Here is a 97,716-nt window from a genome sequence, read left to right on the forward strand (position 1 = left end):
CGTATGTCGCCATAGCTGTCCGCGACGACGAAGCAGTCCTCATGCTTCAGCGCAAATTGCCTATGCGGCTCGCGCGGTGCCGATTCATCGAGTGCGGGGAGAGCGACCGCTGGATTAAGCTTGCGTTCTTCGACTTCGATGCTCATCTCATCCCTCCTGTTCAGACGGCCGATGCAGGCGCTCATCGCATATGCCTGCGCCCGACCATCTCCTATCAACAGTATCTCGCATCAATGCTGCGATGCCTATGATCCCGAGAGCGTCATTGAAATCTTGGCGGATATTCGGCGAAGCTTCCGCTGTTCGAGTCCGATCGAATGCGGCGGGAACCCGGCGATTCTAACCGCCAACTCGTCTCAAGCGGTGCTGTTAAAAAGTGCTGGCTATTTCAGCCGCGTTTTCGGCGAACCCGTTTCGCGAGCCGAGTGGAAATTGCTCGTCGCGCGCCAGCAGGCGGTAGATCCCCAAATAGTCGGTGCACATGCGCCCGACCGTGAATCGCCTTTCAAAAGTTTTCCGCACACGTGCGCGATCGAGACTGCCTATCCGCCGCACAGCTTCGACGCCTTCGTCAATGCTTTCCACTATCAGTCCGGACACGCCATGATCGATGACCTCCGGAACGGCTCCGCGGTTGAACGCAACCACCGGGGTACCGCAGGCCATCGCCTCGATCGTCACGAGGCCGAACGGCTCCGGCCAATCGATCGGAAACAGCAGCGCCGTCGCATTGCCCAAAAATTCCGCCTTCGCACGCTCATCAATTTCGCCGATGAACTCGACATTCGAATGCCGAAGCACCTGTGGTTCGACCCTGTCGCTCCAAAATGATTGGTCCACTGCGTCGATTTTGGCTGCGATCTTCAGCGGCATTCCGGCGCGCGCGGCGATTTCTATCGCGGCCTCCGGTCCCTTTTCGGGTGAGATGCGGCCGAGGAACGCGAGGTATCCAGCGGCTTTCGGCCGGAATGGCAGGAGATTGTTCGGCAGGCCGTGATAGATCGTTCCAAGCCAGTTGACCGGCGGCATGGGCCGGCGCTGGTCGTCCGAAATCGAGACCAGTGGAATGTCGTTGAACATCGCGTAAAGCTGCGCCAGGTCCGGAAGGTCGAGCCGGCCATGAAGCGTGGTAACGGTTCGCTGCGCGAACTCTCGAATTATCGGGAAATGGAGAACGTCGACGTGGAAATGCAGCACGTCGAATTCATTCGCCCGTCTGCGAACCTCTTCAAGCATCATGACGTGGTAAGGAATGGGATTCTGTGCTTTCTGATTCAGGCGTAGCGCAACGTCGCAACATGCCACCAGTTCGGCCGAAGTACGTGAATCGCCGCTGGCGAACAAAGTCACGTCATGGCCCCTTCGAACCAACTCTTCCGTTAAATAGGAAACGATGCGCTCGGTCCCGCCATAGAACTTGGGTGGCACGGACTCAGTCAGGGGTGCGATCTGGGCAATCTTCATGTGCAGGGCATCCTGGAACGAAAGTCGGCCTTCAACGAACCGGGGACGGCAGCGGTTACTCCTTCTCCCGGTTCGCCGTTCTCGCGAACTTTCGGACTGCTAATTTGTTCCCGGCATCAATCACTTCGCCGTGGCATCGTATGCAAAAGTGAAAGGGCGGAATGTAAACTGCCAGACGGGCAAGCCCGTTGGCGAACATGGCGGCGATCGAGGCGCCGGTCAGGCTGACAAAGAAAGACCGCAGAGCATGTACGCTGCGGCTGATGCAGTGCGGCCGCATTCAGGCTTGGCCTGGCTGTGAGTCCTATGCGATGGCGACCCTCTGTCGTCTTGAGCGACACTGAGGGAGATCAGGCCGCCGCTACATGCGCCGAGTTCGAGCCGATGTAATTCCTGATCGTCTCGATAATCCGGCCCTGGTCGGCTTCGCTCAAATAGGCATGCATCGGCAGGCAGAGGATCTGCTTCGGCAATTCCTCCGAGACGGCAAGGCCGGTCGGCGTGCGCGGATAGTGCTTGTAGGCGACCTGCTCGTGCAGCGGCTTCACATAATAGATCACCGACGGGATGCCCTTTTCGCCGAGATGGGCCTTGAGCCCGTCGCGCTTCGGCGTCTCGATGGCGTACTGCGCCCAGGCCGAGCGGCCGTGGCCGAGATTGCGTGAGGCCTTGACGATGTCGCCAAGGCCCTTGGCATAGCGGTCCGCGACCACCTGCCTGGCCACCATCTCATCCTCGAGGATGGCGAGCTTTTCGATCAGGATCGCCGCCTGCAGCGTGTCGAGGCGCGAATTGATGCCGACGCGGACATTGTCATATTGCGTCTCGCCCTTGCCGTGGAAGGCGAAGGAACGGAGCTTGTCGGCCAGCGCAGCATCGTTGGTGAACATCGCGCCGCCATCGCCGTAGCAGCCAAGCGGCTTCGCCGGATAAAAGCTGGTCGAGCCGACATGGCCGAAGGCGCCGCACATGGTGCCGTCGGCGGAACCGCCCATCGACTGCGCAGCGTCCTCGATCACCAACAGGTTCTCGCGCCTGGCGATCGCCATGATCGCCTCGTAATTCGCGGAGAGCCCGAACAGATCGACCGGGATGATCGCCTTCGGCTTCAGCCTACCTTCCTTCTTGATCATCTCGATCGCCGCCTCGAGGCTGGCGATGTCGATGTTATAGGTGTCGCGGTCGACGTCGACGAAGACCGGCTCGGCCTTGGCGAGCGCCACCACCTCGGCGGTGGCTGCGAAGGTGAAGCTCGGCACGAACACGGCATCGCCCGGGCCGATGCCGGCGGCAAACAGCGGCAGGAGCAGCGCGTCGGTGCCGTTGGCGCAGGCGACCACATGCCTGACGCCGATATAGGCGGCGAGCTTGTTCTCGAATTCCGCAACCTGCGGCCCGAGGATATAACGGCCGTCCTCGACGACGTGGTCGATCGCGGCCTTCAGCCGGTCGCGGATACGTTCGCGCTGCGCGCCAAGATCGATGAACTGCATGTCGCCCTCGAAACTGCCTGTAAAACCGGCCCGCTGGTAACAGACTTGAACCGGCTGAGAAAGCCGGTGGCGGCCGGCGCAAATTGCTCAGGTGTCGCAGCCTGTTGCCGATTTTGCCGGCGCAATGCCTGAAAAACCCGGAAATCCGAGCCGCGAGAGGCGTTTTCCGGCCCCTCTTATCGCGTCGTTGCACCGGTGGGAAACATAAAGTGATCGGCCGCGAAGGGCGGATTCGCGTCCGCTCCCACGCTGGATCAGGCGATTTCGTGCCGCCAGGGCGGGTTGGCGCCGGCCCGCGAAACCGTCACCGCCGCCGCCTTGGCGCCGAGCTCCAGCGCCTGCCGGATCGCATCTTCCGGCAGGTCGCCGATCGCCGCTTTGGTGAGCAGGCCCTGCTCGTGCAGGGAGGCCAGAATGCCGGCGTTGAAGGTGTCGCCTGCGCCGACCGTGTCGATGACCTTCACTTTCTGCGGCATGACGGTGACCTTGTGCGCCTTGCTGTAGCCGACGGCGCCTTCGCTGCCATGGGTGACGACGATCAGCTTCGGCCCGCGCTCCAGCCAGTTGCGCACCACGTCCTCATGCGAGCCGGCCTCGTCGAACCATTTGAGATCCTCGTCGGACAGTTTAACGATGTCGGCCATCGCCATCATCTCGCGGATACGCCTCAGATGCTTCGCCTTGTCGGGGATGAAATTCGGCCGGATGTTGGGGTCGAGCATCATCACCCGACTCCGGTGCTCGCGCCGCATGAATTCCTCATAGGCGGATCCCGCCGGCTCGGAGATCAAGCTGATGGCGCCGAACAGCATCGCCTCGATCTCGGACCCGAGCTTCGGCAGGTCCTCGATGGTGAGCATGCGCCCGGCGGTGTTCTCGTCATAGAAGGTGTAGGTCGCCTGGCCGTTGGTGAGCCGCACGAAGGCGAGTGTCGTCGGACGCGGCGAGGTGTGCGCATAGGTGGAACTCACCTTGCTTGCGCCGAGCGCCTCGCGGAACTGGCCGCCGAACAGGTCGGAGGAGAGGCCGGAGAAGAAGCCGGCCGGAGCGCCGAGCCGGCCGAGCGCGATCGCCGAGTTGAACACCGCGCCGCCGACATAGGGCGCGAAGGCCGCTTCGCCTTGCGTCGTGGTGCGCGGCAGCATGTCGATCAGGGCTTCGCCACAGCAAAGGATCATGTCGTCTTGGTCTCCGGCGGATGGATCACGCCCTTGCGAATGATGATGTTGGCAAAGAGCCTGGGTTCGCTGGTCGCAACGATGGCGTGCGCCGCCTTGACGCGTGCATAGAAGTCGGGCCCGGCCAGCGCAACCACCTTGTGGCCCGGCGCACGCCTGGCGCAAACCGATTCCATCTCATGATGCACGGCGTCGGCCAGCGCCGGGTCGCCCTTCACCGAGGCACGAAACAATGCCTCCGGCACAGCCTCGTCCACCGGCAGCACACTGAGCACGGCGTCGAGGACGGCTATAACGTGGTGGCCGTCGGCGCGAATCAGCCGCCGCGCCTGTTCCTCGGCCGGATAATTGCCGTCGACGATCGCGATCTCGTCGCCATGGCCCATTGCCCTGAGCGTCGCCAGGAACTGGGGCCCGAGCAGCGACGGGATGCCGATCAGCATGTCAGGCCCCTCCGGACGTGTGAGGCCCGATCAGGAAGCGCTCCGAGAGCGGCAGGCTGGCGCCGCCCATGGCGCGTGCGTGAATGCCGACCGTTCCCTCGCGCACGACAGGCAGTTTCAGTCCTTCGGCATCGACGCGGGCGATCGCTTCCGTGACGGCATCGACCAGCCGGCGCCGCACATCGAGCGGCATCCAGCCGTCGATAACTGCCGCTTCGAAATCGATGACCGACGAGGCAGCGACAATGGCATAGGCCAGCGCCCGCGATGCGCTGGCGATCCACTCGTCGAGATCGGCGCCGATCTCGCCCCATTCCTGCGGCGAGGTCCACAGATAGGAGCCGTCGATGCCCTTGGCGGAGAGCGCCTTTTCCAGCATCGCGATCGAGGCGACGTCGATGAGCTGCGTTGGCTTGCCGTCCGGTCCGGGCACCGGCATCGAGCCCAGCGCGCCGGCGTTGCCGTTCGGCCCGCTGTAGAGGCGGCCATTGAGCACGATGCCGCCGCCGGCGAAGGCGCCGATGTAGAAATAGACGAAATCGCGCGCTGCGCCCGCTCGTCCGAAGACGAGCTCCGCGCCGCAAGCCGAAGTCGCGTCGTTCTGCAGGTAAACCGGGAACTCGCACTGCCCCTGGATGTCGGCGCGGATGTCGCGATGGCGCCATTCGTCCATGATCTCGCGCGGCGCGCCGGCCGTGTCTGCCCAGTTCCATAGCTCGAACGGCATGGCGATGCCGAGCCCGGCAATGCGCTTGTCCTGGGCCGGCGTCAGTTCGCCGCGCATCGTCTTGATGCCGGCAGTGACGAATTCGACAGTCTCGCGCGGTGCGGGATAGCGGTAGGAATGCTGCAGCATGGCGCGCACATTGCCGAGGAAGTCGATCAGCACGAGCTCGGCCGAGCGCCTGCCGATCTTGAGGCCGATAAAAAAAGCGCCTTCCGGATTGAGCGCCATCGGAATCGACGGTTGGCCGATCTTGCCGCGCAGCGGCGCCTGGCGCACAAGCAGCTTGTCTTCCTCGAGCTCGCGCATGATCACCGACACCGTCTGGGCCGACAGCCCGGTCATACGCGCAATGTCGGATTTGGCCAGGCTGCCATGCTGGCGCACCAGGGACAGCACGAGCCGCTCATTGTGGTCGCGCATGCCGCTCTGGTTGGTGCCGCGGTGCAGCCGGCTCTCCAAAGCCTCGGGCGAACCGTGCCTCGCAATGCCGGTCTCCACCCTGTTTCCTCCCGTCTGTTTCCCCTCGATACTTTTCGTTCAGAATGGGTGAACAGCGCAAGGCTGTCAATAATAAATAAGAGTGATTTAATTATTGACAGCCGTTGCGGACTGGTGTCTTTTGATCTGGCGTCCACGCTGGGAGAAATGGTTGGATGCGTTTGAGGCGCCGGGTTGGCTGGCGTCCGGAATGGTTCCACTGGGAGGAAATCGTGACCAAGAAATCGCTGCTGAAATCCACCGTATTCGCGGCGGCCGGGCTGGGCCTGCTCGCGTTCGCCTCGTCCGCGTCGGCCGCGGGCGTCGGCGCCTGCCTCATCACCAAGACCGACACCAATCCCTTCTTCGTCAAGATGAAGGAGGGCGCGACCGCCAAGGCCAAGGAACTCGGCGTTGACCTCAAGACCTATGCCGGCAAGATCGACGGCGACAGCGAGAGCCAGGTCGCGGCGATCGAAAGCTGCATCGCTGACGGCGCCAAGGGTATCCTGATCACGGCTTCCGATACCAAGGGCATCGTGCCGACGGTGAAGAAGGCGCGTGACGCCGGCCTGCTGGTGATCGCTCTCGACACGCCGCTCGACCCGATCGACGCCGCCGACGCCACTTTCGCAACGGACAATCTCGAAGCCGGCAAGCTGATCGGCGCCTGGGCCGCCGCTACGCTTGGCGACAAGGCCAAGGACGCCAAGATCGGCTTCCTCGACCTGACCCCCTCGCAGCCGACCGTCGACGTCCTGCGCGACCAGGGCTTCATGATGGGCTACGGCATCGACGTGAAGGACCCCAACAAGATCGGAGACGAAACCGATCCGCGCATCGTCGGCCATGACGTGACGAACGGCAACGAAGAGGGCGGCCGCAAGGCGATGGAGAACCTTCTGCAGAAGGACAACACCATCAACGTCATCCACACCATCAACGAGCCGGCCGCTGTCGGCGCCTATCAGGCGCTCAAGGCCGTCGGCCTCGAGAAGCAGGTGCTGATCGTCTCGGTCGACGGTGGCTGCCCGGGCGTGAAGTCGGTCACCGAAGGCGTCATCGGCGCCACCTCGCAGCAATATCCGCTGCAGATGGCGGCGCTCGGCATCGAGGCGATCGCCGCCTTCGCCAAGGACGGCACCAAGCCCAAGCCGACCGAAGGCAAGAACTTCTTCGACACTGGCGTCAACCTTGTCACCGACAAGCCGGCCAATGGCGTCAAGTCGATCGACACCAAGGAAGGCCTGGCCAAGTGCTGGGGCTGATGCTCTGAGAGGTCCACGAACCGTGCGGCTGGGGGCTTGATCCCCGGCCGCATCGGGTGGACGATGCGCTTTCGTCAAAGCGCGACAATCCTGGCGACAAGACCGGAATAGGCGTCGACGGCGTGTGCGGCAATGAGAGGCCGTATGCAGACGGGAGGACATATGTCTCAGATACAGGAATTCGAGAAAGTACTTACGGGAAGCGACACCAGCGTCGCCGCCTTCGACGAGCACAAATCGGCCGTCAAGCGCGCCCAGCACTTCCTGCACTCCACGCCGGCGGCGGTGCCGCTGATCGTGCTGGTTCTGTCGGTCATCATCTTCGGCATCGCCATCGGCGGACGTTTCTTTTCGTCCTACACGCTGACGCTGATCCTGCAGCAGATCGCCATCGTCGGCATTCTCGGTGCCGCGCAGACATTGGTCATCCTGACCGCTGGCATCGATCTCTCGATCGGCGTCATCATGGTGATTTCGGCGGTGATCATGGGCAATTGCGCGGTGACCTATGGCATGCCGGCCATACTCGCCGTGGCGATTGGGCTTGCCGCCGGCGGCGCCTGCGGACTGCTCAATGGCCTCCTGGTCGCCTACATGAAGCTGCCGCCCTTCATCGTCACGCTCGGCACCTGGAACATCGTCATGGCCACGAATTTCATCTATTCGGCCAATGAGACGATCCGCGACACCGACGTCGACGTGCAGGCGCCGCTGCTGCACCTGTTCGCGGTGAGCTTCAGGGTCGGCTCTGCCGTGCTGACGCTTGGCGTCATTGCCATGGTCCTGCTGGTGATCCTGCTGTGGTACGTGCTCAACCACACCGCATGGGGCCGCCATGTCTACGCCGTCGGCGACGATCAGGAGGCTGCGAAACTGTCGGGCATCCAGACCAAGAAAGTGCTGATGACGGTCTATGCCCTTGCCGGGCTGATCGCCGCTTTCGCGGCTTGGGTCTCGATCGGCCGCAATGGCTCGGTCTCGCCGTCGGCCGCTGTCACCGACTACAATCTGCAGGCCATCACCGCGACGGTGATCGGCGGCATCTCGCTGTTCGGCGGGCGCGGCTCGATCCTCGGCACGCTGTTCGGCGCCATGATCGTCGGCGTCGTCTCGATGGGCCTCAACATGCTGGGCGCCGATCCGCAATGGAAGGTGCTGCTCACCGGCGTGCTGATCATCGGCGCCGTGGCGATCGATCAATGGATCAGAAAGGTTTCGGCATAGTCATGACCCAGGAGCCCATTCTCACAGCGCGCGGCCTGATCAAGCGCTATGGCCGCGTTACCGCCCTCGACAATGCCGATTTCGACCTCTATCCGGGCGAAATCCTCGCCGTCATCGGTGACAACGGCGCGGGTAAATCATCGTTGATCAAGGCGATCTCCGGCGCGGCCGTGCCCGACGAAGGCGAAATCCGGCTTGAGGGCAAGCCAGTTGCCTTCAAGTCGCCGATGGAGGCCCGGGAAGCCGGGATCGAAACCGTCTACCAGAACCTCGCCCTGTCGCCGGCGCTGTCGATCGCCGACAACATGTTTCTCGGCCGCGAGATCCGCAAGCCAGGTCCGCTTGGCAGCTGGCTGCGCATGCTCGACCGTCCGGCGATGGAGAAGCGTGCTCGCGACAAGCTCACGGAACTCGGCCTGATGACCATCCAGAACATCAGCCAGGCGGTGGAGACGCTTTCGGGCGGCCAGCGCCAGGGCGTGGCGGTGGCGCGTGCTGCCGCCTTCGGCTCGAAAGTGGTGATCATGGACGAGCCGACGGCCGCCCTTGGCGTGAAGGAAAGCCGCCGCGTGCTTGAGCTGATCCTGGACGTCAAGAAGCGTGGCCTGCCGATCGTTTTGATCTCGCACAACATGCCGCATGTCTTCGAGGTGGCGGACCGCATCCACATCCACCGGCTTGGAAGGCGTCTCTGCGTCGTCGATCCTAAGCAGATTTCCATGTCGGATGCGGTGGCGCTGATGACCGGCGCCAAGAAGCCGCCGGAGGACGCGCTGGCGGCTTGATCCCCACGACATGTCCCTGTTGCCGAAGGCGGGCTGATGGGTCGGTTGAGTAAATCGATTGAACCTATGCTGCAACGCACTAAGATGGGCTGGGAGGAACGGTGAAAGCCGCTATGATCAGGCCAGTTGAACGAGAGGCAGCATGACATCCGCCATGACGATCGAAGTCCCTGTTCTCGACAATCCCGACCCCAAGACGCTCGCCGAAGAAGTCTTGATGTCGCTCAAATACCGGGTCGGCAAGGACACAACCGTCGCCACGCCCTATGACTGGCTGACCGCTTCGATCAAGGTGGTGCGCGACCGCATCGTCGATCAATGGATGCAGGCGACCAAGGAGGCTTACGACCAGCAGGAAAAGCGCGTCTATTATCTTTCGCTCGAATTCCTGATCGGGCGCCTGATGCGCGACGCCTTCTCCAATCTCGGTCTGATGGAGAACATGCGCGAGGCGCTGTCCTCGCTCGGCGTCGACCTCGACCTGATCGCGGGGCTCGAGCCGGACGCGGCACTCGGCAATGGCGGCCTCGGCCGTCTTGCCGCCTGCTTCATGGAAAGCATGGCGACCGTCGACATCCCCGCCCATGGCTACGGCATCCGCTACGCCAATGGTATGTTCCGCCAGGAAATCCACGGAGGCTGGCAGGTCGAATTGCCGGAGACCTGGCTCGATCACGGCAATCCCTGGGAGTTCGAACGGCGCGAGCGTTCCTTCGAGGTCGGCTTCGGCGGCTCGGTGGAATCGATCACCTCGAAGGATGGCCGGCTCGAACGCCACGTCTGGAAGCCGACCGAGCATGTGCTGGCCGTCGCCTATGACACGCCGGTGGCCGGCTGGCGCGCCAGGCGCGTCAACACGCTGAGACTCTGGTCCGGCATGCCGATCGACCCGATCCTGCTCGACAAGTTCAATGCGGGCGACCACATCGGCGCGCTGGCCGAGAGCAACAAGGCCGACGCGCTGTCGCGCGTGCTTTATCCTGCCGATTCCCACATGGCCGGCCAGGAGCTGAGGCTGCGGCAGGAATATTTCTTCTCCACCGCCTCGCTGCAGGACATCGTGCAGCGGCATTTGAGCCAGTATGGCGACCTGAAATCGCTGCCCGACAAGGCGGCGATCCACTTGAACGACACCCATCCCGCGGTCGCCGTTCCGGAGCTGATGCGGCTCCTGATGGACGTCCACGGCATGGACTTCGACCAGGCCTGGGACATCACCAGACGCACCTTCGGCTACACCAACCACACGCTGTTGCCCGAGGCGCTTGAAAGCTGGCCGGTGCCGCTGTTCGAGCGTCTGCTGCCGCGCCACATGCAAATCGTCTACGCCATCAATGCGCAGGTGCTGCTCGAGGCCCGCGCCACCAACCAGTTCTCGGGTGATCAGATCGCCCGCATCTCGCTGATCCAGGAAAATGGCGACCGCCGCGTGCGCATGGGCAATCTGGCCTTTGTCGGCTCGCATTCGATCAACGGCGTCTCGGCGCTGCACACCGAGCTGATGAAGGAGACGGTGTTCGCCGATCTCCACAAGCTCTATCCCGATCGCATCAACAACAAGACCAACGGCATCACGCCCAGGCGCTGGCTGATCCAGTGCAATCCCGGCCTGACCTCGCTTGCCCGCGAGGCGATCGGCGACCGCTTCATGGACGACATCGAGGCGATCAAGGATCTCGATCCGCTCGCCGATGACGCGGCTTTCCGTGAGAAATTCGCCGGTGTGAAGCGGCAGAACAAGGCGCGGCTCGCCAATCTCGTCGCCGACCGGCTCGGCATCAGGATCGATCCGTCGGCGCTGTTCGACATCCAGGTCAAGCGCATCCACGAATACAAGCGCCAGCTGCTCAACATACTGGAAGCGATCGCGCTGTACGATCAGATCCGCTCGCATCCGGAACGGGACTGGATGCCGCGCGTCAAGATCTTCGGCGGCAAGGCGGCGCCCAGCTATCACAACGCCAAGCTGATCATCAAGCTGGCCAACGACGTCGCGAAGGTCATCAATGGCGATCCGTCGGTGCGCGGCCTGCTGAAGGTGGTGTTCGTGCCGAACTACAATGTCAGCCTGGCCGAGGTGCTGATGCCGGCCGCCGATCTCTCGGAGCAGATTTCGACCGCCGGCATGGAAGCTTCGGGCACCGGCAACATGAAGTTCGCTCTGAACGGCGCCTTGACCATCGGCACGCTCGACGGCGCCAATGTCGAGATCAAGGAACATGTCGGCGACGACAACATCTTCATCTTCGGCCTCACCACCGCGGAGGTCGCCGAACGGCGCAACAATGGCTACAATCCGCGCGGCGTGATCGAGACCTCGTCCGAGCTGTCGCAGGCGGTATCGGCCATTTCCTCCGGCGTCTTCTCACCCGACGATCCCGACCGCTATCGCGACCTGATGAACGGGCTCTACCAAAGCGACTGGTTCATGGTGGCGGCCGACTTCGATTCCTATGCCGCCTGCCAGCGCGAGGTCGACGCCGTGTGGCGCAACAGCCCCGACTGGTACGCGCGCGCCATCCGCAACGTCGCCCGCGTCGGCTGGTTCTCGTCCGATCGCACAATCCGCCAATATGCGAAAGACATCTGGAACGTGCCCGTCTGATATGATTGCATGAGCCACAAAGAATGTGGCCAGATGCATGTCGCCCAAAAGTGCGTAGCGGTTTTGGGACCACGACATGCACCAAGACAAAGAACGGCGCATGCCGGAGCGAGGCATGTGCCAGAACAAGGTGCCCTGGGAGGGCGACCGTTTGATGAGGAAGCCGCGCGCGACCGCTGCGACAAGCGGGCCGGACGGACTGGCGCCAGCCGGCGATGTCGCGGCGATTGTCGCCGGAACGCACGGCGATCCCTTCGCGGTCCTGGGCGTGCATGAAGCCGGCAAGGGCTTCATTGCCCGTTGCTTCGTGCCCAATGCCGAATTCGTCACCGCCTACACGCTGACCGGCAAGGAGGTCGGCGAGCTTTCCCGCAGCGACGATGCCGGCTTCTTCGAGGGCAAAGTCTCGATCCGCAAGCGCCAGCCGCTGCGCTATCACGCCAGGAATGCCGGCGGCGATTGGTGGCTGACCGATCCCTATTCCTTCGGCCCGGTGCTCGGTCCGATGGACGACTATTACATGGCCGAGGGTTCGCACTTACGGCTGTTCGACAAGCTCGGCGCCCACATCATCGATCATGAGGGCGCCACCGGCGTCCATTTCGCCGTCTGGGCGCCCAATGCGCGGCGCGTCTCCGTGGTCGGCGCCTTCAACGAATGGGACGGCCGCCGACACACGATGCGCGACCGTAAGGACACGGGCATCTGGGAATTGTTCATTCCCGATATCGGCGCGGGCAAGCCCTACAAGTTCGAGATCATCGGGCCCGACGGCGTGCGCCTGCCGCTGAAGGCCGACCCGTTCGCCTTCGAATCGGAATTGCGCCCGGCGACCGCCTCGGTGACGGCGCCGCCCATGGCGCATCAATGGGACGACGAGGCGCATCGCGGCTATTGGCGCAAGGCCGATCCCCGGCGCGAGGCGATCTCGATCTACGAGGTCCATGCCGGCTCCTGGCAGCGCCGCGACGACGGCACATTCCTCTCCTGGGACGAGCTCGCCGCGCGGCTGATCCCCTACGTGGTCGACACCGGCTTCACCCATATCGAGTTCCTGCCGATCTCGGAGCACCCCTACGACCCGTCCTGGGGCTACCAGACCACCGGGCTTTATGCGCCGACAGCCCGCTTCGGCGACCCCGACGGCTTCGCCCGTTTCGTCGATGGCGCGCATCGCGCCGGCGTCGGCGTCATCCTCGACTGGGTGCCGGCGCATTTTCCGGTCGACGAGCACGGGCTGGTGAAATTCGACGGTACGGCGCTCTACGAGCATGCCGATCCGCGCCAGGGCTTCCATCCCGACTGGAATACGGCCATCTACAATTTCGGCCGCCGCGAAGTGGTGTCGTTCCTGGTCAACAACGCGCTGTTCTGGGCCGAGAAATACCATGTCGACGGCTTGCGCGTCGACGCGGTCGCCTCGATGCTCTACCTCGATTATTCGCGCAAGGCCGGCGAGTGGATCCCCAACGAGAAGGGCGGGCGCGAGAACCTGCAGGCCGTCAGCTTCCTGCAGAAGATGAACAAGGAGGTCTACGGCCACCACCCCGGCGTGATGACGATCGCCGAGGAATCGACCTCATGGCCGAAAGTGTCGCGACCCGTGCATGAAGGCGGCCTCGGCTTCGGCTTCAAGTGGAACATGGGCTTCATGCACGACACGCTGGAGTATCTCTCCAAGGAGCCGATCTTCCGCAAGCACCATCACAACGACATCACCTTCGGCCTGGTCTACGCCTTCTCCGAAAATTTCGTGCTGCCGCTTTCGCATGACGAGGTCGTGCACGGCAAAGGCACGCTGCTCCACAAGATGGCAGGCGACGACTGGCAGAAATTCGCCACGCTGCGCGCCTATTACGCCTTCATGTGGGGCTATCCCGGCAAGAAGCTCCTGTTCATGGGCCAGGAATTCGCCCAGCGCCGCGAGTGGAGCGAGGAACGCGCGCTCGACTGGGACCTGCTCGAATTCGCGCCGCATCGCGGCGTCTGGCAGACGGTGCGCGACCTGAACTATCTCTACCGTTCGCGCCCGGCGCTGCATGCGCGCGACTGCGAGCCGGAGGGCTTCTCCTGGCTGATCGTCGACGACCGCGACAATTCGGTCTTCGCCTGGCTGCGCAGCGCGCCGGACGGCAATTCGATAGCTGTCATCTCCAATTTCACGCCGGTGCCGCGCGAGAACTATCGCGTGCCGCTGCCGAAGGCGGGAAAATGGCGCGAGATCATGAATACCGACGCCGAGGTCTATGGCGGCTCCGGCATGGGCAATAGCGGCATGGTCGAGGCAAGCGGGGAAGGAGGCGGCGTATCGGCGACGATGCTTTTGCCGCCGCTGTCGACGATCATGCTGGAATTCGTCACGGATTGAAGCAGATGATGTCTCATCCTGCTCTTGCAACAGTCCGGGCAGCTTGTTTGGGAGGGTAACAGAATGGCAGAGATCAGAAGAACCCAGCCGCTGGCACGCGATGCCATGGCCTATGTGTTGGCCGGCGGCCGCGGCAGCCGCCTCAGGGAGCTGACCGACCGGCGCGCCAAGCCGGCGGTCTATTTCGGCGGCAAGACGCGCATCATCGATTTCGCCCTCTCCAATGCGCTCAACTCCGGCATCCGCCGCCTCGGCGTCGCCACCCAGTACAAGGCGCACTCGCTGATCCGCCACCTGCAGCGCGGCTGGAACTTTCTGCGGCCCGAGCGAAACGAAAGCTTCGACATCCTGCCTGCATCGCAGCGCGTCTCGGAAACGCAGTGGTATGAAGGCACGGCCGACGCCGTCTACCAGAACATCGACATCATCGAGGCCTACGGCCCCGAATACATGGTCATCCTCGCCGGCGACCACATCTACAAGATGGATTACGAACTGATGCTGCGCCAGCATGTCGACGCCGGCGCCGACGTCACCGTCGGCTGCCTGGAAGTGCCGCGCATGGAGGCGACCGGCTTCGGCGTCATGCATGTCGACAAGAAGGACAACATCATCGCTTTCGTCGAAAAGCCGGCCGATCCGCCCGGCATTCCGGATAAGCCGGAATTCGCCCTGGCGTCGATGGGCATCTATGTCTTCAAGACCAAGTTCCTGATGGAGCAGCTGCGCCGCGACGCCGCCGAGCCCGGCTCCAGCCGGGACTTCGGCAAGGACATCATCCCTTACATCGTCCAGCACGGCAAGGCGATCGCCCACCGCTTCGCAAAATCCTGCGTGCGTTCCTCGCACGAGGCCGAACCCTATTGGCGCGACGTCGGAACGGTGGACGCCTATTGGGAAGCCAATATCGACCTCACCGACATCACGCCTGAGCTCGATCTTTACGACCGCGACTGGCCGATCTGGACCTATGCCGAATTAAAGCCGCCGGCAAAGTTCGTGCATGACGAGGACGGCCGCCGCGGCGAGGCGATCTCCTCGCTTGTCTCCGGCGACTGCATCGTTTCCGGCGCCTCGCTGCGCCGCAGCCTGATCTTCACCGGCGCCCGCATCAATTCCTATTCCAAGCTCGAGGAAGTGGTGATGCTGCCCGACGTCCAGGTCGGCCGCAACGCGAGCCTCAAGCGCGTCGTCATCGATCACGGCGTCCACATCCCGGAAGGACTGGTGGTGGGCGAGGACCCGGCGCTCGACGCCAAGCGTTTTCGCGTATCGGAGAAGGGCATCTGCCTGATCACGCAGGACATGATCAACAAGTTGTCGACCCCGTAGGGTCGATCAGCAGCCTGTCGGCCTGATGAGGTTGATCGGCTGTCAACCTGACAAGGTTGATCAGCAGGCTGACGAGGTCGATCAGCAAGCTGACGACTGGATCAACAGGTTGTCACTTTGACCTGTCATCTTGAGATCGGAATGTGGAGCGCATGCAGGTTCTGTCGGTCACGCCCGAAATCTTCCCGCTGATCAAGACCGGCGGGCTTGCCGACGTCGCCGGCGCCTTGCCGATCGCGCTTGCCGGCAAGGGCGTGGCGATGCGCACCCTGGTTCCGGGCTATCCCGTGGTGATGGCGGCCTTCGCCAAGAAGAAGGCGGTCTACCAATATCCGCTGCTGCAGGGCGCCAAGGCTTCGATCCATGCCGCCAAGATCGGCGATCTCGATCTCTTCGTTTTGGACGCGCCGCATCTCTTCGATCGCCAGGGCGGCCCTTACGGCACCGCCTCCGGCGCCGACTGGCCGGACAACTGGCGCCGCTTCGCCGCGCTCAGCCAGGCCGGCGGCGACATTGCCGGTGGCGCGATCTCCGGTTACCAGCCCGACATCGTGCATGCCCATGACTGGCAGTCGGCGATGACGCTTGCCTATATGCGCTACGGCAAGGCGGTCGGCGTGCCGTCGCTGATCACCGTGCACAACCTCGCCTTCCAGGGCCAGTTCGGCGCCGGCATCTTCGGCGAGCTCGGCTTGCCGAGCGTGGCGATGCAGCTCGACGGCGTCGAATATTATGGCGGCGTCGGCTTTCTCAAGGCCGGCCTGCAAGCCGCCTGGGCCATCACTACGGTCAGCCCGACCTATGCGCAGGAAATCCGCTTGCCCGAATTCGGCATGGGTCTCGACGGGCTGATAAACATGCGCTCCACCGATCTCTACGGCATCGTCAACGGCATCGACGTCGACATCTGGAACCCGCAGACCGACAAGCATCTGGTCGCCAACTATTCGGCCGAGACGCTTGCGGCGCGCGGCAAGAACCGCAAGGCGGTCGAAGAGCGCTTCGGCCTGGAAGCGGATGGCAGCCCGATCGTCTGCGTCATCAGCCGGCTGACCTGGCAGAAGGGCATGGACATCCTGGCCGCGGTCGTCGACGGCATCGTCGCCGCCGGCGCGCGGCTGGCGATCCTCGGCTCAGGCGACGCCGGCCTCGAAGGCACGCTGCTTGCCGCCGCCGCCCGGCATCGCGGCCGCGTCGGCGTCGTCGTTGGTTACGACGAAGACCTTTCGCACATCATGCAGGGCGGTTGCGACGCCATCATCATTCCGTCCCGCTTCGAGCCCTGCGGGCTGACCCAGCTCTATGGCCTGCGCTATGGCTGCGTGCCGGTCGTCGCCAGGACAGGCGGTCTGGCCGACACCATCATCGACGCCAACGAGGCCGCCTTGTCGGCCGGCGTCGCCACCGGCTTCCAGTTCGCGCCCAACAATGGCGGCGCGATGCTCCACGCCATCCAGCGGCTGGTCGAGCAGCATGCGCGGCCCGCGACCTGGGCCTCGATCCAGCGCCAGGGCATGAAGGCCGATGTCTCCTGGGACAAGAGCGCCGAAAAATACGTCGAACTCTATCGCTTGCTGCTTTCAAAAAGGGCTGCCTGAGGCATGATCAAAACCGTCCCCACCAAACCCTATACCGACCAGAAGCCAGGCACCTCCGGCCTGCGGAAAAAGGTGCCGGTGTTCCAGCAGGAGCACTACGCCGAGAACTTCATCCAGTCGATCTTCGATGCGCTGGACGGTTTTCGGGGCAAGACGCTGGTGATCGGCGGCGACGGCCGCTTCTACAATCGCGAGGTCATCCAGAAGGCGATCGCCATCGCCGCCGGCAACGGCTTCGGCAAGGTGATGGTCGGGCAGGGCGGGATTCTGTCGACGCCGGCCGCCTCCAACATCATCCGCAAATACAAGACCTTCGGCGGCATCATCCTGTCGGCCAGCCACAATCCGGGCGGCCCGCACGAGGATTTCGGCATCAAGTACAATGCCGGCAATGGCGGCCCGGCGCCGGAAAAGATCACCGACGCGATCTTTGCCAAGTCGAAGCAGCTCAAGAGCTTCAAGATCGCCGATATCGGCGCCATCGACATCGACACCATCGGCACCGTCAAGGCCGGCGACATGACGGTCGAGATCTGCGACCCGGTCAAGGACTATGCCGAACTGATGGAAAGCCTGTTCGACTTCAACGCGCTGAGGAAGCTCTTCAAGTCGGGCTTCCGCATGCGCTTCGACGCCATGCATGCGGTAACCGGCCCCTATGCCAAGGAGATCCTCGAACGCCGGCTCGGCGCGCCGGACGGCACCTGCCGCAACTTCAAGCCGCTGCCCGATTTCGGCGGCCACCACCCGGACCCGAACCTGGTGCACGCAAAGCACCTCTATGACGAGATGATGGGGCCCGACGCGCCGGATTTCGGCGCGGCTTCCGACGGCGACGGCGACCGCAACCTGATCATCGGCAGAGGCATCTTCGTCACGCCGTCGGACTCGGTGGCGATGCTTGCCGCCAATGCCAAACTGGCGCCGGGCTACAAGGACGGTCTGAAAGGCATTGCCCGCTCGATGCCGACCAGCGGCGCCGCCGACCGCGTCGCCGAAAAGCTCGGCATCGGCATCTACGAGACGCCGACCGGCTGGAAGTTCTTCGGCAACCTGCTCGATGCCGGCATGGCGACCATTTGCGGCGAGGAAAGCGCCGGCACCGGCTCCAACCATGTGCGCGAGAAGGATGGGCTGTGGGCCGTGCTTCTGTGGCTCAACATCCTCGCTGCGCGCGGCGAGAGCTGCAAGGACATCGTCACCAAGCATTGGGAGACCTACGGGCGCAACTATTATTCGCGCCACGACTACGAGGAGGTCGAGAGCGATCGCGCCAATGCGCTGGTCGACGAATTGCGTGCCAAGCTGGGCTCGCTGCCCGGCACGACCGTGCGCGGCCTGAAGATTGCCAAGGCCGACGATTTTGCCTATCGCGATCCGGTCGACGGCTCGGTGAGCGAGCATCAGGGCATCCGGATCCTGTTCGAGGGCGGCTCGCGCGTCGTGCTTCGCCTCTCCGGCACCGGCACGTCAGGGGCGACGCTGCGCGTCTATATCGAGCGCTACGAGCCGGACAAGGCAAGGCACGACCTCGACACGCAAGAAGCGCTCGCCGATTTGATCGCCGCCGCCGACGACATCGCCGGCATCAAGAGCCACACCGGCCGCAACAAGCCGAGCGTGATTACTTGAGGGTGGCGTGGCGCGACTCCCCCTTCTCCCCTTGTGGGAGAAGGTGTCGCCGAAGGCGACGGATGAGGGGTGCTCCAGCTTGGCGCAAACCGGCGCTCGCATCGCCGGCGCCTCATTTCTTCCAACACCCCTCATCCGTCTCGGCGCTGCGCGCCGATCCACCTTCTCCCACAAGAGGAGAAGGGGAGGCGCTCGCATGACCCTCGGCGCCACCATCACCCCCGAGGGCATCCGCTTCGCCGCCTGGTCGTCATCCGCGAGACGTCTTTGGGTCTCGATCTTCGACGACACCGGCGCGCTTGAAACCGACCGGCTGGAGCTCAACCCCGAAGGCGGGGGCGTGCACGCGCTCCTTGTCTCCGGCCTTGGTGACGGCGCGCGTTACGGCTTCCGCGCCGACGGCGACTATGCTCCGGAGCGCGGCCTGTGGTTCGATCCGAACAAGCTTCTCGCCGACCCCTATGCCGTCGAGGTCGATCGTCCATACCAATATCATTGGCGGCTTGCCGCCAAACGCAACGAAGGCGCCGACACCGCTCCGCTGATGCCGAAGGCGATCGCGCGTTCGCTGCCCAAACCGGTGCCGCCTCAGCCGCCGCTGTTCCGGCCTGGCGGGCTGATCTACGAGCTCAATGTCCGCTCCTTCACCAAGCTGCATCCGGACGTGCCGGAAACCCAGCGCGGCACCATCGCGGCGCTCGCCCATCCGGCTGTCGTCGAGCACCTGAAGCGTCTCGGTGTGTCGGCCGTCGAATTGATGCCGGTCACTGCGTCGATCGACGAGCGGCATCTGCCGCCATTGGGGCTGAGCAACGCCTGGGGCTACAATCCCGTCACCTTCATGGCGCTCGATCCGCGCCTCGCGCCCGGCGGTTTCAAGGAACTGCGCGACACCGCCGCCGTGCTGCGCAAGGCCGGCATCGGCACCATCCTCGACCTCGTCTTCAACCACACCGGCGAAAGCGACCGGCTCGGGCCGACTTTGTCGCTGCGCGGACTGGATGCGATAGGCTACTACCGGCACCAGCCGGACGGCAGGCTGGTCAACGACACCGGCACCGGCAACACCGTCGCCTGCGACCATCCGGTTGTGCGCGAGATGGTGCTCGACACGCTCCGTCACTTCGTCCGTTTCGCCGGCGTCGACGGCTTCCGCTTCGATCTGGCGCCGGTGCTCGGCCGCGTCGACGGCGCCTTCGATCCGGAAGCGCCGCTGCTTCGGGCCATTGCCGGCGATCCCGTGCTCTGCGACCGCGTGCTGATCGCCGAGCCTTGGGATATCGGTCCGAGCGGCTACCAGCTCGGAAATTTCCGGCCGCCATATCTGGAATGGAACGATCGTTATCGCGATGATGTCAGGCGCTTCTGGCGCGGCGATGCCGACGCGGTAGGCGTCTTGGCCACAAGGCTTGCAGGTTCCTCCGATGTCTTCGGCAGGGAAGGCCAACCGGCGAGCCGTGCGGTCAATTTCATCGCTGCACATGACGGCATGACGCTGGCCGACATCGTCGCCTATGAGCGCAAGCACAACGACGCCAACGGCGAGCACAATCACGACGGCCACAACGACAATTTGTCATGGAACAACGGCGCCGAGGGCGAGACGGACGACGCGGCGATTGCCAAGGCGCGCTTCGACGACCAGCGCGCGCTGCTGGCGACACTTTTCGCCTCGCGCGGAACCATCATGCTGACCGCCGGCGACGAGTTCGGCCGCACGCAAAAAGGCAACAACAACGCCTATGCGCAGGACAATGCCATTACCTGGCTCGACTGGGCCGGCCGCGATCAGGCGTTGGAGCGATATGCCTCATCGCTCTCTGCGATGCGTCGTGCCTTTCCCGCGCTGTCGGACACGCATTTCCTGACCGGAAAGCCGGCTGATGCTTCGGCCATTCCGGATGCCGAGTGGCTGACGGAGACGGGCGCGCCGCTCGGCGAGACGGAGTGGAACGATCGCGATCGACATCGCCTTGTCATGATGCTCGGCGATAGCGGAGGCAGTCGCCTTGCCGTCATGGTCAATGGCGACCGCCGCCAATGCGTCTTCACCTTGCCGGTCCGGGACGGCTACGAGTGGCGCCCGGCGATCGAGGCGCAGCCGGTCGATCTTGCGCGGCCGCTGCCCGGCCGCAGCGTCAATTTCATGATCGAGCGGCGCGCCGCTCAATCGCGCAACGGGAAGGGCTTGTGATGGCTGCCGAAAATTCCGGGCAAGGGAGCGAATGGTGGCGCGGCTGCGTCATCTATCAGGTCTATCCGCGCTCCTTCCAGGACACGACCGGCGACGGCAGCGGCGACCTCAAGGGCATCACCGCGCGGCTCGCCCATGTCGCGTCGCTCGGCGTCGATGCCGTCTGGCTCTCGCCCTTCTTCAAGTCGCCGATGGCCGACATGGGCTACGATGTATCCGACTATCGCGACGTCGATCCGATGTTCGGCACATTGGAAGATTTCGACGCGCTGGTCGCCGAGGCTCACCGGCTCGGCCTGAAACTCATCATCGACCAGGTGATCTCGCATTCTTCCGACAAGCATGAATGGTTCGTCGAGAGCCGCGCCAGCCGCGACAATGCCAAGGCGAACTGGTACGTCTGGGCTGACGCCAGGCCGGATGGCAGCGCGCCCAACAACTGGCAATCGCTGTTCGGCGGGCCGGCCTGGGAATGGGACGCCACCCGCCGGCAATACTACATGCACAATTTCCTCGCCGCTCAGCCGGATCTGAACTTCCACAATCCGGACGTTCAGGACGCGCTTTTGGACACCGTGCGCTTCTGGCTGGAGCGCGGCGTCGACGGCTTCCGGCTGGACACCGTCAACTACTATGTCCACGACCGCTGGCTGCGCGACAACCCGCCCTTGGCCGCGAGCGTCGCCGGCACCAATGGCGCCACCAGCACCTACGCCTTCCAGGAGCATCTTTTCGACAAGACGCGGCCCGAAAACCTCGACTTCTTGAAACGTTTCCGCGCGCTGCTCGACGAATATCCAGACCGCGCCGCGGTCGGCGAGGTGGGTGACGAGGAGCGCTCCTTGCAGACGCTCGCCGCCTACGTATCGGGCGGCGACAAATTGCAGATGTGCTACACCTTCGACTTGCTCAGTCCGCAATTTTCTGCCGCCCATGTGCGCGGCTGCGTGGAGGCGTTCGAGACGACCGCCCCGGACGGCTGGGTCTGCTGGGCCTTTTCCAACCATGACGTCGTGCGCCATGTCAGCCGCTGGACGCGGCCAGGCGAGAGCCCGGACGCGGTGGCGAAGTTCTCGATCGTGCTGCTTGCCTGCCTGCGCGGTTCGATCTGCCTCTATCAGGGCGAGGAACTCGGCCTCGAGGAGGCGGAGCTAGCCTATGAGGATCTGCGCGATCCCGTCGGCATCCGCTTCTGGCCGGGCGTGAAGGGCAGGGACGGTTGCCGCACCCCGATGGTCTGGCAGGCGGAGGCGGACAATGCCGGCTTCTCCACGGCCAAGCCCTGGCTGCCGGTGCCGCAGGCGCATCGCGCCCGGGCGGCCGACGTCCAGAATGGCGAGGAACGGTCGGTGCTTGCCGCCTATCGCTCGATCCTTGCCTTGCGCAAGAGCCATCCGGCACTGATCCAAGGCTCGATCCGCTTTCTCGAGGCCGAGGGCGATGTGCTTGCTTTCCTCCGTGAGCGCGACGGCGAAAAGCTGCTTTGCGTTTTCAATTTCTCGACCGAGGCAACAGGCTGGGCGCTGCCCACCGAGATCGGCGAGGCCGAGATAGCGGCATTTGACGTTGACGCCGCCGGCGTTCTTACAGGTGTTGTCGAGGACAGCGTGCTGGCGCTGCCGCCTCTGGGCAGTTTCGTCGGCAGGATTGGCTGACTGGGCTACTGCACCAGCACAGAACGCCCGCAGGTCGCGCCGGTCACGCGCACATCGGCCTCGCCGACATGGACGCCCAGGGCTCCAAGCACGTTGTAGACGAGGTCGTCCACCGGCGCGGTCACGCCGTTGAGCAGCGTCGTCACCGCCGGCTTCACTGTGCCGAGCAGGGCGGTCACGTCGAGGCCGAGCCCCAGCGCGTTGACCGAGAGCGACAGGTTGTTGGCCAGCGATGTCGTCAGCGACTGCGTCAGGTTCTTCGTCGACACCGTCTTGATCGCCTTGTTTGCGATGTCGGTGGCGTTGTAGGTCAGGTTGGTCGGCGTCATGTTGGTGACCGAGAAGGCCGACGAGCCTGTCACCTGCAGCAGCGGGACGAGCAACAGCTTCAGGTCCGCGATATCGGCGTCGGAGAAGGACTGCGGCTTGGTGAAATCCGCGAAGCCGCTGGCATTGCTGTTGGCGAGATGGGCTGAGACCACGCCCGGCTGCGCGGCGATCGAAACCTTGATGCTGGAGGGACCGGTCGGGCAAGTGATGTCGGTCAGCTTCGCTTCGGCATAGGCCACTTCGACGTTGAGCGGCAGGTGGACGGCGACAAGACTGGTGCCGCCGCCGAGATTGGAATTGCCGAGTGTCACGCTGGCGTTGAGCTTGATGCGGGTCTGCGCCGTGCGCACCACGGTGCCGGCTTCTCCCACTGCCAGCCAGGCCGAGTTCTGCATCGGCTCGCCGATGGCGATCGCAAGCGTCGTCGATGCCAGGCCCGGTATGGTGGCGCCGAGATTGACCGCGACCTGATTCGTGCCATTGGCCAGAGCGGCAGCCGCGGTGAACATGCTGAGCGCGCTGGCTGTCACGTTAAGGCCGGCCGGCTTTTGCCCGATGCCGAGATCGCCGACGGAGCCGAGATCGATGAGGGTGCTGAGCGGAATCCTGACCGTATTGGTGGCGCTGGAGGCCATGGTCTGCAGAGCGAGTTTGGCTGTGCGGTCGAGCCCCGGCACATTGGCCATTGCCGTGGCGATCTGGCCGATCGTTGCTTTGGAAGCAAGCACGTCGTTGTAGGAGACGCCGGTCAGATGCAGTTGCGTCGCCAGCGCATCGGTGAACGAAAGAACGTCGACATCGGCCGACACCAGTGAATTGTAGTCCATCACGCTGAGCGAGATGTTGCCGCCGAGAAGGCCGCCGAGAAGCGCGTTGAGAACGCCGCCATTGAGGCTGGCGAGCCGTGAGCCGACCGAAAAAGCCGCTTGCGGCTGCGCGCTGGCGATAGCGGTCGTGCCGAGAGTGGGCGGCGCCATGATCGAGCCGGCGAAATAAAGCGTACCCTGCTTCTTGAGCGTCACCTGGACCGCATTGTAGGGCAGCTTGCCCGCCTCGAACCGGCTGCCGGCGGCAATGGTGCTGACGCCCGTGTAGCGCCCCGGCACGACCTGGACGACGGCCTTGCTGGCGGTCGGCGCCACGGTCGCGCCTTGTTGCTGCACGGCGACCGAGGTGATGCCGTTGTCGCTGAGCGCGGTCAGCACCGCCTGCTGGGCGTTGGTGATGTTCGAGGCCGCGGTGATGGCGGCAAGGTCGACGATCGACTGCGCGGCGCGGCGCTCGTTGTAAAGGGAACCTTCGTCGATCGCGAAGGCGGTCAGCGCCAGCGCCACCGGCGTGCACAGCGCGGTCATGACGGCGAAATTCGCGCTCCGGTCGGCGAGCAGCCGTCGCGTCGCCGCCATGAAAGCAATTCCAGGAAAAATGCGAGGCGGTTGAGTTCGGCGACCTCGCCGTAGCCTTCCGTCCGGAATTGCGTCACTGAAAACAGATTGAGCGGTCTGGCCTTTTCGGGAAACGATAAGCCGCTCCAGCCCCCCCTTGATGGGCATCATATGCCTCCGACGCGGATCGTCGATTGACGTTGGATCGTCGTGCCCGGCAGCGGCAGCGTCCGGAACAGGTTCCAGATCGGCAGGTTGCGCGCATCGTAGGTGACCGAGACGACGAATTGGCTGCCGTCGAGGGCGCTGTCCTGCGCGTTGACGGTCAGCTTGTTGGCCTCGACGAACGGATAGCCCGAGACATCGTGAGTGATGAAATCGGTAACCAGCGCCTGCCGCTCGGTCTGGTTGAGGCCGGCAATCGCGGTGCGCGCCGCGTCGGCGGCGATCTGCTGCACCGAATGGCTGGCGCCGAAATAAATCCCATATGCAACCATGCCGAGCAGAAGCAGGATGAAGACCGGCGCCAGCATGGCAAATTCGATTGCCGACGTGCCCGTGGCGTCAGCCCGGAAACGAGACCACGGAACAAGCAATTTTCGGTTCTTCAGCATGGCGCGGAGAATGCCAAAGGCCGCCTGCAAAAACAGAAAACAGCTGGAACAACCGGCAGGTGTGCCAAGTTGAAAGCAAGCTCTAAGCTTTAGGTTTCGCTGTTTTAGCGTTATGGCGCTCACTTTGCGTCAAGCAGGCAATGGTTGAAATAAGATTTCGCTCTGTCTAGTCTCCTGCCACCAGCCGCCGGAAGGAACCGGCGGCACGCCTGAAACGGGGTCGTTTCAACGGTTCCGAGGTGTCAAAACTTAAGAAGGCGCGGCTGAGGGGCTGCGCCGACAGGGAGAAACTTCATGCTGAAAGACATGCTGAAGGCGACGGTGTTCGCCACCACATTGGCCTTGGCCAGCGGCACATTCTATACGCCTGCCTTCGCCGAAACCGTCTACAACCGCGGCGCCGCCGCCGAGGCGGAGACGGTCGATCCGCACAAGACGTCGACTGTCTACGAAGCCGATATCATACGCGACCTGTTCCAGGGCCTCGTCATGCACGACCAGAAGACGAATCTCATACCGGGCGCCGCCGAAAGCTGGACGGTGTCGGATGACGGCACCGTCTACACCTTCAAGCTGCGCAAGGACGGCCTCTGGTCGGACGGCACCCCGGTGACGGCGGACGACTTCGTCTATTCGTTCCATCGACTGGAAGATCCGGCGACCGCTGCAGAATACGCCTCGATGCTCTATCCGGTGAAGGGCGCCGAGGACTTCAATACCAAGAAAGGCAAGGCCGAGGATATGGGCGTGAAGGCGATCGACGCCAACACGCTTGAAGTCACGCTGAAGGCTCCGACGCCCTACTTCCTGGAGATGCTGACCCACCAGGCGACCTATCCGGTCAACAAAGCTTCCATGGACAAGCTCGGCGCCGACTGGATCAAGCCGGGCAAGCTGGTCTCCAATGGCGCCTATACGCTGGCGGAGTGGATTCCCAACGACCATATGAAATTGGTCAAGAACCCGAAATTCTGGGACGCCGCGAGCGTCAAGCTCGACGTGGTCAACTACATCCCGACCGAGGATCGCTCGTCGGCGATGAAGCGTTTCGAGGCAGGCGAGCTCGACAGCTATGGCGATCTGCCGACCGAGCAGCTCGCCGATCTCAAAACGAAATTCGGCGATCAGGTCCGTGTCGGGCCGTATCTCGGCACTTATTATTACGCGGTCAAGACCGACAAGGCGCCTTGGGACAATGTCGAGTTGCGCAACGCTATCTCGATGGCGATCGACCGCGACTTCCTCGCCGAGAAGGTCTGGCAGAACTCGATGCTGCCTGGATATTCGATGGTGCCCCCGGGCATCGAGGGCTACACGCCGGCACTGGCCAAATATGCCGACATGCCGCAGATCGACCGCGAGGATGCGGCCAAGAAGATCCTGGAAAAGCTAGGCTATACACCCGAGCATCCGTTGAAGATGGAGATCCGCTACAACACCTCGGAAAACCATAAGAACACGGCGGTGGCCATCCAGGAACAGCTGAAGCCGCTCGGCGTCGAGGTGACGCTGCTCAACACCGACACCAAGACCCATTACAGCTTCCTCGAGCAGAAGGGCAACTACGACGTCGCCCGAGCCGCCTGGATCGCCGACTACAAGGATCCCGAGACCTTCCTCGGCATCTCGCGCAAGGCGAGCGGCAACAACTACTCGAACTACAACAGTCCTGCCTATGAAGCCGCCATGGACAAGGCGGCTGCCGCAGGCGGCAAGCCCGAGGAGCGCATGAAGGACCTCGCCGCAGCCGAGCGCATCCTCGTCGACGACGTCGGCGAGATCCCGCTTCTCTACTACAGCTACCACGACATCGTTTCCTCGAAGCTGCATGGCTTCGACGACAATGTGATGGACATCCATCCGTCCCGCTTCATCTCCAAGGACTGACAAGAAACCTTGGCCGTGCCGCCGCTCTCTTTTTGGGAGCGGCGGTCGCGGTCTGTCGTCGTGCCGGGCCGAAAGTCGGATTGGATTTTCGGGCTGCCCGGTGCGAAGATCAGAGATGCCGGCGCGCCACGGATCTTCGACTGGAGAGCCTGTCGCCCTGGCTGAAGCGGGGCGCCGATGCTGCGTTATGTCTTCCGGCGGCTGTTGACCGCCATCCCGACGCTGTTCGTCATCGTGACGGTGGCGTTTTTCCTGATCCGCGTCGCGCCAGGCGGCCCGTTCAACCAGGAGCGGGGCCTGAGCCCCGAGATCAGGGCCAATCTCGAAGCCCAGTTCGGCCTCAACGATCCGCTCTGGCTGCAATATGTCCACTATCTCGGCAATCTTTTGCGCGGCAGTTTCGGCCCGAGCTACAATTTGCCCGATTTCACCGTCACCGAACTCTTCGCCAAGGGCCTGCCGATCTCGGTACAGATCGGTAGCTCGGCACTGGTGCTGGCGCTGCTGTTGGGCTCGATCCTCGGCACCATCGCCGCGCTCAACCAGAACAAAATAGGCGACTATTCGGTGATCGCCTTGGCCACCGCCGGCAGCACCATCCCCACCTTCGTCACCGCGCCGGTGATCCAGCTCGTCTTCGGGTTGTCCTGGAAGCTGTTGCCGATCGGCGGCTGGGGCGACGGCGCCTTGATCAACAAGGTCGGTCCGGTGCTGACGCTGGCCTTGCCGCAGATCGCAATCGTCGCCCGACTGATGCGCGGCTCCATGATCGAGAGCCTGCGTTCGCACCATATCCGCACCGCCCGCGCGCTCGGCCTGTCCGACTGGTCGGTGGTGGTCAAGCACGCGCTGCGCGGCGCCGTGCTGCCGATCGTCTCCTTCACTGGTCCGGCCGCGGCGGCGCTGTTGACTGGCTCGATCATCGTCGAAACCATCTTCTCCATCCCCGGGGTCGGCCGCTACTTCGTCGATGCCGCCCTCAACCGGGACTACACGCTTGTCATGGGAACCGTGGTGGTGATCGCGCTCTTCACCATCGTCTTCAACCTGATCGTCGACCTGCTCTATGCGGTCGTCGATCCGAGGGTGCGCTATGACTGACCTCGCCGTCGCCGTGCCCGAGCCGATCGTCGGCCGCTCGCTCTGGGGCAATGCCTGGGCCCGGCTCAAACGCAACCGCGCCGCGATGCTCAGCCTCTACTACCTGGCCTTCATCGCCGTCATCAGCATTTGCGGTCCGTGGGTCGTGCCGCATGCATACACCACAATCTATGGCGACTATGTGCGCATGCCGCCGAGCTTTTCGGCCTATCCGAAACCCGACATGATCCAGGGTGCGCTGGGCGACGCCATCAAGCGCATGCGCGCCGACATCAAGGAATGGCATCAGGACGGCGATCGCGTCATCGTTACCGTCACCTCGACCAAGCCGATCGATGACCGCAACATCCGCTATCTCGACCGCTCCGACGCCTTCGACGACACCAGGATCGAGAACAAGTCGCCCGACGGCCTCGAGGTGACGATGAGCTCGGCCGTGAAGCAGCAATATTTCTTCTTCGGCACCGACAACACCGGCCGCGACCTGCTTTCGCGCACGCTGATGGCCGGACGCATCTCTTTGGCCATCGGCCTGCTCGCCGGCGTGGTCGCCGGCGTCATCGGCGTCATCTACGGCGCGACCGCGGGCTTCTCCGGCGGCAAGGTCGACGAGGTGATGATGCGCATTGTCGACGTGCTCTATTCGCTGCCGTTCATCTTCTTCGTCATCATGCTGGTGGTGTTTTTCGGCCGCAACTTCGTGCTGATGTTCCTGGCCGTCGGCGCTGTGTTGTGGCTCGACATGGCGCGCATCGTGCGCGGCCAGGCGTTGTCGATCCGCAGGCAGGAATATGTCCAGGCGGCGGAGGCCATGGGCGTCGGCCAGCGCGGCATCCTGTTGCGCCATGTCATCCCCAACCTGCTTGGCCCGGTGGTCATCTACATGACGCTCTTGGTGCCGCAGGTCATCATCCTGGAGAGCTTCCTGTCCTTCCTCGGTCTAGGCGTGCAGGAGCCGATGACCAGCTGGGGCGTGCTGATCTCGGTCGGCGCCAAGAACATCGGCTACGCCAACTGGCTGCTTTTGTTCCCGGCCTTTTTCCTCGTCTCGACGCTGTTCGCCCTGAATTTCGTCGGCGACGGCCTGCGCGACGCGCTCGATCCCAAGGACCGCTGAGATGACTGGTTCCGAAACGATCCTCAGCGTCAAGGACCTGCGCGTCCGCTTCCAGACCCTCGACGGCACGGTCGAGGCCGTGAAGGGCATCAACATCAAGGTCAACGCCGGCGAGACGGTCGCCGTCGTCGGCGAATCCGGTTCCGGCAAGAGCCAGACGATGATGGCGGCGATGAGCCTGCTTTCCTCCAATGGCGAGGCGACCGGCCAGGTCGACTACCGTGGCCGCAATCTCCTGACGATGTCAAAGAGCGAGCTGAACCAGGTGCGCGGCCGCAAGATCAGCATGATCTTCCAGGAGCCGATGACCTCGCTCGATCCGCTCTACACCATCGGCAACCAGCTGATGGAACCGATCAGCCGACACCGCGGGCTGAACGCGGCCGCGGCGCGGGAAGAGGCGCTGAAATTGCTCAGGCTGGTGCACATTCCCGATCCCGAAAGGCGGATGAAATCCTATCCGCACGAGATGTCGGGCGGCCAGCGCCAGCGCGTCATGATCGCCATGGCCTTGGCCAACGATCCAGACATCCTCATCGCCGACGAACCGACGACGGCGCTCGACGTCACCATCCAGGCGCAGATTCTGATGCTGCTGGCCGAACTGCAGCGCAAGCTCGGCATGGCCATCGTCTTCATCACCCACGACCTCGGCATCGTGCGCCGTTTCGCCGACCGCGTCTATGTCATGCGCCTGGGCGAGGTGGTGGAGGAGGGCGATGCGGAAGCGCTCTTCGCCAATCCGCAGCATGCCTACACCAAGATGCTGCTCGCGGCCGAGCCGACGGGCACCAAGGTGGCGCCGCCCGCCAGTGCGCCGGTGCTGCTCGAAGGCCGCAATGTCGAAGTCGTCTTCAAGATCGGCGGCGGCTTCCTTGGCGGCGAGCCGCTGATGCTGCGCGCGGTGGACAGGATCTCGATCCGGCTGAAGCGCAACCAGACGATCGGCATCGTCGGCGAGTCCGGTTCAGGCAAGTCGACGCTGGGCCGCGCGTTGCTCAGGCTCTTGCCCAGCGACGGCGTGATCCGCTTTGGCGACCGCGACATTTCGGACGCGGACCGCCAGGCGATGCGGCCGCTCAGGCGCGAATTGCAACTCGTGTTCCAGGATCCGTTCGGCTCGTTGTCGCCGCGCATGACCGTCGGCCAGGTGATCACCGAGGGCCTTTTGGTGCACGAGCCCTCATTGACCGGCAAGCAGCGCGACCAGCGCGCCGTCGAGGCGCTGCGCGAGGTCGGCCTCGACCCCAATGCGCGCAACCGCTACCCGCATGAATTCTCCGGCGGTCAGCGCCAGCGCATCGCCATTGCCCGCGCCATGATCCTGAAGCCGAAAGTGGTGGTGCTCGACGAGCCGACCTCGGCGCTCGACCGTTCCGTGCAGAAGCAGATCGTCGAGCTTTTGCGCAAGCTGCAGGCCGACCATGAGCTGTCCTACCTCTTCATCAGCCACGACCTCGCGGTGGTCCGCGCCATGGCCGACTACATCATCGTCATGAAGCAGGGAAAGATTGTCGAGGAAGGGCCGACGCAAGAAATCTTCGACAATCCGCGCGAAGCCTACACCCAGACGCTGATGAACGCCGCGATCGATACGGCACGGTTCCGCATGAGCGCTTGAAGCCGGGGCAAGCTTGACCTCGCTCGCCTCACGGCGAGGACGGGCACCTCCGGTTCCGCGTCGCGACGATCACCTGCTGCTGTTGCTGCAGCCGTTCGATCCGGGCGGTTTCGCGATTGGCGATCGCCGTCTTCACGCGCTCGCCGCCGAGCAGCCATGTCGGCACGCTGGTGTTGGCGACCTTGCCGCGAGCGATTGCGGTGCGTGAAATATCGGTCGCGGTGTCGCCGACCGCATTGTTGAGCTCGGGGCAGTTCATTTTGTCGTAGTTCGCCGGGCTGATCGACGCGGTGGTCGATGAGCAGCCCGCCGCGAACAAGAGGACCGCAATTGTCGGTAGAATGGCCGTCGGCGTGAACTTCATACTCTCAACCCTGGTTCGCCGTCCTGCGGTCCCGCGCATCCAGGAGCATGGCGGGTTGCCATTAGGCCAAAGTGAGAAACCGTTGTCGAGCGTTGTCGCACGATTCTGTTTTCGAAGATCACACATCGTTCGAGCGACGGTATTGGCATAATATGCTATCCCCCTAGATCATGCCTGTTGAATTGGAGCTGATACCGCGATGCCGACCCGCAATGTTGTCCTGACGGAACACCTCGAAGAGGTGATCGATCGGCTGGTGAAAACCGGGCGTTATCAGAACGCCAGCGAGGTATTGCGTGACGGCTTGCGGCTGATCGAGCAGCGCGAGGCGAGGGAGTCGGCAAAGCTGGCCGCGCTCAGGGAGGCAGCCAGCATCGGTTTCCACGACATCGAGCAAGGCCGTTTCGAGGATATTGCTGGAGACAGTCTCGAAAAATTTATGAATGGCCTGGGGCGGCAGGCAAGCTTACGCGCGAAAAAACCAGGCTTGTAACGCCATGGTCCTGTACCGGCTTTCAGCAGCCGCGAAGGAAGACATCGTTCAAAACTCGCCTACACGGAAGTCAATTTCGGCGAGATCGCGCGTGTCCGTTACGAAGGGTTGCTGATTACGGCGCTGCGCGACATTGCTGCCGATCCCGAACGGGTGGGCAGCATCGCCCACGCGGACCTGGGAAGCAATATCCGCAGCTATCACTTGCGCTATAGTCGGGATCGAGCATGGACCGAACACGGCATTGTTCTGCGACCACGCCATTTCCTGCTCTACCGGATGACGCTTGAGGTCATCGGAATTGGCCGCGTTCTCCACGACGCGATGGAACTCCGGCGCCATCTGCCGGAGAGCTACGGCGACGATTGACGGCAGTCCGGATTTCAGACGGATGGCGATTTCGGGAAAGGCCAAGTGCTTGTTTTTTCTGGTCGGAGTGGCAGGATTTGAACCTGCGACCCCCTCGTCCCGAACGAGGTGCGCTACCAGACTGCGCTACACTCCGTGACCAGACCGCGGGCTTATAGCTGCCACGTTCCGATCCTGCAAGCGGCAATGGCAGTCCTTCTGTCGCATTTCCTTTCTTTCGCGGAGCTTGCCCGAGTGGCATAGGATTTGGCTGTCGAGTAAAGGTGGGCTTAAAGGCTTTTGTCGTAAGTCCGACCCATGGGAGCCGGACTTTTGACAGGGTCGTTCATGAGCCAGCGCATCGTCAGTTTCGTCATGAGCGGTGGCGTCGGGTCGCGGCTGTGGCCGCTATCGCGCGAGGACAACCCCAAGCAGTTCCACGACTTCTCCGGCGATGGCTCGATGCTGGCCAAGACCGTGCGCCGGCTGGCGGCGCGCACGCAAGGCGAGACGCCGATTTTCTTGATCGCCTCAGAGCGTCACGCCGACCGCGTCCATGCCGACCTTGCCGGCATCGATCTTGCCGGTGGCGGACCACTGTTCGAGCCGACGGGCCGCAACACGGCCGCGGCCGTGGCGCTGGCCAGCCTGCGCACGCTCTCCGAATATGGCGACGAATTGGTTCTGGTGGTGCCGTCGGATCACGAGATATCGACGCCTGGCCAGTTCTGGCAAAGCATCGAGGCGGGCGCTGCCGCGGCAAATGCCGGCCGGCTCGTGGTGTTCGGCCTGAAACCGACACAGCCCGAGACCGGCTACGGCTATATCGAGGTCGGGGCAGGCCAGGACGGCGTCTTCGCCGTCTCGCGCTTCGTCGAGAAGCCGGATCTCGCCACCGCGCAGGCCTATGTCGACGCCGGCAGCTTCTACTGGAACACCGGCATCTTCCTGTTTCGCGCCGGCGCAATGCGCGACGCCTTCGCGGCCCATGAACCGAAAATCTGGCAGGCGACGGAGGCCGCCTACGAGGCTGCGACCAGCGATCTGTCCGGCCTCTATATGCCGCTGGACCTTTATTCCGCGATCCCGTCGACCTCGATCGACTACGCCATCATGGAGCAGGCGAAAGATATCGCCATGGTGCCCGCCGGCTTCCGCTGGAACGATCTCGGCTCCTGGCAGTCGCTGCTCGATGTCGGCCCGTCCGACAAGGGCGGCAACGTCATCGTTGGAGACGTCGTCGCCATCGATTGCGAGAACTCCTATATCCGCAGCGAGGGTCGGCTGCTGTCGGCCATCGGCATGAAGGACGTGGCGATCGTCTCCACGGCCGATGCCACATTCGTCGCGCCGGTCAGCCACAGCCAGCACGTCAAGAAGATCGTCGAGCAACTGGAGAAATCCGGCCGGCTCGAAACAAGGTTCACGCCGGCGCATGACCGCGTCATCGAGAGCGGCGCCTGGCGGCGCCGCGTGCGCCACTGGCTGTTCGAGGAGACGCTGCCGCTATGGTCGACGCTCGGCGTCGACGAACGCCATGGCGGCTTCCACGAGGCGCTGGGCTTCGACGCCGCGCCGCTGATGAAATCCAAGCGCATGCGCACCCAGGCGCGTCAGGTCTATGCTTTCGCGGTCGCCAAGGAGCGCGGCTGGGACGGCCCGGCCGACCGGCTGATCGCGCACGGCATCGACTTCATGGCGGGGCAGGGCCGCACCGATCGCGGCGGCTGGGTGCGCACGCTCAACATCGACGGCTCGGTCGCCGATCCGGTCGAGGATGCCTACGACCATTCCTGCGTGCTTCTGGCGCTGGCGCATGCCCATATGTCGGGCCATCCCGACGCGTTGCGGCTTGCAGAGGAGACATTCGCCTTCCTCGACGCGCATCTGGAGGATGCCCGCCTGACCGGCTTTCTGGAAACCTCCGACGGCGCGGAGGAACGGCGCTCCAATCCGCACATGCATCTGCTCGAGGCCTTCCTCGCCTGGCACAAGGCGACGGGCGAGCGCGCCTATCTGCGCCGCGCGGCACGCATCATCGATCTTTTCCGCAGCCATTTCTTCGATGCCGAAAGCTGGACACTGGGTGAATATTTCGACGACGGCTGGAAGCCGGCGGCGGGCGAGAAGCGGAGCTGGACCGAGCCTGGCCATCACTTCGAATGGGCCTCGCTGCTGGTCGATTTCGCCGCTCGCAGCGGCCAGGGCGAACTCACCGCTTTCGCGCGCAAGCTCTATGCCTCGGCCGTTGCCAACGGCCTCAACCGCGCCACCGGCCTCGCCTATGGCGCCGTCTCGCGCCAGGGACTGCCGCTCGACACGGTCTCGCGAAGCTGGCCGCAGGCCGAGGCGATCAAAGCGGCAATCGCGCTCGACGGCTCGGGCGGGCCGGACCTCAAGCCCGAAATCGAAGCGCGCGTCGGCCGCCTGTTCCGCTGGCACATAGATCCGGCGCCGCTCGGCCTGTGGATCGACCGCATCGACGAGCGCGGCCGCTCGCTGGCGACCGACGTGCCGGCCAGCATCTTCTACCACCTAGTCTGTGCGCTGACGCAGTATCTGGACGGAACGACGGAGAAGGGGTGAAAGGTTGGAAGAGGCGGACGCCGGCGACTTTGTAGACCTTCCGGGCGATACAACCCTTTGGAAGACCCAGGGCATTCCGCCGACAAGGATTAAACTCCCAATAGAAGCCCGCAGCCGCTTTCCTTGGTACTTGCCCATCTTCGGTATAGCCTCGGGGTGGGCACTATCTTCTTCAGTGAGCTTCTACTCCACTGCGGTCCAAAACTGGGAAGCAGGAAATTCACTCGACCGGCTAGGGTGGCTTGCTGGGATCCTCGGCTGTCTTCTTGTCGGCGCACTGTTCGCGGGAATGCTAGCAAGGGCGGCAATGGACGCGGCGAGTTCACGTCCATCGCTCATTCTCACGAAAGAAACCCTATGGGATAGGCGGCAGCTGGATGGCCCGATGCCTTGGAGCAACGTCCAGCGCGTAAGCTTTATATCCAGTAGGGCTTCGTTGGCCGCTCATCTGAAACTTACCCGACCAGTGTATGTCAGGAGCGGACTGTTCCGGTTCGGTGGGGCAGTCACGAGCAGGCTCAGATCAAATGTGGTCGTCTTGATTTCGGACCTTGACGTGGACGAGGGAGTGATCAAGAAGATCATCGTAGCCCTCCCTAAGAATGTGCGACCGTAACTATTCAGTAGGGCGCTGCCACGTCCCCCGTCTCGACATAAACCGCCTTGAGCTGCGAATAATGCGCCAGCGCGGCCAGCGAATTCTCGCGGCCGATGCCGGACTGCTTGACGCCGCCGAAAGGCATTTCCACCGGCGTGAGATTGTAGGCGTTGATCCAGCACGTGCCGGCCTGCAGCTCGGCGATGACGCGATGCGCGCGCGGCAGGTCGCGCGTGAACACGCCCGCCGCCAGCCCGAATTCGGTATCGTTGGCGCGCTCGATCACCTCGTCCTCGCTGTCGAATTTGAGCACGCTCATCACCGGTCCGAAAATCTCCTCGCGCGCGATCCGCATGGTGTCGGCGACATTGGTGAACACCGTCGGCTCGACGAAAAAACCGCCTTCGAAACCCTGCAGCGACGGCAAATTGCCACCGCAGGCTAGGCTGGCGCCATCCTGCTTGCCGGCTTCGATATAGGACACGACCTTGTCCTGCTGCGCCTTGCTAACCAGCGGACCCATCTGCGTTTCCGGATCGAGCGGGTCGCCGATGCGGATTTTCTTGGTGCGCTCGACAAGCCGCTCGACGAAGCGGTCGTGCAGGCCCTTCTGCACGAAGACGCGCGTGCCGTTCGAGCAGATCTGGCCGGTGGAATAAAAGTTGCCGAGCATGGCGCCGCCGATGGCGTTCTCGAGATCGGCGTCGTCGAAGATGATCAGCGGCGACTTGCCGCCGAGCTCCATCGTCGCGTGCTTCATCTTCGAGCCGGCAAGCGACAGCACCTTGCGGCCGGTCGGCACCGAGCCGGTCACCGAAACTTTTGCCACGACATCATGGCCGACGAGACCTGCGCCGACATCGCCGTAACCCTGCACGACGTTGAACAATCCGTCGGGCAGCCCCGCTTCGCTGTATATTTCGGCCAGCGCCAGAGCCGAAAGCGGCGTGTTCTCCGACGGCTTGAACACCATGGCATTGCCCATGGCCAAAGCCGGCGCCGACTTCCAGCCGGCGATCTGGATGGGATAGTTCCAGGCGCCGATGCCGATGCAAACGCCGAGCGGCTCGCGTCGCGTGTAGGCGAAGGGCCCGCCGAGATCGATCATCTCGCCATTGAAGGCGGCGATCGCTCCGGCGAAATATTCCAGGCAGTCGGCTGCCGAAGGGGCGTCGGCCACCAGCGTTTCCTGGATCGCCTTGCCGGTGTCCAGCGTCTCTATCCGGGCCAGATCGGCATTGCGTGCGCGCAGAATATCGGCTGCGCGGCGCAGGATGCGGCCGCGTTCGACAGGCTTCAACCGTGCCCAGGCCGGCTGCGCGGCCCGGGCGGCTTCGATCGCCAGCTCCAATACATTCGGCGTTGCCGAATGCAGCCTGGCGATGGTCTCGCCCGTCGCCGGATAGATCACCGGCAGCGGCGCACCGCCTTCGTCCTCGATGTAGCGGCCGTTGACGTAGTGCGATGCCGTCGGTTGGGCGCGCATGGCTTTCTCCAGAACTGTTGGCCGATCGGGCGGTCTGCCCGACAATGCCCTATCGGTCCGCCACCTGCCAGCGCGGATTGATCCACGGTTCCTGGTTGGATCGCGCCAGCGGCGTTCGGCCAAGGATGTGGTCGGACGCCTTTTCGCCGGTCATGATCGAGGGCGCGTTGAGGTTGCCGTTGGTCACCCGCGGGAAGATCGAGGAGTCGGCGACGCGCAGCCCCTCGACGCCGATCACCCGGCATTCCGGATCGACGACACTGGTCGGATCGTCGGCGCGGCCCATCCTGCAGGTGCCGCAAGGATGGTAGGCGCTCTCGGCATGGTCGCGGATGAAGGCGTCGAGCTCGTCGTCCGACTGCACATGGCTGCCCGGTGAAATCTCTTTGCCGCGAAAGCCATCGAAGGCTTTCTGGCCGAAAATCTCGCGCGTAAGCCGGATGCAGTGGCGGAACTCGCTCCAGTCGTCCGGATGCGACATATAGTTGAAGCGGATCACCGGCTTGGCCTTCGGATCGGGAGAGCGCAAGCTCACCGAGCCGCGGGATTTCGAGCGCATCGGGCCGACATGCGCCTGGAAGCCGTGCGACTTCGCCGCCGACTTGCCGTCATAGCGCACGGCCGCCGGGATGAAGTGGTACTGGATATCGGGATAGTCGATGCCGGCCTGCGAACGCACGAAGGCTGCCGCCTCGAAATGATTGGTGGCGCCAAGGCCGGTCTTGAAGAACAGCCATTGCGCGCCGATCAGCGCCTTGGAGAAGGGATTGAGCACCGAATTCAGCGTGATCGGCTTGGTCGATTCCTGCTGGATATAAAGCTCCAGATGGTCCTGCAGATTGGCGCCGACGCCCGGCCGGTCGGCAACCACCTGGATGCCGTTTTCCTGGAGATGCGCACCCGGGCCGATGCCTGACAGCATCAGGATCTTCGGCGAATTGATCGACGACGCCGCGACGATCACCTCACGCCGCGCCTTAACGACCTGAATCTTTTTGTTAGCTTCGATCTCGACGCCGATCGCGCGTTGATTCTCGATTACCACGCGCCGGGCGAAACCCTTGAGCAGCCTGACATTTCCGCGTCTGAGAGCCGGCTTGAGATAGGCGTTCGCCGCCGACCACCGGCGGCCGCCCAGAATGGTCTGTTCCATCGGCCCGAAACCTTCCTGCTTGGAGCCGTTATAGTCGTCGGTGAGCTCGAAACCGGCCTGGCGGCCCGCCTCAACGAAGGCGCCGTAGAGCGGATTTTTCCGAGTGCCGCGCTGCACATGCAATGGTCCGCCTTTGCCTCGCCAGCCGTCCTCGCCGCCGTCGCAATCCTCCATGCGCTTGAAATAGGGAAGCACGTCGGCGAACGCCCAGCCTGCGGCGCCCTGTTCGGCCCAGTGGTCGAAGTCATGCGCATGTCCGCGCACATAGACCATGCCGTTGATCGAGGACGAGCCGCCGAGCACCTTGCCGCGTGGGGTGGCAAGCACGCGCCCGCCGAGATGCGGCTCCGGCTCGCTGGCGAAACCCCAGTCGTAAAGGCTCATATTGAGCGGGATCGACAGCGCGGACGGCATCTGGATCAGCGGCCCCATATCGGTGCCGCCGAACTCGATGACGATCACCGAGTGCTTGCCGTCTTCCGACAGCCGGTAGGCCATGGCCGAGCCGGCGGAGCCGGAGCCGATGATGACGAAATCCGCTTCAAGCATTGTTCATGTGCGCCATAAAGTCGGCGAGCGAGACATTGCCGCCGGTTGCAACCACAAGGACGGTCTTGTCCTTCACATCCACCTTGCCGCCGAGCAGCGCCGCGAGCGATGCCGCGCCCGAAGGTTCGAGCACCAGCTTCATCCGCTCGAACGCGATCTTCATCGCCCGCCGCACCGAGGCGTCGTCGACGGTGACACCGCGCACCCCGGCAGCGCTCACCGCCGCGAAGGGCGCGTCGCCGGGCTTGCGCGCCATCAGCCCGTCGCAGATCGATTTCGGCCCGATCGGCATCGTCTCGATCGCGCCATGCGCCAGCGACGAGCCCATGCCGTTGAAACCTTCCGGCTCGACGGCGATGATCTCGGTCTTGGGCGACAGATAGTGGAAGGCCAGCGAAACACCGCCGATCAGTCCGCCGCCGCCGACCGAGCAGAACACCAGATCGGCCTGCGCCTTCTTCATTGCCAGCTGATCGAGCGCTTCAAGCCCCGCGCCGGCCTGGCCGGCGACGATCTCAGGATCGTCGAAGGGATGCAGCAAGGTGAGGTGCTCGCTCTCGGCGATCTCGCGCGCCTTTGCGGCCGCAACTTCCTCGCGGGCCCGCTCGCCATGGTCGGTCAGCACCACGCGCGCGCCATAACCGGCGGTCGCGTCGCGCTTGGCGGCGGGCGCGTCGATCGGCATGACAATGGTGACGGGAATGCCCAGCGCCTGGCCGGCCGCCGCCAGCCCCTGCGCGAAATTGCCGGAGGAATAGGCGACGACCCCCTTTTTCGCTTCATCCGGCGAAAGCCGGTTCAACCGCCAATAGGCGCCGCGCACCTTGAAGGAGCCGGCCCATTGCAGCGACTCCGGCTTGACGAAGATCCGCGCTGCACCTGTCTCTTTTGCGAGCGCCGCCGACTCCAGAAGCGGCGTCACCTGCGTGGCCGTCGAGGTGATGGCATAGGCCTGTTTCAGATGGCCGAGGGTGGGAACGAGAACGTCAGCCATTATTCGCCTCTCGGATAGCGTTTGCTCTCTTCGAGATTGTCGAGGTTCATGTGATTGCGCATGTAGCGTTCCGACGCCTTCTGCAGCGGCTGGAAATCCCACGGGTAGTAGGCGCCGTTGCGCAACGCCGGATAGACAACCCAGCGGCGCGCCTGGCTTTCGCGCACGGCGGCGTCGAAGGCAGCCATGTCCCAGCGGGCCCTGACCTTGTCCATGAACATCGCCACCAGGGCTGCGTTCGCCGGATCCTCGGCGAGGTTGTCACGCTCGAGCGGATCGGTATCGAGATCGAACAGTTGCGGCGCGTCAAGCTCGCAATGGACGAATTTGTATTTGCCGTCGCGCATCGCGACCAGCGGCGCGTAGGAGCCTTCGGCCGCATACTCCATCAGCACCGGCCCGCTTCGCGCCCTGCCGTCGAGCAGCGGCAGCAGCGACTGACCGTCGGTCCACGGTTCGATCGCGGCGATGTCAATGCCGGCGAGGTCGCAGAGCGTCGGCGTCACGTCGAGATTGGAAACCGGTGCCTTGATCAGCCCGGCCGGAACGCCCTTGCCGGAGATCATCAGCGGCACGCGGGCAGATCCCTCGAAAAAGCTCATCTTGAACCACAGGCCGCGCTCGCCCAGCATGTCGCCGTGGTCCGAGCAGAACAGGACAGTGGTGTCGTCGAGCATGCGGGTACGCTTGAGGACGTCCAGAATCTCGCCGAGCTTGTCGTCGACATAGGAAATGTTGGCGAAATAGCCGCGCCGCGAGCGGCGCACCTGTTCCGGCGTGATCTCGAAGGCTTGATAGTCGCTGGCCCGGTAGAGCCGTTGCGAATGCGTATCCTGCTCCTCATGCGGTATAAATGGGGTTTCAGGATCGAGCGCCTGGCAGTTCTCGTAGAGATCCCAATACTGCTTGCGCGCCACATAGGGGTCGTGCGGATGCGACAGCGAAACGGTAAGGCACCAGGGGCGGTGACCCGCATCGTCCTGCTCGCGCGACAGCTGATAGAGCTTTTGCGTGGCCAGGAACACGACCTCGTCGTCATATTCCATTTGGTTGGTGATCTCGGCGACGCCGGCACCGGTGACCGAACCCAGATTGTGATACCACCAGTCGATCCGCTCGCCGGGCTTGCGGTAGTCCGGCGTCCAACCGAAATCGGCGGGATAGATGTCGGTGGTCAGCCGCTCCTCGAAACCGTGCAACTGGTCGGGCCCGACGAAGTGCATCTTGCCGGACAGGCAGGTATAATAGCCGGCGGCGCGCAGATGGTGGGCGAAGGTCGGAATGGAAGACGTGAACTCGGCGGCGTTGTCATAGACCCCGGTTCGCGACGGCAATTGCCCGCTCATGAACGAAGCGCGGCCAGGCGCGCAGAGCGGCGAGGCAGTGTAATTGTTGGCAAAGCGCGCCGAGCGCGCGGCAAGCGCCTTCAGGTGCGGGGCATGCAGGAAGTCCGCCGGGCCGTCTGGAAAGAACGTGCCGTTGAGCTGATCGACCATGACGATCAGGAAATTGGGTCGCCGGGTGGTCAAGGCAGGCTCCGTCCGTTGAGCTTGGTTTCGAGATAGTCTTCCACGAGCGCGATCGCGGTCTGCGCGTCGGGCACGCCGTCCTTCAGCGCGCGGCGGATGTAGAGCCCGTCTATCAGTGCCGCGGTCGCTTCCGCCACGCGGTCGGCTTCGGTCCGAGGCAGGATGCCGGTCAGCCCGCTCATCAGGTTCGAATGGAGCCGCCGCGCATAGATGCGCAGCAGCCGCCGCAGTTCCATCGATTTCTGTGCCTCGACATAGAAGGCGAGCCAGGCGGCGATGATCTGAGGCTGGAACTGCTCGTCGGAAAAGCTGACGGCGACGACCGCCGAGACGCGCTGGCGCGGCGTCACGGCAAGGCCGAACGCGCGCCTTGTGTCGGTGTTGAGCTCGGCCAGGATGTGCCGCATTGTGGCGAAGAGCAGTTCGTCCTTGGCGCCGAAATAGTGATGCGCCAGCGCCGACGAGACACCGGCGCGGCCGGCGATCTCCGACATCGTCACGTCCAACGACCCGCGCTCGCCGATCGCCGAGATCGTCGCGTCGATCAGCGCCTTGCGGCGCACTGGCTCCATTCCGATTTTCGGCATTTTGGAATCCGGTTCTGCGGTTAGATTATTTTTTATTGACGGATCAATCAATAAAAAATCGACGTGGGATCAACCTTTCATTTCGATCTGGCCCACGCTTGGGGCTGGAAAACGGTTCACTATTGAACAATATTGAATCACGTGCCGCGCGCGATCGTGCTAGGCTGCGGCGCAAATGGAGGCTGCCATGACCGCATGCATCGTCGGCTGGGCGCATTCGCGCTTTGGCAAGCTCGAAGGCGAGACGCTGGAGGGCCTGATCACCAAGGTCGCCGTCGAAGCGCTCGACCACGCCGGCATCGGTCCGGACGATGTCGACGAGATCGTGCTTGGCCATTTCAACGCCGGCTTCTCGCCGCAGGATTTCACCGCGAGCCTCGTGCTCCAGGCCGATGACCGGCTGCGCTTCAAGCCGGCGACGCGCGTCGAGAACGCCTGCGCCACTGGCTCGGCCGCCGTCCGTCAAGGCATCCGCGCCATCGACGCCAACGCCGCCCGTGTCGTGCTGGTGGTCGGCGCCGAGCAGATGACGACCACGCCCGGACCCGAGATCGGCAAGAACCTGCTCAAGGCCTCCTACCTGCCGGAAGATGGCGACACGCCGGCAGGCTTTGCCGGCGTCTTCGGCAAGATCGCGCAGGCCTATTTCCAGCGCTATGGCGACCAATCGGACGCGCTTGCCATGATCGCCGCCAAGAACCACAAGAATGGCGTCGACAATCCCTACGCCCAGATGCGCAAGGATTTCGGTTACGAGTTCTGCCGCCAGGAAAGCGAGAAGAACCCGTTCGTCGCCGGTCCGCTGAAGCGCACCGATTGCTCGCTGGTCTCCGACGGCGCCGCGGCGCTCGTTCTCACCGATACGGCGACGGCGCTGAAGATGCGCCGCGCCGTGACTTTCCGCGCCAACGAACATGTCCAGGATTTCCTGCCGATGTCGAAGCGCGACATCCTCTCCTTCGAGGGTTGCGAGCGCGCCTGGGAGCAGGCGCTGAAGAAGGCCGGCGTGACGCTCGACGACCTCTCCTTCGTCGAGACGCATGACTGCTTCACCATCGCCGAGCTGATCGAATACGAAGCGATGGGGCTCGCCAAGCCAGGCGAGGGCGCCAGGCTGGCGCTGGATGGCACGACCGCAAAGGACGGTCGGCTGCCGGTCAACCCGTCCGGCGGCCTGAAGGCCAAGGGCCACCCGATCGGCGCTACCGGTGTCTCGATGCATGTGCTGACAGCCATGCAGCTCACCGGCGAAGCCGGCGGCATCCAGGTGCCGGGCGCGAAACTCGGCGGCATCTTCAACATGGGTGGCGCGGCGGTCGCCAACTACGTTTCCATCCTCGACCGGATCAGGTAGAAGCGGCCCGCATCAAAGCGCGCCCTCCTTAGGGCGGCGCGTGCGGGAGGCAACATGACAAATCCGGTTCTGGTCGAAGTCACGCGCGGCGAGGTGGTCGAAAGCGCCCACCGCGGCGCGGTCTCCGTCTTCGACGCCGACGGCAAGGCCGTCTGGGAGATCGGCGATACGGACCGCCCGGTGTTCCCGCGCTCGGCGGTGAAAGCAATCCAGGCATTGCCGCTGGTCGAATCGGGTGCCGCCGATGCCTACGGCTTCGGCAACCGCGAGCTGGCGCTGGCCTGCGCCTCGCATTCGGGCGAGCCGGCCCATGTCGAATTGGCCAACGCGATGCTCGCCAGGGCAGGCCTCGACAGGACGGCGCTGGAATGCGGTGCGCACTGGCCCTCGAGCCACGACGCCACCATCGCGCTCGCTCGCGCCGGCAACGTGCCGAACGCCTTGCACAACAACTGCTCCGGCAAGCATTCCGGTTTCCTCTGCACCTGCGTGCATGCCGGCATTTCCCACGCCGGCTATGTCAAAGCCGGCCATGCGCTGCAGGAGATGGTGCGCGACGCCATGCAGTCCGTGACCGGCGCGGCGCATGACGTCGACCATTGCGGTATCGACGGCTGCTCGATCCCGACCTACGCCGTGCCGTTGAAGAATTTTGCTCAGGGCTTTGCCCGTATGGCGACGGGCAGGGGCCTTGCGCCCGCGCGCGCCAAGGCGGCGAAGCGGCTGCTTTCTGCCTGCATGGCCGAGCCGTTCCTGGTCGCGGGCACCGGCAGGGCCGACGTCGCGCTGATGCAGGCAGCACCCGGTCGCATCTTCTTCAAGACCGGCGCCGAAGGCGTCTATTGCGCGGCATTGCCCGAACTTGGCCTCGGCATTGCCTTGAAATGCGATGACGGCGCGGGCAGGGGGGCCGAAGTGATGATCGCCGCAGTACTGGCGAAGTTGCTCCGCGACGATGAGGCGGTTGCGGCAAGGCTTACCGAACTCGCCCATCCCGCAATCGAAAGCCGCAAAGGTGCGAAGGTCGGCTTGCTGCGGCCGACGGCGGCGCTCAACTAGCCGTCTTCAGCGACAGCACCAAAGTCATCGGATTTTTTGGGGAAGCCTGGAAGCCATAGCGCTCATAAAACGTCTTGGCTTCATCCGATATGGCATGAACCAGGAGACCGCGAATGCCGAGAATCGCTGCCGCTTGGCCCGTCCGCAGCACCGCGTCCTGCAGCAGAGCAACACCCAGACCCTTGCCTTGCCAGTTCGCATCGACCGCCAAACGGCCAAGCACAGCCATGGGTACGGGATCGGGCATATTGCGCCGGATCGAACCGGGCGCATCCGCCAGGTCAAGTCCGCCCGATGAAAGGCAGTAGTAACCGACGACGTGCGTACCTTCCGCAACCACATAGGTTCTGGACGCCCCGCTGACTTGATTGGCGCGCGCCCGCCGCCGAAGCCACTGATCCAGGCTGTCGGTCCCGCTTTGAAAAAGGTCGAGCTCGTGCGCATCGGCTAAAAGGGCTGGCGCCGAAAGCATCAGTCCCGCCAAGGTTTGGGCGCATTCATCAGGCGGGCGAATCCCTCGCCGCTCGGCGGCTGGTCGAGGATATCGAGATAGTGCCGATAGCTCTCGGCATCGACCTTGACGAGCGTCTGGTCGAGCAGCGTGTCTTCGGCTGCGCGGTAGGCAGCGTCGATCATGAAGTCGGATCGGGTCTTCCCGCGGATCTTTGCGGCGCGGTCGATCAGGATGCGGACATCCTCGCGGATGCGCAGATTGACGGGCTTGGCGTGGGTATCTTGATTTTTGGTAGCCATGGCAAATCCTTTCGTTACCGGTTTAGCATTTTTGCATACACAATGTGTATCTAATTCTGAAATTGCCAATTTTCCTCGCTGGCGACCTGGACGGCGCCGGTTCTACGCAAAACCGAACAGCAGCGAGTTCATGTTTCTGCTAGTCTCCCTCACCACCAATCGGATGCTGGGCGCTGGCTATGCTGGAAGCGGACAAGGTGTTTGCCGGGTCGATCCCCGAAAATTACCATCGTCATATGGTGCCGCTGATTTTCGAGGCCTATGCCGCGGAGACCGCGCGGCGGGCGGCGTCTTTCTCACCCTTGGCCGTTTTGGAGACCGCCGCGGGCACCGGGGCCGTCACCCGTGCCTTGGCGCCGAAACTCTCTCCTGGTGCCAGCTACATCGTAACCGACCTCAACCAGCCGATGCTCGATTATGCGGCTTCGCGCCAAGGGCCCGACAGCCGCATCGCATGGCGCCAGGCGGATGCCCTGAAGCTGCCGTTCGACGATGCGGCCTTCGACCTCGTCTGTTGTCAGTTCGGCGCCATGTTCTTCCCCGACCGTTCCGCTGCCTATCGCGAGGCAAAGCGGGTGCTGAAGCCCGGCGGACATTTCCTGTTCAGCGTTTGGGATCGCATCGAGGAGAATATATTCGCCGATGACGTGACGAATGCTCTCGCCAGGATGTTTCCGAATGACCCGCCGCGCTTTCTGGCGCGCACGCCGCACGGTTACCACGACAAGGCGCTGATCCGCGGCGATCTGGAGGCAGCTGGGTTCCGCGATGTGACGATCGATACCCGGGCCGAGCAGAGCCGTGCATCCTCGCCACGCGTTCCCGCCATCGCCTATTGTCAGGGCACCGTGCTTCGCAATGAGATCGAGGCCAGAGAGGCCGGAAGATTGGAGTCGGCAACTGACTACGCCGAAGCCGCAATAGCCGACAGACATGGTAGCGGCGAAATTGCCGCCAAGATCCAGGCGCATATCATCGTGGCCGTGGCCTAGCTCACCTTGTTGCGCTCCACGGTGAGATGTGCGTAGCCCGTATCGGTTGACTGCGTGAGGTCCCCGGCCACTGGATCGGCCCAGCGCTGGCCGACAATGGCGCCGTTTTTCGCGCCGTCGATGACATTGTCCGAGATGACGGCGCTGCCGGAACCTTCGACCACCGAAACGACGATGCCGGTGCCCGCCTTGCGGATGATGTTGCCTGTCGCCACGACATTGCGCAGATAAGGACCCCAGCCGAGCTGCATGCCATAGAGCGGCGCGTTCTCGACGACGTTGCCGGACACCGTCGTGTCGGCCTCGGCGCTGATGCCGACGCCGAAGCCGGGCGGGTCAGCGGTGTAGGGGCCGATGGTCGAGAGGTTGCGCACGATATTGTTCGAGCAGACGGCCATCCGCCCGCCTTCGTTGAAATTGACGATCGAGATGCCGTTGGCGGCGCCGTCGACCAGATTGTTGCTGATGATTGCGCCTTCGAAGGAGAATTCCGAATAGATCCCGGTTTCGCCCGAGCGCGAGCAGGTGTTGCCGGTGATCTGCAAATTGCTTGAGCTGTTGGCGCGGACCGCGGTGAAAGCACAGTCGGAGACGACGTTGCCGGAGATGATGACGTTGTCGGCGCGGAAGGCATTGATGCCGTTGCCGTTCTGCCCGGTGCCGCCGCTGCGCGCGCCGATCCTCTGCACGCGGTTGCAGCTGACGATGGTGCCGTCTTCCGCAGCCTGCCAGCGATGCACCAGTATGCCGCCATTAGCGCAGTCCGAAATGTTATTGCCCGAAATCTCCAGCCCGCCGGCCTCGACTGAATAGATGCCGGCATCTGCAGCACCCGAAATATCCGAGCGACCGACGCGACCGACGGCATGCTCGAGCGCCAGCCCGTTCTTGCCGCTGCCGGTCACCTGGCAATTGTCGATGACGAGATGGGCGACACGGCGCAGGTCGAGCAGCCCCTGCGTGTAGTCGGCTAGCCAGCGGTTGGCGCCGTCGAGCACCAGCCCGCTGAGCTCGATATGCTCGGCTTGTTCGGCCATCATCAGATGGCCGTTGCCGCCATAGACGATGCGAGTCGCGCCTGGCACACCCGACAGGCGCACGCGCGCGGGCAGCTTCAGGTTTGAGACGAGATAGCTGCCCGGCGGCAGGAATACCGGCTGGTCGCGGTCGCTGGCCTCGGCCAGCATCCTGGCAAAAACCTTGCTCTGGTCGTCGACCGCGCCCGGCTGCACGCCGATCTCCGTGGCGTTGATCGAGCCGCGCATCGCGGCCATCTCGATGCCCGGCAGCGACTTGGCCGATGCCTTGCCGGCAAAGACGCCGGCAACGGCGAAGCCGGCGGTCCGGGCAAGCAGCGTTCGTCTGTTCAACATCGGCACAGGTCCTGGCGTTTCGCCCTGTCTGTCGCAGGAATCGTGCCAAGGCGGGCTCATCGGCAAACCGCTTGTGCAGTCGCCTCGCCAAGCCTAAGTTCACCGCATGAGCAGAGCTTTCACGCGCGAAGAAGACAGCGAAAACGCCATTGCCGGCGTCGGCGAACGTCCGGTCAGCACGCACCGCAACCTGGTGACGGAGCGCGGCCTGGCGATGATCGAGGACAATCTCGCCGAGCTGCGCGACCTGATGGCCAAGGCTGAAAGGCGTGGCGACCGCGAGCGCCTCGCTGTCGTATCGCGCGACCTGCGCTACTGGACCGCGCGACGCGAAAGCGCGGAGCTTTCGGTGCCGGAGCCGGGCAGCGATGTGGTGCGCTTCGGCATGGGCGTCACCCTGGAAGGCGATGACGGCAGGAAGGTGCATTGGCGCATCGTCGGCGAGGACGAGGCCAATCCGTCGAAGGGCAGCATTTCCCATGTCTCGCCGATGGCCGTGGCTCTATTCGGCAAGAAGATCGGCGAGGTCGTGACCGTCAACGGCAAGGAATGGGAAATCGTCAAGCTCTCGGACAAGGTCGAGAACTAGCAGCCAAGCCTAATTGCCAGCTGCTGTAACAACCCAGCTTCGTATTTGTCCACGACATCGCGAGCAGCGTTCATTTCCCGTTTGTAGTTGTCGTGGCGGATTGGCCTTAGAATGACGCCGTCGTCGGTTTCGGCGATCTGGAGCTCATCGCCGACCTTGGAGGCTCAAGCTGTCAAGCATTTCGCGTGGCAGTAGCAAGGCCCCCGATCCGTCCTCAAGCCTCTGGACGACTGTCAGAACATCATCGCGCCATGGTTGCATCTATTTCCATAGAACAGCCTTTTGGCCAAATCAGCAGCCCTCGCTAGTCGACCAGCAACCGATCCATCAGCCGGTTGGCCGCTTCCGGGATGACGGTTCCCGGCGGGAAGATCTCCGCCGCGCCCGCCGCCAGCACCGCGTCGTAGTCTTGCGGCGGGATGACGCCGCCGGCGACGATCAGCATGTCGCCATGGCCGAGCTTTTTCAGCGCGTCCTTGAGCTCGGGGATCAGCGTCAGGTGCCCGGCGGCTAAGGAGGAGGCGCCGATGATGTCGACGTCGTGCTGCACCGCGAGCTTCGCGATCTCGTCCGGCGTCTGAAACATCGGTCCGACGGTGACATCGAATCCCAGATCGGCGAACGCGCTGGCGATCACCTTCTGGCCGCGGTCGTGCCCGTCTTGGCCCATCTTGGCGACCAGGATGCGCGGCTTGCCGCCGGATTTCTTTTCGAACGCTTCGATCTTCTCCTGCAGCCGCTCAAGCCCCGGGTTGTCGCCGAGCGCCTCGCGATAGACGCCGGAGATCGTCTGCACCGCCGCCGTGTGGCGGCCGAATACCTTTTCCAGCGCCAGCGAAATCTCGCCGACGGTAGCGTTGGCGCGCGCCGCGCGGATCGCGAATTCGAGCAGGTTCTCGTCGCCCTCGGCGGCACGGGTCAGCGCCGCCAGCGCATCCTCCAGCGCCGCGACGTCGCGTGTGCCTTTCAGCCGCTGCAGCTTCGCCAATTGCCTGGCCTTCACCTCGGCATTGTCGATCTTCAGCACATCGACGTCGATATCCGCTTCAGGCCGGTGCGCGTTGACGCCGACCAGAATTTGCTCGCCGGAATCGATGCGCGCCTGGGTACGCGCCGCGGCTTCCTCGATGCGCAGCTTCGGAATGCCCTTTTCGATCGCCGCCGCCATGCCGCCGAGGTTTTCGACCTCCTCGATATGGGCAAGCGCGCGCGCCGCCAGATCATGCGTCAGCCGCTCGACATAGGCCGAGCCGCCCCATGGATCGATCATGCGCGTGGTGCCGGATTCCTTTTGCAGGATGAGCTGCGTGTTGCGCGCGATCCGCGCCGAATGGTCGGTCGGCAGCGCCATTGCTTCGTCGAAGGAATTGGTGTGCAGCGACTGGGTGTGCCCCTGCGTCGCCGCCATCGCCTCGATCATCGTGCGGGTGATGTTGTTGTAGGGATCCTGCGCCGTCAGCGACCAGCCCGAGGTCTGGCAATGGGTGCGCAGCGACAGCGAGCGCTCGTCCTTTGGCGCAAAATTCTTCTTCATCAGGTTCGACCACAGCAGCCTTGCGGCCCTGAGCTTGGCGACCTCCATGAAGAAGTTCATGCCGATCGCCCAGAAGAAGGACAGGCGCGGCGCGAAACGGTCGATGTCGAGGCCGGCGGCGACGCCGGCGCGGGCATATTCGATGCCGTCGGCGATGGTGTAGGCAAGCTCCAGATCGGCCGTCGCGCCGGCTTCCTGCATGTGGTAGCCGGAAATCGAGATCGAGTTGAACTTCGGCATATGCCTGGAGGTGTAGGCGAAGATGTCCGACACGATCCGCATCGAAGGTTTCGGCGGATAGATGTAGGTGTTGCGGACCATGAACTCCTTCAGAATGTCGTTCTGAATGGTCCCGGCGAGATCGTTCTGGGCGACGCCCTGTTCCTCCGCCGCCACGATGTACAGCGCCATGATCGGCAGCACCGCGCCATTCATCGTCATCGACACCGTCATCTCGTTGAGCGGAATGCCGTCGAACAGCTGCCGCATGTCGAGGATGGAATCGATCGCCACGCCCGCCATGCCGACATCGCCGGCGACGCGCGGATGGTCGCTGTCATAGCCGCGATGCGTGGCGAGATCGAAGGCGACCGACAGGCCTTTCTGGCCGGCCGCGAGGTTGCGCCGGTAGAAGGCGTTGGATTCCTCGGCCGTCGAGAAGCCGGCATATTGACGGATCGTCCAGGGCTGCTGGACATACATGGTGGGGTAGGGGCCGCGCACGAAGGGCGGCAGGCCTGGATAGGTGTCGAGATTGGCAAGCCCCTTGAGGTCGCCTTCCGTGTAGAGATGTTTTACGGCGATGCCTTCCGGCGTCATCCGCTGGCCCTTGATCTCGACCGGCGCGCGACGCGGCTCCGACCAGCCGATCTGGCTGAAATCCGGGATCATGATCCGGCTCCGATCGACTGGTCGATGCGCACCGGAAACAGCGGCTCGCAGGTCGCCACGCCTTCGGTCAGCGCTGGACGCCGTTCCCGCGGCAGCGTCTCGACCGGACGCTCCGCCGGCGCGCGGTAAAGCGTCGTGCCGACAATGCCGCGCTCGCCCGATCGGTAGGCGCCGTTGCGCTTGGCGGCGGCCGTCTGCACTCGGTTCTGGATATAGCCCTGCTGCAGGCTGGCGAGCACGCCGCCCTCGGCCTCGATGCGCTGGAATTCTTCCCAGGCCGCGGCACAGAGATCGTTGGTCAGCGCCTCGACCGAACCGGAGCCGCTGGCCGGATCGGCGACATAGCCGATATGGCTCTCCTCGGACATGATCAGCTGCGCGTTGCGGGCGACGCGGCGGGCAAAGCCGGCCGGCAGCCCATGCGTGATGGTGTGCGGCAGGATCGAGATCGAATCTGCGCCCCCGGTTGCCGCCGCAAAGGCCGCGATCGCCGTGCGCAAGATGTTGGTTTCCGGGTCGGCCATCGTCATCATGCGATAGGAGGTCTCGGCATGGATGCTGGCGGTCGAGGCCGGGATCGAGCAGGCTTCCTGGACGCGCGCCCAGAGCTTGCGCAACGCCCGCACCTTGGCCATCGACAGGAACTGGTCCTGGTCCACGCTGAGCGCGAAGCCGATATAGGGCGCCGCATAGACCAGCGGCTGGCGCGCCTTCTCGAACATCCTGAGATAGGACACGACCGATGCCATCATCGTGCCAAGCTCCTGCGCCTCGGTGGCGCCGGCATTGTGGAAGACGCGGCCGTCGGCCTCGAGCAGCACGCCCGGCACGCCCATCGAGAAGAAATGCGCCAGCGATTGTGGCATCGATTCCTGCAGCGCCTCGATCGAGGTGCGCAGCCGCCCGGTTCCGGCGAAGATCGCCGCCGGATCGATGCCGAAGGAAAGGTTGAGCTTGGCCGGATCGGAGCGGCGGCGGCTGAGAAAAGCCAGCAGCCAGTCGGCCACGGCACGACTCCACGGATGCGCGTCGATGCGCACCTGAACGCGGTTGAGCGGCACGCCGTCGAGCACCCTTTCCAGCGCCTCTGCGGTGCGCGGCAGGCCGTAGCCGAAGGCATTCGGCGCACCCTCGAAGACAAGCGACAGGCCGGTGGCGCCTTGGGCGATGTCTTCCAGGGCTTGCGCGCTGGCCCGGGCGACATCCGGGTCGTCGACGCGCTGGCTGACGATCCAAGGCGCGGTCGGATTTGTACGCGGCAACGGCTCGGCGGTCGTCGAGCGTTGGCTGAGCGGCTCGATGCAGATGCCGTCATCGGTGTGGGAGACGAGCTTTTCCTCGAAGGAACCGCCGGCAAGCGCCTTTTCCGCCAGCGCCCGCCAACGCTTGGCGTCCGGGTTCGGAAGGTCGACATCCCTGGTCAAGGCGCCGGCGCCCATCGCTCTCCTCGCTTCTTGGCCGCATCAGCCGGTCCAACCAATCTAAGGTCAGGAACCGGATATCACAATGCGCCATCCGGCCGGTTCTCGCGGCCAGGCAATCGATTGCCAAACATGCGCAAAATCCGCAAGCGCCAAAGGCCAAATTCGATGCACCCCAAAACGATACCGGGCATTGCCGCATGCGACCGGCGTTACTATACCTCGGGTGAGGCCTTTGAGCGGAACACATTGCGGAGACCGGATATGGTTGACGAGACCAGCATCTTCATCGGCGCCAGCCGCAAGCCCGACGATTCCTATCAGCGCGCCGAAGAGCTGCTGCTGCGCTACGGCAACCGCCACGGCCTCGTCACCGGGGCCACGGGCACTGGCAAGACCGTCAGCCTGCAGGTCCTGGCCGAGGGCTTTTCCAACGCCGGCGTGCCTGTCTTCTGCGCCGATATCAAGGGCGACCTTTCCGGCATATCCATGATGGGCGAGGCCAAGGATTTCCTGGTCAAGCGCGCCGAGCAGGTGAAGCTCGATCCTTATCAATTCCAGGAATTCCCGGTTATCTTCTGGGACCTGTTCGGCGAGCAGGGCCATCCGATCCGCGCTACCATTTCCGAAATGGGGCCGCTGCTTTTGTCGCAGCTGATGAACCTCACGGAAGCTCAGGAAGGCGTCATGAACATCGCCTTCCGCATCGCCGACGAGGAAGGCCTGCTGCTGCTCGATCTCAAGGACCTGCAGGCGCTGCTCGCCAACATCGCCGAGCGCGCCGACGAACTCAGCGCACGCTACGGCAATGTCACCAAGCCGTCGGTCGGCGCCATCCAGCGCACGCTGCTGGTGCTGGAGAGCCAAGGTGCCGCCAACTTCTTCGGCGAGCCGGCGCTGCGCATCGCCGACATCATGCGCACCACCCGTGACGGGCGCGGCGCGATCAGCGTTCTGGCGGCCGACAAATTGATGATGAATCCCAGGCTCTACGCCACCTTCCTGCTTTGGCTGATGTCGGAGCTGTTCGAGGAATTGCCCGAGGTCGGTGATCTCGACCGGCCAAAGCTGGTGTTCTTCTTCGACGAGGCGCATCTTCTGTTCGAAGACGCGCCGAAGGTGCTGATCGACCGCGTCGAGCAGGTGGTGCGGCTGATCCGCTCCAAGGGCGTCGGCGTCTATTTCGTCACCCAGAACCCGCTGGACATTCCGGAAAAGGTGCTGGCCCAGCTCGGCAACCGCGTCCAGCATGCGCTGCGCGCCTATACGCCGCGCGAGCAGCAGGCGGTGCGCTCGGCCGCCGAAACCTTCCGGCCCAATCCCGATTTCGACTGCGCCACCGCCATCACCCAGCTTGCCACCGGCGAGGCGCTGGTCTCGATGCTGGAGGACAAGGGCGTGCCGGCCATGGTCCAGCGCACGCTGATCCGGCCGCCGTCATCGCGGCTCGGCCCGATCACGCCCGAAGAGCGCCGCAAGATCATCGCCGAGAGCCCGGTCGCCGGCCAGTACGACGAGGCCGTCGATCGCGAATCGGCCTTCGAAATGCTGCAGAAAAAGGCCAAGGAGGCGCAGGACGCCGAGGCTCAGGCACAACAGCAGAACAGCGGCGGTTCGCGCTGGACCATTCCGGGCTTCGACGATGTCCTGGGGACAGGCAACCGGCGGTCTTCCAACCGCCAGACCGTGGCCGAAGCCGCCATCAAGTCGGTGGTGCGCTCGGTCGGCTCGTCCGTCGGCCGCGCTATCGTGCGCGGAATTTTGGGAAGCCTGGCGCGAGGCCGCTGAAGCAAAGAGACGGTACCGCGCGGAGCGCGACGCGAATCACGCCTGTAAGCTTTGACGTCGGGCGAAACCCGCTTGCCGTCGCGCGAATCCGTCGCGGAAATGCGCCGCCCCGGAAAGCTGCCCTCGTTACCTCGCGACGATCAAATCTTACCTGCCGACGGGTAAGCCGCATCAGCGGCAGCTAAAACTTTTCGCAAGGGAACTTTTCCCAGCAGAACCGCAATTTCATGAAATACCGGACGCGCCAAATCATGGCCTTTGACGTGCTGTTGCCGGGGGGCAAACTGGATAGCGCCGACAGCACGTGCGATCACGAATTATTGTGGCCAGGGAACCGAAAGCGCCCGCTAAGGTTGGGCCAAGACTGCGGAGGGCTGAGCATCAGGAGTCCAAGTTGCGGCGCGATGACGATCTGCAAGCTTGGTATTCGGAAATTCCTCCTGAAAGGCGGCCGCTGCTGAACGCGAAAGGTGGGCTGTCGCTCGGCCACGCTCGCCTCGTGGCGCAATTCCTGAGCGAAAACTTTTCGCGCAAGCTTTCGCTCGCCGAAATGGCCGCTGTGTGCGGGCTGTCGCCTTACCATTTCGCCCGTGCTTTCTCCAAGACGTTCGGCGTGACGCCGCATCAATATGTTCTTGCCCTTCGCCTTGACTTTGCCGAGAAGCTGCTGGCCGACAGGCGCATGTCGATCACGGACATCGCCTATCTGAGCGGCTTCTCGAGCCAGAGCCATCTCACCACCACGATGAAGAAATACCGCGACGTAACTCCAATGCAGGTGCGAGAGAGGCTGGTTCAATCGGGGGCCGGCAGGCAGGGCTAATTCCCGCGCAGTTATCTATGGATCGGCTTATAAAAGGTATTACTAAAGTAATTTTGCGTTAACCCATGGAAGACCTACGGTATATTTTCAGATAAACAGCAATTTGTTGGAATACGAGCCCCGGAAAACCTGTCTTTCTGCAGCAAATCCGGTATTCGGATTCTAAGCTGGCCGAGGGGACATGAGCGACGACACGGCGGTTCGCCGGAGCCTTTCCGAGGAGATCGGTTACTGGCTGGAGTCGGCATCGAGGACGCTTGAGAAGCGCTATGGAGATGGCGTGCCCCTGGCCAAGCAGGACATGCTGCTGGCCCATTATCTCTACGGCCTCACGACCGTCGTTCACGCGCATGACGCACCTGCCGTCCATCTGGCGGCGGTGCGGTCCTATCTCAAGCGGCTGATCCCGCCGGAGCGGGTTGCCGCGGCGCTTCAGGCTGTGCCCGAGGCGGGTGACGCCTGGCTTGAAAACACGCTCGATCGCGTCGAGGCGATCGGGGAAAAACAGGGCCACGCGCTGCTCGCGCGCGGCGCCGATGTGATCGTCCCATTTTCGAGCAGACACGCTTTGGCGGCAGGGTCGGCGGAACCTGCCGTTATCGAGCGCGGCCCACCAAAGGAGGCATTCTCGCAATGAACTTCAGGCAAGAACGTATCGCTCGGCGCGGGTCGGCCCGATTTGCTGGAAACTGGGTCTCCGGCGCTCCCGAGAGCCGTTCGCTGCGCCGCCGCCTGATGGCGACGCTGCGCAACGCGCATCGCGTGCTCGGCATGCGACGCAAGGGACGTGGGCTCGGCAAGCTCGGCGTCGGCGCAAGCCTTGGGTATATTGCATCGGCCGCCGCTTTGTTCCTGTTCGCGGCGCCGGCGCAAGCGCAATATGCCGCTGGCGGCGGGTCCGCGACCGCTCCCGAGACCATAGCGATCGGAAATGGCTCAACCGCCAGCCTCAACTGGGCCATAGCGCTCGGCTTCCAGGCTCAATCGACAGCGCAATACTCTGTCGCTATCGGCCGAACCGCGTCGGCCACCGGCCCCGGCGGCGCGGTGGCGCTGGGCTCCGGCACAATTTCGAACAACGTCAATACGGTAGCGATCGGCGTCAGCTCCAGTGCAACCGCCGCGGGCGCCAGCGCCCTGGGAACCTTCTCCGTTGCTTCGGGTGGCAACGCCACAGCCGTCGGCGTCAGTTCCTTGGCCAGCGGCGCCACCTCCTTCGCCGGCGGCTGGGGGACCCAAGCCACCGGGCTGCGCAGTACCGCGATTGGCAATTCATCTGTTGCGTCGGGAATAGATGCCTTTGCTCAAGGTACTTCCGCCACCGCAAGCAACCAGAATGCCATCGCGATCGGCTTCCAGTCGGTCGCTACACAGATCAACTCCATCAATATCGGCGGGCGCACTCTTGCGGGAGCGGGCGCTACTGCGCAGGGCGCCATCGCTCTTGGCACCGATGTGACGGCGTCTCAGCAAAACACCGTTGCCATAGGCATCCTGACCAAGGCAACGGGAACGAGCGCCACGGCGATGGGCAACACGGCGAGCGCCTGGGGCAACCAGTCCATCGCACTCGGCTTGGGCGCGCAGGCGGGCGTTCAGGCCAACACGGCGCTACCGAACAGCATCGCGATCGGCACCAATTCGCTCTCTTCCGGCGCTTTCGCCGTCGCGATGGGCAGTGCTTCAATTGCGAGCGGCTCCGCCGGTACCGCGGTTGGCAACACCGCCGTTGCCAGCGGCCAAAACGCGTCCTCGTTTGGGTCCGGAGCGAATGCGACGGGAGACAATTCGCTTGCTGCCGGCGTGAGCGCCAACGCGGCTGGCGCACAGTCCGTGGCACTCGGCATCGGGACCGTAGCCAGCGCCGACAATTCCACCGCCGTCGGACGTGACACCCGCGCCACTGGACTCAACAGTACCGCGCTCGGCCGCGGCGCCCAAAGCAGCGCCGTGAACTCCATCTCTCTCGGCGCAGGGACGAGGGCGTCCGGGATAGGCGCCGTCTATGTCGGCTCGAGCACTTTTGCAACGAGCGCCAGTGGAGACAACGCCATCGGAATCGGCACGGACGTGACGGCATCTGCGGGCGACGCCCTTGCGATGGGACGCGAGAGCCAGGCGACTGCAGCCAACGCCGTCGCGGTCGGTCTGCAGTCCGCTGCGCTCTCCGCCGACTCCATCGCCATCGGAACGGGCGCGACTACCGATGGCGGCAAGGCCGTGGCCATCGGCGCCGGCAACACCGCCTATGGCGACGGCGCGGTGGCCATCGGCGATCCGAGCTACGCCAGCGGTACTGGCGCCTTCACCGGCGGCGCCAATAACATCGCCAACAGCGACGGCACGGCGACCGCTACCGCCGCCAATATGGCCAACGGCGCCGTTGCCATCGGCAACAGCAACAAGGCGATCGGGCAAGGCTCCGTGGCGCTGGGCAACGGCTCTACCGCGGGCGCCGCCGGTCTCGCCGGCAATGTCGCCCTGGGCGACGGCGCTACTGCGGCGGCAAGCTCCGGCGACGTGGCGCTCGGCTCCGGCTCGGTAACCGCCGCAGCAGTCGGCACTAGCGGCACGACGATCGGCACCACGACCTACGCCTTCGCCGGCACGACGCCGACCTCGACCGTCAGCATCGGCGCTCCAGGCGCGGAGCGGACCCTCACCAATCTCGCCGCGGGCCGGCTCAGCAACGCCTCGACCGACGCCATCAACGGTTCGCAGCTTTTCGCCACCAATCAGCAGGTGACGCAGAACACGACCGATATCGCCAACATCGGGAATACGATCACCAACATCAACACCGGTGCCGGCATCAAGTATTTCCACGCCAATTCGACGCTGCCCGACTCCCAGGCTCTGGGGACGGATTCGGTCGCGATTGGCCCCAATGCCGTGGCCAACAACGCCGGCGACGTGGCAATCGGCCTGAACTCCGTATCCGGCACCACGACGGTTGTCGGCGGCACGACGATCGGCGGTGTGAACTACGCCTTCGCCGGGGGAACCCCGGCGGGCGCATTCTCGGTCGGCTCGGTGGGCGCGGAGCGCCAGATCCAGAACGTCGCGGCCGGGCGGTTGAGCAACTCCTCGACCGACGCGGTCAATGGCTCGCAGCTCTTCGCCACTAACCAGCAGGTGACGCAGAACACCACCGACATCGCCGCCAACACCGCCGACATCACCAATCTCGGCAACACGATCAACAACATCAACACCGGCGGCGGCATCAAATATTTCCATGCCAATTCGACGCTTGCCGATTCCCAGGCTCTGGGGACGGATTCGGTCGCGATTGGCCCGAATGCCGTCGCCAACAATGCCGGCGACGTGGCGATCGGCCTGAATTCGGTTTCCGGAACCACGACCAATGTCGGCGGCACGACGATCGGCGGCGTCAACTACACCTTCGCCGGCGGAACGCCGGCCGGCGCGTTCTCGGTCGGTTCGGTGGGCGCGGAGCGCCAGATCCAGAACGTCGCGGCCGGGCAGTTGAGCAACTCCTCGACCGATGCGGTCAACGGCTCGCAGCTCTTCGCGACCAACCAGCAGGTGACGCAGAATACGACCGATATCGCCGCCAACACCGCCGACATCACCACGCTCGGCAACACGATCAACAATTTTGCCGGCGACACCTCGACTGCATACACGGACGCCAATGGCGACGGCATCCGCTACGTGCGCACCAACGACACCACGCTGCCGATTACCGACGCCTTCGCGCAAGGGGTTGGCTCCTCGGCGCTCGGCTATCAGGCGACCGCATCCGCCGCCAATTCCCTGGCCCTCGGCCGCGGCACCGCGGTCACCATCGCCGACGGCGTGGCGCTGGGCTCCGGCTCGGTTTCGGATCGCGCCGTCGCGCCCGCGTCGGGATCGATCCTCTCCGGCACCGGCCTCATTCCCTACAACACCGCGGATATGAGCCTGCTCGGCGCCGTCTCGGTGGGTACATCCACCGCTTATCGCCAGATCATCAACGTGGCCGATGGCACGCAGGACCAGGACGCGGTCACGCTCCGCCAGCTGAAGGGCGCGCTGAGCTCCTTCGCTGTGACGGGGACCATGTACTTCCACGCCAATTCGACCGCGCCGGACTCGCTGGCGGTCGGCACCGATTCGGTCGCGATCGGCCCGCGCACCACTGTCAACGGCGACAACGGCATCGGCATGGGCAACGGCGCCATCGTCCAGCAGACGGCGCCGGGCGGCATCGCGATCGGCCAGAACGCGACCTCCAATCAGGCCGACAGCATCGCCTTCGGCACCAACTCGACCGCCAACGGCGCCCAGTCCATGGCGCTCGGCGCCGGCGCAACGGCTAACGAACCGGGCAGCGTCGCTCTCGGCGCCGGCTCGACCACCGCCGCGGCGGTCGCCACCACCGGCACGACGATCAACGGCGTCAACTACACCTTCGCCGGAACCGCTCCGACGAGCACGGTGAGCGTCGGCAGCGTCGGCAACGAGCGCACCGTCACCAATGTGGCGGCGGGCCGGATCAGCCAGACTTCGACCGACGCCATCAACGGCAGCCAGCTCTACGCGACCAATCAGGCTGTTGAAGCAGTGCAGGGAAGCGTCGGCAATCTGAATGAATTCGCCGTCCAGTATGACAAGAACCCGGACGGCACCAAGTCCAATTCGCTGACGCTTGTCGGCGGCGACGTGAATGCGCCGGTCGTCATCCACAATGTCGGCGCGGGCACCGCCGATACCGATGCAGTCAACGTGCTGCAGTTCAACAACGGGCTGGCGACAACGTTCGACAACTCCAAGGCCTATACCAACCAAGTGGCGGCAACCACGCTGCAGCAGGCCAATGCCTACACCGACTCCAAGCTCAGCCAGCTCAACATGGATATGGGCGAGGCTCGGGGCGAGGCGCGCCAGGCCGCCGCGATCGGCCTTGCGGCCGCCTCGCTGCGCTACGACGACCGTCCGGGCAAGCTGAGCGTGGCGGCCGGCGGCGGCTACTGGCGCGGCGAAGGCGCCGTGGCGTTCGGCGCCGGTTACACCAGCGAGGACGGCCGGGCGAGAGCGAACGTCTCGGGCACGACGGCGGGCGGGCACTGGGGTGTCGGCGCGGGTGTCAGCTTTACCCTGAACTAGAGCGTGATCACGAAAAGTGCGTAGCGGTTCTGCGAATGATCATGCTCAGGCAAGCAGCCCGTCCACGGTCGGGCGAGCCGTCTCTGCCGTGGCACTTTGCATGGTTTGCCTGCTCCTGTCCGGCCCGCGCGCGGCCGGGCAGGAGGCGGCCCAGCCCGCCTATCGGATAAAGCCTTCCGACGTCGCGGTGCCCGCGGGCGTGAAGCTTGGCGACTATCAGCGCACCACTCGTCCGTTCGAGAACTGGACGCTGATCTGCGACGAGAACCTGCAGGCCAGGAAGAAGGTCTGCAACATCGGCCAGTCTTTCATCGATCAAAGCCAGGCGTTGGTCTTCAGCTGGTCGCTCGCGGCCGACGAGAAAGGCAAACCCTTCATGATATTGCGGACTCCGAGCGCGGCAGGTAAGGGCAGCAAGCTTTCGCTGAGACTTGCCGGCCGCAAACAGCCGGTCGACGTTCAACTGCAGGGTTGCGATGCGTCGGTCTGCGTCGGCTATGTGCCCGTCGGCCCGGTGCTGCGCGAGCAGATCGGCAAGGAGACCACGGTCCAGGTTTCCTATTCCCTGCCGTCGGGGGCGACCGTCAACCTTGATGCCCCGTTCAAGGGACTCAAGACCGCGCTGTCGGCCATCAACTAGAAAGACTTCGAGATGACACGCCAATCCATCGAGGACAGAATCCTGTCGCACACCCAGCCGGCCGCGCTGCCGGAGCCGCCGGCAAGTCCGCCGCCACAGCGTTCGCCAGGCTGGCGCCTGGCGCGAAACACGGCGCTGCTCGGCGCGTTCGCGGTCTTGGTCGCGGCGGCGGTGGTCCTGTCGTTCCGTCTCTATCCCGCGCTTGGGACATTCGTCGCTGGCACGGCCTCCGCGCAGGCGCAGGCACCCATCCAGGGCAAGCCGACCGAAGCCGTGCCCGCGCCGGTCGACGCCTCGGCAAACAAGAATCCGTTTCAGGCGCATGTCGCGCAGGCAGGTGTCCGCACCTGCGCCAATCTCTTTGCCGCGATGGGGCAGGCTCTGACTGCCGGGTCGACCTATGCGATCCAGACGCAATGGGACAAAACCTCACCCGACACCCATGCCGTGCAGGCCGTCGCCGGGATGAGCTACAACCTGCCGGACTACAAGACGCAGGCCGCGGGCGTCGTTTTCGCCTCGCCTGTCGGCCAGAGCTGCGAGGGTGGCTTCATGCGCGTGGCGCCATTCCCGCGCTCTTGCCAGGAAGTCGCCGGAACGCTCCCGAAGGGCAGCCTGTTGGCGGACAATCTTTCGAACACGATGCTTTTCAACCTGGCCGACAATGCCGGCCAGGCGCTGCTGGTCCCGACCGGCAACACTTGCATCGTCGTCTCGGTCGCGCGCATGGGCGGCTAGAGCCGGGCATGACGGTCGACTGCTGAATAGCTGCAACTGGAGCACGAAGATGCTGATCAATCCCCGCCTTTCGATCCCGCTGCTTGCGGCGCTCGCCGGGCTTACGATTGCGAGCAACGCGGCTGACCTGATCGCCCCGTCACCGCCGGCGCAGACCGGCGAGGAAAAGGGCATCTGGGGCGCGATCGCCTACTCGCCGGGCGACGGCCGTCACGGCTTTTTCTGGGGCGCCGACAAGCGGCAGGAAGCGGAAGACATTGCGCTCAAGCATTGCGAGAATGCAGATGGCAAGGGCTGCCGGGTGGTCGAAGTGTTCCGCAACCATCGCCATTGGGACGATGATGACGGCACCGGCTTTCCCTATGAGCACTGCGCGGCGCTTTCGGTAGGCAAGAGCCGTGGCGAGGCGACGCCGTTCTGGAGTGCAGCATCAGCCGCGACCCGCCGCGAAGCCGAGGAGAAGGCGACAGCCCAGTGCGGAGGCGAGAGCAAGGAGTGCAAGATCCGCGAGTGGGTCTGCACCTGACTTGCTGCGGAACTCAAGCAGCCGCGGCGGTTGGCCGATATCGCGCCGTTCACACTGGAATGAGCGGCGCGACCTCGCGGTCTGAAGGCCGGTCGCTGGATGAGAGGCCGGACACGACACCGGCGCGATCGGCGGCGTTGCGGTTCTGGCTCATCTTGCGCTTGCCTTCGAGCTTTGTAATCGGCATGCGCAGGCCGACAATGCCCTTCAGCTGCGATTGGATGAAATCCGCCGGCGCGTCCGACACCGCCCAGCGCGCGGCGCGCTCGCCCTCATGCAGGTTGGTCAGGCGGGTCACGACCTCGAGCAGCCTGTCGGCATCCTCGAAGAATTCGATCGGCCCATGGGCGTGGACGGCGACATAGTTCCAGGTCGGGACGACCTTCCCGGTCTCCTGCTTGGTCTGGTACCAGGCCGGCGTCACATAGGCATCCGGGCCCATGAACATCGCCAGGCCGTTGCCCAGCGGCGGCACGTGCCACTGCGGGTTTGCCTTTGCGACGTGCCCGTAGATCACCCCATGCTCACCCTCGTTCTCGTCGAGCAAAAGCGGCAACGGCGTCGCCAACGGACCTTCCGCCGTGGCGGTGATCAGCGTCGCCAGACGCGCCGCGCGGATCGTAGCCATTAGGCTCTCTTGATCGTCGTCGCGGAAGGCAGGCGGGATGTACATGATGAAAACTCCTTGCGTTGCACAGCAAGATGCCGAAAAGCTGGCTTGCTTGGAACATCCAGTTTTGAAGGTTTTTGGTGGTCCAGTTGGAGCAGGACGGCGTCGCGCGCCGCATCATCGCGGCCATCAAGGCGCGGATCCACAGCGGCGCCTACAGGCCCGGTGATCGCTTGCCGTCGACGCGGGCCTTTGCCGCCGAATGGGGCGCGTCGCGGACCACGGTGACCGCCGCCTACAGCCAGCTCGATGCCGAGGGCTACCTGATCATCCGGCAAGGGGCGCGCGCGATCGTTGCTCCGGGACTGGAGAAAGCGCCGGGCGAAGCGCCCGTCGCGGCCGCTTCGCCACGGCACCTGTCGGCATTCGCGCGACGGTTGCTGACCCTACCTCCAGCGGCGTTGGCGCAGCCGGCCAAGATTGCGGATTTTCGCTATGGCGACCTGTCCGGAGCGGACTTTCCCGTGCTGGCTTGGCGGCGGGCGTCGAACAAGGCAATCGTCAACCGCGCCGCGCGGCTGCGCTATGGCGACCCGCAGGGCTCTTCCGGTCTGCGTAATGCGCTTCAGGCTTATCTCTGGCGGGCTCGCGGCATTAATTGCACGCCGGACCAGATCGTCATCGTCAACGGCTCGCAGCAGGGGCTCGACCTCTGCGCGCGACTGCTGCTCGACCCCGGTGACCCCTTTGTGATCGAGAACCCGGGCTATCTGCTGGCACGCCACGCCTTCGTGGCGGCGGGAGGCATTGCCGTGCCCGTTCCTGTCGATGCGGATGGACTACGGACGGAAAAGCTGCCGCCGGCCCGTCTCGCCTATGTGACGCCCTCGCACCAGTTTCCGCTTGGCGGCGTGCTTTCGGCAACGCGGCGGCGTTCGCTGCTGGCCTGGGCCGCCGGCACGAGGGCCTATATTGTGGAAGACGATTATGACGGCGAATACCGTCACGACATCAGCCTCATTCCGCCGCTGCAGGCGCTGGACGCGGACACGGTCATCTATGTCGGCACGTTGTCCAAGACGCTCTCGCCGACCTTGAGGCTCGGCTATCTCGTCGTTCCCGTCAGCCTGCGCCAGGCGTTCGGCGAGGCCAAGCGCCTGACCGACCGGCATGCTCCGATGCTGGAGCAGGACGTGCTGGCCGAGCTGCTGGCGAGCGGCGCCTACGAACGCCACGTGCGCAGCATCCGCAGGAAGAACGCTGAGCGCAGACAGGTCCTGCTGAAGGCTTTGACTGACCATCTGGGGCCGCGGGTCACTGTCGCCGGAGCCGATACCGGCCTGCATGTCGTCGCCTGGATGAACGGCATCGATGCAGGACGCGAACCGGCGATCATCGCCGCGTCGCGCGCGGCCGGCATCGGCCTCTATCCCGTGTCGCCCCTTTATGATCCGAGCGAACCCAGGCCGGAAATGGCCGGCTTCATCCTGGGCTACGCCGGGCTCGACGCGGAGGCATTGCGACGCGGCGTCGCGGTGCTGGCCGCCATTTTGGCCGAGCACCGCTGACCGATTGGGGTCTTAGAAAATCTCGTTGGTGAGGCGCTTCACCGGGCCGAGCAGGATCGAGCCCGTCGGCACGCCATTGTCGATCGGGATCGCCTTGCGCTCCGGCATGTCCTCTTCAGGCGCGCCGATATTGGCCGTCACGATGACCGGCGTCTTGGTCGGCACGCGGTCGTAGAGGTCGATGATGTCTTGGTTGATCAGACGTACGCAGCCCGACGACACCGACTTGCCGATCGACCACCATTCGGGCGAGCCGTGCAGGCGATAGAGCGTGTCCTGATTGCCCTGGAAGAGATAGAGCGCGCGCGCCCCGAGCGGGTTCTTCAGGCCGCCTGGCATGCCGCCATTCTTGGCGCTGAATTGCGTCAGCTCCGGCTGGCGGGCCACCATCTCGTCCGGCGGCGTCCATTTCGGCCATTTCTGCTTCCACTGCACGACCGCGTCGCCCGACCATTCGAAGCCGGCGCGGCCGAGGCCGACGCCGTAGCGGATCGCCTGGCCGCCCTCGCGCACCAGATAGAGGAAGTGGCCGGTGGTATCGACGACGATGGTGCCCGGACGCTGTCCGGTCGGATCGGGGACGATCTGGCGCAAGAATCTGTGATCGATCTTGTTGACTGGGATGGCCGGCAGGTCGAAGCCATTGTCCGACATTGCGCCATACATCGTCTCGTAATCGCCGAGCGGCGGCTCGACATAGGCGGGCGGCGGCGGCTGGACGGGGGCTGGTGCAGGACCGGTGGTGGTGCAGGCGGACACGGCGGCCGAGGCAGCGCCGAGGGCTGTGAAATTGAGGAAGCCACGGCGGCTGATGCGGAAGGAAGCGTCTGACATGGTTGCCTTTTCTAGGTCTTAATTCGCAAGAAAGCATGAACCCGCGGGCACGTCGCGGCGGCATTCATAACAGTCGGCGGCGATAGGCGGTTCCAATTCTGGCCTGAGGGTGGACAGAAAAAGGCGAAGCTGTGACCGCGCCACAGCTGTTGCCCTGCAGCAACAGCGGCGTCAGATCTCTGCCAGGAGACCTTCGAGCGAAGGCAAGATCAGCCCCGGCGGGAGGTCGCGATACTCGTCCGGCTGGTTGGTCCGGTTGATCCAGACCGTGCGAAAACCGAATCTCGTCGCGCCGGCGATGTCCCAGCGGTTCGACGACTGGAACGAGACCGCGCCGGGGTAAAGCCGCCAGCCGGTGACCACCATGTCGTACACCGACGGGTCGGTCTTGAAGCGTTTGACCTGGTCGACCGAAAACACGTCGTCGAGGATCTGGTCAAGCGCCGCGGATTTGACCGCCGCGTCGAGCATTTCAGGCGAGCCGTTGGATAAAATAGCGAGCTTCGCGCCCGACGCCTTGAGCGCCTTCAGCACGGCAGGCACTTCCGGATAGCAGTCGAGTCGCCAATAGGCGTCGAGCAGTTTCGTCCGCAGCGCCGGATCGGCCGAGGGCACCTTGCGCAAAGCGAAATCCAGCGCCTGCTCGGTCAGTTGCCAGAAGTCGGCGTATGATCCCATCAGCGTCCGCACCCAGGAATATTCGAGCTGCTTGGCGCGCCAGATTTCGGAGAGAAGCTGGCCGTCCGGGCCGATCTCGCCGGCGTGGCGGCGCACGGCGGCGTGCACGTCGAACAACGTGCCATAGGCGTCGAAGACATAAGCCGCATGATGCATGTCTCAAGTTTTGCGGCGCGCAGGCTTGCCGCGCAAGCATTGATTGCGGCCAAGTGCCTCTGGCCCCAACGATTTTTCCCGATGTCAATTGACGCCAGCCGTCAAAGCATCGTCCTATGGCCGACTGAAATCACTCAATTGGACGGCGACCATGACACTGGCGGCGGCGGCGCAAACCGCGACTTGGACCTATGTGGACGGCGACTGGTACGAGGGCAACGTCGCCATTCTCGGGCCGCGCAGCCACGCCATGTGGCTCGGCACCAGCGTCTTTGACGGCGGCCGCTGGTTCGAGGGCGTCGCGCCCGACCTCGATCTGCACTCCGCTCGCGTCAACGCTTCCGCTATCGCGCTTGGCCTGAAGCCTTCGATGACGACGGAAGAGATCGTCGGCCTGACTTGGGATGGCCTGAAGAAATTCGACGGCAAGACGGCGGTCTATGTAAGGCCGATGTATTGGGCCGAGCATGGCGGCTATATGGGCGTGCCGGCCGACCCGGCCTCGACCCGGTTCTGCCTCTGCCTCTATGAATCGCCGATGATCCCGCCATCCGGCTTTTCGATCGGCGTTTCGCCGTTCCGGCGCCCGACCATCGAGACCATGCCCACCAACGCCAAGGCCGGCTGCCTCTACCCAAACAATGGCCGTGCCATTCTGGAGGCCAAGAACCGCGGCTTCGACAACGCTTTGGTGCTAGATATGCTGGGCAATGTCGCCGAGACCGGGACCTCCAATATCTTCCTGGTCAAGGACGGTCATGTGATGACACCGGCCCCGAACGGCACGTTTCTGTCGGGCATCACCCGCTCGCGCACCATCAGCCTGCTCGGCGACTACGGTTTCAGGACCACCGAGAAGACGCTGTCGGTCCGCGATTTCCTCGAAGCCGACGAGATATTCTCGACCGGCAACCACTCGAAAGTGGTGCCCGTCACGCGCATCGAAAACCGCGATCTGCAGCCCGGTCCGGTGGCCAAGAAGGCGCGCGAGCTCTATTGGGAATGGGCGCATTCGACGTCCGCCGCCTGACCCGCTGGAGCGTTTCACCGTTTCAGGGAAACGGCGACACGCTCCATCTTCCTGTTTTGCGCAATTCCGCACGGAAAACCGTTTCGCACTTTTCCTGGAATTGCTCTAAAAAGTCGCTCGGCGCTCCATTCCGGAGTTGCCCCGATCCATTCCAGACCTATCTTAGCCCGGTAGTATCACCGGACTTTTTTCCTCGAGGGAGTACCATCCATGGCTTTTGAGTTGCCCGCCTTGCCCTATGACTACGAGGCCTTGCAGCCTTACATGTCGAAGGAGACGCTGGAGTATCACCACGACAAGCACCACAAGGCCTATGTCGACAACGGCAACAAGCTGGCGGCCGAGGCCGGAATGGGCGACCTGTCGGTCGAAGAGGCCGTGAAGCAGTCCTTCGGCAAGAATGCCGGGCTCTTCAACAACGCCGCCCAGCACTACAACCACATCCATTTCTGGAAGTGGATGAAGAAGGGCGGCGGCGGCAACAAGCTGCCGGGCGCGCTGCAGAAGGCGGTCGACAGCGATCTCGGCGGCTACGACAAGTTCAAGGCGGATTTCATCGCCGCCGGCACCACCCAGTTCGGCTCCGGCTGGGCCTGGGTCTCGGTCAAGAACGGCAAGCTGGAAATCTCCAAGACCCCGAACGGCGAGAACCCGCTGGTCCATGGCGGCTCGCCGATCCTCGGCGTCGACGTCTGGGAGCACTCCTATTACATCGACTACCGCAACGCGCGGCCGAAATACCTCGAAGCCTTCGTCGACAGCCTGATCAACTGGGACTACGTCCTGGAGCTTTATGAGAAGGCTAAAGCCTGAGTGATTTTGACGAAAAGCCCCGGTTCGCCGGGGCTTTTCTTTTTCAGGAGAAACCCGGCAAAATCGTCACGGTGCCGGGGAATAATCCCGCCATCACGCCCGTTAACGTCAGAGCAGTTCCAGGAAAAGTGTTGAACGGTTTTCCGTCCGGAATTGCGCCAGCAAACCCTCTTCATCCACGGAGCCAATTGAATGAGAAAGCTTGTCATCGCCATCTCTATGCTTGCCTTTGCCGGCTCGGCCCATGCCGACCCGATCAAGGGTCGCCAGGCCCTGATGAAGGAACGCGGCAAGCTCGCCGGGCAGATCTCGAAGGTGGTCAAGGGCGAGACGCCTTTCGATGCCGCCGCCGTGCTGGACGCGCTGAAGGCACTGCAAGCCAATGCAGAGAAGTTCGATGTCGACACGCTGTTCCCTGCCGGCTCCGACAAGGGCGACACCACGGCCGCGCCGAAGATCTGGGAAGACATGGCGGGCTTCAAGGCGGCCGAGGACAAGTTCCTGGCCGATACCAAGGCCGCGGTCGCTTCCCCGCCGGCCGATGTCGACGCGCTGAAGGCGCAGCTCAACACGCTGGGCGGCGATTGCGGCACCTGCCATCAGACCTACCGGATCAAGAAGAGCTGATCGCTTGACGATGGCCTGGCTGAAGAAGCTTGTCGGCGCCGTCATCGTGCTTGGCGCCGCCGCGGCTGGCGCCAGCTGGGTTCTGTCGGCACCGGTCAGGCTGGACGCCGGCACCGTCGCTGATCTTGGCCCTGGCGACGCCGCCAGGGGAAAGCGGATCTTCTACGCCGGGGGCTGCACCTCCTGCCACGCCAGACCTGGCGCCCAGGGCGACGCCCGCCTCGAGCTCGTCGGCGGTCTGGAACTCAAGACACCGTTCGGCACCTTCGTTCCGCCCAACATCTCGCAGGACCGGAAGGACGGCATCGGCGCCTGGAGCGAGGCGGACTTCGCCAACGCCATGCTGAAAGGCGTCTCTCCTTCCGGCGAGCATTTCTATCCGGCCTTCCCCTATGCCTCCTACGCGCGCATGAAGCCGGCCGACGTCGCCGATCTCTACGCCTTCATGAAGACGCTGCCGGCGGTTGCGGGCAAGGCGCCGGATCACAGGCTTTCCTTCCCCTTCACCATCCGTCGCGGCATTGGCCTCTGGAAGCTTGTTTATCTCAGCCCCGAACCGGTGATCGCGCTGCCAGAGGGCGCGCCGGACAAGGTTCTCGCCGGCCGCTATCTGGTCGAGGGTCCGGGCCATTGCGGCGAATGCCACACGCCGCGCGATTTCGCCGGCGGCGTCAAGAAGGCCGAGTGGCTGGCGGGCGCCGTGGCCGCCGAAGGCTCGGGCGTTGTGCCCAATATCACCCCGCAGGGCGGCACCAAGGACTGGTCCGAGGCCGACATCGCCAATTACCTCGAAACCGGCTTCACACCCGATTTCGATTCGGTCGGCGGCCCCATGGTCGACGTGCAGCGCAACATCGCGCAACTGACCGCCGACGACCGCGCGGCGATTGCCGCCTACCTCAAGGCCGTCCCGCCGCACCCCAACGGCTATCCGGCGCGCAAGCCGGCGAGTTAACCTGCGCACGCGGCGTCAAACCCGCGACCATACATGATGGCGTAAAGCGGTTTGGCTTGCCCAATCGGTGGCGAATTAGTTGACTTGAATACTCATGTATTATAGGCGCTTCGGGCCAATTCCCCGAGGACCGAAGCTTGCCCACGCCCTCCATCGACCTTGTGTCCGAATTCACCGATGACGAGCAGCGCGTGGCGCTTGTCCTCGCCGGCGGACGCATGCTGTCCTACAGGGAACTCGGCGGTCTCGCGCTAGACTTCGCGTCGCAGTTGGGACGAAGACAAAAGCGGCTCGTGGCGATTGCGGCGGAAGCTTCCGAGCACGCAGTCGCCGCCTATATCGGAGCCCTGCAGGCTGGGCACGCAGCGGCCATGCTGCCGCCGTGCGACAATAGGCTTTGGGATGATTTCCAGGCAGCCTTCCAGCCGGATTTCACCTACAGGCCAATTGACGGCCGCTGGCGTCTCGTTGAGGAAGCCCGATCAGCTGGAGATGCGGAGCCGCTGCATCCCGATCTCGCGCTGCTGCTGATGACATCCGGCAGCTCGGGCGCTGCCAAGGCGGTCAGGCTTTCCTACGGCAATCTCGAATCCAATGCACGCTCGATCGCGGCCTATCTCGAGCTCTCTTCCTTCGACCGGGCCGCTCTCGTGCTGCCTCTCCACTATTCCTATGGGCTGTCGGTCCTCAATTCGCATCTGATTGCGGGCGCTAGCGTCCTCTTCACCGGCATGTCGGTCATGGACAGCGACTTCGTCAGCACGATAGACCACGGCGGCTGCACGAATCTGTCTGGTGTCCCGTATTCTTACGAGCTTCTGGAACGGGTGCGTTTCCGCGACGCCGAGCTCAAGGCGTTGCGCATGATGACGGTGGCGGGCGGAGCGCTTGGCCCGGACCTCATCCGCCTTTATCGGAACCACATGGTCGCCAGGGGCGGCCGCTTCTTCGTCATGTATGGCCAGACCGAGGCGACGGCACGCATGGCTTTCGTGCCGCCTGAGAGCCTTTCCGACAAGGAGGATCGGATCGGCGTGGCGATCCCGGGCGGCAGCCTCGGTGTCGTCGACGCTGCAGGCGAGCCGATCAGCCAACCAGGCATTCCCGGAGAGCTCGTCTATCGCGGTCCGAACGTAATGATGGGTTACGGCAAGCGGCGCCTCGACCTCGAGCGCGGCGCAGAGCTCGAGACCCTGAACACTGGCGACATTGCCGTACGGGACCAACATGGTTTCTTCCGCATCGTCGGGCGCAGAAGCCGCTTCGCCAAGATCGCAGGCCTCAGGATCGGCTTCGATACGATGGAGCAGGCGCTGGAGCGCGCCGGCATTGCCGCCGCGGTGGTTGGCGACGATGGGGGATTGCAGGTCTATGTGATCGGTGCCGACCCGATGGGGAGAGCACGGCGCATTCTTGCCGAGATCAGCCATCTGCCAGCCAATCTGGTTCGGGTTGCGACGCGCGAGGACTTTCCCAGACTTGCCTCTGGCAAGATCGACTATGCCTGCCTCCAGCAGGAGATGTTGGAAGGGCGAACGGAAATCCGCTGTGAGCGGGGCGGTCTGCTCGGTGCCTACGCCCGCGTATTCTATCCCCTGGCCGTCGGCCGCAATGACAGCTTCGTCTCTCTTGGCGGGGATTCCCTTCGATTCCTGCAATTGGCTCTGGAACTCGAGCGTCTCGGCATGAACCTGCCGGACGGATGGGAACGCTTGAGCATTGCCGAGCTGGCAAACCGCCAGGCGGCGGGACTTCCCGAACACCGGCACGCAAGCGAGATGCCGACCGATTTAGTGCTGAGGGTTATCGGGATCCTGCTGGTGGTCGTGCATCACGAAACGCTGTGGCCCATCCCCGGCGGCTCCGGCGTCATGATGCTGCTGGCCGGCTACAGCCTTGCTCGTTTCCAGTCGGCCCATTTCCTTGCCGGTCGAATTGGGCACGCGCTCAAACCAGCGATCGACGTCCTGATCCCGTATTTTCTCATTGTCGCCGCTTACGCTGCAGCCTGGCGGACGATCCCCTGGGCTTCGATGACGCTTACTGGGAATTTCGGCTATGCCGAACCGGAGCGTCACGAGATGATTCCGTACCTTTACTGGTTCATCGAGGCCTATTCGCAGACGCTCCTGCTCTTCGCTCTAATCTTTGCCATTCCTGCAGTCCGCAAGCTTGCCCGGGCTCACCCCTTCGTTTTCTCGCTTGGCCTTTTGGGGGTTGCCGCTGTCGCGCGCTTTTCGTCCCCATCGCTCGTCGACCTAGGCAACCGCCAGATATTCACGACCTATTGGGTTTTCCATTTGGCCGTATTCGGTTGGTGTGCCTGTTTCGCCGACACTCCGGCGAGAAAGCTGACTCTGACCGCGCTTGCCGCCGCTGTGCTGGGTTATTTGGCCTTCTGGGAGTCGGTCTGGTTCGGGACGACGGTCAAATATCTGATGATCTTCGCGGCGCTTTTGGTCCTTCTTTACCTGCCGCGCGTTCGCCTGCCGGCCGGGATAGGGCGGCTGGTTGCCCAGGTCGCCGTCGCGGCGTTTCCGATCTACCTTTTCCACCGTTTCGTCCCGGAAATATTGATGGCGCCCGCCGCGGGCAAGCTGCCGGTTCCGATCTTCCAGCTGCTCGCGATCGTCGGTGGCATTGCCTTAGGCATCGTTTCCGGCAAGGCCTTGGCAGGCATCCGAAACCTGCGTGGCAGATTGGCCCTGGGACGCCAGCCGGAATTGCTCTCCGCCTGATCCACGCTCGTGCCGCTCTAAATCAAAGTGATGGAGCATGACGTCGTCCGAAAACCGCTCCACACTTTTCGGCATCATGCTCTACGGGTGGCGGTCGCCCAGGAAGTCGAAGCCGTTCTCGAAAAAGTGGTTGTAGTCGCAGGTCAGCTCCTCGCCGGGCGCGATGTCGCGCAACGCATAGGCCTCTTCCGGAGAGGAGATATCGCAGTTCGGGTCGTCTGCGTGGTTCATATAGCGGGCATCGTCCGCCTCGAAGACGATGAAGTTGGGATCGCGCCGGTCCGGATAGGAATAGCGGTCGAGATAGGACTTCACCGGGCCGGATTCGCCCTCATAGGTCTCTACGGGAATGCGTCGATCGAACCTTGGATCGAGCTTCCAGATCAATGTGCCCCGCGCAATGCGGTGTTTGGCGAAGACGCCGATGCCCTGGATGGGCGATTTGTCGAGATAGACGTCGACGAGCAGCATAGCGAACCTTGCGAATGTATCTGGACGCGGCCCCGAAATGGCCACGACCGAAAACGACGGCGCATTGCCTAGCGCGCGAGCCGTGCGATTGCGAGTAGAAAATCAGGCCTTGCCTGTCACTTTCAAGGCAAAGGCGTAAATATAGGCGATCTCCTCCAGCCGCGAGAAGCGACCCGAGGCGCCGGCATGGCCGGAGTCCATGTTGATCTTGAACAGGACCGGGTTGCCGCCTGCCTTGCGTTCGCGAAGCCGCGCCACCCATTTCGCCGGCTCCCAATAGGTGACGCGCGGATCGGTCAGGCCCGCCAGCGCCAGGATCGGCGGATAGTCGAGCGCCGCCACATTGTCGTAGGGCGAATAGGCTGCGATCGTCGCGTAGTCGGTGGCGGACGCGATCGGATTGCCCCATTCCGGCCATTCCGGCGGCGTCAGCGGCAGGCTGGCGTCGAGCATGGTGGTCAGCACATCGACGAACGGCACCTCGGCGACGATGCCGCCGAAGCTTTCCGGGGCCAGGTTGGCGATCGCCCCCATCAGCATGCCGCCGGCGGAGCCCCCCTGCGCCACAATGCGGTCGTGCTCAGTGTAGCGCTCGGCAACGAGATGGCGGGCGCAGGCGATGAAATCGGTGAAGGTGTTCATCTTCCTTGCCCGCTTGCCGTCCTCGTACCAACCGTACCCCTTGTCCTTGCCGCCGCGCACGTGCGCGATGGCATAGACAAAGCCGCGGTCGACCAGCGACAGGCAATTGGTGTTGAAAGCGGAAGGAACGGTGATGCCATAGGAGCCGTAGCCGTAAAGCAGGCAGGGCGCGGAACCGTCGAGGGGCGTGTCGCGATGATATAGCAGCGAGATCGGCACCAACTCGCCGTCGTCTGCCGGCGCCATCAGCCGGCGCGTGACATAGTGCGCAGGATCGTGGCCGGAGGGCACTTCCTGCGTCTTCAAAAGCACGCGTTCGCGGCTGCGCATATTATAGTCGAACACCTGCGCTGGCGTCGTCATCGACGAATAGGTGAAGCGCATCACGTCGGTGTCATATTCGTAGGAGCCGGACAGACCGAGCGAAAAAGCTTCCTCGTCGAAAGAGATGAAATGTTCCTCGCCGCTGGCGCGCTCGCGCACGACGATGCGCGGCAGGCCTTCCTTGCGCTCGAGCCGGACCATGTGATGCTTGAAGCCGAGCACCGACAGGATCAGCCGGCCGGGCTCGTGCGGCACCAGTTCCTGCCAGTTGGCGCGCCCGGGATTGTCGACCGGCGCGGTCATGATCTTGAAGTCCTTGGCGCCGTCGGCATTGGTGAGGACGAAGAAGACGTCGCCGCCTTCTTCCAGATCGTATTGCAGGCCGGTCTCGCGCACCGCCACAAGCTTCGGCTCTGCGGTTGGATCATCGGCGGGCAGCAGGCGGTATTCCGACGTTTCATGATCGTTGATGCCGATCATGATCCAGTCGTTGGCGCGCGTGCCGCCGACATCCATGAAGAAGCCCGGATCGGTCTCCTCATAGATCAACCGGTCGTTTTCGGACCTGTCGCCCAGCGCGTGGAAGAACACTTTCGACGGACGATGGTTGTCGTCGAGACGGGTATAGAAGAAGCCGCCGTCGCCGGCGTCCCAGACCCCGCCGCCGCCCGTATCCGGGATCTGGTCGGCAAGTTCTTTGCCGCTCGCAAGATCGCGCACGCGCAGCGTGAAGAACTCCGAACCCTTGTCGTCGAAGCCCCACAGCAGCTTCCTGTGGTCGGCCGAATGGTCGACGCCGCCAAGCCGGAAATAGGGCTTGCCCTCGGCTTCCGCGTCGCCGTCGAGCAGGATCTCCTCAGTGCCGCCGTCGCGCGGCGTGCGGAAATAGCGCGGCTGCTCGCCGCCCTGCCGGAACGACGATCCGTAGGCATAGCGGCCGTCCTTCATGGGCACCGTCGAGTCATCCTCCTTGATGCGCCCCTTCATCTCGGCAAACAGCCTGGCGCGCAGGTCCGCGGTGCCGGCCATGAGCGCGGCCTGATAGGCGTTCTCGGCATTGAGATGGGCGCGGATGCGGCCGTCGAGCAGGGAAGGGTCGCGGAACACGGCCTGCCAGTTGTCGGCCCGCATCCAGGCATAGTCGTCGCTGCGGGTGATGCCATGATGCGCGTCGGAAGCCGGGTGTTTCTCAGGGGTCGGCGGGCTGGCGGCCGGGAAGGCGGAAGTCAAGGCGGAAGCTCTGGTCATTACGTCTCGCTGCGGAATTTGCTTGAATGCCGAATGAACACGCCGCTCAGCGGCGGTTCAAGGGGCGCGGTCCAAGTTGGTCTTCAGAAGCCAAGTTGAAGGGGGAAAGATGAAATCCTGTGTTCTTATCGCGGTGGCAGTTGCGGTCGCAGTATCCGTTCTGGCTTTTTCCACCCAGTCTCATGCAACCGTCTTTGCCGCCTGGCAAGTGGCGGGGGTGCCGTTCGGCGATACGCTCAATGCGCGAAAATATCCGTCCAATGCATCGCAGAAACAGGCCGCCTATCCGAACGGTACGGTGCTGCAGATGACCGGCCACTGCACCGGTGGCGTAAACCTGCTCGATATCGGCCGGCAGCCACAATGGAAGCAGCGCCAGGCGATCCGCTATCGCTGGTGCGAGATCTGGCACGATCCGGCGCAGAATGGTCATTTCGTCACCGGCTGGGTCTACGGCAAATACATCGCGCCTTACTGATGGATCCCGTCGCGTCGCCTTGTCGGGTCCAGCCGCCAAGGCGGTATCCTTGCGCTTCGCTGTGCCGCAGGATTCGTTGTGCAGGTGAAAGGGCACCCAAGCATTAGCCAAGCATTGAACGTGGTGTCGAGTGGCGATCGGATGTCTAACATGCGGATGACGCAACGTCATGCCATGCTGGTCTGACCAGAAAAATCTCGCGAAGTTACACGGCGCACGAATTTTTGAAGCTGAATCGGCAATGTTGATGAATATCGACCAATATAAGTCAATATGCGAATTGACTTACTTTCAATGCGGCGTCATTAAGATAACCGACGCGAATCTCAGAGCCTTTCCTGAACGAAATCCGCGCGATGCCCGATCCATAAAAAAGGGCGCAGTTTTAGAAACAACTCTCGTTGGGGCCTTAGCACTATGGAAATCGTCGAAACACCTTCGAAAAACGGTGACGCGCTGATCGAGCTGACCGCCGATGTCGTCGCCGCCTATGTCAGCAACAATCCGGTGCCGGTTGGGGAACTGCCGAACCTTATCGCCGACGTCCATGCCGCGTTGGGCCGCGTCGGTGGCTCGTCGGAGCAGCCGTCGGCTGAGAAGCAGAAGCCGGCCGTCAATCCGAAGCGCTCGGTCCATGACGACTACATCGTCTGTCTCGAGGACGGCAAGAAGTTCAAGTCGCTGAAGCGGCATCTGATGACCCACTACAATCTCACGCCGGAAGAGTATCGTGAGAAGTGGGGCCTGGACGCCAACTATCCGATGGTCGCCCCAAATTATGCTGCCGCCCGCTCGCAGCTCGCCAAGAAGATGGGTCTGGGCCGCAAGCGCAAGGGCCGTTGATAGGTCTCAGCTCGTCAAGCAGTTCGACGGCGCCCTTGCGGCGCCGTTTTGCTTTCCTGATGGGAGCGATATCGGCCGGATCAGGCCGTCTGCTTCAGCGCCGCTTCCGCATCGCGCTTGATGCGCTTGACCATCGAACGGAGGCCGTTGGCGCGCTGCGGCGACAGATGTTCGTCAAGGCCGAGCTCCTTCAGGGTCGCTTCGGCGTCCGTGTTCTGGATTTCGCTTGCCCGCCGGCCCGAAAACAGCGCCAGCATGATGGCGACGAGGCCGCGCACGATATGGGCGTCCGAATCGCCCTGGAAGCCGATCACCGGATCGGCGCCCGCTCCCTGCTTGGTGGTGAGCCACACCTGGCTCACACAGCCAGGCACCTTGTTCGCAGCCGTGCGCTCCTCCTCAGGGAAAGGCGGCAGGCTCTCGCCGAGCTCGATCACATAGCGATAACGGTCCTCCCACTCGTCGAGCAGGGAAAAGTCGTCGCGGATGGTCTGAATCGAGGTGGCCATTGCCCGCATATAGTGGCCCGACACGGCCGCGTCACGGAAAAAGAAAGACGCCGCGGGCGTCGAGAGGTCGGACGGGGCCCGCGGCGTTAGAGCAATTCTGGGAAACGTGCGTAGGCGGTTTTGCGCCAGGAATTGCACTAAAATTAAAGTGCCGAGCGAACGGCCGGAAAGAATTCAGTTCTTGGCCGTCAACATCACCGGAATGTTGACCTTGGTCGGCAACACGATGTCCTCGGCGACGCTGCCGGTGGTCGTGACGGAGCCATCCGCGACCTTCGTTTCGGGCGTGCCTGCCTGCCCGGACTGCCCGGACTGCCCCGACTGCTTGTCGTCGATCATGGCCGCGGCGATCTTGGCCGTTTCCTTGGCGCGAACGGTGATGGTGTACATGGCCGATTTGCCGGTCTCGCAGACATCGGGCTTGCGCTCGCAGAGCCCTGCAATGTCGCCGACCGCCTCGCGCGCCGCAAACAGCGCCTGGATCGGTCCGACGCTCTGCTGGCCGTTTTCGCCCGGGCCGACGCCGAGCGGCAGCGCCAGCAGCACCAGCGAAAACCAGAAAGCCATCCTGATCAGAAAGCCCATCTTACTTTGCCTCTCATCCGGGATGGAATGATGCATCCATCCGTGACGGATCACGCATCCATCGGCATGACCTCTTTTATGGGCACGATAGTGGCATGGTCACGCAAAGGACGGCTTGCATCGAGGCCGCGAATTTTCCTCAAATTTTAGGCAAATTCGAAAGGATCGGTTTTGATATGGGCTTGTGTCGAATCTCATCGACTTCGTTAACTTTATGATAACCATGTATCACATTGTTATTAAACGATTTTACTCCAGGCAGAACTTAGTCGGTTCAAGTTCCGGCCCGTTTTGGCACAGGCCTTGCGGCTAACCCGCCGTTTACCATGGCGCTAACTCGGCATGCTTTGCCGGGCTGGCATCACAATATTTGCCTTGGCGCGGTCGCCGGCTTCGCCAGCCTTATCCATTCCTTAAACGCTGGATGCGAGTTTCAAGCCAATTGATGAGTCACCTGCCAGGCAGGCGTTTTTCACGACCGGGTACGCGTGCGTTGAGTTCTATTTCAGCCAGATACGTTCAATTGCCTGGCGCGGTTTCCGCCGGCTGCGAACGCATGGTTCACCCGACCGTGACGGGTGAGGCGGAACGCCTGCGCCAGCGCCGCTTCATCGGCGTCATGCTCGCCGCGCCCTTCCTTGCCGCGGGCGCCGCGGTTACGCTGGTCACTTCAAGTCTCGGCGCTGCCGTCACGATAGCCGCAATCTTTGCCGCTTTCGGCCTGTGCTGGTTCGCGGCGCTTCTGGTGGCGGCCACCGGCCATATGGCGCTTGCCGGCCGCATGGCGGTCGTGTTGGGTGGGCTTGCCCTAGCCGGCGCTATCGCTGCGGCGGGCGGATTGGCCTCGCCGGCGGCACTCCTTGCGGTCGCATTGCCGGTCGAAAGCTGGTGGGTCTCAGGGTCGCGGCGCGCCGCGCTGACGGGCGCGCTGGCGGCGCTTGCCGCCATCGTGCTGCAGCCCTTTGCCGGGCAGTTGCTGCCGTTCGGCGAGACCGCCGCCTGGCATTGGCTGCTGCCGCTCGCCTGGGCGCTGACGCTGTTGCCGCGGGCCGCCGCCTTCGCCAGCCCGGCCGGCTTAGGGTCGGCGGAGCCTGCCGGCGATCGTCTCGAGGACGTCATCGACGCCGTCGTGCTCCGCCTCGGGCGCCAGGGCGAAGTGGTCGACGCGTCTGCCAAGACGCGTTCAATCCTGAAATTGGCGCCCGAGCTTCTGCTCGGCACCGGCCTGTTCGATCGCGTCCATCTTTCCGACCGCGTCGCATATCTCACCGCTCTGGCCGACATGCGCGAGGGCGCGCCGAAGCGCCGGCTTGATCTGCGCATCCGCTTGCCGCGCGAGGGTTCTGGCGCGGTCGACAATTTCCGCCCGTTCAGCCTCGAGCTGCTGCGCGGCGCAGTCGACCGCGACATCTTCACCCTGGTTCTGCGCGAAAATGACGATGTCGCAGCACTTCGCGAGGAGCTTGCGCAGGCGAGGGAAGCCGCTGCGGCTGCCGAAGTGGCCAAGGGCCGCTTCCTGGCCGTGGTCAGCCACGAGCTGCGCACGCCGCTCAATGCGATCCTCGGCTTTTCCGACATGCTCCTGCATGAGATGTTCGGGCCCTTCAAGGATCCGCGTCAGAAGGAATATGTCGGCCTGGTCAGGGAGTCCGGCCAGCATCTGCTGTCCGTCGTCACCTCGATCCTCGATGTTTCGCGCATCGAGGCGGGCGCCTATGCGACCGAGCTGGAGCCGTTCCGCTTTGTCGAGGCCGTCGACATGTGCCGCTCGATGATGCGACCGCTGGCCGACGCCAAGAGCATAGTTCTTGCCACGCAGATCGCCCCGGATGCGGGCGAGATCAATGCCGACCGCCGGGCGGTCCAGCAGATTCTGATTAATCTCGCCTCGAACGCGGTGAAGTTCACGCCCGATGGCGGCAGCGTTGTGATCGGCGCCAAGCGCGTCGGCTCGCACCTGCATTTCTGGGTGAGCGATACCGGTATCGGCATCGCCGAGGAGGACATGGCCAATCTCGGCAAGCCCTTCATGCAGATCCAGAACGACTACACGCGTCGTTTCGAGGGAACCGGACTCGGCCTGTCGCTGGTCAAGGGCCTGGTGGCGCTGCACGAGGGTACGATGTCGATCGAGAGCGCGCCGGGTGAGGGCACCACGGTGACGATCGGCCTGCCGGTGAACGGGCCGAAGCGGCGATCCGGTGCGCCATCCGGCGTGCTGGCCATGCCGGCGGCCAAGCCGAAGGGGGACGCAAATGGGGAGAGGAATGGCTCGCTCCGCAAAACGGCCTAAGGTGGTCGAACCCGAGCGCGGCGTTCTTGCCGAGGGCGCGGTTGCCATCGGTCAACTGATCGCCAGCAATCCGGTTCTGGTCGGCGGCTCGACCGCTTTTCTGGTGACGCTGTTCTACGTCTCGGCCAATGCGCTCTGGTATCAGCCCTTTCCGCATACCGGCGCGTTCTTCGCCACCCGAAGCATCGAGAACTTCCCGCATACGGTCTCCGACGAGCCGGAGACCACCATCAACATCGTGCGTCAGGCGCCGGCCCAGCCCGCGGCCAAGCCGGATCCGGTCGTCCAGCAGGTGCAGGGCATTCTGAAGGACCTCAACTTCTACGACGGCACGGTCGACGGCCTCACCGGACCGGCCACGCGCAAGGCCATCCAGACCTATCAGCTGAAAGTCGGGCTGCCGGGGTCGGGCGAGATTGACGGCGCGCTGCTCGACCAGCTTGGCGCCCGCCAGACGACGGCGGCCATTCCCCACCCGATGCCGCGGCCGGCCGATGGCGCAGTCGCCGCGTCTGCCAAACCGCAGGTGATCCAGGTCTCCGCTCCGGCCGATGGGGCCACGCAGCCGCCCGACGCCCGCATCGTCAAGATCCAGGCCGGCCTCAAGGCGTTCGGCAATGGCGACATGCAGCTCGACGGCAGGGTCGGCGCCCGCACAAAGGCCGCGATCAAGGAATTCCAGGCCTTGTTCGGACTGCCCGAGACCGGCGAGCCGGACGAGGCCGTCTATGTCAAAATGCGCGAGATCGGCCTGACGAACTGAGCGCCAGCATCGCAAAATTGTTATTCGAGCCAATGCTCGGGGTCCCGCATCCCGTGAACAACAGCTACTGCCAGGATGCCGTAGTCCATGGGCTCGTAGATAACGACATATCGGCCCTCTACGAGGATACGCGCGGTGGTGCTCAACTCTGGCCGGGCGACCCCCATATTGGGATGATTGCAGGCGAGCTCCAGCTTATCGAAGATGCGTCCTAGAAGTCTGTCCGCTGCCTGTTCGTTGTCAGTCGCAATATGGCGCCAGATATTCTTCAGGTCTTGTTCTGCGCGAGGTGTAAGTCGATAGCTAGCCACGTTCCGAGCGCTCGGCCTTCAGGGCGCGAAGAAAGGCGCTGCGATCGATGTCCTTGCCTTCGCCGCTAGCCATCCCTTCGTCATAAGCCTGCTTGAGCTGAGCGAGTTCGAGCACGCGAAGCTCCTCGCGGCGCTCCCACAACCTGAGGGCCTCCCTGACGATTTCGCTGTTCGAGGCGTAGTCGCCGCTCTCGACCGCGTCCTGCAGACGGGCGGCCTGCTTCGGCGTGAGCGATATGGTGAGGGTGCGCATTGCTTGACTTTTCATTGCTCCTTTATAGCGCGCCTCACAAAGCCTAACAAGATTTGTTAGGTAAGGCTCCGACATCCAAGCACTCGCAGGCTTGGGTGAATCTCGCTAAACCACTTGAATGTCATCGAGGACCTTCCCATGCGCGTGACCACCGATCTCTGGGTCTCGGCCCTTGTGCGCCGCGTGTTCGGCGCCGGCGGCTTCGCCGCTGTCGTCAAGCGCGGCGCGACCGAGGCTGGCGCCGTCTTCGTGTTGTCGCGCGGGCGTCTGGGGGAGGTGACCTTCTACGGGCCGGCGCCGCAGACCAGCTACGATTCGGCCAAGCCCGATGAGCGCTTTTTCGCCGTGCTCGGCACGAGCGACGACAGCTCGGCCTTCGATGGGCGGCTGGAGCGGGAGAAAAAATTCGATCCCGACATCTGGGTGGTCGAGATCGAGGGCGGGACCGTTCCCGTCGAAGAGCTTCTTTCGGTGAAGGCCGACTAGGGCGTTTTACCGTCTACGGGAATCACCATGAGAGCACGAGCGCCGGCCGCGGGCCAACGAAGCGCAGAAGGTTCATCACGCCGCTTCCCCGTTCTGGACGGGAAACCGGGCGGCGAAGACTTCTTTGGCCGCAAACAACCCGTTGAGCGCCGCGGGAAAGCCGGCATAAACCGTCATCTGGATGATGGTTTCGACGATTTCGTCCTTGGTCAACCCGACATTGAGCCCCGCCTCGATGTGGACTTTCAGTTGCGGGGTCGCGGTTCCCATCGCTGTCAGCGCCGCGATGGTCGCGATCTCACGGGCGCGCAGATCGAGACCGGGGCGGCTGTAGATGTCGCCAAACGAGAACTCGAACACGTAGTTCGCGAAGTCGGGGGCAATGTCGGCCAGGGCGGCAATGACTTTGTGGCCGGCTTCGCCGTCGATTTCAGCGAGCGCCCGCTTGCCGCGTTCCAGCCGGCTTTCGCCGATGTTCGGGGATTGATGCGTCATAGTCCTTCATCTTCTGTTTCACGCCGGCATATCCGGCGATCTTGGTGTCGAGGACGAGAAGGCAGGCTTGCAGTTTGGCCACATGCGCACGGACACGCTCACGGTGCTGCTTGAGCAGCGCGCCGCGCTCCGCTTCCGTGTCGGCGTCGCGCTCCCGCAAGGCCGCGTAACGCAGCATTTCCCGAATAGGCATCCCGGTCGTTTTGAGCCGGTCGAGAAATTCTATCCAGGTCAGGATTGATGCGTCGTAGTCACGTTGGCCCGATTGGTCCCTGTCGGCATGGGGAAGCAGCCCGATCCGCTCATAGTAACGGATTGTGTAGGCAGACAGTCCCGAACGCTTCGCCAGCTCGCCAATCTTCATCAATGCCATTCTTTCGTCACGACGCCCAGAAAGCTACGAGTTAGAGCGCACTCTAAGTCAAGAGGCGTTGTTACTTTGTCGTGTCGCGGAAATGCCCGGTCTCGCGACGAACATCGGCTCGTTGATTTTAAGATAAAAAACAAACGCTTAAAGCGCGTCGCCACCGGGTTCCTTCAGCGCGAGGCGCTTTAAACCGATCAGGATGCCTTGACGCTGGCACTCGCCGCGTCGCTGTTCGAGGCTGCGCGGCTCTCGATGTCAACCGCATCGGAAGCACTGCCGCGGATCGCCCGCGAAAGCGTCTCGGCCTTCCAGGCACGTACCTTGTCCAGCGCCGTCTCGCGGTGCAGCAGCCGATAGCTGTCGAGGAACAGGCGGATCGCCTGCGGATGCGGGAACTCGCCGGGATAGACCGCGACGGCGATCAGGAAGGCCCTGTCTTCGCTGAGGTCGAGGGCACGCAGCGCCGCAAGCAGCGCGACATAGCCCGATTGCCCGGTCACCGAGCGGGCCGTCGCGAAGTCGATCTCCAGCACATCGGCCAGCGCGGTCTGGAAGAATGCCAGGTTCCCCGTCAGCGCCGTCTCGCGCAATTTCACATAGGCCGGCTGGCCAAGGAAGGTGTTGACGTCCGCAGCGTCGCCGGTCGGGCGCATCATCGCCCGCAGGCGGCGCCGCGCGTGCTCCGCGGCTTCGCCTGGCGCGGGACGGTCGGTATCCGCCTTGGCCGCCGGCTCGGGTTTCGGCGCAAGCCTGGTGACCGTCTCGGGCGGCCGTGCCTTGACCAGCGTCGGCCTTTCCAGCACGCGGATCAGGTCGGCGATCGTCGGGTTGAGCTCCTTGCGGCGCGCAATGGCGCGCGCATGCGGCAGGCCGTGCCGGCCGATCAGCGCGATGAGGTCGATATCGCTCAGCGCGTTGGAGCGGGTGAGCAGGGGGGCTGCGATCTCGACCGGCTCTTCAGCCAGCCGCCTGACCAGCGCGGCCGGCGCGTAGTCGCATTCGGAAAGGGCGGCAGCGACGTAGCGGCGCGACTCGACCGAGACTTCGTCGAACAGCGGCAGCGTCAGGTCTTCGAGCTGGGCGATCTCTCGGCGCGAGGGACGCGTCAGCGAGCAGAAGGCCGACACGGCGGCGCGGAACAGCCTTTCGGCCTTTCCCGCTTCGGTCCGGATAGCGATTTGCCTGAAATCGGAAGATGACACGGAGGATACGCCCGATACTCGACACAATCCCGAACCGCGCAATCCGGCCGGGCCGGTTTCGCACCTTCAGGAAAACAAACGTCAAATTAGCCGCGATCCGTTAGCGCTCCGTTAACCCTCTAAGCCCCTTAATCAACTTTGGAGGCGTTGCGTTGTGCTCCGGTCAAACCGAGAGGAATGCGCGAACCATGGGCATGGTCCTGTCTTTTGTGCCGCGAGCGGCACCAGTAAATCGAGCAAGTCACGACACCACGACGGCGGCGGCGGTCATCATTTTCCCCGGCGTCCGTTACGAGTTGCATCCGCAGACCGGTGATGCACGGCCCGGCGACAGCGGCTCCGACAGGCCGGGCTCTCCGCCTCCTGCCAAGCCGCATCACTGATCGGGCGCCTTTCTCAGTAGTCCTGCAATTCGCAGGCGCCCTGATCGAGGAAGCGTGACACGATCGGCTTCCAGCTCCCGTCCGGCACAAAGGCGCGGACGACGAAAATGCCTTCCTCGATCGGCGCCTCGACGAAGATCGCGCCCTGCAGATCCTCCGGAAGGTCGCGCCGCACGTCGATCATCTGCGCCGGCGTCAACACCACCGCGTCGAGCTTCTCGCCATTGGCGTTGTGGTCGTTGAAGGAATAGATGTTGTGGCCGTTGCGGTCGTAGACCGAGGCCGACCAGAACGGAACGTCGCCCGGTGCCCTGATCCTGACCAGCCCGTCGGCAAGGTTGAAGCGGCAGGCGGCCGCATAAAACAATGGATCCACCGATTTCACCACCGGCGCGCCGCCGGCCTCAGCGTCTAGCCGCGTCATCTTGTAGAAGTCGGATGCCATCGCCAGGCGCGACCAGGCATCGCGTTCGGAAAATTCCGGCACCAGGAACAGCACAACGATGTGCACGATGCCGGCGCCGAGCAGGCCGAGGATCAGGGCATGCAGCAGTCTACGCATTGCAGCCCACCTTCAGGATGCGCGGCAGTGTCACGTCCGAGAGGCCGGTGCTCGAGGCGATCGGCGTGTCGTAGAAGGTCAGCACGAAATACATCTTGCCGGAGCCGCTGGTCAGCAGCCAGTTTCCGGGCGCCGGGCGGCTGCCGACGGAGATGACGACGGAATTGTCGGGCTGGCGCAGCACTTCGTAGGATTGCAGCGCCGACTGCCTCGGCTTGCCTGTGTCGATCACGCCAAGCGACTGGTCGGCGGCATAGAGCGTCCAGAAGCGGGCGGTCGGGTAACCGCCTTCGATCGTATAGGTGCATTCGCGTTTCAGCGGCTCGCCGGCGTCGTCGCGCTCGGCTACGAAGGCAAGTCCCTCGGCCTGGCCGAGCGCCAGCACGCCCTCGCGTGCCACGCGCGCCTTGGAATAGGGGTCGGCGGCCAGTGTCCCGACTTCCGGGAAAGCGGTCCATTGGCCGATGCGGATCGCGCCCACGCCGTCCTGCGCGTTGAGCGCATACCAGACGCTGTAGCCGCCAAGCCCGATGGCTATGGCAAGCGAAAGCAGCGTCAGGATGGCGTTCTTGAGCATGAGAGCCGCAAACAGAGGAGGTTGCCCGGGATATCGCGGCGCGGGGTGCCGTGGCAAGCCGGCTTCACGCGACGGCCGCCCTAAAGCGCCGAAAGCGTCTCCGGCATGGTGGGCGCAACGAGCGCCGGCGCGGCCTGGAACGCCTTGGTCATGTCCCGTAACGTTTGGCTTGTGCGGCTGGAAAGCACCGGCGGGCGCTCGGCCTCGGCTTGCGCCGCCGCTGCGTCGGCTTCCTTCTTGGCCGCTTCCTCGGCCTTGGCCGCGACCTCCGGATCGACCCAAGGATTGTCGAGACCGGGGATCGGCTTCAGATCGATGTTCTGATGCGCGTAGACCATCAGCCGCTGCCAGACCATCGCCGGCAGCGAGCCGCCTGTCATCTTGTTGGTCGCCGTGAAGTCGTCATTGCCGAGCCAGACGGCGGCTGTGTAATTGCCGGTGAAGCCGACGAACCAGGCGTCGCGGTAGGATTGCGTCGTCCCGGTTTTGCCGGCAACGACGATGTTCGGAAGCTGGGCGCGTCTCGCGGTGCCGATAACCGGCACCGCCGCCAGCATGGTGTTCATGTATTTCAGCGCCTTTTCCGACAGCACGCGGTGCGGTGGCGGCGCGTCCTTGGCCCAGTCATAGACCACGTCGCCGGTGCGGGTGACGAGCTGGGTGATGCCGTGGCGCGAGCCGACGAAACCGTTCTGCGCAAAGACGCTGTAGCCCGTCGCCTGGTCCATCACCGTCATGCCGGATGTGCCGAGCACCATGGTCTTGTGCGCTTCCAGTGGCGATTCCACGCCCATCGATTCGGCCATCGCCTTGATCGGGCCGATGCCGAGGTAATCCTTGGCGAGCCGCACCGGCACCGTGTTGATCGACTTGGCGATCGCCGTGAGCAGCGTCACGTTGCCGGCCGATCCGCCGCTGTAATTGTGCGGCGACCAGCTGCCCCAGCTGATCGCGCCGCCGGAAACCACCGAGTCCGGCGTGAACCCGTGCTCCATCGCTGTGGCGTAGACATAAGGTTTGAAGGATGAACCGGTCTGGCGCAGAGCCTTGGTGGCGCGGTTGAACTGGCTGGTGCCATAATCCCGTCCGCCGACGATGGCGCGCACCGCGCCGTTGGTCTCGATCACCACCACCGCGCCTTCGGTGACATTGTATTCCTTGCCGAACTGGCGAAGATGGAACTCGACCGACTCCTCGGCCGCCTTCTGGATGTTGGCGTCGAAAGTGGTGTGGGCGACCAGCGAGTGCTGGCCGGGCTTGGCGATCTTCTTGACCTCGTCGAAGGCCCAGTCGAGGAAATAATCCGGGCTCTTCTGCTCGCCGCGATCGACGACGTCGGCCGGATGCAGGCGCGCCTGCAGCACCTGGCCCTCGGTCATGAAACCCGCATCGACCAGGTTTGACAGCACGACATTGGCGCGGGCACGGGCCGCGGGCAGGTTGATGTGCGGGGCGTATTTGGTCGGCGCCTTGAACAGGCCGGCCAGCATCGCCGCTTCGGCGAGGCTCAAATCCTTCACGCTCTTGCCGAAATAGAAATCCGCCGCCGCCTCGATGCCGAACGTCCCGCCGCCCATATAGGCGCGGTCGAGATAGAGCTGCAGAATCTCTTTCTTGGACAGGTTCGCTTCCAGCCATAGCGACAGGAAGGCTTCCTTGATCTTGCGCTCCAATGTGCGCTCGTTGGAGAGAAACAGGTTCTTGGCGAGCTGCTGCGTGATGCTGGAGCCGCCCTGGACCACGGAGTTGGCGCGCACATTCTCGAAGATCGCGCGCGACAGGCCGAGGACATCGATGCCGTAATGGTCGAAGAAGCGGCGGTCCTCGGTCGCCAGCACTGCCTTGATGACGATGTCGGGCATCTCGTCGACCGGCACTGAATCGCGCTGGATGATGCCGCGCTGGCCGATCTCGTTGCCGTAGCGATCCAGGAAGGTCACGGCGAAATCGCCCTGGCTGCGCCAGTCGCCGGTGGTGATGTCGAAGGCGGGCATGGCGAGCGCGAGCAGGACCACGAAGCCGCCGGCGCCCATGGTGAACCCTTCGCTCAGCACCTCGATGACCGTGCGGCGCCAGCCATGCACCCGGAAACGGCGGGAAAAAATGGTCGCCGCTTCCCAGAATTCGCGGGCCTTGAAGCCGATCTCGTAGAGCGAGCTATCGAACCAAGCGTCGACGCCGAGCAGCGCCGAAGCGATGCGGCCTCTTCTCTTCTTGCGTGGTTTCGAAGGACTTGCCATTCCGACTTCCGCCCCAACGCGCTTTCGCCCGAAAACAGCATGCGGGCAGTTTCAGGGTGGCACCCTGTCAAACTATTTGACCATTTTATCACCGCTCACAAGGGCAGCGAAGCCACAGCACCAGCTTTGTTGATCGGAGGTGTGCTGGCCGTCAACGGCCGATCGAAATCACCGCGCTGCGATCAATCGCATAAGATGCACCGCATCCGCCTCGGTCGGTTCCTGGCCGATGAAGGAGCGCAGATAGGCGGCGAGATGGCTGACGCGCGCCTTGCCGCATCGAGGCGTCTGTCACGCGAGGTTGGCCCATTCTTACCGCGCAAATTCATAGACTTGCACGATTATGCTCCGGGGTGCTCTCGACCCGTTCATCTGAACGGCCGGCGCCACGGGAGGCAGCTGTGGTGCTTGGGAACCGCACGTCCAGCATATGTTCGACAGCATTCCATCTAGCCTCTTGGTATCGACGAAGGGCGAAGACGCTGACGGCGAATACCAACATGCCAATTCCGGTTGCCGGAATGATACCCAGGACTGCGACGGCTTTCGCCAGCACGCCGGCGAAGACACCTGCAATGACACTGGCGACGACGCTCACCATCCCCGCTGTGCTCATGAATGACTGCCAGTGCGAGGAGCGAAGGGCTTTGCTGACGAGCAATGCCTCGTCGTCGTCGTGACGGGAGTGGATCAAGTATTTCTCCACGCCTGGAGCCGTCTCCACGAAATAGTGCCGGATGCGAGCCATGCCACGTGCGAGGACCATGTCCTCGATTGCGACTTGGACCGCCCGAACGAAGGTGACGATACCGATGAAATACAGGCAGGGAAGCAGGATCAGACTGAAAAAAACGAATGGCTGCCCCATGCGCGTTACTTGAGCGACGAATGCCAGCGCGACGGTCGCGCTGGAAACGGTGGTCAGGAAAAGGTCTGCGCGCGAATTGGCTTCCTGGATGGTGGCCGACCGCGCCGTCTGCAACACGAAATGTTCGGTCGTGAGGCATTGCAGGGTTTGATCGCTGGTTTTGTCCTGGCCCGTCGTCATTGGATGCCGTCAACTCGCTGCCTTGAAATGACGCGGCTTTGTGATGCACCTTGAACTGAAACAATCTTTAATTGTTCCAAAATGCATCCGATTCTTCGTTTCGTAAGGTCGCGAGACGTGGGTGTCCGACGATCGTCGGCTTGAACGAACAGATAGGAACCTCAGTGCCGGCAGGGTGCGTTGCTGCACGGTCGCTAAGAGCGTCGCCCTGGCGTTGCTCGATGACGGTTTAGCCGGGGAGGGGACCGAGCTTTCCGTACACATTGTCGGGGTCGAACGGCCAGCGCGCGTCATAGCGGCCTCGCCCTACGACGCCGAAGGCAGGGCGATGCGGCAATGAGGAGGAACCGCCATGATTGACGAGGCCGCACGTGATCTCAGGCGCGAGCGCCGGCGGGGACGCACCGGCGAGGCGGGCAGCGAATCGAGCCGGCACCCGAACTACCGGTCGCTGAAGAACCCCTTCCTGCCGCAGCCGATCTTTTCCGACGACCAGGTCGCGAACATCCACCATACCGCGCTGCGCGTGCTGGAAGAGCTCGGCATCAAGGTGCTGCTGCCCGAGGCCCGCGCCATCTACGCCAAGGCCGGCGCTTTGGTCGACGAAGACAGCCAGATGGTCAGGATCGGCCGCGACATGGTCGAGGCAGCACTTGCCTCGGCGCCGCGCTCCATTCCGGCACTCGGCGGCGATCGCTCGCGCGACCTGACGCTCGAGCTCGGCTCGATGGCCTTCCTGGCCGGCTCCGGTGCTCCCAATGTCACCGATCTCGAGCGGGGACGCCGGCCGGGCACGCTCCAGGTCTTCGAAGAATTCATGAAGCTGATCCAGCATTTCGATGTGTTGCACATGCTCGGACCCTGCGTCGAGCCGCAGGACATCGACAACCGCTTGCGCCACTATGCCGTCAACCGCGCGCAACTGACACTGTCGGACAAGTTCCCCTTTATCTTCGCGCGCGGCACGCCGCAGGTCGAGGACGGCTTCGAGATGATCCGCCTGGCGCGCGGCCTCTCGCAGGACGAGTTCCGCGCCGGTGCCTATTGCTACACCGTCATCAACACCAACTCGCCGCGCCAGCTGGATATCCCGATGGCGCAAGGCATCATCGACTTCGCCGAGGCCGGTCAGGTCCTGGTCATCACGCCTTTCTGCTTGGCGGGCGCGATGGCGCCGATCACGGTCGCCGGCGCGCTGACCTTGCAGCATGCCGAGGCGCTCGCCGGATTGACGCTGGCCCAGATCGTGCGGCCTGGCGCGCCGGTGGTCTATGGCTCCTTCTCGTCCAATGTCGACATGAAATCCGGCGCTCCGGCCTTCGGCACGCCGGAGCACGTCAAGGCGACGCTTGGGGCGGGGCAGCTAGCTCGCCACATCGGCCTGCCCTGGCGCTCCGGCGGCGGCAGCGCCGCCAATGTCTCCGATGCGCAGGCCGCGCACGAGACCCAGTTCGCGCTGTGGGGCTCGGTGCTGGCCGGCGCCACCGTCTGCATCCACGCCGCCGGCTGGCTGGAAGGCGGTCTTAGCGTCTCGCTGGAAAAGCTGATCACCGACGTCGAGGCGCTGCAGACGGTCGCCGAGCTTTGCGCCACGACACCGGGCGACGAGGATGCAATTGGCTTCGAAGCGATTGCCGAAGTGCAACCCGGAGGTCACTTCTTCTCGGCCGCCCACACCATGACGCGCTACCGCAGCGCCTTCTACGAGCCGCTGGTGGCCGACTGGTCGAACTTCGGCAATTGGACGCAGGCTGGCGGCAAGACAGCCACGGAGCGCGCGACCAGCATATGGAAGCGGATTGTCGCCGACTTCCAGCCGCCGGCCACCGCTGCCGCCGCCGCGGGAGTGCTCGACGAGTTCATTGCCAGGCGCACCGAAGAAGGCGGCGCGGCTCCGGTCTCATGATTTGACTAAAACATAATAAATTCTAGACCTTCGCCCTTCACGCTATACTCAAATCGATTTGCGATCTGGCATCGGATCGCGAGCGCGGCTACGCTGCCGGAATTGGCTGCGGCGCGGAGACATGTTGGCGATGGACTGTAGATGACGGCGCCTGGCGATTTGATGCAGGCCTTGTTCCTGAGGCTGAAGACCGATGAGTCGCTGTCGGCGCTGCTTGGCGGCGCGGGCCTGCTCGAGCAGGCGAGCGACAAGGCCGCCTTTCCGCACGTCACATACGGCCGCACCAGCGCCTTCGACCTCGAGACCGGCGTCGACAACGACAATGACCAGCTGGTCACCTTGCACGTCTGGTCGAAAGCCCAGGGCGAAGCCGAGACACGCCTCATCATGGACAGCATCAAGGCGAGCCTCGATGGCGCGGCGCTGTCCATTGGCCCGCGCGGCCAGACGCGCCTATCCCTGGAATTCGCCGAGGCGCGCTATGACGAGGATCTTGCGGTCTATCATGGATTGCTGCGCTTTCGCGCGTTGACCCAGGAGAATGCATAGGGTGTGTTGAGATTCAGGTCAGGCCGGGTCGAAAATGATCGCTTCCGAGAACCGGTGCGGAGCGTACTTAAAGTACGTGAGCACCGGAAGCGCAGAAAGCCGGCATTTGCAGGCCAGCCTCACCTGAACATCGATACACCCTAAAGCTGCGCCTGGATCGCGGCCTTGTCGATGACCGACCAGACCTCCCTTATGCGGCTGTCGTGGAATTCGTAGAACACGTTCTCGGCGAAAGAAACCCGCCTGCCGTGGACCGGCAGGCCGAACAGCACGCCTTTGGGATGGCAGTCGAAATGCAGGCGCGCCGCCACGCGCGGCGGCTCCGAGATCAGAAGCTCGACGTTGAAGCGCAGGTCGGGAATGGCCTCGAAATCGCCTTCCAGCATGCGCCGATACCCCGACAGCCCGATCGTCTCGCCATTATACTGCACCTCCTCGCCGACGAACCGGCCGAGATTGCCCCAGTCCTGCTCGTTAAGGCAGACGATGTAGCCCCGGTAGAGATCGGCAATATCCTCACGCGTCATCGCATCCTCCCATGGCCGTCCGGCGTTTCTACACTAGGTAGCGCGGGGCGCGGAATCGGCAGGCCGAAAAGCGTAGGGACCGACTGATTTTCCGGCTATGAATTTGCACCCGGGCTTGAGGGAGCGTTGGCGTCCATAGGGGGTGTGGCGGGCATGGATTTTCGATCGTTCACCGTTCATTTCACGTTCAGCCCATATGCGTTAGAACCGTGATCATGAAAAAGTTTGGCCCTCATCTCCGCAAAGCAGTGCTGGCGCTTGCCGCAGCCGGCCTCTTTGCGTCGCAGGCGATTGCCCTGCCGGTCACCGAGCCGTCGGTCGATCGGCCGGTGGTGTTCGCCGCCAGCGATTGCTACGCCATCGGCCAGCAGGTCGCCGCGCAGAATGGCGGCACGCTGGCCAAGGCCTCGCAGGCGACGCGGGGCGGCCAGCAAGTCTGCGTCATCGTCGTTCTGGTTCCCGGCAAGGAAGGCCAGCGTCCCCGCCGCTCGGAAATCGTCGTTCCGATGGGCTAACCCTGTCGTTTCCCAGGCTGGCGGAATCGGCCTATAGGTCAACCCAACAACAGGCTTCAACCCCATGCGCGTGCTCGTCGTCGAGGATGACAAGAATCTCAACCGGCAACTGGCCGACGCGCTGGTCGATGCCGGCTATGTGGTCGACCGCGCTTATGACGGCGAGGAGGGGCACTTCCTCGGCGACACTGAGCCTTACGATGCTGTCGTCCTCGATATTGGCCTGCCGCAGATGGACGGCATCAGCGTCGTCGAGCGCTGGCGCCGCGGCGGCCGCAAGATGCCGGTGCTGATCCTGACCGCGCGCGACCGCTGGAGCGACAAGGTGGCCGGCATTGACGCCGGCGCCGACGATTATGTGACCAAACCCTTCCACATCGAGGAGGTGCTGGCGCGGGTGCGGGCGCTGATCCGCCGCGCGGCCGGCCATGCCTCGTCGGAACTCACCTGCGGGCCGTTGCGCCTGGACACCAAGGCGTCCAAGGCCGACGTCAACGGCGTGCCGCTCAAGCTCACCTCGCACGAGTTCCGGCTGCTCGCCTATCTGATGCACCATATGGGCGAGGTGGTGTCGCGCACCGAGCTGGTCGAGCATCTCTACGATCAGGATTTCGATCGCGATTCCAACACGATAGAAGTGTTTGTCGGCCGGCTTCGCAAGAAGATGGGCATCGACATGATCGAAACCGTGCGTGGCATGGGCTATCGCATGCGTGAGCCGGAGGCGTGACGCGGAACCGCTGAAGCCAACCATGGAAACGCGGCTTTCGAAGCTGCGGCTCTGGCCGCGCTCGCTGACCTTCCGCGTCATCGCCTTTTCCACCATCTGGGCGATCCTGACTCTGGTCGTCATCTTCACCCTCATCACCACGCTTTACCGCCAGGCCAGCGAGCGCGGCTTCGACAGCCTGCTTTCGGCGCATTTGTTCAACCTGATCGGCTCCGTCGGCATTTCCGACAACGGCGCGCTGACCGGCTCGCCCGACCTCGGCGACCTGCGCTTTTCCGAGCCGAATTCCGGCTGGTACTGGTCGGTGGAGCCTGCCTCCGAAGGCGTGCATGGCGAAATCCATTCCTCCTCGATGACGACCTCGCTCCTGTCGCCGAGCGTCGCGGAGGTCCCGTTCAATGCGAACTTCCAGCGCAGCTACTCGATGGAGGGCATCAAGGGCGAGCGGCTCGAAGTGTTCGAGAGCGAGTTCGTGCTCGACGCCAAGAACCGCGCCGCGCGTTTCCGTGTCATGGGCAATCACAGCGAGCTCGAGCAGGAGATTGCGAGCTTCCAGCGTCGCCTGCTCACCTATCTCTCGCTGTTCGGCGTCGGCATGATCGCCATCAACGCAATCGCCATCCTGTTGGGCTTGCAGCCCTTGCGGCGGGTCCGCAATGCGCTCGCAATGGTGCGCGAGGGCACCGCGCAGCGGCTCGACGGCAGATTCCCGGCCGAGATCGAGCCGCTGGCCAGCGAGACCAATGCGCTGATCGAGAACAACCGGCGCATCGTCGAGCGCTCGCGCACCCAGGTCGGCAACCTTGCCCATTCGCTGAAGACGCCTTTAGCCGTGCTGATCAATGAGGGCCGCGCGCTCGGCGGCGCCAAGGGCCAGTTGATCGCCGAGCAGGCCGCTTCCATGCAGAAACAGGTCGACCACTATCTGCAGCGCGCCCGCGTCGCCGCGCAGCGCGACAGCGTCGTTTTCCGCACGCCGGTTTCGCCGCTGGTCGAGCGCATGGTGCGCGTGTTGCGGAAACTCAATCCGCAAACGAGGCTGACGCTGTCGCTGCCGCCGGCGGAAATCGTCTTTGCCGGCGAGCGCGAGGACCTGGAGGAACTGCTCGGCAACCTGCTCGACAATGCGATGAAATGGGCAAAGAGCGCCGTTGCCGTTTCGGTCGCGCTTGCACCGGGAATGAGCAACATGTTCGAAATCGTTATAGAGGATGATGGCCCGGGCATTCCCGAGGACAGCGCGCGGGAAGTTTTGAAACGTGGCAAGAGACTCGACGAGACGAAGCCGGGAACAGGGCTCGGGCTGGCCATTGTCGCCGACCTCGTCAACGAGTATGGAGGCTCGCTGGCGCTGGAACGGTCCGGCATGGGCGGCTTGAGGGCGGTGGTGGGATTGCGGAGCCTTCAATGATGTTTTTTATCGATTTGCGAGCAGCGGCCGACGGCCAAATTTCCGACAAATATCAACACTATGGCGATGAAAACGTCCTGATGGCGCGCCCCCAGTCCATCCAGTTCCATCCCGCTGAAGAGAACCGGTTGTCGGCATGAAGATTCGCGTCGCGCTCGTTTCCGCCCTGCTCGCCGTTTCCGGCTGCACGACCCTGGGTAAGGGTGGTCCGACCTCTCCCGTCACGCCTGTTTCCACGCCGCCGACCGGCGGCAAGGTGTCGACCGGCATCGTTTCGGCCATGAATGGCGGGCTTATCGGCGGGTCGATCGGTTCGGGCCTCAGCGATGCCGAAAAGCGCAAGGGCCTGGAAGCGGAATACAAGGCGCTGGAATACAACACCAGCGGCCAGAAGGTGACGTGGAAGAGCGACAACTCCTCGCATTATGGCGAGGTCGTCGCCGCCCAGCCTTACAGGGTCGGCTCGCAGGATTGCCGCCAGTACACCCACACCGTCTATACGAGCGGCGCGGGTGTCACCGCACGCGGCACCGCCTGCCGCAATGCCGACGGCAGCTGGACGCCGCTGACCTAGAAAGAAACCCGGCCGGCCCCGTTATTCGGTCGGATTGACCTCGATCAAGGTCGGACGGCCCGTCTGCCGTCAAAGCGTCGCAGTACGTCCGTGTTGGCAGGGCAGGGCTCTGCCTTTATTGGAAGGACCATGCTGTTCTGGGTCATAGCCGCAATCCTCACGCTGGGCGCCAGCCTGGCCGTGCTGTTGCCGCTTACCGGCGGCATGAAAGGCGCGTCGCCGGCCGGCGATCACGATCTCGAAGTCTATCGCGACCAGCTGTCCGAGCTCGACCGCGACATGGCGCGCGGCCTGATCCAGCCCGGGGAGGCCGACGAGGCGCGTGCCGAGATCGGCCGCCGCATCCTCCGTCTGGGCGCGGCCGTGCAGCCGGACGCGGCAATACTCAAGCCTGCGCGCAGCGCCAAGTGGGTCGCCAGCATAGCCGTGCTTGCGGTTCCCCTGCTGAGCTGGGGGCTCTACGGAATGCTCGGCTCTCCCGATCTGCCTTCGCAGCCGCTGGCCGAACGTCTGGCCAAGAACCCGGCCGATGCCTCGGTCGACGAACTGGTCGCCCGCGCCGAAGCCCATCTCGCTGCCAATCCGTCGGACGGCAAGGGCTGGGACGTGCTGGCGCCGATCTATCTTCGGCTGCAGCGCTTTCCCGACGCCGTGACCGCCTATCGCAACGCCATCCGCCTCGACGGCGACAGCGCCGTGCGCCAGTCGGGTCTCGGCGAAGCGATCGCCAACGCTGCCGGCGGCATCGTTTCGGCAGACGCCCAAAAAGCCTTCGAGGCGGCCCTGAAGCTCGATCCGTCCAACGCCAAGGCGAATTTCTACCTGGCGGTGGGCCTGGCACAGGAAGGCAAGAAGGCCGATGCCGTCGCCGCCTGGCAAAAGATGCTCGGCCAGCTCGCGCCGGATTCGCCCTGGCGCAGCGCCGTCCGGCAGGCGCTTGCCGAGGCGGGAGGTCCGGCTGTCGCCGATGCAGCGCCGGCTAACGGCCCCGACGCGCAGCAGGTGGAAGCCGCGCAACAGATGTCGCCGCAGGACCGGCAGGCGATGATCGAGACCATGGTCGCCGGTCTCGACGACAAATTGAAGCAGAATCCCCGCGACGAGGAAGGATGGATGCGGCTCATCCGTTCCTATGTCGTGCTTGGCAAGGCCGACCAGGCGCGCGACGCGCTCGGCCGCGCTGTCGCCGCCTTTGGTGCCGACAGTGAACAGGCCAAGAAATTCACCGCCTTCGCCGCCTCGCTCGGCGTGACGGCGACGGAGTAAGGCAATGACGCGCAAGCAGAAGCGGATGTCGGTGATCCTGGCGGGGCTGGCTTTCCTCGGCGCCGCTGCCGGGCTCACCTTCTATGCGCTGGGACAGAAGGCCTCCTATTTCTACATGCCGGCCGACCTCGCCACGGCAAGCGTGCCGCCCGGACAGCGGATCCGGCTCGGCGGCCTCGTCGAGAAGGGCACCATCATGCGCGGGCAAGGCGCCACCGTCGCCTTCTCCGTCACCGACAAGCAGAAGTCGGTCAAGGTCACCTATACCGGCATCTTGCCCGATCTGTTCCGCGAGGAGCAGGGCGTCATCACCGAGGGCGCTTTCGGCCCGGACGGTGTGTTCGTCGCCGACAGCGTGCTGGCCAAGCATGACGAGCGCTACATGCCCAAGGAAGTCGCCGACGGCCTGAAGGCCAAGGGTGTTTGGCAGGAAAGCACGAACTGATGAGCTGGTTCCGCAAAAGTGCCATGCGGTTTTGCGATCAGAACCTGCGAGAGAACAGGTAACCAATGGTTGAGACCGGACACTTCGCTCTTGTCCTCGCCTTCGCGCTGTCGCTGGTGCAGATGCTGGTGCCGCTCGTCGGCGCCCGCACCGGCAGCCAGCGCCTGATGGCGGTTGGCGGTCCGGTCACGGTCACCGGCTTCGCATTGACCGCGTTGTCCTTCGCCGCCCTTGCAAGCGCCTATGCCGGCTCGGACTTCTCGGTGGCGAGCGTTTGGGAGAACTCCCATTCGCTGCAGCCGATGATCTACAAGATCACCGGCACTTGGGGGAATCACGAAGGCTCGATGCTGCTTTGGGTGCTGATCCTGACCTTCTTCGGGGCGCTCGTCGCCGTCTTCGGCAACAATCTGCCCTCGACGCTCAAGGCCAATGTGCTGGCCGTGCAAGGCATGATCGGCGCCGCCTTCTTCCTGTTCATCCTGGCGACATCCAACCCGTTCATCCGCCTCAATCCGGCGCCGATCGAGGGCCGCGACCTCAACCCGATCCTGCAGGATCTCGGCCTCGCGATCCACCCGCCGATGCTTTATCTCGGCTATGTCGGCTTCTCGATCTGCTTCTCTTTCTCGGTCGCGGCGCTGATCGAGGGGCGCATCGACGCCTCCTGGGCACGCTGGGTGCGGCCCTGGACGCTGGTCGCCTGGATGTTTTTGACCGGCGGCATCGCCATGGGTTCCTACTGGGCTTATTACGAGCTCGGCTGGGGTGGCTTCTGGTTCTGGGACCCGGTCGAGAACGCTTCCTTCATGCCCTGGCTCGCCGGCACCGCGCTGCTCCATTCGGCCATCGTCATGGAGAAGCGCTCGGCGCTGAAGATCTGGACACTGCTCTTGGCTATCCTGACCTTCTCGCTGTCGCTGCTCGGCACCTTCCTGGTGCGTTCCGGCGTGCTGACCTCCGTGCACGCCTTCGCCACCGATCCGGCGCGCGGCGTCTTCATCCTGTGCATCCTGACGCTGTTCATCGGCGGCTCGCTGGCGCTGTTTGCGCTGCGCGCCTCGCGGCTGACGGCGGGCGGCCTGTTCCATCCGATCTCGCGTGAGGGCGCGCTGGTGCTGAACAACCTGTTCCTCACCACCGCCACGGCAACGGTGTTGGTCGGCACGCTCTACCCGCTGGCGCTGGAGGCGCTGACCGGCGGCAAGATCTCGGTCGGCGCGCCGTTCTTCGATCTGACCTTCGGCCCGCTGATGCTGCCGCTATTGGCGATCGTCCCGTTCGGCCCCTTGCTCGCCTGGAAGCGCGGCGACGTCATTGCCGCCTCGCAGCGGCTGATGGCGGCCTTCGCTTTGGCGATCGCCGCGATGCTCGTCACCGGCCTGTTCATCGACGGCGCCTCGGTCTTCGCAGCGCTCGGCGTCGGTCTTGCCGTCTGGCTGGTCGTCGGCGCGCTGACCGATCTTGCCGTCAAATCCGGTTTCGGCGCCGTGCCGCCGGCAATCATGCTGCGGCGCTTCGCCGGCCTGCCGCGCTCCGTCTTCGGCACGGCATTGGCCCATCTCGGCCTCGGGCTGACCTTGCTCGGCATCGTCGGCACGCTCTGCTTCGGCACGGAGAAAATCCTCAGCATGCATCCCGGCGAGACGGTGGAACTCTCCGGCCACACGCTGCGCTTCGAAGGGCTCTCCCCGCGGAAAGGTCCGAACTTCACCGAGGATCGCGGCCGCTTCCTGCTGATGGGCGCCGACGGCAACGCCGATGGCATGATTACCTCCGCAAAACGCTTCTATCCGGTGCGCCAGACGGTGACGACGGAGTCCGGCATCAGGACGATCGGCTTGAGCCAACTTTATCTGTCGCTCGGCGACGAGAACAATGACGGCTCCGTCGTCGTGCGCCTCTGGTGGAAGCCGCTGGTGACGCTGATCTGGGGCGGCGGGCTGGTGATGATGGCCGGCGCAGCCATGTCGCTGCTCGACCGTCGCCTGCGCATCGGCGCGCCGGCAAAGCGGCGCAAGCCTGCGATAGCGGCAGCGGCCTCGCCATGAACGCAAGATTTTCGCTCGCCTCGCTGGCCCTGCTGCTGGCGCTGTTCTTCGCCGGCGCAGCTCAGGCGGTAAGGCCTGACGAGGTGCTGCAGGATCCCGCATTGGAGGTGAGGGCGCGGGCGCTGTCCGAAGGCCTGCGCTGCATGGTCTGCCAGAACCAGTCGATCGACGAATCCGACGCCGATCTTGCTCGCGACCTGCGCATCCTCGTGCGCCAGCGCCTCGTCGCCGGCGACACCGACCAGCAGGTGATGGATTATATCGTCTCGCGCTATGGCGAGTTCGTGCTCTTGAAGCCGCGCTTCAGCCTGCGCAACGCGCTTTTGTGGGGCACCCCGGTGTTTCTGCTTCTGGCCGGCGGCCTGTTCATCGTGCTCAGCGCCCGCTCGCGCCGAACTGTGCCGGACAGCACCCTGAGCGCCGAGGAACAGGCGGCGCTGGATAAGATGCTGCGCGAGTAGCGCCATCGCCGTGCTTGGCGATTGACCGCAACCGCCCTCGGCTATCCCGCGCTTGATGTCTTCAATCATCTTGGTTTCCCAATCGACTGATACTCGAGTTCGGTTGCTGTGGCCTGTGGTCATTTGAAACCTCGTGATCGCATGCATCGTCGCCAATCCTCAACATTACAAAACTTTCATGTACCGGAAATGGCCCCGTAATGTGCGGCTCTCTAATCCTCTTGCCCGAGGATGCTTCGCCTGAGTGCATCCACGTCGATAGAGGATAGGAAACCCCATGAATAATGCCCCCAATTCATTTGCCTCCACCCGCAAGCGCCTGATGGCGGCTGCAGCGTCCCTGGCCGTTATCGGTGCGGTCGGCGCGGGCGCGCTTGCCACCGGCACCGCCCCCGTGCTGGCCGATGCCGTGCG

At 63.8% G+C, this 97,716-nt stretch carries 86 protein-coding genes, 1 tRNA gene and 1 pseudogene; 51 read left to right on the plus strand and 37 right to left on the minus strand.

Annotated features, from left to right (window positions below):
• Positions 1-369: 369 nt before the first annotated feature.
• The 5 genes from FJ423_RS25160 to FJ423_RS25180 all read right to left on the minus strand — a co-directional run bounded on the left by FJ423_RS25160 (position 370) and on the right by FJ423_RS25180 (position 5,803).
• Entirely contained in the window at positions 370-1,464 is a 1,095-nt protein-coding gene (locus tag FJ423_RS25160; RefSeq protein ID WP_140845709.1) for a glycosyltransferase family 4 protein, read from the minus strand.
• Between the two features lie 350 nt (positions 1,465-1,814).
• Positions 1,815-2,957, minus strand: coding sequence for a DegT/DnrJ/EryC1/StrS aminotransferase family protein (locus FJ423_RS25165; RefSeq protein WP_140845710.1), 1,143 nt, complete (start codon positions 2,955-2,957; stop codon positions 1,815-1,817).
• A 254-nt stretch (positions 2,958-3,211) separates the two neighbouring features.
• The gene (locus FJ423_RS25170; protein WP_140845711.1) at positions 3,212-4,135 is read right to left on the minus strand and encodes a carbohydrate kinase; all 924 of its coding nucleotides are present in this window, start codon (positions 4,133-4,135) and stop codon (positions 3,212-3,214) included.
• A complete protein-coding gene (locus FJ423_RS25175; RefSeq protein WP_095766828.1) occupies positions 4,132-4,578 on the minus strand; it encodes an RbsD/FucU domain-containing protein in 447 nt (148 codons plus the stop codon). The genes FJ423_RS25170 and FJ423_RS25175 overlap by 4 nt, the downstream gene beginning before the upstream one ends.
• A 1-nt stretch (position 4,579) precedes the next feature.
• A complete protein-coding gene (locus FJ423_RS25180) occupies positions 4,580-5,803 on the minus strand; it encodes an ROK family transcriptional regulator (RefSeq protein ID WP_140845712.1) in 1,224 nt (407 codons plus the stop codon).
• 212 nt (positions 5,804-6,015) lie between these two features.
• Here FJ423_RS25180 and FJ423_RS25185 point away from each other — a divergent pair, with 212 nt between their 5' ends.
• The 10 genes from FJ423_RS25185 (at position 6,016) to FJ423_RS25230 (ending at position 22,443) form a co-directional block, all read left to right on the plus strand.
• Positions 6,016-7,050 carry a sugar ABC transporter substrate-binding protein gene (locus FJ423_RS25185; protein WP_095767162.1) on the plus strand — a complete coding sequence of 345 codons (1,035 nt, stop codon included), beginning with the start codon at positions 6,016-6,018 and terminating at the stop codon, positions 7,048-7,050.
• Positions 7,051-7,212: 162 nt separating this feature from the next.
• Complete coding sequence (locus tag FJ423_RS25190) at positions 7,213-8,274, plus strand: ABC transporter permease (RefSeq protein ID WP_140541596.1); 1,062 nt, start codon at positions 7,213-7,215, stop codon at positions 8,272-8,274.
• A 2-nt stretch (positions 8,275-8,276) separates the two neighbouring features.
• A complete protein-coding gene (locus tag FJ423_RS25195) occupies positions 8,277-9,059 on the plus strand; it encodes an ATP-binding cassette domain-containing protein (RefSeq protein WP_176477005.1) in 783 nt (260 codons plus the stop codon).
• Positions 9,060-9,201: 142 nt separating this feature from the next.
• Complete coding sequence (locus tag FJ423_RS25200; protein WP_140845713.1) at positions 9,202-11,664, plus strand: glycogen/starch/alpha-glucan phosphorylase; 2,463 nt, start codon at positions 9,202-9,204, stop codon at positions 11,662-11,664.
• A 154-nt stretch (positions 11,665-11,818) separates the two neighbouring features.
• Entirely contained in the window at positions 11,819-14,032 is a 2,214-nt protein-coding gene (gene glgB / locus FJ423_RS25205; protein WP_140845775.1) for a 1,4-alpha-glucan branching protein GlgB, read from the plus strand.
• A gap of 63 nt (positions 14,033-14,095) precedes the next feature.
• Positions 14,096-15,364 carry a glucose-1-phosphate adenylyltransferase gene (gene glgC / locus FJ423_RS25210; protein ID WP_140635175.1) on the plus strand — a complete coding sequence of 423 codons (1,269 nt, stop codon included), beginning with the start codon at positions 14,096-14,098 and terminating at the stop codon, positions 15,362-15,364.
• A gap of 152 nt (positions 15,365-15,516) precedes the next feature.
• Entirely contained in the window at positions 15,517-16,962 is a 1,446-nt protein-coding gene (gene glgA, locus FJ423_RS25215; RefSeq protein WP_140845714.1) for a glycogen synthase GlgA, read from the plus strand.
• 3 nt (positions 16,963-16,965) lie between these two features.
• Positions 16,966-18,594, plus strand: a complete 1,629-nt coding sequence (locus FJ423_RS25220; protein WP_140845715.1) for an alpha-D-glucose phosphate-specific phosphoglucomutase — start codon at positions 16,966-16,968, stop codon at positions 18,592-18,594.
• A gap of 196 nt (positions 18,595-18,790) precedes the next feature.
• Complete coding sequence (gene glgX, locus FJ423_RS25225; protein WP_140845716.1) at positions 18,791-20,788, plus strand: glycogen debranching protein GlgX; 1,998 nt, start codon at positions 18,791-18,793, stop codon at positions 20,786-20,788.
• Complete coding sequence (locus FJ423_RS25230) at positions 20,788-22,443, plus strand: alpha-glucosidase family protein (RefSeq protein WP_140845717.1); 1,656 nt, start codon at positions 20,788-20,790, stop codon at positions 22,441-22,443. The genes glgX and FJ423_RS25230 overlap by 1 nt, the downstream gene beginning before the upstream one ends.
• 5 nt (positions 22,444-22,448) lie before the next feature.
• On the opposite strand, the gene FJ423_RS25235 is transcribed toward FJ423_RS25230, so the two are convergent.
• Together FJ423_RS25235 and FJ423_RS25240 are read right to left on the minus strand one after the other, a co-directional pair.
• Complete coding sequence (locus tag FJ423_RS25235) at positions 22,449-24,179, minus strand: TadG family pilus assembly protein (RefSeq protein WP_140845718.1); 1,731 nt, start codon at positions 24,177-24,179, stop codon at positions 22,449-22,451.
• Positions 24,180-24,325: 146 nt separating this feature from the next.
• Entirely contained in the window at positions 24,326-24,691 is a 366-nt protein-coding gene (locus FJ423_RS25240; RefSeq protein ID WP_246680294.1) for a TadE/TadG family type IV pilus assembly protein, read from the minus strand.
• Between the two features lie 375 nt (positions 24,692-25,066).
• On the opposite strand from FJ423_RS25240, the gene FJ423_RS25245 reads away from it, so the two are divergent.
• The 4 genes from FJ423_RS25245 to FJ423_RS25260 all read left to right on the plus strand — a co-directional run bounded on the left by FJ423_RS25245 (position 25,067) and on the right by FJ423_RS25260 (position 30,498).
• A complete protein-coding gene (locus FJ423_RS25245) occupies positions 25,067-26,659 on the plus strand; it encodes a peptide ABC transporter substrate-binding protein (protein ID WP_140845720.1) in 1,593 nt (530 codons plus the stop codon).
• A gap of 177 nt (positions 26,660-26,836) precedes the next feature.
• Positions 26,837-27,760 (plus strand): ABC transporter permease subunit, encoded by a 924-nt coding sequence (locus FJ423_RS25250; RefSeq protein WP_095766839.1) that lies wholly within the window; start codon positions 26,837-26,839, stop codon positions 27,758-27,760.
• Positions 27,753-28,877 (plus strand): ABC transporter permease subunit, encoded by a 1,125-nt coding sequence (locus tag FJ423_RS25255; protein ID WP_140845721.1) that lies wholly within the window; start codon positions 27,753-27,755, stop codon positions 28,875-28,877. Before FJ423_RS25250 ends, FJ423_RS25255 begins: the two co-directional genes overlap by 8 nt.
• A 1-nt stretch (position 28,878) precedes the next feature.
• On the plus strand, positions 28,879-30,498 hold the full coding sequence (locus FJ423_RS25260) for an ABC transporter ATP-binding protein (protein WP_140845722.1): 1,620 nt from the start codon (positions 28,879-28,881) through the stop codon (positions 30,496-30,498).
• Between the two features lie 28 nt (positions 30,499-30,526).
• Here the strand turns inward: FJ423_RS25260 and FJ423_RS25265 are convergent, their stop codons facing one another.
• Positions 30,527-30,817, minus strand: coding sequence for a hypothetical protein (locus FJ423_RS25265; protein WP_318012091.1), 291 nt, complete (start codon positions 30,815-30,817; stop codon positions 30,527-30,529).
• Between the two features lie 244 nt (positions 30,818-31,061).
• On the opposite strand from FJ423_RS25265, the gene FJ423_RS25270 reads away from it, so the two are divergent.
• Positions 31,062-31,355, plus strand: a complete 294-nt coding sequence (locus FJ423_RS25270) for a type II toxin-antitoxin system ParD family antitoxin (RefSeq protein WP_140845724.1) — start codon at positions 31,062-31,064, stop codon at positions 31,353-31,355.
• Positions 31,356-31,403: 48 nt separating this feature from the next.
• Here the strand turns inward: FJ423_RS25270 and FJ423_RS33700 are convergent, their stop codons facing one another.
• Positions 31,404-31,769, minus strand: a complete 366-nt coding sequence (locus tag FJ423_RS33700) for a hypothetical protein (protein WP_181174895.1) — start codon at positions 31,767-31,769, stop codon at positions 31,404-31,406.
• A gap of 14 nt (positions 31,770-31,783) precedes the next feature.
• Positions 31,784-31,860 (minus strand) — tRNA-Pro (locus FJ423_RS25280).
• 191 nt (positions 31,861-32,051) lie between these two features.
• Here FJ423_RS25280 and FJ423_RS25285 point away from each other — a divergent pair.
• Both FJ423_RS25285 and FJ423_RS25290 read left to right on the plus strand, forming a co-directional pair.
• Positions 32,052-34,289, plus strand: a complete 2,238-nt coding sequence (locus tag FJ423_RS25285) for an AGE family epimerase/isomerase (protein ID WP_140845725.1) — start codon at positions 32,052-32,054, stop codon at positions 34,287-34,289.
• 4 nt (positions 34,290-34,293) lie between these two features.
• Positions 34,294-34,905 (plus strand): hypothetical protein, encoded by a 612-nt coding sequence (locus tag FJ423_RS25290; RefSeq protein WP_140845726.1) that lies wholly within the window; start codon positions 34,294-34,296, stop codon positions 34,903-34,905.
• A gap of 4 nt (positions 34,906-34,909) precedes the next feature.
• Here FJ423_RS25290 and betB read toward each other — a convergent pair whose 3' ends face one another.
• From betB to betI, 5 genes are read right to left on the minus strand one after another with little or no spacing between them, the layout of a single operon-like run.
• Positions 34,910-36,373: a betaine-aldehyde dehydrogenase gene (gene betB / locus FJ423_RS25295; RefSeq protein ID WP_140845727.1), complete on the minus strand. Its 1,464-nt coding sequence runs from the start codon at positions 36,371-36,373 to the stop codon at positions 34,910-34,912.
• Between the two features lie 49 nt (positions 36,374-36,422).
• Positions 36,423-38,075 (minus strand): choline dehydrogenase, encoded by a 1,653-nt coding sequence (gene betA, locus FJ423_RS25300; RefSeq protein WP_140845728.1) that lies wholly within the window; start codon positions 38,073-38,075, stop codon positions 36,423-36,425.
• Positions 38,068-39,069 carry a threonine/serine dehydratase gene (locus FJ423_RS25305; RefSeq protein ID WP_140845729.1) on the minus strand — a complete coding sequence of 334 codons (1,002 nt, stop codon included), beginning with the start codon at positions 39,067-39,069 and terminating at the stop codon, positions 38,068-38,070. The genes betA and FJ423_RS25305 overlap by 8 nt, the downstream gene beginning before the upstream one ends.
• A complete protein-coding gene (gene betC, locus FJ423_RS25310) occupies positions 39,069-40,598 on the minus strand; it encodes a choline-sulfatase (RefSeq protein WP_140845730.1) in 1,530 nt (509 codons plus the stop codon). Before betC ends, FJ423_RS25305 begins: the two co-directional genes overlap by 1 nt.
• Positions 40,595-41,185, minus strand: a complete 591-nt coding sequence (gene betI, locus FJ423_RS25315; RefSeq protein ID WP_140845731.1) for a transcriptional regulator BetI — start codon at positions 41,183-41,185, stop codon at positions 40,595-40,597. Before betI ends, betC begins: the two co-directional genes overlap by 4 nt.
• Before the next feature lie 187 nt (positions 41,186-41,372).
• Here betI and FJ423_RS25320 point away from each other — a divergent pair, with 187 nt between their 5' ends.
• The gene (locus FJ423_RS25320) at positions 41,373-42,539 is read left to right on the plus strand and encodes an acetyl-CoA acetyltransferase (RefSeq protein ID WP_140845732.1); all 1,167 of its coding nucleotides are present in this window, start codon (positions 41,373-41,375) and stop codon (positions 42,537-42,539) included.
• A gap of 54 nt (positions 42,540-42,593) precedes the next feature.
• Positions 42,594-43,598, plus strand: a complete 1,005-nt coding sequence (locus FJ423_RS25325) for an asparaginase (RefSeq protein ID WP_140845733.1) — start codon at positions 42,594-42,596, stop codon at positions 43,596-43,598.
• On the opposite strand, the gene FJ423_RS25330 is transcribed toward FJ423_RS25325, so the two are convergent.
• Together FJ423_RS25330 and FJ423_RS25335 are read right to left on the minus strand one after the other, a co-directional pair.
• Positions 43,591-44,070 (minus strand): GNAT family N-acetyltransferase, encoded by a 480-nt coding sequence (locus tag FJ423_RS25330; RefSeq protein ID WP_140845734.1) that lies wholly within the window; start codon positions 44,068-44,070, stop codon positions 43,591-43,593. The genes FJ423_RS25325 and FJ423_RS25330 overlap by 8 nt on opposite strands.
• The gene (locus tag FJ423_RS25335; protein ID WP_140845735.1) at positions 44,070-44,351 is read right to left on the minus strand and encodes a DUF1778 domain-containing protein; all 282 of its coding nucleotides are present in this window, start codon (positions 44,349-44,351) and stop codon (positions 44,070-44,072) included. The genes FJ423_RS25330 and FJ423_RS25335 overlap by 1 nt, the downstream gene beginning before the upstream one ends.
• A gap of 179 nt (positions 44,352-44,530) precedes the next feature.
• On the opposite strand from FJ423_RS25335, the gene FJ423_RS25340 reads away from it, so the two are divergent.
• Positions 44,531-45,343 (plus strand): methyltransferase domain-containing protein, encoded by an 813-nt coding sequence (locus FJ423_RS25340; RefSeq protein WP_140845736.1) that lies wholly within the window; start codon positions 44,531-44,533, stop codon positions 45,341-45,343.
• On the opposite strand, the gene FJ423_RS25345 is transcribed toward FJ423_RS25340, so the two are convergent.
• A complete protein-coding gene (locus FJ423_RS25345) occupies positions 45,340-46,716 on the minus strand; it encodes a TIGR03808 family TAT-translocated repetitive protein (protein ID WP_140845737.1) in 1,377 nt (458 codons plus the stop codon). The two genes, FJ423_RS25340 and FJ423_RS25345, sit on opposite strands and share 4 nt — an antisense overlap.
• Positions 46,717-46,822: 106 nt before the next feature.
• On the opposite strand from FJ423_RS25345, the gene greA reads away from it, so the two are divergent.
• A complete protein-coding gene (gene greA / locus FJ423_RS25350; RefSeq protein WP_140845738.1) occupies positions 46,823-47,305 on the plus strand; it encodes a transcription elongation factor GreA in 483 nt (160 codons plus the stop codon).
• Positions 47,306-47,609: 304 nt separating this feature from the next.
• Here greA and scpA read toward each other — a convergent pair whose 3' ends face one another.
• Together scpA and FJ423_RS25360 are read right to left on the minus strand one after the other, a co-directional pair.
• The gene (gene scpA, locus FJ423_RS25355; protein WP_140845739.1) at positions 47,610-49,730 is read right to left on the minus strand and encodes a methylmalonyl-CoA mutase; all 2,121 of its coding nucleotides are present in this window, start codon (positions 49,728-49,730) and stop codon (positions 47,610-47,612) included.
• Positions 49,727-51,169 carry a methylmalonyl-CoA mutase subunit beta gene (locus FJ423_RS25360; RefSeq protein ID WP_140845740.1) on the minus strand — a complete coding sequence of 481 codons (1,443 nt, stop codon included), beginning with the start codon at positions 51,167-51,169 and terminating at the stop codon, positions 49,727-49,729. The genes scpA and FJ423_RS25360 overlap by 4 nt, the downstream gene beginning before the upstream one ends.
• Before the next feature lie 246 nt (positions 51,170-51,415).
• Here FJ423_RS25360 and FJ423_RS25365 point away from each other — a divergent pair, with 246 nt between their 5' ends.
• The 7 genes from FJ423_RS25365 (at position 51,416) to FJ423_RS25395 (ending at position 60,778) form a co-directional block, all read left to right on the plus strand.
• Positions 51,416-52,939 carry a helicase HerA-like C-terminal domain-containing protein gene (locus tag FJ423_RS25365; RefSeq protein WP_140845741.1) on the plus strand — a complete coding sequence of 508 codons (1,524 nt, stop codon included), beginning with the start codon at positions 51,416-51,418 and terminating at the stop codon, positions 52,937-52,939.
• Between the two features lie 394 nt (positions 52,940-53,333).
• On the plus strand, positions 53,334-53,762 hold the full coding sequence (locus FJ423_RS25370) for an AraC family transcriptional regulator (RefSeq protein ID WP_224545686.1): 429 nt from the start codon (positions 53,334-53,336) through the stop codon (positions 53,760-53,762).
• A 181-nt stretch (positions 53,763-53,943) separates the two neighbouring features.
• Entirely contained in the window at positions 53,944-54,399 is a 456-nt protein-coding gene (locus FJ423_RS25375; RefSeq protein ID WP_140845742.1) for a hypothetical protein, read from the plus strand.
• Positions 54,396-58,874: a YadA-like family protein gene (locus FJ423_RS25380; protein WP_140845743.1), complete on the plus strand. Its 4,479-nt coding sequence runs from the start codon at positions 54,396-54,398 to the stop codon at positions 58,872-58,874. Before FJ423_RS25375 ends, FJ423_RS25380 begins: the two co-directional genes overlap by 4 nt.
• 100 nt (positions 58,875-58,974) lie before the next feature.
• Positions 58,975-59,514, plus strand: a complete 540-nt coding sequence (locus FJ423_RS25385; protein ID WP_140845744.1) for an invasion associated locus B family protein — start codon at positions 58,975-58,977, stop codon at positions 59,512-59,514.
• A 12-nt stretch (positions 59,515-59,526) separates the two neighbouring features.
• Positions 59,527-60,252 (plus strand): hypothetical protein, encoded by a 726-nt coding sequence (locus tag FJ423_RS25390; RefSeq protein ID WP_140845745.1) that lies wholly within the window; start codon positions 59,527-59,529, stop codon positions 60,250-60,252.
• A gap of 49 nt (positions 60,253-60,301) precedes the next feature.
• Positions 60,302-60,778, plus strand: a complete 477-nt coding sequence (locus FJ423_RS25395) for a DUF4189 domain-containing protein (protein ID WP_095766862.1) — start codon at positions 60,302-60,304, stop codon at positions 60,776-60,778.
• Between the two features lie 49 nt (positions 60,779-60,827).
• On the opposite strand, the gene FJ423_RS25400 is transcribed toward FJ423_RS25395, so the two are convergent.
• Complete coding sequence (locus tag FJ423_RS25400; protein ID WP_140845746.1) at positions 60,828-61,451, minus strand: FMN-binding negative transcriptional regulator; 624 nt, start codon at positions 61,449-61,451, stop codon at positions 60,828-60,830.
• An 86-nt stretch (positions 61,452-61,537) separates the two neighbouring features.
• Between FJ423_RS25400 and FJ423_RS25405 the strand changes: the two genes are divergently transcribed.
• Positions 61,538-62,956, plus strand: a complete 1,419-nt coding sequence (locus FJ423_RS25405) for a PLP-dependent aminotransferase family protein (RefSeq protein ID WP_210239575.1) — start codon at positions 61,538-61,540, stop codon at positions 62,954-62,956.
• A 12-nt stretch (positions 62,957-62,968) separates the two neighbouring features.
• Here the strand turns inward: FJ423_RS25405 and FJ423_RS25410 are convergent, their stop codons facing one another.
• Both FJ423_RS25410 and FJ423_RS25415 read right to left on the minus strand, forming a co-directional pair.
• The gene (locus tag FJ423_RS25410) at positions 62,969-63,790 is read right to left on the minus strand and encodes a L,D-transpeptidase (RefSeq protein ID WP_095766864.1); all 822 of its coding nucleotides are present in this window, start codon (positions 63,788-63,790) and stop codon (positions 62,969-62,971) included.
• A 171-nt stretch (positions 63,791-63,961) separates the two neighbouring features.
• Entirely contained in the window at positions 63,962-64,624 is a 663-nt protein-coding gene (locus FJ423_RS25415) for a haloacid dehalogenase type II (RefSeq protein WP_140845748.1), read from the minus strand.
• A 151-nt stretch (positions 64,625-64,775) separates the two neighbouring features.
• Here FJ423_RS25415 and FJ423_RS25420 point away from each other — a divergent pair, with 151 nt between their 5' ends.
• The 5 genes from FJ423_RS25420 to FJ423_RS25440 all read left to right on the plus strand — a co-directional run bounded on the left by FJ423_RS25420 (position 64,776) and on the right by FJ423_RS25440 (position 70,787).
• The gene (locus FJ423_RS25420; protein WP_140845749.1) at positions 64,776-65,654 is read left to right on the plus strand and encodes a branched-chain amino acid aminotransferase; all 879 of its coding nucleotides are present in this window, start codon (positions 64,776-64,778) and stop codon (positions 65,652-65,654) included.
• Between the two features lie 210 nt (positions 65,655-65,864).
• The gene (locus tag FJ423_RS25425; protein ID WP_140845750.1) at positions 65,865-66,467 is read left to right on the plus strand and encodes a superoxide dismutase; all 603 of its coding nucleotides are present in this window, start codon (positions 65,865-65,867) and stop codon (positions 66,465-66,467) included.
• Positions 66,468-66,659: 192 nt separating this feature from the next.
• A complete protein-coding gene (locus tag FJ423_RS25430) occupies positions 66,660-67,094 on the plus strand; it encodes a cytochrome c (protein WP_140845751.1) in 435 nt (144 codons plus the stop codon).
• A 10-nt stretch (positions 67,095-67,104) separates the two neighbouring features.
• Entirely contained in the window at positions 67,105-68,049 is a 945-nt protein-coding gene (locus FJ423_RS25435; RefSeq protein WP_140845776.1) for a cytochrome c, read from the plus strand.
• 371 nt (positions 68,050-68,420) lie between these two features.
• Positions 68,421-70,787, plus strand: coding sequence for an AMP-binding protein (locus FJ423_RS25440; RefSeq protein ID WP_281409012.1), 2,367 nt, complete (start codon positions 68,421-68,423; stop codon positions 70,785-70,787).
• 81 nt (positions 70,788-70,868) lie between these two features.
• Here FJ423_RS25440 and FJ423_RS25445 read toward each other — a convergent pair whose 3' ends face one another.
• Positions 70,869-71,258: an SET domain-containing protein-lysine N-methyltransferase gene (locus FJ423_RS25445; RefSeq protein ID WP_095766869.1), complete on the minus strand. Its 390-nt coding sequence runs from the start codon at positions 71,256-71,258 to the stop codon at positions 70,869-70,871.
• Positions 71,259-71,360: 102 nt separating this feature from the next.
• On the minus strand, positions 71,361-73,472 hold the full coding sequence (locus tag FJ423_RS25450) for a S9 family peptidase (protein WP_140845752.1): 2,112 nt from the start codon (positions 73,470-73,472) through the stop codon (positions 71,361-71,363).
• Between the two features lie 109 nt (positions 73,473-73,581).
• Between FJ423_RS25450 and FJ423_RS25455 the strand changes: the two genes are divergently transcribed.
• Entirely contained in the window at positions 73,582-73,950 is a 369-nt protein-coding gene (locus tag FJ423_RS25455; protein ID WP_140845753.1) for an SH3 domain-containing protein, read from the plus strand.
• A 417-nt stretch (positions 73,951-74,367) separates the two neighbouring features.
• Positions 74,368-74,793: a MucR family transcriptional regulator gene (locus tag FJ423_RS25460; protein WP_040991330.1), complete on the plus strand. Its 426-nt coding sequence runs from the start codon at positions 74,368-74,370 to the stop codon at positions 74,791-74,793.
• An 80-nt stretch (positions 74,794-74,873) separates the two neighbouring features.
• Here the strand turns inward: FJ423_RS25460 and FJ423_RS25465 are convergent, their stop codons facing one another.
• The gene (locus FJ423_RS25465) at positions 74,874-75,302 is read right to left on the minus strand and encodes a SufE family protein (protein WP_095767172.1); all 429 of its coding nucleotides are present in this window, start codon (positions 75,300-75,302) and stop codon (positions 74,874-74,876) included.
• A gap of 174 nt (positions 75,303-75,476) precedes the next feature.
• On the minus strand, positions 75,477-75,887 hold the full coding sequence (locus FJ423_RS25470) for a DUF5330 domain-containing protein (protein ID WP_140845754.1): 411 nt from the start codon (positions 75,885-75,887) through the stop codon (positions 75,477-75,479).
• 556 nt (positions 75,888-76,443) lie between these two features.
• On the opposite strand from FJ423_RS25470, the gene FJ423_RS25475 reads away from it, so the two are divergent.
• Together FJ423_RS25475 and FJ423_RS25480 are read left to right on the plus strand one after the other, a co-directional pair.
• A complete protein-coding gene (locus FJ423_RS25475) occupies positions 76,444-78,180 on the plus strand; it encodes a PAS domain-containing sensor histidine kinase (protein ID WP_140845755.1) in 1,737 nt (578 codons plus the stop codon).
• Positions 78,155-78,943 (plus strand): peptidoglycan-binding protein, encoded by a 789-nt coding sequence (locus tag FJ423_RS25480; protein WP_140845756.1) that lies wholly within the window; start codon positions 78,155-78,157, stop codon positions 78,941-78,943. Before FJ423_RS25475 ends, FJ423_RS25480 begins: the two co-directional genes overlap by 26 nt.
• Before the next feature lie 20 nt (positions 78,944-78,963).
• Here the strand turns inward: FJ423_RS25480 and FJ423_RS25485 are convergent, their stop codons facing one another.
• Positions 78,964-79,254, minus strand: a complete 291-nt coding sequence (locus FJ423_RS25485) for a type II toxin-antitoxin system RelE/ParE family toxin (protein ID WP_095766875.1) — start codon at positions 79,252-79,254, stop codon at positions 78,964-78,966.
• Positions 79,247-79,522: a type II toxin-antitoxin system ParD family antitoxin gene (locus FJ423_RS25490; protein ID WP_140845757.1), complete on the minus strand. Its 276-nt coding sequence runs from the start codon at positions 79,520-79,522 to the stop codon at positions 79,247-79,249. Before FJ423_RS25490 ends, FJ423_RS25485 begins: the two co-directional genes overlap by 8 nt.
• A gap of 123 nt (positions 79,523-79,645) precedes the next feature.
• On the opposite strand from FJ423_RS25490, the gene FJ423_RS25495 reads away from it, so the two are divergent.
• Positions 79,646-79,993 carry a DUF1491 family protein gene (locus FJ423_RS25495; RefSeq protein ID WP_140845758.1) on the plus strand — a complete coding sequence of 116 codons (348 nt, stop codon included), beginning with the start codon at positions 79,646-79,648 and terminating at the stop codon, positions 79,991-79,993.
• Between the two features lie 75 nt (positions 79,994-80,068).
• Here FJ423_RS25495 and FJ423_RS25500 read toward each other — a convergent pair whose 3' ends face one another.
• From FJ423_RS25500 to FJ423_RS25540, 7 genes are all read right to left on the minus strand, one after another.
• Positions 80,069-80,488 carry a carboxymuconolactone decarboxylase family protein gene (locus FJ423_RS25500; protein WP_140636153.1) on the minus strand — a complete coding sequence of 140 codons (420 nt, stop codon included), beginning with the start codon at positions 80,486-80,488 and terminating at the stop codon, positions 80,069-80,071.
• Positions 80,424-80,852: a MerR family transcriptional regulator gene (locus FJ423_RS25505; RefSeq protein ID WP_140845778.1), complete on the minus strand. Its 429-nt coding sequence runs from the start codon at positions 80,850-80,852 to the stop codon at positions 80,424-80,426. The genes FJ423_RS25500 and FJ423_RS25505 overlap by 65 nt, the downstream gene beginning before the upstream one ends.
• A gap of 197 nt (positions 80,853-81,049) precedes the next feature.
• Positions 81,050-82,057, minus strand: coding sequence for a DUF2336 domain-containing protein (locus FJ423_RS25510; RefSeq protein WP_140845759.1), 1,008 nt, complete (start codon positions 82,055-82,057; stop codon positions 81,050-81,052).
• Between the two features lie 396 nt (positions 82,058-82,453).
• Positions 82,454-83,002, minus strand: coding sequence for a DUF1254 domain-containing protein (locus FJ423_RS25520; RefSeq protein ID WP_140845761.1), 549 nt, complete (start codon positions 83,000-83,002; stop codon positions 82,454-82,456).
• Positions 82,995-83,579, minus strand: coding sequence for a DUF1214 domain-containing protein (locus tag FJ423_RS25525; RefSeq protein WP_140845762.1), 585 nt, complete (start codon positions 83,577-83,579; stop codon positions 82,995-82,997). The genes FJ423_RS25520 and FJ423_RS25525 overlap by 8 nt, the downstream gene beginning before the upstream one ends.
• An 80-nt stretch (positions 83,580-83,659) precedes the next feature.
• Positions 83,660-85,819, minus strand: a complete 2,160-nt coding sequence (locus tag FJ423_RS25530) for a penicillin-binding protein 1A (RefSeq protein WP_140845763.1) — start codon at positions 85,817-85,819, stop codon at positions 83,660-83,662.
• Between the two features lie 325 nt (positions 85,820-86,144).
• Positions 86,145-86,867 (minus strand): hypothetical protein, encoded by a 723-nt coding sequence (locus tag FJ423_RS25540; RefSeq protein WP_181174896.1) that lies wholly within the window; start codon positions 86,865-86,867, stop codon positions 86,145-86,147.
• Between the two features lie 187 nt (positions 86,868-87,054).
• Here FJ423_RS25540 and FJ423_RS25545 point away from each other — a divergent pair.
• The 3 genes and pseudogenes from FJ423_RS25545 to FJ423_RS25555 all read left to right on the plus strand — a co-directional run.
• Positions 87,055-87,207: pseudogene (locus FJ423_RS25545) on the plus strand (glycine cleavage T C-terminal barrel domain-containing protein); the annotation flags it as partial.
• 12 nt (positions 87,208-87,219) lie between these two features.
• Complete coding sequence (locus FJ423_RS25550) at positions 87,220-88,773, plus strand: trimethylamine methyltransferase family protein (protein ID WP_140845765.1); 1,554 nt, start codon at positions 87,220-87,222, stop codon at positions 88,771-88,773.
• 141 nt (positions 88,774-88,914) lie between these two features.
• Positions 88,915-89,322 (plus strand): DUF3168 domain-containing protein, encoded by a 408-nt coding sequence (locus FJ423_RS25555; RefSeq protein WP_095766884.1) that lies wholly within the window; start codon positions 88,915-88,917, stop codon positions 89,320-89,322.
• A 140-nt stretch (positions 89,323-89,462) separates the two neighbouring features.
• Here the strand turns inward: FJ423_RS25555 and FJ423_RS25560 are convergent, their stop codons facing one another.
• Positions 89,463-89,849 carry an ester cyclase gene (locus FJ423_RS25560; RefSeq protein ID WP_140845766.1) on the minus strand — a complete coding sequence of 129 codons (387 nt, stop codon included), beginning with the start codon at positions 89,847-89,849 and terminating at the stop codon, positions 89,463-89,465.
• Positions 89,850-90,064: 215 nt separating this feature from the next.
• Here FJ423_RS25560 and FJ423_RS25565 point away from each other — a divergent pair, with 215 nt between their 5' ends.
• From FJ423_RS25565 to FJ423_RS25600, 9 genes are all read left to right on the plus strand, one after another.
• A complete protein-coding gene (locus tag FJ423_RS25565) occupies positions 90,065-90,364 on the plus strand; it encodes a hypothetical protein (RefSeq protein ID WP_140845767.1) in 300 nt (99 codons plus the stop codon).
• 64 nt (positions 90,365-90,428) lie between these two features.
• Positions 90,429-91,094: a response regulator transcription factor gene (locus FJ423_RS25570; protein ID WP_140845768.1), complete on the plus strand. Its 666-nt coding sequence runs from the start codon at positions 90,429-90,431 to the stop codon at positions 91,092-91,094.
• A gap of 22 nt (positions 91,095-91,116) precedes the next feature.
• Positions 91,117-92,505 carry an ATP-binding protein gene (locus FJ423_RS25575; RefSeq protein ID WP_181174897.1) on the plus strand — a complete coding sequence of 463 codons (1,389 nt, stop codon included), beginning with the start codon at positions 91,117-91,119 and terminating at the stop codon, positions 92,503-92,505.
• Positions 92,502-92,645: a hypothetical protein gene (locus FJ423_RS33705; RefSeq protein ID WP_176476990.1), complete on the plus strand. Its 144-nt coding sequence runs from the start codon at positions 92,502-92,504 to the stop codon at positions 92,643-92,645. The genes FJ423_RS25575 and FJ423_RS33705 overlap by 4 nt, the downstream gene beginning before the upstream one ends.
• Positions 92,642-93,079 (plus strand): hypothetical protein, encoded by a 438-nt coding sequence (locus FJ423_RS25580; RefSeq protein ID WP_140845770.1) that lies wholly within the window; start codon positions 92,642-92,644, stop codon positions 93,077-93,079. Before FJ423_RS33705 ends, FJ423_RS25580 begins: the two co-directional genes overlap by 4 nt.
• 129 nt (positions 93,080-93,208) lie before the next feature.
• Positions 93,209-94,345: a c-type cytochrome biogenesis protein CcmI gene (gene ccmI / locus FJ423_RS25585; protein WP_140845771.1), complete on the plus strand. Its 1,137-nt coding sequence runs from the start codon at positions 93,209-93,211 to the stop codon at positions 94,343-94,345.
• A 4-nt stretch (positions 94,346-94,349) separates the two neighbouring features.
• Positions 94,350-94,790 carry a cytochrome c maturation protein CcmE gene (ccmE, locus tag FJ423_RS25590; protein WP_140845772.1) on the plus strand — a complete coding sequence of 147 codons (441 nt, stop codon included), beginning with the start codon at positions 94,350-94,352 and terminating at the stop codon, positions 94,788-94,790.
• Between the two features lie 65 nt (positions 94,791-94,855).
• Positions 94,856-96,841: a heme lyase CcmF/NrfE family subunit gene (locus FJ423_RS25595; RefSeq protein WP_140845773.1), complete on the plus strand. Its 1,986-nt coding sequence runs from the start codon at positions 94,856-94,858 to the stop codon at positions 96,839-96,841.
• Positions 96,838-97,302 (plus strand): cytochrome c-type biogenesis protein, encoded by a 465-nt coding sequence (locus tag FJ423_RS25600; RefSeq protein ID WP_140845774.1) that lies wholly within the window; start codon positions 96,838-96,840, stop codon positions 97,300-97,302. Before FJ423_RS25595 ends, FJ423_RS25600 begins: the two co-directional genes overlap by 4 nt.
• Positions 97,303-97,716: the final 414 nt, after the last annotated feature.

The sequence above is a fragment of the Mesorhizobium sp. B2-8-9 genome, assembly GCF_006439475.1.
Lineage (GTDB): Bacteria > Pseudomonadota > Alphaproteobacteria > Rhizobiales > Rhizobiaceae > Mesorhizobium.

Excerpts from the sequence above, each read along its gene's own strand:
- FJ423_RS25160 (WP_140845709.1), bottom strand. The coding sequence starts at position 1,464 with ATGAAGATTGCCCAGATCGCACCCCTGACTGAGTCCGTGCCACCCAAG.
- FJ423_RS25165 (WP_140845710.1), bottom strand. The coding sequence starts at position 2,957 with ATGCAGTTCATCGATCTTGGCGCGCAGCGCGAACGTATCCGCGACCGG.
- FJ423_RS25170 (WP_140845711.1), bottom strand. The coding sequence starts at position 4,135 with ATGATCCTTTGCTGTGGCGAAGCCCTGATCGACATGCTGCCGCGCACC.
- FJ423_RS25175 (WP_095766828.1), bottom strand. The coding sequence starts at position 4,578 with ATGCTGATCGGCATCCCGTCGCTGCTCGGGCCCCAGTTCCTGGCGACG.
- FJ423_RS25190 (WP_140541596.1), top strand. The coding sequence starts at position 7,213 with ATGTCTCAGATACAGGAATTCGAGAAAGTACTTACGGGAAGCGACACC.
- FJ423_RS25195 (WP_176477005.1), top strand. The coding sequence starts at position 8,277 with ATGACCCAGGAGCCCATTCTCACAGCGCGCGGCCTGATCAAGCGCTAT.
- FJ423_RS25200 (WP_140845713.1), top strand. The coding sequence starts at position 9,202 with ATGACATCCGCCATGACGATCGAAGTCCCTGTTCTCGACAATCCCGAC.
- glgB (WP_140845775.1), top strand. The coding sequence starts at position 11,819 with ATGAGGAAGCCGCGCGCGACCGCTGCGACAAGCGGGCCGGACGGACTG.
- glgC (WP_140635175.1), top strand. The coding sequence starts at position 14,096 with ATGGCAGAGATCAGAAGAACCCAGCCGCTGGCACGCGATGCCATGGCC.
- glgA (WP_140845714.1), top strand. The coding sequence starts at position 15,517 with ATGCAGGTTCTGTCGGTCACGCCCGAAATCTTCCCGCTGATCAAGACC.
- FJ423_RS25220 (WP_140845715.1), top strand. The coding sequence starts at position 16,966 with ATGATCAAAACCGTCCCCACCAAACCCTATACCGACCAGAAGCCAGGC.
- glgX (WP_140845716.1), top strand. The coding sequence starts at position 18,791 with ATGACCCTCGGCGCCACCATCACCCCCGAGGGCATCCGCTTCGCCGCC.
- FJ423_RS25230 (WP_140845717.1), top strand. The coding sequence starts at position 20,788 with ATGGCTGCCGAAAATTCCGGGCAAGGGAGCGAATGGTGGCGCGGCTGC.
- FJ423_RS25235 (WP_140845718.1), bottom strand. The coding sequence starts at position 24,179 with ATGGCGGCGACGCGACGGCTGCTCGCCGACCGGAGCGCGAATTTCGCC.
- FJ423_RS25240 (WP_246680294.1), bottom strand. The coding sequence starts at position 24,691 with ATGCTGGCGCCGGTCTTCATCCTGCTTCTGCTCGGCATGGTTGCATAT.
- FJ423_RS25245 (WP_140845720.1), top strand. The coding sequence starts at position 25,067 with ATGCTGAAAGACATGCTGAAGGCGACGGTGTTCGCCACCACATTGGCC.
- FJ423_RS25250 (WP_095766839.1), top strand. The coding sequence starts at position 26,837 with ATGCTGCGTTATGTCTTCCGGCGGCTGTTGACCGCCATCCCGACGCTG.
- FJ423_RS25255 (WP_140845721.1), top strand. The coding sequence starts at position 27,753 with ATGACTGACCTCGCCGTCGCCGTGCCCGAGCCGATCGTCGGCCGCTCG.
- FJ423_RS25260 (WP_140845722.1), top strand. The coding sequence starts at position 28,879 with ATGACTGGTTCCGAAACGATCCTCAGCGTCAAGGACCTGCGCGTCCGC.
- FJ423_RS25270 (WP_140845724.1), top strand. The coding sequence starts at position 31,062 with ATGCCGACCCGCAATGTTGTCCTGACGGAACACCTCGAAGAGGTGATC.
- FJ423_RS25285 (WP_140845725.1), top strand. The coding sequence starts at position 32,052 with ATGAGCCAGCGCATCGTCAGTTTCGTCATGAGCGGTGGCGTCGGGTCG.
- betB (WP_140845727.1), bottom strand. The coding sequence starts at position 36,373 with ATGCGCGCCCAACCGACGGCATCGCACTACGTCAACGGCCGCTACATC.
- betA (WP_140845728.1), bottom strand. The coding sequence starts at position 38,075 with ATGCTTGAAGCGGATTTCGTCATCATCGGCTCCGGCTCCGCCGGCTCG.
- FJ423_RS25305 (WP_140845729.1), bottom strand. The coding sequence starts at position 39,069 with ATGGCTGACGTTCTCGTTCCCACCCTCGGCCATCTGAAACAGGCCTAT.
- betI (WP_140845731.1), bottom strand. The coding sequence starts at position 41,185 with ATGCCGAAAATCGGAATGGAGCCAGTGCGCCGCAAGGCGCTGATCGAC.
- FJ423_RS25320 (WP_140845732.1), top strand. The coding sequence starts at position 41,373 with ATGACCGCATGCATCGTCGGCTGGGCGCATTCGCGCTTTGGCAAGCTC.
- FJ423_RS25325 (WP_140845733.1), top strand. The coding sequence starts at position 42,594 with ATGACAAATCCGGTTCTGGTCGAAGTCACGCGCGGCGAGGTGGTCGAA.
- FJ423_RS25330 (WP_140845734.1), bottom strand. The coding sequence starts at position 44,070 with ATGCTTTCGGCGCCAGCCCTTTTAGCCGATGCGCACGAGCTCGACCTT.
- FJ423_RS25335 (WP_140845735.1), bottom strand. The coding sequence starts at position 44,351 with ATGGCTACCAAAAATCAAGATACCCACGCCAAGCCCGTCAATCTGCGC.
- FJ423_RS25340 (WP_140845736.1), top strand. The coding sequence starts at position 44,531 with ATGCTGGAAGCGGACAAGGTGTTTGCCGGGTCGATCCCCGAAAATTAC.
- FJ423_RS25345 (WP_140845737.1), bottom strand. The coding sequence starts at position 46,716 with ATGTTGAACAGACGAACGCTGCTTGCCCGGACCGCCGGCTTCGCCGTT.
- greA (WP_140845738.1), top strand. The coding sequence starts at position 46,823 with ATGAGCAGAGCTTTCACGCGCGAAGAAGACAGCGAAAACGCCATTGCC.
- scpA (WP_140845739.1), bottom strand. The coding sequence starts at position 49,730 with ATGATCCCGGATTTCAGCCAGATCGGCTGGTCGGAGCCGCGTCGCGCG.
- FJ423_RS25360 (WP_140845740.1), bottom strand. The coding sequence starts at position 51,169 with ATGGGCGCCGGCGCCTTGACCAGGGATGTCGACCTTCCGAACCCGGAC.
- FJ423_RS25365 (WP_140845741.1), top strand. The coding sequence starts at position 51,416 with ATGGTTGACGAGACCAGCATCTTCATCGGCGCCAGCCGCAAGCCCGAC.
- FJ423_RS25375 (WP_140845742.1), top strand. The coding sequence starts at position 53,944 with ATGAGCGACGACACGGCGGTTCGCCGGAGCCTTTCCGAGGAGATCGGT.
- FJ423_RS25380 (WP_140845743.1), top strand. The coding sequence starts at position 54,396 with ATGAACTTCAGGCAAGAACGTATCGCTCGGCGCGGGTCGGCCCGATTT.
- FJ423_RS25385 (WP_140845744.1), top strand. The coding sequence starts at position 58,975 with ATGGTTTGCCTGCTCCTGTCCGGCCCGCGCGCGGCCGGGCAGGAGGCG.
- FJ423_RS25390 (WP_140845745.1), top strand. The coding sequence starts at position 59,527 with ATGACACGCCAATCCATCGAGGACAGAATCCTGTCGCACACCCAGCCG.
- FJ423_RS25395 (WP_095766862.1), top strand. The coding sequence starts at position 60,302 with ATGCTGATCAATCCCCGCCTTTCGATCCCGCTGCTTGCGGCGCTCGCC.
- FJ423_RS25400 (WP_140845746.1), bottom strand. The coding sequence starts at position 61,451 with ATGTACATCCCGCCTGCCTTCCGCGACGACGATCAAGAGAGCCTAATG.
- FJ423_RS25410 (WP_095766864.1), bottom strand. The coding sequence starts at position 63,790 with ATGTCAGACGCTTCCTTCCGCATCAGCCGCCGTGGCTTCCTCAATTTC.
- FJ423_RS25415 (WP_140845748.1), bottom strand. The coding sequence starts at position 64,624 with ATGCATCATGCGGCTTATGTCTTCGACGCCTATGGCACGTTGTTCGAC.
- FJ423_RS25420 (WP_140845749.1), top strand. The coding sequence starts at position 64,776 with ATGACACTGGCGGCGGCGGCGCAAACCGCGACTTGGACCTATGTGGAC.
- FJ423_RS25425 (WP_140845750.1), top strand. The coding sequence starts at position 65,865 with ATGGCTTTTGAGTTGCCCGCCTTGCCCTATGACTACGAGGCCTTGCAG.
- FJ423_RS25430 (WP_140845751.1), top strand. The coding sequence starts at position 66,660 with ATGAGAAAGCTTGTCATCGCCATCTCTATGCTTGCCTTTGCCGGCTCG.
- FJ423_RS25435 (WP_140845776.1), top strand. The coding sequence starts at position 67,105 with ATGGCCTGGCTGAAGAAGCTTGTCGGCGCCGTCATCGTGCTTGGCGCC.
- FJ423_RS25440 (WP_281409012.1), top strand. The coding sequence starts at position 68,421 with ATGCTGCCGCCGTGCGACAATAGGCTTTGGGATGATTTCCAGGCAGCC.
- FJ423_RS25445 (WP_095766869.1), bottom strand. The coding sequence starts at position 71,258 with ATGCTGCTCGTCGACGTCTATCTCGACAAATCGCCCATCCAGGGCATC.
- FJ423_RS25450 (WP_140845752.1), bottom strand. The coding sequence starts at position 73,472 with ATGACCAGAGCTTCCGCCTTGACTTCCGCCTTCCCGGCCGCCAGCCCG.
- FJ423_RS25455 (WP_140845753.1), top strand. The coding sequence starts at position 73,582 with ATGAAATCCTGTGTTCTTATCGCGGTGGCAGTTGCGGTCGCAGTATCC.
- FJ423_RS25460 (WP_040991330.1), top strand. The coding sequence starts at position 74,368 with ATGGAAATCGTCGAAACACCTTCGAAAAACGGTGACGCGCTGATCGAG.
- FJ423_RS25465 (WP_095767172.1), bottom strand. The coding sequence starts at position 75,302 with ATGGCCACCTCGATTCAGACCATCCGCGACGACTTTTCCCTGCTCGAC.
- FJ423_RS25470 (WP_140845754.1), bottom strand. The coding sequence starts at position 75,887 with ATGGGCTTTCTGATCAGGATGGCTTTCTGGTTTTCGCTGGTGCTGCTG.
- FJ423_RS25475 (WP_140845755.1), top strand. The coding sequence starts at position 76,444 with ATGGTTCACCCGACCGTGACGGGTGAGGCGGAACGCCTGCGCCAGCGC.
- FJ423_RS25480 (WP_140845756.1), top strand. The coding sequence starts at position 78,155 with ATGGCTCGCTCCGCAAAACGGCCTAAGGTGGTCGAACCCGAGCGCGGC.
- FJ423_RS25490 (WP_140845757.1), bottom strand. The coding sequence starts at position 79,522 with ATGAAAAGTCAAGCAATGCGCACCCTCACCATATCGCTCACGCCGAAG.
- FJ423_RS25495 (WP_140845758.1), top strand. The coding sequence starts at position 79,646 with ATGCGCGTGACCACCGATCTCTGGGTCTCGGCCCTTGTGCGCCGCGTG.
- FJ423_RS25500 (WP_140636153.1), bottom strand. The coding sequence starts at position 80,488 with ATGACGCATCAATCCCCGAACATCGGCGAAAGCCGGCTGGAACGCGGC.
- FJ423_RS25505 (WP_140845778.1), bottom strand. The coding sequence starts at position 80,852 with ATGAAGATTGGCGAGCTGGCGAAGCGTTCGGGACTGTCTGCCTACACA.
- FJ423_RS25520 (WP_140845761.1), bottom strand. The coding sequence starts at position 83,002 with ATGCGTAGACTGCTGCATGCCCTGATCCTCGGCCTGCTCGGCGCCGGC.
- FJ423_RS25525 (WP_140845762.1), bottom strand. The coding sequence starts at position 83,579 with ATGCTCAAGAACGCCATCCTGACGCTGCTTTCGCTTGCCATAGCCATC.
- FJ423_RS25530 (WP_140845763.1), bottom strand. The coding sequence starts at position 85,819 with ATGGCAAGTCCTTCGAAACCACGCAAGAAGAGAAGAGGCCGCATCGCT.
- FJ423_RS25540 (WP_181174896.1), bottom strand. The coding sequence starts at position 86,867 with ATGACGACGGGCCAGGACAAAACCAGCGATCAAACCCTGCAATGCCTC.
- FJ423_RS25550 (WP_140845765.1), top strand. The coding sequence starts at position 87,220 with ATGATTGACGAGGCCGCACGTGATCTCAGGCGCGAGCGCCGGCGGGGA.
- FJ423_RS25555 (WP_095766884.1), top strand. The coding sequence starts at position 88,915 with ATGACGGCGCCTGGCGATTTGATGCAGGCCTTGTTCCTGAGGCTGAAG.
- FJ423_RS25560 (WP_140845766.1), bottom strand. The coding sequence starts at position 89,849 with ATGACGCGTGAGGATATTGCCGATCTCTACCGGGGCTACATCGTCTGC.
- FJ423_RS25565 (WP_140845767.1), top strand. The coding sequence starts at position 90,065 with ATGAAAAAGTTTGGCCCTCATCTCCGCAAAGCAGTGCTGGCGCTTGCC.
- FJ423_RS25570 (WP_140845768.1), top strand. The coding sequence starts at position 90,429 with ATGCGCGTGCTCGTCGTCGAGGATGACAAGAATCTCAACCGGCAACTG.
- FJ423_RS25575 (WP_181174897.1), top strand. The coding sequence starts at position 91,117 with ATGGAAACGCGGCTTTCGAAGCTGCGGCTCTGGCCGCGCTCGCTGACC.
- FJ423_RS33705 (WP_176476990.1), top strand. The coding sequence starts at position 92,502 with ATGATGTTTTTTATCGATTTGCGAGCAGCGGCCGACGGCCAAATTTCC.
- FJ423_RS25580 (WP_140845770.1), top strand. The coding sequence starts at position 92,642 with ATGAAGATTCGCGTCGCGCTCGTTTCCGCCCTGCTCGCCGTTTCCGGC.
- ccmI (WP_140845771.1), top strand. The coding sequence starts at position 93,209 with ATGCTGTTCTGGGTCATAGCCGCAATCCTCACGCTGGGCGCCAGCCTG.
- ccmE (WP_140845772.1), top strand. The coding sequence starts at position 94,350 with ATGACGCGCAAGCAGAAGCGGATGTCGGTGATCCTGGCGGGGCTGGCT.
- FJ423_RS25595 (WP_140845773.1), top strand. The coding sequence starts at position 94,856 with ATGGTTGAGACCGGACACTTCGCTCTTGTCCTCGCCTTCGCGCTGTCG.
- FJ423_RS25600 (WP_140845774.1), top strand. The coding sequence starts at position 96,838 with ATGAACGCAAGATTTTCGCTCGCCTCGCTGGCCCTGCTGCTGGCGCTG.